Annotated in this window: 104 protein-coding genes and 1 pseudogene (1 of these 105 running past the window's edge); 42 read left to right on the top strand and 63 right to left on the bottom strand. The window is 41.7% G+C overall.

Annotated features, from left to right (window positions below):
* The 7 genes and pseudogenes from BIZ38_RS06065 to argC all read right to left on the bottom strand — a co-directional run.
* Positions 1-212, bottom strand: partial view of a hypothetical protein gene (locus BIZ38_RS06065; protein ID WP_138599670.1) — the beginning only. Its footprint begins 319 nt before the window's first position; only the first 212 of its 531 coding nucleotides appear in the window; it begins with the start codon at positions 210-212; the stop codon falls past the left edge of the window.
* A gap of 18 nt (positions 213-230) precedes the next feature.
* Positions 231-437 carry a hypothetical protein gene (locus BIZ38_RS06060; RefSeq protein WP_138599669.1) on the bottom strand — a complete coding sequence of 69 codons (207 nt, stop codon included), beginning with the start codon at positions 435-437 and terminating at the stop codon, positions 231-233.
* A gap of 252 nt (positions 438-689) precedes the next feature.
* Positions 690-2,553: pseudogene (gene argH / locus BIZ38_RS06055) on the bottom strand (argininosuccinate lyase).
* A 52-nt stretch (positions 2,554-2,605) separates the two neighbouring features.
* Positions 2,606-3,808, bottom strand: a complete 1,203-nt coding sequence (locus tag BIZ38_RS06050; protein WP_054551091.1) for an argininosuccinate synthase — start codon at positions 3,806-3,808, stop codon at positions 2,606-2,608.
* A 9-nt stretch (positions 3,809-3,817) separates the two neighbouring features.
* The gene (locus tag BIZ38_RS06045) at positions 3,818-4,738 is read right to left on the bottom strand and encodes an ornithine carbamoyltransferase (protein ID WP_054551090.1); all 921 of its coding nucleotides are present in this window, start codon (positions 4,736-4,738) and stop codon (positions 3,818-3,820) included.
* Between the two features lie 7 nt (positions 4,739-4,745).
* A complete protein-coding gene (gene argB / locus BIZ38_RS06040; protein ID WP_187489841.1) occupies positions 4,746-5,504 on the bottom strand; it encodes an acetylglutamate kinase in 759 nt (252 codons plus the stop codon).
* On the bottom strand, positions 5,504-6,514 hold the full coding sequence (gene argC, locus BIZ38_RS06035; protein WP_187489840.1) for an N-acetyl-gamma-glutamyl-phosphate reductase: 1,011 nt from the start codon (positions 6,512-6,514) through the stop codon (positions 5,504-5,506). The genes argB and argC overlap by 1 nt, the downstream gene beginning before the upstream one ends.
* Positions 6,515-6,735: 221 nt before the next feature.
* Between argC and argE the strand changes: the two genes are divergently transcribed.
* The gene (argE, locus tag BIZ38_RS06030; protein ID WP_187489839.1) at positions 6,736-7,887 is read left to right on the top strand and encodes an acetylornithine deacetylase; all 1,152 of its coding nucleotides are present in this window, start codon (positions 6,736-6,738) and stop codon (positions 7,885-7,887) included.
* A gap of 22 nt (positions 7,888-7,909) precedes the next feature.
* Here the strand turns inward: argE and panP are convergent, their stop codons facing one another.
* The gene (gene panP, locus BIZ38_RS06025; protein ID WP_187489838.1) at positions 7,910-9,538 is read right to left on the bottom strand and encodes a pyridoxal-dependent aspartate 1-decarboxylase PanP; all 1,629 of its coding nucleotides are present in this window, start codon (positions 9,536-9,538) and stop codon (positions 7,910-7,912) included.
* Positions 9,539-9,786: 248 nt separating this feature from the next.
* On the opposite strand from panP, the gene BIZ38_RS06020 reads away from it, so the two are divergent.
* Complete coding sequence (locus BIZ38_RS06020; RefSeq protein ID WP_187489837.1) at positions 9,787-11,637, top strand: EAL domain-containing protein; 1,851 nt, start codon at positions 9,787-9,789, stop codon at positions 11,635-11,637.
* Here BIZ38_RS06020 and BIZ38_RS06015 read toward each other — a convergent pair.
* The 8 genes from BIZ38_RS06015 to folB all read right to left on the bottom strand — a co-directional run bounded on the left by BIZ38_RS06015 (position 11,634) and on the right by folB (position 17,789).
* The gene (locus BIZ38_RS06015) at positions 11,634-12,299 is read right to left on the bottom strand and encodes a tRNA (guanine(46)-N(7))-methyltransferase TrmB (RefSeq protein WP_187489836.1); all 666 of its coding nucleotides are present in this window, start codon (positions 12,297-12,299) and stop codon (positions 11,634-11,636) included. The genes BIZ38_RS06020 and BIZ38_RS06015 overlap by 4 nt on opposite strands.
* A complete protein-coding gene (locus BIZ38_RS06010) occupies positions 12,299-13,066 on the bottom strand; it encodes an ABC transporter permease (RefSeq protein ID WP_036970898.1) in 768 nt (255 codons plus the stop codon). The genes BIZ38_RS06015 and BIZ38_RS06010 overlap by 1 nt, the downstream gene beginning before the upstream one ends.
* Entirely contained in the window at positions 13,066-13,995 is a 930-nt protein-coding gene (locus tag BIZ38_RS06005; protein WP_187489835.1) for an ABC transporter ATP-binding protein, read from the bottom strand. The genes BIZ38_RS06010 and BIZ38_RS06005 overlap by 1 nt, the downstream gene beginning before the upstream one ends.
* Positions 13,992-14,615, bottom strand: coding sequence for a flavin prenyltransferase UbiX (locus BIZ38_RS06000; RefSeq protein WP_054551081.1), 624 nt, complete (start codon positions 14,613-14,615; stop codon positions 13,992-13,994). The genes BIZ38_RS06005 and BIZ38_RS06000 overlap by 4 nt, the downstream gene beginning before the upstream one ends.
* 22 nt (positions 14,616-14,637) lie before the next feature.
* A complete protein-coding gene (mpl, locus tag BIZ38_RS05995) occupies positions 14,638-15,981 on the bottom strand; it encodes a UDP-N-acetylmuramate:L-alanyl-gamma-D-glutamyl-meso-diaminopimelate ligase (RefSeq protein WP_187489834.1) in 1,344 nt (447 codons plus the stop codon).
* 160 nt (positions 15,982-16,141) lie between these two features.
* The gene (locus BIZ38_RS05990; RefSeq protein ID WP_054551079.1) at positions 16,142-16,945 is read right to left on the bottom strand and encodes an undecaprenyl-diphosphate phosphatase; all 804 of its coding nucleotides are present in this window, start codon (positions 16,943-16,945) and stop codon (positions 16,142-16,144) included.
* Positions 16,942-17,430, bottom strand: coding sequence for a 2-amino-4-hydroxy-6-hydroxymethyldihydropteridine diphosphokinase (folK, locus tag BIZ38_RS05985; protein WP_187489833.1), 489 nt, complete (start codon positions 17,428-17,430; stop codon positions 16,942-16,944). Before folK ends, BIZ38_RS05990 begins: the two co-directional genes overlap by 4 nt.
* Positions 17,431-17,432: 2 nt before the next feature.
* Positions 17,433-17,789 carry a dihydroneopterin aldolase gene (gene folB / locus BIZ38_RS05980; protein ID WP_138599658.1) on the bottom strand — a complete coding sequence of 119 codons (357 nt, stop codon included), beginning with the start codon at positions 17,787-17,789 and terminating at the stop codon, positions 17,433-17,435.
* 227 nt (positions 17,790-18,016) lie between these two features.
* On the opposite strand from folB, the gene plsY reads away from it, so the two are divergent.
* Complete coding sequence (gene plsY / locus BIZ38_RS05975) at positions 18,017-18,619, top strand: glycerol-3-phosphate 1-O-acyltransferase PlsY (RefSeq protein WP_138599657.1); 603 nt, start codon at positions 18,017-18,019, stop codon at positions 18,617-18,619.
* A gap of 9 nt (positions 18,620-18,628) precedes the next feature.
* Here the strand turns inward: plsY and tsaD are convergent, their stop codons facing one another.
* The 3 genes from tsaD to BIZ38_RS05960 form a co-directional block, all read right to left on the bottom strand.
* Positions 18,629-19,642: a tRNA (adenosine(37)-N6)-threonylcarbamoyltransferase complex transferase subunit TsaD gene (gene tsaD, locus BIZ38_RS05970; protein WP_054551076.1), complete on the bottom strand. Its 1,014-nt coding sequence runs from the start codon at positions 19,640-19,642 to the stop codon at positions 18,629-18,631.
* A 62-nt stretch (positions 19,643-19,704) separates the two neighbouring features.
* Positions 19,705-20,295 carry a YjaG family protein gene (locus tag BIZ38_RS05965; protein ID WP_054551075.1) on the bottom strand — a complete coding sequence of 197 codons (591 nt, stop codon included), beginning with the start codon at positions 20,293-20,295 and terminating at the stop codon, positions 19,705-19,707.
* Positions 20,279-20,644: a DUF2007 domain-containing protein gene (locus BIZ38_RS05960; RefSeq protein ID WP_054551074.1), complete on the bottom strand. Its 366-nt coding sequence runs from the start codon at positions 20,642-20,644 to the stop codon at positions 20,279-20,281. Before BIZ38_RS05960 ends, BIZ38_RS05965 begins: the two co-directional genes overlap by 17 nt.
* Positions 20,645-20,730: 86 nt before the next feature.
* On the opposite strand from BIZ38_RS05960, the gene BIZ38_RS05955 reads away from it, so the two are divergent.
* From BIZ38_RS05955 to BIZ38_RS05940, 4 genes are all read left to right on the top strand, one after another.
* Entirely contained in the window at positions 20,731-21,138 is a 408-nt protein-coding gene (locus BIZ38_RS05955; protein WP_054551073.1) for a DUF2721 domain-containing protein, read from the top strand.
* Between the two features lie 51 nt (positions 21,139-21,189).
* Positions 21,190-22,716 (top strand): response regulator, encoded by a 1,527-nt coding sequence (locus BIZ38_RS05950; protein WP_054551072.1) that lies wholly within the window; start codon positions 21,190-21,192, stop codon positions 22,714-22,716.
* A 119-nt stretch (positions 22,717-22,835) separates the two neighbouring features.
* Positions 22,836-23,723: a LysR family transcriptional regulator gene (locus BIZ38_RS05945; protein ID WP_054551071.1), complete on the top strand. Its 888-nt coding sequence runs from the start codon at positions 22,836-22,838 to the stop codon at positions 23,721-23,723.
* 140 nt (positions 23,724-23,863) lie between these two features.
* A complete protein-coding gene (locus BIZ38_RS05940; protein ID WP_054551070.1) occupies positions 23,864-24,484 on the top strand; it encodes a 2OG-Fe(II) oxygenase in 621 nt (206 codons plus the stop codon).
* On the opposite strand, the gene ubiA is transcribed toward BIZ38_RS05940, so the two are convergent.
* Positions 24,485-25,363 (bottom strand): 4-hydroxybenzoate octaprenyltransferase, encoded by an 879-nt coding sequence (gene ubiA / locus BIZ38_RS05935; protein ID WP_187489832.1) that lies wholly within the window; start codon positions 25,361-25,363, stop codon positions 24,485-24,487.
* Complete coding sequence (locus BIZ38_RS05930) at positions 25,360-25,905, bottom strand: chorismate--pyruvate lyase family protein (RefSeq protein ID WP_187489831.1); 546 nt, start codon at positions 25,903-25,905, stop codon at positions 25,360-25,362. Before BIZ38_RS05930 ends, ubiA begins: the two co-directional genes overlap by 4 nt.
* 201 nt (positions 25,906-26,106) lie before the next feature.
* Between BIZ38_RS05930 and BIZ38_RS05925 the strand changes: the two genes are divergently transcribed.
* Complete coding sequence (locus BIZ38_RS05925; RefSeq protein WP_371351978.1) at positions 26,107-26,475, top strand: flagellar basal body-associated protein FliL; 369 nt, start codon at positions 26,107-26,109, stop codon at positions 26,473-26,475.
* Between the two features lie 41 nt (positions 26,476-26,516).
* Here the strand turns inward: BIZ38_RS05925 and glpG are convergent, their stop codons facing one another.
* From glpG to BIZ38_RS05895, 6 genes are all read right to left on the bottom strand, one after another.
* On the bottom strand, positions 26,517-27,332 hold the full coding sequence (glpG, locus tag BIZ38_RS05920; RefSeq protein WP_054551066.1) for a rhomboid family intramembrane serine protease GlpG: 816 nt from the start codon (positions 27,330-27,332) through the stop codon (positions 26,517-26,519).
* The gene (gene glpE, locus BIZ38_RS05915; protein ID WP_054551065.1) at positions 27,329-27,646 is read right to left on the bottom strand and encodes a thiosulfate sulfurtransferase GlpE; all 318 of its coding nucleotides are present in this window, start codon (positions 27,644-27,646) and stop codon (positions 27,329-27,331) included. The genes glpG and glpE overlap by 4 nt, the downstream gene beginning before the upstream one ends.
* Before the next feature lie 54 nt (positions 27,647-27,700).
* Positions 27,701-28,726, bottom strand: a complete 1,026-nt coding sequence (gene tdh, locus BIZ38_RS05910; protein WP_054551064.1) for an L-threonine 3-dehydrogenase — start codon at positions 28,724-28,726, stop codon at positions 27,701-27,703.
* Positions 28,727-28,781: 55 nt separating this feature from the next.
* Positions 28,782-29,978, bottom strand: a complete 1,197-nt coding sequence (locus BIZ38_RS05905) for a glycine C-acetyltransferase (RefSeq protein WP_138599652.1) — start codon at positions 29,976-29,978, stop codon at positions 28,782-28,784.
* Between the two features lie 162 nt (positions 29,979-30,140).
* Complete coding sequence (gene gmhB, locus BIZ38_RS05900) at positions 30,141-30,686, bottom strand: D-glycero-beta-D-manno-heptose 1,7-bisphosphate 7-phosphatase (protein ID WP_187489830.1); 546 nt, start codon at positions 30,684-30,686, stop codon at positions 30,141-30,143.
* A complete protein-coding gene (locus BIZ38_RS05895; protein ID WP_187489829.1) occupies positions 30,686-31,744 on the bottom strand; it encodes a glycosyltransferase family 9 protein in 1,059 nt (352 codons plus the stop codon). Before BIZ38_RS05895 ends, gmhB begins: the two co-directional genes overlap by 1 nt.
* A 124-nt stretch (positions 31,745-31,868) precedes the next feature.
* Between BIZ38_RS05895 and BIZ38_RS05890 the strand changes: the two genes are divergently transcribed.
* Positions 31,869-32,588: a 3-deoxy-D-manno-octulosonic acid kinase gene (locus tag BIZ38_RS05890; RefSeq protein ID WP_187489828.1), complete on the top strand. Its 720-nt coding sequence runs from the start codon at positions 31,869-31,871 to the stop codon at positions 32,586-32,588.
* Here the strand turns inward: BIZ38_RS05890 and BIZ38_RS05885 are convergent, their stop codons facing one another.
* Positions 32,589-33,680 (bottom strand): glycosyltransferase, encoded by a 1,092-nt coding sequence (locus BIZ38_RS05885; protein ID WP_187489827.1) that lies wholly within the window; start codon positions 33,678-33,680, stop codon positions 32,589-32,591.
* On the bottom strand, positions 33,677-34,690 hold the full coding sequence (locus BIZ38_RS05880) for a glycosyltransferase family 1 protein (RefSeq protein WP_262387561.1): 1,014 nt from the start codon (positions 34,688-34,690) through the stop codon (positions 33,677-33,679). Before BIZ38_RS05880 ends, BIZ38_RS05885 begins: the two co-directional genes overlap by 4 nt.
* Positions 34,691-34,902: 212 nt before the next feature.
* On the opposite strand from BIZ38_RS05880, the gene BIZ38_RS05875 reads away from it, so the two are divergent.
* Positions 34,903-36,477, top strand: coding sequence for a capsule assembly Wzi family protein (locus BIZ38_RS05875; RefSeq protein ID WP_187489825.1), 1,575 nt, complete (start codon positions 34,903-34,905; stop codon positions 36,475-36,477).
* Between the two features lie 33 nt (positions 36,478-36,510).
* Here BIZ38_RS05875 and hldE read toward each other — a convergent pair whose 3' ends face one another.
* Together hldE and BIZ38_RS05865 are read right to left on the bottom strand one after the other, a co-directional pair.
* On the bottom strand, positions 36,511-37,950 hold the full coding sequence (gene hldE / locus BIZ38_RS05870; protein ID WP_187489824.1) for a bifunctional D-glycero-beta-D-manno-heptose-7-phosphate kinase/D-glycero-beta-D-manno-heptose 1-phosphate adenylyltransferase HldE: 1,440 nt from the start codon (positions 37,948-37,950) through the stop codon (positions 36,511-36,513).
* Entirely contained in the window at positions 37,950-38,540 is a 591-nt protein-coding gene (locus BIZ38_RS05865; protein ID WP_187489823.1) for an SIS domain-containing protein, read from the bottom strand. Before BIZ38_RS05865 ends, hldE begins: the two co-directional genes overlap by 1 nt.
* 188 nt (positions 38,541-38,728) lie before the next feature.
* On the opposite strand from BIZ38_RS05865, the gene waaA reads away from it, so the two are divergent.
* Together waaA and BIZ38_RS05855 are read left to right on the top strand one after the other, a co-directional pair.
* A complete protein-coding gene (gene waaA, locus BIZ38_RS05860; RefSeq protein WP_187489822.1) occupies positions 38,729-39,988 on the top strand; it encodes a lipid IV(A) 3-deoxy-D-manno-octulosonic acid transferase in 1,260 nt (419 codons plus the stop codon).
* A 32-nt stretch (positions 39,989-40,020) separates the two neighbouring features.
* Complete coding sequence (locus BIZ38_RS05855) at positions 40,021-40,581, top strand: DUF1415 domain-containing protein (RefSeq protein ID WP_316247570.1); 561 nt, start codon at positions 40,021-40,023, stop codon at positions 40,579-40,581.
* Positions 40,582-40,656: 75 nt separating this feature from the next.
* Here BIZ38_RS05855 and BIZ38_RS05850 read toward each other — a convergent pair whose 3' ends face one another.
* From BIZ38_RS05850 to purL, 4 genes are all read right to left on the bottom strand, one after another.
* Entirely contained in the window at positions 40,657-40,992 is a 336-nt protein-coding gene (locus BIZ38_RS05850; protein WP_054551056.1) for a YdbL family protein, read from the bottom strand.
* Between the two features lie 9 nt (positions 40,993-41,001).
* Positions 41,002-41,184 carry a YnbE family lipoprotein gene (locus tag BIZ38_RS05845; protein WP_054551055.1) on the bottom strand — a complete coding sequence of 61 codons (183 nt, stop codon included), beginning with the start codon at positions 41,182-41,184 and terminating at the stop codon, positions 41,002-41,004.
* Entirely contained in the window at positions 41,184-43,661 is a 2,478-nt protein-coding gene (locus BIZ38_RS05840) for a YdbH domain-containing protein (RefSeq protein ID WP_138619214.1), read from the bottom strand. The genes BIZ38_RS05845 and BIZ38_RS05840 overlap by 1 nt, the downstream gene beginning before the upstream one ends.
* A 133-nt stretch (positions 43,662-43,794) precedes the next feature.
* Positions 43,795-47,679: a phosphoribosylformylglycinamidine synthase gene (gene purL / locus BIZ38_RS05835; RefSeq protein WP_187489821.1), complete on the bottom strand. Its 3,885-nt coding sequence runs from the start codon at positions 47,677-47,679 to the stop codon at positions 43,795-43,797.
* Between the two features lie 311 nt (positions 47,680-47,990).
* On the opposite strand from purL, the gene mltF reads away from it, so the two are divergent.
* Positions 47,991-49,460 (top strand): membrane-bound lytic murein transglycosylase MltF, encoded by a 1,470-nt coding sequence (gene mltF / locus BIZ38_RS05830; protein ID WP_054551052.1) that lies wholly within the window; start codon positions 47,991-47,993, stop codon positions 49,458-49,460.
* A gap of 94 nt (positions 49,461-49,554) precedes the next feature.
* Positions 49,555-49,725: a hypothetical protein gene (locus tag BIZ38_RS05825; protein ID WP_165385080.1), complete on the top strand. Its 171-nt coding sequence runs from the start codon at positions 49,555-49,557 to the stop codon at positions 49,723-49,725.
* Here BIZ38_RS05825 and tadA read toward each other — a convergent pair whose 3' ends face one another.
* Positions 49,726-50,223: a tRNA adenosine(34) deaminase TadA gene (gene tadA / locus BIZ38_RS05820; RefSeq protein ID WP_054551051.1), complete on the bottom strand. Its 498-nt coding sequence runs from the start codon at positions 50,221-50,223 to the stop codon at positions 49,726-49,728.
* Between the two features lie 180 nt (positions 50,224-50,403).
* On the opposite strand from tadA, the gene BIZ38_RS05815 reads away from it, so the two are divergent.
* Entirely contained in the window at positions 50,404-51,708 is a 1,305-nt protein-coding gene (locus tag BIZ38_RS05815; RefSeq protein WP_054560976.1) for an inosine/guanosine kinase, read from the top strand.
* Between the two features lie 6 nt (positions 51,709-51,714).
* On the opposite strand, the gene glsB is transcribed toward BIZ38_RS05815, so the two are convergent.
* The 5 genes from glsB to ftsY form a co-directional block, all read right to left on the bottom strand.
* On the bottom strand, positions 51,715-52,635 hold the full coding sequence (gene glsB / locus BIZ38_RS05810) for a glutaminase B (RefSeq protein WP_054560977.1): 921 nt from the start codon (positions 52,633-52,635) through the stop codon (positions 51,715-51,717).
* Between the two features lie 80 nt (positions 52,636-52,715).
* Entirely contained in the window at positions 52,716-53,579 is an 864-nt protein-coding gene (rpoH, locus tag BIZ38_RS05805; protein WP_054551048.1) for an RNA polymerase sigma factor RpoH, read from the bottom strand.
* Positions 53,580-53,851: 272 nt separating this feature from the next.
* Positions 53,852-54,838 carry a permease-like cell division protein FtsX gene (gene ftsX / locus BIZ38_RS05800; protein ID WP_054551047.1) on the bottom strand — a complete coding sequence of 329 codons (987 nt, stop codon included), beginning with the start codon at positions 54,836-54,838 and terminating at the stop codon, positions 53,852-53,854.
* The gene (ftsE, locus tag BIZ38_RS05795; RefSeq protein WP_054551046.1) at positions 54,835-55,512 is read right to left on the bottom strand and encodes a cell division ATP-binding protein FtsE; all 678 of its coding nucleotides are present in this window, start codon (positions 55,510-55,512) and stop codon (positions 54,835-54,837) included. The genes ftsX and ftsE overlap by 4 nt, the downstream gene beginning before the upstream one ends.
* Positions 55,513-55,565: 53 nt before the next feature.
* Entirely contained in the window at positions 55,566-57,617 is a 2,052-nt protein-coding gene (gene ftsY, locus BIZ38_RS05790; RefSeq protein WP_187489849.1) for a signal recognition particle-docking protein FtsY, read from the bottom strand.
* A gap of 209 nt (positions 57,618-57,826) precedes the next feature.
* Between ftsY and rsmD the strand changes: the two genes are divergently transcribed.
* The 13 genes from rsmD (at position 57,827) to BIZ38_RS05725 (ending at position 73,240) form a co-directional block, all read left to right on the top strand.
* The gene (gene rsmD / locus BIZ38_RS05785; RefSeq protein ID WP_138601680.1) at positions 57,827-58,444 is read left to right on the top strand and encodes a 16S rRNA (guanine(966)-N(2))-methyltransferase RsmD; all 618 of its coding nucleotides are present in this window, start codon (positions 57,827-57,829) and stop codon (positions 58,442-58,444) included.
* 145 nt (positions 58,445-58,589) lie between these two features.
* Positions 58,590-58,805 carry a 30S ribosomal protein S21 gene (gene rpsU, locus BIZ38_RS05780; RefSeq protein ID WP_002957797.1) on the top strand — a complete coding sequence of 72 codons (216 nt, stop codon included), beginning with the start codon at positions 58,590-58,592 and terminating at the stop codon, positions 58,803-58,805.
* Positions 58,806-58,826: 21 nt separating this feature from the next.
* Positions 58,827-59,273 carry a GatB/YqeY domain-containing protein gene (locus BIZ38_RS05775; protein ID WP_054551044.1) on the top strand — a complete coding sequence of 149 codons (447 nt, stop codon included), beginning with the start codon at positions 58,827-58,829 and terminating at the stop codon, positions 59,271-59,273.
* Between the two features lie 136 nt (positions 59,274-59,409).
* A complete protein-coding gene (gene dnaG / locus BIZ38_RS05770; protein ID WP_187489820.1) occupies positions 59,410-61,161 on the top strand; it encodes a DNA primase in 1,752 nt (583 codons plus the stop codon).
* 123 nt (positions 61,162-61,284) lie between these two features.
* Positions 61,285-63,144: an RNA polymerase sigma factor RpoD gene (rpoD, locus tag BIZ38_RS05765; protein WP_054551042.1), complete on the top strand. Its 1,860-nt coding sequence runs from the start codon at positions 61,285-61,287 to the stop codon at positions 63,142-63,144.
* 64 nt (positions 63,145-63,208) lie between these two features.
* Entirely contained in the window at positions 63,209-64,090 is an 882-nt protein-coding gene (gene prmA / locus BIZ38_RS05760) for a 50S ribosomal protein L11 methyltransferase (RefSeq protein WP_138619134.1), read from the top strand.
* Positions 64,091-64,360: 270 nt separating this feature from the next.
* Complete coding sequence (gene dusB / locus BIZ38_RS05755; protein WP_054551040.1) at positions 64,361-65,332, top strand: tRNA dihydrouridine synthase DusB; 972 nt, start codon at positions 64,361-64,363, stop codon at positions 65,330-65,332.
* A 21-nt stretch (positions 65,333-65,353) separates the two neighbouring features.
* Entirely contained in the window at positions 65,354-65,644 is a 291-nt protein-coding gene (gene fis, locus BIZ38_RS05750; RefSeq protein ID WP_002957804.1) for a DNA-binding transcriptional regulator Fis, read from the top strand.
* 337 nt (positions 65,645-65,981) lie between these two features.
* Positions 65,982-67,568, top strand: coding sequence for a bifunctional phosphoribosylaminoimidazolecarboxamide formyltransferase/IMP cyclohydrolase (gene purH / locus BIZ38_RS05745; protein ID WP_138619132.1), 1,587 nt, complete (start codon positions 65,982-65,984; stop codon positions 67,566-67,568).
* Between the two features lie 99 nt (positions 67,569-67,667).
* Positions 67,668-68,489: a class I SAM-dependent methyltransferase gene (locus tag BIZ38_RS05740; RefSeq protein ID WP_166340615.1), complete on the top strand. Its 822-nt coding sequence runs from the start codon at positions 67,668-67,670 to the stop codon at positions 68,487-68,489.
* 15 nt (positions 68,490-68,504) lie between these two features.
* A complete protein-coding gene (gene purD, locus BIZ38_RS05735; RefSeq protein ID WP_187489819.1) occupies positions 68,505-69,791 on the top strand; it encodes a phosphoribosylamine--glycine ligase in 1,287 nt (428 codons plus the stop codon).
* A 93-nt stretch (positions 69,792-69,884) separates the two neighbouring features.
* Positions 69,885-72,383, top strand: a complete 2,499-nt coding sequence (locus BIZ38_RS05730) for an EAL domain-containing protein (protein WP_187489818.1) — start codon at positions 69,885-69,887, stop codon at positions 72,381-72,383.
* A gap of 47 nt (positions 72,384-72,430) precedes the next feature.
* Positions 72,431-73,240, top strand: coding sequence for a DUF2797 domain-containing protein (locus BIZ38_RS05725; RefSeq protein WP_138619125.1), 810 nt, complete (start codon positions 72,431-72,433; stop codon positions 73,238-73,240).
* On the opposite strand, the gene BIZ38_RS05720 is transcribed toward BIZ38_RS05725, so the two are convergent.
* Entirely contained in the window at positions 73,227-75,740 is a 2,514-nt protein-coding gene (locus BIZ38_RS05720) for an EAL domain-containing protein (RefSeq protein WP_187489817.1), read from the bottom strand. The genes BIZ38_RS05725 and BIZ38_RS05720 overlap by 14 nt on opposite strands.
* A 78-nt stretch (positions 75,741-75,818) precedes the next feature.
* Between BIZ38_RS05720 and BIZ38_RS05715 the strand changes: the two genes are divergently transcribed.
* On the top strand, positions 75,819-76,112 hold the full coding sequence (locus BIZ38_RS05715) for a hypothetical protein (protein ID WP_138619121.1): 294 nt from the start codon (positions 75,819-75,821) through the stop codon (positions 76,110-76,112).
* On the opposite strand, the gene BIZ38_RS05710 is transcribed toward BIZ38_RS05715, so the two are convergent.
* The 6 genes from BIZ38_RS05710 to BIZ38_RS05685 all read right to left on the bottom strand — a co-directional run bounded on the left by BIZ38_RS05710 (position 76,109) and on the right by BIZ38_RS05685 (position 81,047).
* Positions 76,109-77,029 (bottom strand): histone deacetylase family protein, encoded by a 921-nt coding sequence (locus tag BIZ38_RS05710; protein WP_138619119.1) that lies wholly within the window; start codon positions 77,027-77,029, stop codon positions 76,109-76,111. The two genes, BIZ38_RS05715 and BIZ38_RS05710, sit on opposite strands and share 4 nt — an antisense overlap.
* 67 nt (positions 77,030-77,096) lie before the next feature.
* Positions 77,097-78,644 carry a serine hydrolase gene (locus BIZ38_RS05705; RefSeq protein WP_187489816.1) on the bottom strand — a complete coding sequence of 516 codons (1,548 nt, stop codon included), beginning with the start codon at positions 78,642-78,644 and terminating at the stop codon, positions 77,097-77,099.
* Positions 78,641-79,156 (bottom strand): gamma-glutamylcyclotransferase family protein, encoded by a 516-nt coding sequence (locus BIZ38_RS05700; RefSeq protein WP_187489815.1) that lies wholly within the window; start codon positions 79,154-79,156, stop codon positions 78,641-78,643. The genes BIZ38_RS05705 and BIZ38_RS05700 overlap by 4 nt, the downstream gene beginning before the upstream one ends.
* Before the next feature lie 7 nt (positions 79,157-79,163).
* Complete coding sequence (locus BIZ38_RS05695) at positions 79,164-79,784, bottom strand: LysE family translocator (RefSeq protein WP_187489814.1); 621 nt, start codon at positions 79,782-79,784, stop codon at positions 79,164-79,166.
* A 6-nt stretch (positions 79,785-79,790) separates the two neighbouring features.
* Positions 79,791-80,573, bottom strand: coding sequence for a hypothetical protein (locus BIZ38_RS05690; RefSeq protein ID WP_187489813.1), 783 nt, complete (start codon positions 80,571-80,573; stop codon positions 79,791-79,793).
* 3 nt (positions 80,574-80,576) lie between these two features.
* Complete coding sequence (locus tag BIZ38_RS05685; RefSeq protein ID WP_054551027.1) at positions 80,577-81,047, bottom strand: CreA family protein; 471 nt, start codon at positions 81,045-81,047, stop codon at positions 80,577-80,579.
* Between the two features lie 103 nt (positions 81,048-81,150).
* On the opposite strand from BIZ38_RS05685, the gene BIZ38_RS05680 reads away from it, so the two are divergent.
* Positions 81,151-81,738 carry an outer membrane beta-barrel protein gene (locus BIZ38_RS05680; RefSeq protein ID WP_187489812.1) on the top strand — a complete coding sequence of 196 codons (588 nt, stop codon included), beginning with the start codon at positions 81,151-81,153 and terminating at the stop codon, positions 81,736-81,738.
* Positions 81,739-81,748: 10 nt separating this feature from the next.
* A complete protein-coding gene (locus BIZ38_RS05675; protein ID WP_187489811.1) occupies positions 81,749-82,078 on the top strand; it encodes a 5-carboxymethyl-2-hydroxymuconate Delta-isomerase in 330 nt (109 codons plus the stop codon).
* Between the two features lies 1 nt (position 82,079).
* Here the strand turns inward: BIZ38_RS05675 and BIZ38_RS05670 are convergent, their stop codons facing one another.
* Positions 82,080-84,209 carry a winged helix-turn-helix domain-containing protein gene (locus BIZ38_RS05670; protein ID WP_187489810.1) on the bottom strand — a complete coding sequence of 710 codons (2,130 nt, stop codon included), beginning with the start codon at positions 84,207-84,209 and terminating at the stop codon, positions 82,080-82,082.
* Between the two features lie 330 nt (positions 84,210-84,539).
* On the opposite strand from BIZ38_RS05670, the gene BIZ38_RS05665 reads away from it, so the two are divergent.
* The gene (locus BIZ38_RS05665; protein ID WP_187489809.1) at positions 84,540-87,560 is read left to right on the top strand and encodes a TonB-dependent receptor domain-containing protein; all 3,021 of its coding nucleotides are present in this window, start codon (positions 84,540-84,542) and stop codon (positions 87,558-87,560) included.
* A 48-nt stretch (positions 87,561-87,608) separates the two neighbouring features.
* Here BIZ38_RS05665 and zapE read toward each other — a convergent pair whose 3' ends face one another.
* A complete protein-coding gene (zapE, locus tag BIZ38_RS05660; protein ID WP_187489808.1) occupies positions 87,609-88,718 on the bottom strand; it encodes a cell division protein ZapE in 1,110 nt (369 codons plus the stop codon).
* Between the two features lie 58 nt (positions 88,719-88,776).
* Between zapE and rsuA the strand changes: the two genes are divergently transcribed.
* Both rsuA and BIZ38_RS05650 read left to right on the top strand, forming a co-directional pair.
* Positions 88,777-89,475, top strand: coding sequence for a 16S rRNA pseudouridine(516) synthase RsuA (rsuA, locus tag BIZ38_RS05655; RefSeq protein WP_187489807.1), 699 nt, complete (start codon positions 88,777-88,779; stop codon positions 89,473-89,475).
* Between the two features lie 154 nt (positions 89,476-89,629).
* A complete protein-coding gene (locus tag BIZ38_RS05650; RefSeq protein WP_138601746.1) occupies positions 89,630-91,204 on the top strand; it encodes a methyl-accepting chemotaxis protein in 1,575 nt (524 codons plus the stop codon).
* Between the two features lie 61 nt (positions 91,205-91,265).
* Here BIZ38_RS05650 and BIZ38_RS05645 read toward each other — a convergent pair whose 3' ends face one another.
* Together BIZ38_RS05645 and BIZ38_RS05640 are read right to left on the bottom strand one after the other, a co-directional pair.
* Positions 91,266-92,048 carry a YggN family protein gene (locus BIZ38_RS05645; RefSeq protein WP_166340496.1) on the bottom strand — a complete coding sequence of 261 codons (783 nt, stop codon included), beginning with the start codon at positions 92,046-92,048 and terminating at the stop codon, positions 91,266-91,268.
* A gap of 105 nt (positions 92,049-92,153) precedes the next feature.
* A complete protein-coding gene (locus BIZ38_RS05640) occupies positions 92,154-94,583 on the bottom strand; it encodes a zinc-dependent metalloprotease (protein ID WP_187489806.1) in 2,430 nt (809 codons plus the stop codon).
* Positions 94,584-94,743: 160 nt separating this feature from the next.
* Here BIZ38_RS05640 and BIZ38_RS05635 point away from each other — a divergent pair, with 160 nt between their 5' ends.
* Positions 94,744-95,712, top strand: a complete 969-nt coding sequence (locus BIZ38_RS05635) for a class 1 fructose-bisphosphatase (RefSeq protein ID WP_138619101.1) — start codon at positions 94,744-94,746, stop codon at positions 95,710-95,712.
* 40 nt (positions 95,713-95,752) lie between these two features.
* Here BIZ38_RS05635 and BIZ38_RS05630 read toward each other — a convergent pair whose 3' ends face one another.
* Positions 95,753-96,076 (bottom strand): hypothetical protein, encoded by a 324-nt coding sequence (locus BIZ38_RS05630; protein ID WP_187489805.1) that lies wholly within the window; start codon positions 96,074-96,076, stop codon positions 95,753-95,755.
* A 43-nt stretch (positions 96,077-96,119) separates the two neighbouring features.
* On the opposite strand from BIZ38_RS05630, the gene BIZ38_RS05625 reads away from it, so the two are divergent.
* The 3 genes from BIZ38_RS05625 to BIZ38_RS05615 all read left to right on the top strand — a co-directional run bounded on the left by BIZ38_RS05625 (position 96,120) and on the right by BIZ38_RS05615 (position 100,876).
* Positions 96,120-96,476 carry a DUF5522 domain-containing protein gene (locus BIZ38_RS05625; protein WP_187489804.1) on the top strand — a complete coding sequence of 119 codons (357 nt, stop codon included), beginning with the start codon at positions 96,120-96,122 and terminating at the stop codon, positions 96,474-96,476.
* A 180-nt stretch (positions 96,477-96,656) separates the two neighbouring features.
* On the top strand, positions 96,657-99,089 hold the full coding sequence (locus tag BIZ38_RS05620; RefSeq protein WP_187489803.1) for a TonB-dependent receptor: 2,433 nt from the start codon (positions 96,657-96,659) through the stop codon (positions 99,087-99,089).
* A gap of 248 nt (positions 99,090-99,337) precedes the next feature.
* Complete coding sequence (locus BIZ38_RS05615; protein WP_187489802.1) at positions 99,338-100,876, top strand: tetratricopeptide repeat-containing sulfotransferase family protein; 1,539 nt, start codon at positions 99,338-99,340, stop codon at positions 100,874-100,876.
* Here the strand turns inward: BIZ38_RS05615 and BIZ38_RS05610 are convergent.
* From BIZ38_RS05610 to BIZ38_RS05575, 8 genes are all read right to left on the bottom strand, one after another.
* On the bottom strand, positions 100,851-101,690 hold the full coding sequence (locus tag BIZ38_RS05610) for a sulfurtransferase (protein WP_187489801.1): 840 nt from the start codon (positions 101,688-101,690) through the stop codon (positions 100,851-100,853). The two genes, BIZ38_RS05615 and BIZ38_RS05610, sit on opposite strands and share 26 nt — an antisense overlap.
* Positions 101,690-102,112 carry an adenylyltransferase/cytidyltransferase family protein gene (locus BIZ38_RS05605; RefSeq protein WP_187489800.1) on the bottom strand — a complete coding sequence of 141 codons (423 nt, stop codon included), beginning with the start codon at positions 102,110-102,112 and terminating at the stop codon, positions 101,690-101,692. Before BIZ38_RS05605 ends, BIZ38_RS05610 begins: the two co-directional genes overlap by 1 nt.
* Before the next feature lie 28 nt (positions 102,113-102,140).
* Positions 102,141-103,205 (bottom strand): CDP-glycerol glycerophosphotransferase family protein, encoded by a 1,065-nt coding sequence (locus BIZ38_RS05600; protein WP_187489799.1) that lies wholly within the window; start codon positions 103,203-103,205, stop codon positions 102,141-102,143.
* Positions 103,206-103,326: 121 nt separating this feature from the next.
* On the bottom strand, positions 103,327-103,746 hold the full coding sequence (locus tag BIZ38_RS05595; protein ID WP_187489798.1) for a group I truncated hemoglobin: 420 nt from the start codon (positions 103,744-103,746) through the stop codon (positions 103,327-103,329).
* The gene (locus tag BIZ38_RS05590) at positions 103,746-104,579 is read right to left on the bottom strand and encodes a DUF3034 family protein (RefSeq protein WP_187489797.1); all 834 of its coding nucleotides are present in this window, start codon (positions 104,577-104,579) and stop codon (positions 103,746-103,748) included. The genes BIZ38_RS05595 and BIZ38_RS05590 overlap by 1 nt, the downstream gene beginning before the upstream one ends.
* On the bottom strand, positions 104,566-106,881 hold the full coding sequence (locus BIZ38_RS05585; protein WP_187489796.1) for an EAL domain-containing protein: 2,316 nt from the start codon (positions 106,879-106,881) through the stop codon (positions 104,566-104,568). The genes BIZ38_RS05590 and BIZ38_RS05585 overlap by 14 nt, the downstream gene beginning before the upstream one ends.
* Positions 106,874-107,527, bottom strand: a complete 654-nt coding sequence (locus tag BIZ38_RS05580) for a methylamine utilization protein (RefSeq protein ID WP_187489795.1) — start codon at positions 107,525-107,527, stop codon at positions 106,874-106,876. The genes BIZ38_RS05585 and BIZ38_RS05580 overlap by 8 nt, the downstream gene beginning before the upstream one ends.
* A 352-nt stretch (positions 107,528-107,879) precedes the next feature.
* Complete coding sequence (locus BIZ38_RS05575; protein ID WP_187489794.1) at positions 107,880-108,986, bottom strand: phosphoribosylaminoimidazolesuccinocarboxamide synthase; 1,107 nt, start codon at positions 108,984-108,986, stop codon at positions 107,880-107,882.
* Between the two features lie 217 nt (positions 108,987-109,203).
* On the opposite strand from BIZ38_RS05575, the gene BIZ38_RS05570 reads away from it, so the two are divergent.
* From BIZ38_RS05570 to BIZ38_RS05555, 4 genes are read left to right on the top strand one after another with little or no spacing between them, the layout of a single operon-like run.
* On the top strand, positions 109,204-110,277 hold the full coding sequence (locus tag BIZ38_RS05570) for a CDP-glycerol glycerophosphotransferase family protein (RefSeq protein WP_262387560.1): 1,074 nt from the start codon (positions 109,204-109,206) through the stop codon (positions 110,275-110,277).
* A 16-nt stretch (positions 110,278-110,293) separates the two neighbouring features.
* Positions 110,294-110,992 carry an ABC transporter ATP-binding protein gene (locus BIZ38_RS05565; RefSeq protein WP_187489793.1) on the top strand — a complete coding sequence of 233 codons (699 nt, stop codon included), beginning with the start codon at positions 110,294-110,296 and terminating at the stop codon, positions 110,990-110,992.
* The gene (locus BIZ38_RS05560) at positions 110,979-112,295 is read left to right on the top strand and encodes an ABC transporter permease (protein ID WP_187489792.1); all 1,317 of its coding nucleotides are present in this window, start codon (positions 110,979-110,981) and stop codon (positions 112,293-112,295) included. The genes BIZ38_RS05565 and BIZ38_RS05560 overlap by 14 nt, the downstream gene beginning before the upstream one ends.
* Positions 112,296-112,303: 8 nt before the next feature.
* Complete coding sequence (locus tag BIZ38_RS05555; protein WP_054552700.1) at positions 112,304-112,792, top strand: DUF3299 domain-containing protein; 489 nt, start codon at positions 112,304-112,306, stop codon at positions 112,790-112,792.
* Between the two features lie 36 nt (positions 112,793-112,828).
* On the opposite strand, the gene BIZ38_RS05550 is transcribed toward BIZ38_RS05555, so the two are convergent.
* Positions 112,829-114,226: an efflux transporter outer membrane subunit gene (locus BIZ38_RS05550; RefSeq protein ID WP_187489791.1), complete on the bottom strand. Its 1,398-nt coding sequence runs from the start codon at positions 114,224-114,226 to the stop codon at positions 112,829-112,831.
* A partial coding sequence (locus tag BIZ38_RS05545; RefSeq protein ID WP_187489790.1) for an efflux RND transporter permease subunit occupies positions 114,219-115,343 on the bottom strand: 1,125 nt, incomplete at its 5' end. The genes BIZ38_RS05550 and BIZ38_RS05545, both read right to left, overlap by 8 nt.

The raw sequence follows: 115,343 nt of genomic DNA, 5'->3' as shown, positions 1-115,343 counted from the left end.
GCCCAACTTAGGTAAACACTTGAATTATCGAACCAAGAGAATAAATGATCACTTGTAAAGTAAGATGCAAAAACCACGAGCGATAGCATTAACAGAACATTATTTCTTTTAGCATTTGCAATCCAGAGAAAGGCATTAAAGAAAAATGCCATCATTAATCCCCATACAACCATTGCAGGAAGAGATAAACCAAAATGTTCTGTTAAATACATCTTTTACTCATAGTGTAATTAATTTGGGCGTTTATCCGGATCTAATACAATGATACCACCGCGTTGGATCTCAGCACCACCAGATAAAGCCAAGGCTTCACTTGATAAAGTTACTGTATCAGATTGCAGGGTTTTATTACTAGTAGTTTGTTCCAAAGCAGGCTTTGTTTGTTGCATTTGGCTGTAAGCTTGCATTTGCAATTGGCTATTGTTTGAAACTTGCATAAGTTAATTCCTTTAAGTTAATTGTTTTTTCAGTACAGCTTACAATAGCTTGTAAGCTGAGTTAAGCGTTCTCATTTTTTTGACGCTTTTTTATACTTCATCGCGACGTTGCCACCGCATTGATAATAAAAGCAATTAACGATCCAACTTTTACAAAAGTTGATCATTTTGATCATAAAAGTCAGTAAATCTAAATTTCAGACATAAAAAAACGCACAGGGGTAACCGTGCGTTTTTCCTATCCAGGGAAAATTAAGCCACGTGTTTACACGGGATCACCGCGCTATTACTTGGCTTTAAAATATATTCCATTGCCACTTCATCGCAATTATCTTTACGAAGGCAAAGCTCACAATCTTTGATCACTTTTTCTGGCAAACTGTCTTTGCTACAAAAGCTGAAACCTTGGCTTGCAAAAAATTCTGGCACTCTTGTCAGAACAATTACCCGACTAAGCGCCAAGCTTTTGGCTTTTTTTAGCAAATGTTCAACAAGTTGACGTCCCTGCCCGGCAATTCGTGATTCGGGGTCCACCCCGAGCGAGCGAATTTCAGCAAGGCCAGTATCGTAAATATAAAGCGAGGCACAGCCTGCAACTTGGTTTTCAACTTCAGTGACAGCAAACTCATTAATTGAGTGAATCATGTCGCTTTTAGCTCGTGGTAGGTTTTCACCTACCGTAGCCCAATGCTGAATTAGCTTAGCAATAGACTCAACATCATTTAAGGTTGCGTCACGTACCGCTATTTGCTGTTTTTTTTGCGTATTTAATGGCACTTGTTACTTGCTCAAGAGAGGTGCCACCCAGAGCTTGTCTTGCTTTAATACAGGCGTCTATTTCTAATACAGGATATACATCTGATTCGAAAATGCTATGCACTGACTTAAATTGCTCTAAACTTAAATCTTCTAAGTTATTCCCTTGTGCAATAGCCATTTGCACGAGCGTACCAACAATGTGATGACCTTCCCTAAATGGAATACCTTTAGCCACTAAATAATCAGCAAGTTCAGTCGCATTTGAGTGACCACCTTTTGCAGCTGCTAATGTTTTATCTGCATTAACTTTAATGCCTTTGATACACGCTTGCGCCATATGAATACATGCCAGCCAAGTTGGCATCGCATCAAATAAGCCCTCTTTGTCCTCTTGCATATCTTTATTGTAAGCAAGTGGTAGCGCTTTTAATGTCATCATCATGGCACTGAATGCGCCAAAAACGCGGCCAGTTTTACCACGAATTAACTCTAGTGCGTCTGGGTTTTTCTTTTGCGGCATTAGTGAAGAGCCTGATGTTACCCCATCAGAAAGCTCAATAAAGCCCGCTTCACCCGAGTTATAGAAAATTAAATCTTCAGCCATGCGCGATAAGTGGATCATCGAAATCGATGCACAGCTTAATAGCTCAACCACAAAATCACGATCTGATACAGCATCAAGGCTATTGCGTGTAGCACCGGTAAAGCCTAACCCTTCGGCAAGCATTTGCCTATCAATTGGGTACGCAGTACCGGCTAATGCACCGCTACCAAGTGGGCAATAGTTCATACGGTTTTTGGCATCGCTTAAACGGCTCTCATCACGCTCAAGCATTTCAACATAAGCCATACACCAATGACTAAATAACACAGGTTGTGCACGCTGTAAGTGTGTGTAACCCGGTAAAATAGTGCCAAGCTCACGCTCAGCTAAGGCAATAAACTCACCTTTCAGCTCTGCGATTGCTTCAAGAATATGCTCAGCTGTATCACGACACCATAAACGGAAATCTGTTGCTACTTGGTCATTACGGCTACGACCAGTGTGTAACTTTTTAGCAAGGTCACCCACTTTATCAATCAGTGCTGATTCAACATAAGAATGAATATCTTCATGCCCTGCTACAGCCACTGCCTGTGGGTTCGCTTTAACCTCATCTAACAGCTTATTAAGTGCTGCAACTAAATCATCGTATTCTTGCTGGTTTAAAACGTTTACTTGTTTTAACGCTCCAGCCCAAGCAACTGAACCAATAATGTCTTGCTCTGCAAGTTGATAATCAAAAGGAAGTGAATCGTTGAATTGTTTAAACGCTTCATCTGGACCCGTAGAAAAACGTCCGCCCCATAGTGCCATTGAACTGTCTCCAAATTCGGCTATTGCCCTGCAATGCAGGGCAATAATTAAATTACTTTTTCGTTAGTGCTGAGATTCTGCTTGAAAGCGAGAATAAACGAATGAAACCTTCTGCATGAGATTGGTCATATACATCATCTTCGCCGAAGGTTGCGAAATCTTCGCTGTATAAGCTATTCGGTGATTTTTTCTGTACCGCCGTGACTTGGCCTTTATAAAGCTTAAGTACTACTTCACCCGTTGCTAACTTAGACAGTGATTCAGCACCTGCAAGAATCGAGTCTTTTAATGGCGTAAACCAACGACCATCATAGACTAAATGAGAGAACTCACCACCAAGCACTTCTTTCCATTTACGGCTTGATTTATCTAGCACTAACTCGTCAATCGCTTGAAGAGCAGCCATGATCACAGTGCCTCCTGGTGTTTCATAACAGCCACGCGACTTCATACCCACTAAACGGTTTTCTACGATATCAACACGACCCACACCATGCGGCGCAGCAATGTCATTTAATTTAACTAAGCAGTCATATGGTTTTAATGACTCACCGTTAACAGCAACCACTTCACCTTCAACAACGTTTAATGTTACATATTCTGCTTCATTAGGTGCTTGCTCAGGCGAGTTAGTCCATGTCCATACTTGATCACTTGGTTGGCACCATGGATCTTCAAGCTCACCACCTTCGTGAGAAATGTGCCAAGCATTAGCATCACGGCTATAAATTTTTGTAGCTGACGCAGAGCACGGAATATTACGCTCAGCTAAGTAATCAAGTAATGATTCACGGCTTGATAAGTCCCACTCACGCCACGGTGCAATCACTTTTAGATCTGGTGCAAGGGCTGCGAAACATGACTCAAAACGCACCTGATCGTTACCTTTACCAGTACAACCATGTGAAAGCGCATCAGCGCCTACTTTACGGGCAATTTCAACCTGCGCTTTAGCAATGATTGGACGCGCCATAGACGTACCTAGTAAATAAGTGCCTTCGTAAATAGAACCCGTTTTTAAAGTTGGGTAAATATAATCACTGACCATTTCGTCTTTTAAGTCTACGATATGGCATTCCGACGCACCTGAAGCAATGGCTTTTTCTTCAACGCCTTCAAGCTCCTCTGCGCCTTGGCCTACATCAGCAACAAACGCGATTACTTCACAGCCGTAGTTTTCTTTTAACCATGGCACGATTGCCGATGTATCAAGACCACCAGAATAGGCTAATACGACTTTTTTAATTGAACTCATTGGTGTTCCTTAAACAAAATTTGGATTTAATAATGTGACAAGTAGAGCGTTTTGCGCGTGCATACGATTCTCTGCTTGTTGAATAATTTTTGATGCTGGACCATCCATTACCTCAGAGGTAATTTCAAACTCACGATGCGCTGGCTGACAATGCAGTACAGTCTGCGCACCGGTTTTCTCTAATAGGGCTTGGTTAAGCTGATAAGGCATATATTTAGCTTTTACCTGCTCAAGCGGTGTTTTATCACCCATTGAAACCCAGGTATCAGCATAGACTGCATTTGCGCCAACTGCCGCCTCAATTCTGTCACTCACCATAACAGACGCGCCATTCATTGCTGCAATTTGCTCTGCTTGCTTGAGAATTTGCGAATCTGGCGAACTGCCTTTAGGACAAACTGCAACAAAATCAGTGCCTAAATTGGCTGCTAATAGCATTAGAGAGTGTGTGACGTTGTTACCTTCACCTAAGTAAGCAAGCTTTAGTTTGCTAACATCGCCATGCACTTCTTGCAGCGTTAGAAAGTCAGCAAGTGCTTGGCATGGGTGATATAAATCACATAAGCTATTAACAACAGGCACCGATGAATATTCAGCAAGTGTGGTCAGTGTTTTGTGCGCATTCACGCGAGCAACAATGCCATCAGCCCAAGTTGAGATATTAAGAGCAAAATCTTTAACCGATTCACGAGCGCCCATGGCACCATTTTGTGAATCTAAATAAACTGCGTGACCACCCAGTTTATTAATACCAATATCAAATGATAAACGAGTACGTAAACTTGGCTTTTCAAACAAGGTAACCACTGATTTGCCCGCTAATGCTTGGCTGAAGTCTGTTGGGTTTGCTTTAATTTTTTGCGCTAAGTTTAGTAATTTAAGTGCGCCTTTTTGGTCTAATTCAAGACCATTTAAGAAATTTTTTAACATGAAATACCTATGGTGTAATTTTCGTTCCTACATGCTCGCCTTTTAATAAAGCGACTAAGTTCTCTGGCTTCAGCCAGCTTGAGATATACACACCACGTCGTAAATGTTGGGCAGCAAGAAGGCTGGTCTTTACTTTGACCTCCATCCCGCCCTGAATAACTCCTTCAAGGATAAGTGTTTCGATTTGCTGCGTATTAAGTTGATGTAGTGGCTGCTTATTGGCATCAAGCACAGCCTCTACATCTGTCATAAAAATAAGTTCTGCATTAAGCTCTTTAGCGATAGCCGCTGCAGCTTCATCTGCATTGACGTTGTACCATTGGCCATCTTCCCCAAAACCAATAGAGCTCACTAGAGGTAAACGACCTTGTTCAAGCATGCTAGGTAGCACGCTGTCACAACTCCCTGAGCACTGACCTACTTGCGCCAATACTTTAAGTTTTTCAGATACCAGTACACCCGCTTCATAAAGGCTTAAACCAACAGGTTTGTGGCCAGCGCTGATTGCTTGGCTCATCAATTGTTTATTGGCACAACCGGCAAGAGCACCAACAATATATGGCATTTGCTCATTTGGGCTGATACGTAAACCTTGATGTTTTGCAGTTACAAAGCCGGCGTCTTTAAGCCAAGCATCAACCAAGGCACCACCACCATGAACAATAACAAAGTTATCTTGTTCAGAGGCTAAAACATCAAAAAGCGCTTTTGCGGCATCTGCGCTATTTAACACAGCACCACCGACTTTAATGACCCAAGTTTTCATTACAGCGCTCCTACCAAACCAGTGTGGTGAGGTTCACCCATGGCTAAATTAATACACTGTAATGCTTGCCCAGCTGCGCCTTTTAGAAGGTTATCAATCGCTGACATAACGATGAGTTGCTCACCTTTTTGCTGCCATGCAATATCAACAAATGGTTGTTTAGCGACGCCTTTAATGCTTGGAATTTTATTGCCAAGTAAACGAATTAACGGCTCGTTAGCTAACACTTGATACGCCGCGCTCACTTGCTCTACTGTTACGCCTGGTTTTAATTGCACATAAATAGTTTCTAAGATTCCGCGAGGGAAATTACCTAAATGTGGGGTGAATAACACAGGGTGACCAAGGTGCTGCTCAATCTCAGGTGTGTGTCTGTGGTTAAACAAGCCATAAGGAGCAAGTGACACTTCGCAAAAGTGCGTGTTAACACTGGCTTTTCTGCCAGCGCCTGTAACACCTGACACCGCATTAACAATAATGGCTTGATCAGCTAATAGCCCTGCTTCTTTAAGTGGTTTTAAAGAATTAAGAGCCGCTGTTGGGTAACAACCCGCGACAGCTACAAGGCTCGCTTTACTAATCGCATCGCTATTCCATTCGGCTAAACCATACGCTGCTTGCTCTAAAAGCGTAGGGTGTTCATGTGCGAAACCGTAATAAGTCAGGTAATCCTCATTCCCAGCTAAACGGAAACCACCAGATAGGTCGAATACTTTTTTACCCATGGCTAAAAATTTCGGAGCAAGATCAACACTGACCTTGTGATCAGTACACAGGCATACATAGTCAGCATTGCTTTCGATATCTTGGAAAGCCTCAGCTGTTAGAGGTTGTAGTGGATACTCTAACAATCCAAGGTGCTCAGGGTATAAATCGCTTAATAATTTGCCTTTATCTAAACTCCCTTCAGACACATAACATGCTTGTAGGGTCAGTTTGGGGTGCTTAGCAACTAAACTTGCTAGCTCTGCGCCGCTATAACCACTTGCGCCAATAATCACTACATTCATTGCTTACTTTTACCTATTAAATCTGTTTATCGATACGCCTAAAATTACTCGCTCAATTGCGAATAAAAACACTGTCTAAAGTAATCAAATCAGGTTATCGTCGTTTCGTGTTCATCGTACAGCTTTACTAATATTTATGCTCAAAAAGTGAATTGATATTCATCATAAATACTTTTATATTGTTATGCAATTAGATTGAATAATTATTTTTGGATTTTTTTATGTCGCTACCCTCTTTTATATCTATGTATCAGCAGCTAATTGCTGCCCCTTCAATTAGTGCGATTGAAGATTCTTTATGCATGAGCAATAAAGGAGTAATTACCTTGCTCGCAGACTGGTGCGAAAGCCTGGGTTTTACATGTGAAATCACAGAGCTTGAAAACGGCAAAGGCCGTTACAACTTATTAGCGAAACGCGGTAAAGGAGATGGCGGTTTAATGCTTGCAGGTCATACTGATACTGTGCCATTTGATGATAGCCGCTGGAACTACGATCCATTTAAACTCAGCGAGCATGACAATAAACTTTATGGCTTAGGTAGTATTGATATGAAAGGCTTTTTTGCCTTTGTACTACAGGCTATCAGCGAGCTTGATGAAACTAAGCAAACAGAGCCACTTTTAATCCTAGCCACAGCCGATGAAGAAACCACAATGGCGGGGGCACAACAAATTTGCCGCCACCCAGACTTAAAACCAGCGCGCTGCATCATTGGTGAGCCAACTGATATGACACCGGTATTTACTCATAAAGGCCATATGAGTACAGCCATTAGAGTAATTGGTCGCTCAGGCCATAGTTCCGATCCTGAACGTGGTTTAAACGCCATCGAAGTCATGCATAAAATGATTACAAAATTGTTAATCATCAAAGAAGAATTAAAGAATAAATATTCAGTTGAGCACTTTGAAATTCCGTACCCTACTTTGAACCTTGGTCATATTCATGGTGGCGATAATGCCAACCGCATTTGTGGTTGTTGTGAAATGCACATTGATATGCGGCCTTTACCTGGTTTAAGTGTGCAAGAACTACAAGCGATTTTGCTAACAGCCGCAGAAGAGATTAATGCCCAATACCCAAATGCAGTGAGCGTTATCGACATGCATGAACCTATCCCAGCATTTAGTGGTAGCACTGATACAGCACTTGTAAAGCTGGCCGAAAAAATCTCAGGTCAACCCGCTGTCGCTGTAAACTATTGTACAGAAGCCCCTTTTATTCAACAGCTTGGCTGCGAAACCATCGTCATGGGGCCCGGCTCAATTAACCAAGCCCACCAGCCAGATGAGTTTTTGGCGATGGAAAAAATTAAACCATCACAAGCGATTATCAGTAACATGATTAAAGCAAGCTGCTTTAGTGAATAACAGGAGCATCACGCTCCCTTTGTTAATCCATATACTTACTTAAATATTTTTTAAATACCGGGTCGGTTTTCGCCAGCTCTTTTTGCTCCGCTAAAATATCTTTTAGAATTGCTTTAGAGGTTAACGGGTTGGCTAATACAACACGAAAAACCACGGTGGGCTGATGGTCATATTTTGCAGGTGTTAAACGTGTACGCGATACAAAAGAGCGACCCGCTTCACGCTGACGCTTTTGCATGCTTGCAGTAAAGCGATTCAACGAAGCGTAAATATCTAATTTAGTTTCTTCGTCTGCTTCTTTCAGTTTCGCTTGGATTTCTTTTGGTACGTAACGATAGGTTAATAGGCAAAGTTCAGGCTCTGAGATTAATTCAAAATCTTCATCCTGCTTGATCATATCGGCGAAAGTGCGCGCTTTCACGATACTGCGATCAATTAGCATCTCGTAGCCTTTACGGCCAATAACACGTAAGCAAGCATGCACTAACATTGCCATACCTGGGCGGCTGCCCTCAAGGGTATGACTGCCTAAATCTTTTGAGCCTTTACGAAGAATATATTCTGCATGATGCTCAATAGCATCCGTCGCAGCAGGGTCTTTAAATAACACTAACCCCGCTCCCATTGGCACATACATTTGTTTGTGAGCATCAATGGTAATTGAATCAGCGCGTTCGATACCGCTTAAAAGGTGGCGGTAATTTGAAGAAAGTAAGGTTGCACCGCCCCATGCAGCGTCAACATGAAAATGACAACCTAGTTCTTCGCTTAAATCAGCCATTTCATTAAGTGGATCTATGCTGCCCGTTTCAGTCGTACCAGCAACACCCACAAGTGCCATTACCTTAATGCCAGACGCTTCAAGCTCATGGGCCTTTTTACGCATCGCATCGACATCGACTTTATTATTTTCGCCGGTTGCGATTGCGACAATGTTATCGCGACCAATACCCAGTAGATCAACGGTTTTGCCTAATGAGTAATGGCCTCGCTCAGAAACAAGCACAGCTAAGCCTTTGTAACCATAGTGCAGCATTCCCGCGATTAAACCCTGTGCAGCAATGCCTTTATAGTCACCATTGGCTTTTAATAAACGGTTGCGGGCAATCCATAAGGCGGTAATGTTAGCGACAGTGCCACCTGAACAGAATGCGCCTAATGACGTTTTCGCACTGTGCATCCATTTGCTATAAAAGCTGTCGTCTTCACCATAAGCAAGGTGATGCATCATGCCCAAAACTTGTCTTTCTAGAGGCGTAAATGCCTTTGAAGTTTCAATTTTTACTAGGTTTTGGTTTAGACCGACCATTAATTTAGAAAGCGGTAACACAAAATGCGGTAACGCTGAGGTCATGTGACCAATAAAGCTTGGTGCAGCAGTGTGCACTGAATGAGCAACCAACTGCTCCATAATATCTTGAGCATAATCAGAAACAAAGGTTGGCTCTTCTGGGATAGTGGCCGTTTGAAAGTCTTTTTCAATTTCGTGCAAAGGCTTTTCAATTGCAGCTATATTCTCATTTAAGAACCCAGCTAAGTTGCTAGAAATTTCAGATTCGATTTTACTTAATGTCGAGTCTGGTGCTTCTGGCACCGTAAAAATACGAATCAAGCTTTCTTTAGAGGCGACGGCACAACGCTTTTGATCCATCCTAATACCCATAATTAGCAGCTAAAAATGCACCTGATGATGGGACATCTTGGTGAACACTTTTGCGGCACTGTTGCTACGAAATTGGCTAACTTTACTGGAATATCACGAAAATGTCTCGCATAAAGCTAAAAAGGCATAATTTCGATGACAAAAAAATGATTTATTGATGAAATTTGCGGTCAAATTATACTATCAGAGAAGTATTTTTTAAGTATAATCAAACGATAACCGCAAAGGGAACGTTTATGCCCAAAGGAATGCAAAAAACTAGCTGGCTGCTATATGGTTTCGCCGTTTTTTTTATTAGTTTATTTGGCTATATCTATTATACCTATGAAACCACCCGCAGTGAGATCATGGCAAATATCGATAGCAAATTGCTAAATGCCGCGGTCAGTGTCAAGCATATCCTAGGTGATGACTACCATAATACAGTCAATGCTGGTCTACCTATTTCCAGTTCTACCTACAAAGAAAAGAGTCTTGCCCTTTCAGAATACGCAAAGCAAATGCAACTAGCTTATGTGTATGCAATGGTCCTTCGCGATGACAAAGTCTACTTTAGCGCCTCAAGTTACACTCAAAAAGATCAAAACACTGGTCGTGTCACACAGTTTTTAGATGCCTACCCCGAAGCGACAGAACTTAACAAAGAAGCCTTTTATTCGACCGAACCCGTTTTTGAAATATCGCAGGATCAATGGGGGTATTTTAAAAGTATCTTTGTTACTTTTGTCGATGATAATGGCCAAACTTATATAACTGGCGCAGACATTACTATAAGTGACTTAAACCAGCAGCTTCAGCAAAGCGTTACAAGGGCGATGGTTACCAGTAGCTTTTTCTTCTTTATTGCATTACTTATAGCAGGAATATATTTCTTACAGCTTAAACGCTCGCTATCAACAGACGCACGCACTGGCTTTGCTAATCATGTTGCCCTTGAATATCACATAAAGAAAACGACCAAACACCGTATGGAATTGGCGATTATCATCATCAACGAGCTTGAAGACATCAGCAGTTTTTATGGCAGTGAAGTGAGTGATAAAGTGATGGCTAACATACTTAGGTACTTTCAATCACGTATACCTCGTGATGGCGGTATTTACCGCTTAACAACCAATAAAATCGCATTATTACGTACTCATACTGATGAGCATAATATCGACGAAGTAATAAACGCTTTTAACAATGCGATCCCAGCACTGAAAGAACCGTTTATTTATGTCAGCTTATCCGCAGGTGTCGCTACAGGTAATAAATTATTACTGATAGAAAACGCCCACATAGCACTTCAGCAGGCCAAACTAAACAACCAGCGTTTAATACGCTATGAAAATGTTTTTAAACAAGTTGAAGAACAATTTAAAAGTAACGTTTTCCTTGCTAAAGAAGTCAAAGAAGCCTTCGATAACAATCGCATAGTGCCTTATTTTCAAGCAATTTATAACAACCAAAGTAAGGCCGTAGATCATTATCAATGCCTTGCCAGAATGGTAAGTTCAACTGGTCGTATTCACGCACCTGATTACTTTATGATGGTACTAAAGCGCTCACGCATGGATGGCCCCTTGAGACGTACTATATTTACTCGTTGTATTGAGCAATTTAGGAAAACCAATGTACGCTGGAGTATCAACATTACAGCACAGGATATCCTTGACCCAAGCTTGAGCGAGTTTTTTGAATTACAGCTAAGGCGTTATCCGCAACCCCATAATATTATCTTTCAATTCCATGAACGCGATGCGATTGCTTACTTTGGTGAAATAAAAACCTTTATTAGCACTTTAAAGAATAAAGGTGCTCAGGTTTTTATTAATGAATTTGGCGCAGGCTTTTCAAACTTACCTCACATTAGGAAGCTTGAGATCGATGGCTTGAAATTAGATAAAGGATTGGTAAGCCAAATTCATACTAATAAAGATAACTATCTGTTTATTGAAAACTTGGTGAAATACGCTCAGCAACTAAAATTAGATGTAATCGCTGAGCAAGTTGATAACGAACAAATAGCAGACGCGCTTGCTCGTGCAGGTGTTACTTTAATGCAAGGGAGTCATTTTGCACCGCCAACTCCCTATATTCATTAAAGGTTGATCACCAAGCGGTGGCTTTGTTGACCACTGGCCCAATATTTACGTTCGAATGGGGTAATTGCAGTATCGCTTTCATACAGCTCAACATCGCACTTATGCCCTGCAAGCTCTAATGAGCGAGCAAACTCTTTTACGTATATATCCCAATTGCTTCTGAGCTCTAAGCGGCCGCCTAATTTAACGATGTACGGAAAAATTGCAGCGCCGTGCCAGCGTCTTTGCAAGTGCTTTGCTTTTGGCCAAGGATTTGGATACAACAGGTAATGATGACTAGGTTGCCAGTTTGCAGCCACCGCCAAGCGCCAGAAATCGTTTAAATCAGCTTGCACTAAAATGTACTGCCCCGCATCTGTTTGCTTGTATTCGATATCATGCTTATCTAGACGATATGATGATTTATCAATGCCAATCACTAACGCATCTGGGTGGCGCTTTGCTAAGTTTGCGGTGCTTTCACCTACCCCACAACAGGAATCAAGAATAATAGGCCCTGCAAACGCTTGCACCTTTTCGTTTACCTGATCAAAAGCCGCTTGCGTATGCTCTGCAATCGGCTTTTTAAATTCAGCACTTAAGTGCTTTAAAACAATTTCGTCTAGCTTTTCATGTAAGCCAGGTTGATTCGATACAATACTTCTCGAATTTGCATCCGTCATTAGTGTCTAAGCCCCACACCACGTTTAATAAGGGTTAATGCTAAGGTAAATAACCCCACAATAAATAAACCAAGTACACCAAATGCTACCGATAAGTCGACATCAGACACACCTAAGAAGCCATATCTAAATGCATTCACCATATAAATAATTGGGTTTACTTGCGATACGCCTTGCCAAAATTCTGGCAACAAGGTGATAGAGTAAAACACCCCACCGAGATAAGTCAGCGGCGTTAAAATAAAGGTCGGGATAATACTAATATCATCAAAGCTATTAGCATAAATAGCATTGATAAGTCCGCCTAATGCAAACACAGCCGACGTTAAAATAACCGTAGCCATAATCACAAAAATATTATGAATTTGAATATCAACAAATAGCAAAGAGACACAGGTAACAATTAAACCAACCAGCATGCCTCGTGTCATACCACCGCCCATGTAGCCAAGTACAATGATGTAGTTTGGCACTGGTGCAACTAAGAGCTCTTCAATGCTTTTTTGAAATTTAGTCGAATAAAAACTCGAGGCAACATTCGAGTAAGAGTTGGTGATCACCGACATCATAATCAGACCCGGGACAATAAACTCCATATAACTAAAGCCACCCATATCACCGATACGAGAACCAATCAGATTACCAAAAATCACAAAATACAGGCTCATCGTGATTGCCGGCGGAACTAAGGTTTGCACCCAAATACGTAAAAAGCGAATACACTCTTTGATCCAAATACTTTTTAGCGCTACTCCATATTTAAACATTATTCGCCTCGCCCTTGTTCTAATAACCCTACAAACAGCTCTTCTAAACGGTTTGCTTTATTTCGCATACTCAGCACAGTATTACCTTGTTCAGTCAGCGCACTAAACACCTGGTTTAAGCCCTGAGACTTCGCCACTTCAACTTCTAAAGTGTGATCATCGGTCAGTGTGTATTTATAACCTTCAATGCTAATTGGCTGCACTGGTTGCTTTAAATCAAGTACAAAGGTTTCTTTATCAAGCTTGGCAAGTAACGCTTTAATGGTGGTGTTTTCAACAATCATACCGCTGTCGATAATCGCGATGTTTTTACATAACAGCTCAGCCTCTTCAAGGTAATGGGTAGTCAAGATGATGGTCACACCTTGCTTATTTATCTCGCGAAGAAAATCCCACATAGAGCGGCGTAGCTCAATATCAACACCCGCTGTTGGTTCATCTAAAATGAGTAATTTAGGTTCATGCATCAGTGCACGAGCAATCATTAAACGACGCTTCATACCACCTGAAAGGGTGCGCGCTTGTTTATCTTTTTTCTCAAATAAGCCTAGCTGCTTTAAGTATTTTTCAGCGCGCTCATGCGCCAGCTTTCTTGGTACACCGTAATAGCCCGCTTGGTTCACCAAAATTTGATTTAGTGTTTCAAACTGACTGAAATTAAATTCTTGCGGCACTAAGCCAAGTTCTGACTTAGCTGCTTCAAGGTCTGTATCAATGTCGTGACCAAATACCTGTACTCGACCGGCACTTTTGTTCACTAACGATGAGATAACACCAATAGTGGTTGATTTACCTGCCCCGTTTGGTCCAAGTAAGGCAAAGAAGTCGCCTTGCTGAACTTGTAAATCAATGCCTTTTACGGCTTCAACACCATTTTTATAAACCTTTTTTAGGCCTTCAATATTTAATGCGATCGTTTTTTCGCTCACTGTTTGCCCTCTCCATAACCCCAACGTTTCGTCAAAGTATGTTCAATGTTTAAATGATCTAAAATTCGCGCCACCATAAAATCAACCAAATCGGAAATCTGCTCTGGTTGATGATAAAAGCCCGGTGCCGCAGGCATAATAGTTACGCCTAGTCGTGCTAGCTTCAGCATGTTTTCAAGGTGGATTTCGCTAAATGGCGTTTCACGCGGGACTAAAATCAGCTGCCCACGCTCTTTAATGACCACGTCAGCGGCGCGTTCGAGTAAGTTATCTGATGCCCCGACCGCAATTGCAGATACTGAACCTGCACTACACGGGCATACCACCATTTTTTTCGGCGCAGCAGAGCCAGATGCAACAGGGCTAAACCAGTTGTCTTTACCAAATACTTTAAGTTGCTCAGGAGCGGCATTAAAAAGTGTACTCAGTTGCTCTGTCGCTTTGTCTTCATTACCCGAAAGTTTGATATTCGATTCTGTATCAAAGACCACTCTTGCCGCACTTGAGATCAGTACATACACCTGAAACTGCTGTTCAAGTAATACTTCTAATAACCGTAAGCCATAAGGAGCCCCAGAGGCACCACTAAAAGCTAACGTTATTTTATCTTTAAATTGCATACAGTTAAGCTCCGTATACTGGTTAGTTTTGTTCAAGAGCAGAGATTAAACGCTGATGAATGCCTTCAAAACCACCATTACTCATAATTAAAATATGTTGTGACGGCGCACTGTTGCCAACAACCTGAGTAATGATTTCCTCAGTGCTTTTCATGCAATGCATATCCGCTTTGTCTGCGTATTCTTTCAGCGACCAGCTTAAATTTTCTGGCTCAAATAAATACACATCATCTGCTGCATCGAGTGAATCAATTAAGGTTTGTTGATGCACGCCCATTTTCATAGTGTTTGAACGAGGCTCTAAAATAGCAACTATCTTATCGGTGCCTACTTTTGCACGTAGCCCTGCTAAGGTCGTTTTAATTGCTGTTGGATGATGGGCAAAGTCGTCATACACTTTTATTGAGTTAATGTCGGCTTTCAGCTCCATACGACGCTTAGGAGAGATAAACTCAGCTAAGCCTGCAATACTGACTGATACCGCGATGCCTACGTGTCTGGCTGCTGCAATGGCCATTATGGCATTTTTGACATTGTGCTCGCCCATGGCTTGCCAGCTGACAACACCTTGTACTTGTGAATCTAGTAGCACTTCAAATTCACTACCATCAGCTTTAAGTAAGCGGTAATCCCAATCACCTAACAGTGTTTCGCTTTCGCTCCAAAGGCCACGTTCAATCACATCTTGTAGTGCTTCGTCTTGGCTTGGCCAAATTACTTTGCCACTACAGGGTAATGTACGCATCAAATGATGAAATTGTTTCTTTATCGCGTTTAAATCTTCAAAAATATCAGCATGATCAAATTCAAGATTATTCAGAATTAAGGTACGCGGTAAGTAGTGTACAAATTTACTGCGTTTATCGAAAAACGCCGTGTCGTATTCGTCGGCTTCAATAACAAAAAATGGTGTTTCGCCAACACGAGCAGAGACACCAAAGTTTTGCACGATTCCACCAATCAAAAAGCCCGGTGTCATTCCAGCGTATTCAAGTAACCATGCTAGCATACTAGCAGTGGTTGTTTTGCCGTGTGTGCCTGCTACAGCCAACACCCACGAATTTTGCAGTAAATTATGCTTTAACCATTCTGGGCCAGAAGTATAAGGTAAGCCTTTATCAAGAACGTATTCAACGCAAGGATTGCCTCGACTCATAGCATTACCAATTACCACCATATCTGGCGCAGGTTCTAGTTGGGCAACGTCATATCCTTGAGTGAGCTTTATACCTAGCTCTTCTAATTGTGTGCTCATCGGTGGGTACACATTTTGATCAGAGCCTGTCACTGTGTGACCTAACGATTTAGCGATTGCGGCAATACCACCCATAAAGGTGCCACAAATTCCAAGAATATGAATATGCATCTACTGTCCTGAGCAAAATGAATAAGAGATAAGTAAGGCGCTATAATGCCAAATATAAGCTTTACTTACCATTACTACACGGCATTAGACTTTTGCCAAATAGCCAACATAAAAAAACACCTCAACGTGAGGTGTTTTTGAATTAAGTTTAAAGCCTATTTTACAACATTAAGAATGCAAACAAACCAACACCTAATAGTAAGCGATAGATAACAAATGGCATCATGCCCATGCGCTCAATCACTTTTAAGAAAAAGAAAATACACGCATACGCAGATATAAAAGATAAGCCAGCGCCTAGTAAAATTGCATGCCAATCAATCGCCTCACCTGCAGTAGCCAACTGATACACATAATATGAACCTGCTGCAGCAATAACTGGAATTGACATTAAAAATGAAAAACGCGCAGCACTTTGTTTGTTTAGGCCCAGCATTAAACCCACTGTAATAGTAATACCTGAACGGGATGTACCAGGGAATACCATAGCAAGCACTTGTGAAAAGCCCAGCAATAGCGCACTAAAAAAGTTTACTTGGTAAATATTTTTAACTTGCTTTGCTTTAGCATCGGCATACCAAAGTAGCAAACCAAATACGATGGTTGAGGTGGCAATAACCCATGCATTACGCGAGTAGCTCTCTACAAAATCTTTGAATAAGTAACCAATTAATAATGCAGGAATAGTCGCAACTATAATCCACCAGCCTAAACGACTATCATCGGTTGCACCTTGTGCACCAAACGACTTAAACCAAGCACCAAGAATATCGACCACTTCTTTTCTAAAGTACAATACAACTGCACCTAAGGTTCCAACGTGAACAGCCACATCAAATGCTAAGCCTTGATCGTGCCAACCTAAAACTTGTGAGGGTAAAATTAAATGCGCTGAGCTCGAAATAGGTAAAAACTCAGTCAATCCTTGGATCAGGGCTAAAACAATTATCTCAATAATACTCATGGGTTAGAAAACTCCACCTTCCATAGTTTTTGTTGGGGGTTGTTATAATTCTTCCATAACTCAGCCAAAGTTAGCTTAGCTACGGGGTGATAAAAATCAGGCGCTATTTCAGCAAGAGGCTGTAATACAAACGCATTTTTGGTTATTTCATCCCGCGGTAATTGCGCAGGTGTTTCACAGATAGTGTCATCATAAAACAATAAATCGAGATCTAATGTCCGCGGGCTAAACTTTTTATCTTCACGGGTGCGGCCATTATCAAGTTCAATTTTTTTCAGTAATTTACATAGTTCAGCTAATGGCATATCTGTTTTTGCTGCAACAACTGAATTATAAAAATTACTACCTGCAAACCCCACCGCTTCACTTTCGTATACTGATGAATGAATAAAATCAGGAAAGTAAGCTTTCAGCGCGATAAGCGCCTGTCGAAGATAGTGCTCTTTATTGACATTAGAACCTAGGCTTATAAAAATTTGCGCCATCTCTAATTTGCCTTACATCGGGTGATCTCAACTCCAACAGTTTGCGCTTGTGGCACTGCGGCTGGTTTACTCACGCGAATAGTGACTTGGCTGGTCGCAAACTCAGCTAAAATAATGGCAGCTAATTGCTCAACTAAAGTTTCTAGTAACTCAACAGGTTTTGCCGTTGTGTGCTCAATCACTCGCTCACTCACTTTGGCATAATCAAGAGCCAAATTTATATCATCTGTCGCCGCTGCGGCAGAAATATCACATAACATTTCGATATCAAAATACAGGCTTTGTTTACTTTCTTTTTCAAAATCATACACGCCAATGATGGTGTCTACGTGCAGTTGTGATATATATACCTTGTCCATTGATACTCCAAGCGACATAAATATTAAAAACAATACTCAGCCTTAACGCTTATTAATTTTAATAATGCGCTATATAAGCTGTCATACTGTTTTAATATGTAAAAATTACCCCTACAATAACGAATAGATGCATTGCATAGGGTGCTTACATCCGACTCGACGAGAGTGGCAAATGGTTTTGCCGCCAATGATAGCCCAAAAGTGCAGATTAAAAAATAAGGAAGCGCGTGTTAGAAGTTTTAATGTTAGTTTTGGCTTACATACTAGGTTCGGTCTCTTCCGCTATCCTTGTATCTCGGCTATTTAAACTACCAGACCCACGCAGTCATGGATCGAATAACCCGGGTGCTACAAATGTTTATCGCCTTGGTGGTAAAGTCCCCGCTGTTTTAGTTCTTGTCTTTGATATTTTAAAAGGAACCATCCCTGTTTGGGGTGCTTACTTTTTAAAGATAGAGCCACTAATGTTAGGTTTAATTGGTGTAGCTGCTTGTTTGGGTCATATGTATCCACTGTTTTTTAGCTTTAAAGGTGGTAAAGCCGTCGCGACCGCTTTTGGCACGTTATTACCCATTGGTTTATCGCTAGGGGGGATGTTGATTGCAACTTGGCTTTTAATTGTTGCTATCACGCGTTACTCATCTCTCGCGGCACTGGTTACGGTTTCATTAGCGCCTATTTATACTTGGTGGATAAAACCTTTGTATACTCTGCCAGTTACCTTTTTAACCGTACTGATAATTTTCCGCCACAGAGCAAACATTACTCGCTTGATGGCTGGGGAAGAACCTAAAGTAGGGGCTAAGAAAAAAGCCCCAGAGCAGGAATAGTGATGTAAATTAAAGCGCTTCGAGTGAATCAATAGGCCAGCGCGGCTTAGTTTTCATATCAAGGCTAGCAAACTGCCCTGCCTTTAAGCGCTGCATACCAGCGTAAGCAATCATTGCACCGTTATCTGTACAAAACTCTGTGCGCGGGTAATACACACGCCCTTTCATGCCTTGCATTACTCGTTCAAGTTGCGCACGCAATTGCACGTTTGCACTCACACCACCGGCGATCACTAAACGTTTGATACCAGTTTGCTTTAATGCACGTTTGCATTTAATGATTAAGGTATCAATTACCGCTGTTTGGAATGCATGAGCAATATCAGCTTTGGTTTGCTCATCATCATCGCTATCACGAATAGCAAGCGATGCCGCCGTTTTTAAACCACTAAAACTAAAATCTAAGCCTGGTTTATCAGTCATCGGACGTGGAAATACAAAACGCTTAGGCGTACCCTGCTCCGCAAGTTTTGCTAAACGCGGGCCACCAGGGTAATCAAGACCTAATAACTTCGCGGTTTTATCGAATGCTTCACCAGCCGCGTCATCAACTGACTCTCCCAGCACTTCGTATTCACCAATGCCAGATACTTTTACCATCATAGTATGGCCGCCAGACACCAGTAGTGCGATAAACGGAAATTCCGGTTTGTCCTCTTCAAGCATTGGCGCAAGTAGGTGACCTTCCATATGATGTACAGCAACCGCTGGAATATTCCAACCATAAGCCAGTGAGCGACCAATTGAGGTTCCCACCAGAAGCGCACCAACAAGTCCAGGGCCTGCGGTGTATGCAATGCCATCTAAGTCTTCAGGACCACAACCCGCTTGTGCAAAGGCAGCATCAATCAAAGGTAAGGTTTTACGTACGTGATCGCGAGAAGCAAGCTCAGGAACCACACCGCCATAATCAGCATGTACTTTTACTTGGCTATACAGTTGATGTGCTAATAAGCCTTGTTCATCATCATAAATGGCAATACCCGTTTCATCACATGATGATTCAATACCTAAAATTCGCATCAATTACTCCGCCAAGAAAAAACAAATGCGTATTTTACAGTGAAAATACGCATTACTGAATATTAAATTGCAATACCAATATTGGTTTGACCGTCAGATACCGCAAGTTGCTTAAGCTCTTTTACGTTCTCTGAGGTAATTCGGCCCATTTGCTCTACAAAATCAATAAGCTCTGCAAGCACATCAATTTCATACTGCATTAAAGGGTGTTCACGAACAGCTTTGTTATCAGCAATTTCACCATCCACTGTTAGTTGATATTCAATGAAACGAGCCACCGAGGCCTGTGAAATTTTACTAATATTTAAAAACTCTTGTTCATCTTTGGCTATCAAACCGTGCAGCATGCCAAGCAAAGCTGTCGCTGTATCGATTGCGGGATAGGTGCCAAACATGTCAAAGTCAGTAAGCTCTGGCACGTTTGGCTCAATTTTCTCAATTTGCTTTTCAAGGCTGATTTTACTTTTTGGCAGTAAGATTTTTTCCCAGCAAACACTCAATGCGCTACGAAAAACCGCGGCATCACCGAACCCTGTTGCTTCACTAAATAAGCTATAATTAGGCAACATACGCTCAAGTAATGCGCCACCTAATACCGCTTTTTGCAAATAGTTTAATTCTCTAATACGTTGAAAATTATTCGCTTTCGTCATTCTTTACAGTCCCACAAGACCAACATATTTCAAATGTTGCTCCGTTAAGCTCATGACATTTTGGGCATACCCAGTCAGGAGCCGATTGTTTTAATTGCCGGTAGTTTAGCAATATTTCTTGCGCCTGGCGCTCTTTTAATGCGTAAACAAGTATATCGACCCCTGTTTGTTCAAATGGGATCTCCCCAAGCGCCCCTTGCAAAAGCTCACCTTGCAGTTGCGATTCGATCCCTTTACTTTTTAAAAGCCCTTTAATAATGTTTGCCTCTAAGCCATTTTCAGCCTGAAACACTTTTACCCAAGTGAATGGGTCCTGCTTCGCAGGTTGATTTAAATTACTGTTTTGCAAATCACTTCCCTTTTACTTTTCTATCTTTAAACCCTAAACTAGGCTAGCAACTAACTTCGCTGCAATGCTTATTTCAAGGTAGCCACATGACTTTAACAACACCGGGATTGTTATTCCCAGCAATTTCTTTACTGTTACTTGCTTACACCAACCGTTTTTTGGTGCTTGCTCAGCTTATTCGAGAACTCAATGCACGTGAAGGGGAAAGTATCCGCCCATTAGTTGTTGCACAGATTACCAATTTAAGAAAACGCATTAAATTAATTCGCGTAATGCAAGTTTATGGTGTTGCCTCTTTTTTAATGTGTACCTTATCAATGTTTGCATTATTTATAGAATTTAATACTACTGGAATCATTTTATTTGGCATCAGCCTCGCGTGCTTAGCCTTGTCGCTTCTCACCTCTTTGTATGAGATCCACATTTCTTGCGATGCAATCGAGATTGAATTGAAAAATATCGAAAAAAAACCTCTTTCAGATAAGGCAGAGTAAAATTCACCCTCTATACTTATTGTATGAGATACAACAATAAGTGGTGCTTTTGTGGATGATTTTTTATTTTCTGAAGAATCCTTAGAAGAAAATAATGTAGGTACGGAAGAGGCTGAATACTGGCATATTCTTGTTGTTGATGATGAAGAAGATATTCATCAAGTTACGAAACTAGTATTAGCTGGGTTCACTTTTGAAAATAAAGCGCTTCGCTTTTATCATGCCTATTCTGCTGCTGAAGCGAGAGAGCTTTTAGGTAAAGGTACTCCATTTTCAGTGGCGCTTGTTGATGTGGTAATGGAAACAAACCACGCAGGCCTCGATCTCATTCAATACATTCGCGATGAAATAGAAAACCATGATATACGTTTAATACTGCGTACAGGTCAGCCTGGGGAAGCCCCTGAAGAAGCCATCATTCGTGATTACGATATCAATGATTACAAAAATAAAACTGAGCTCACCGCGATAAAAATGAAAACTTTGCTCTATTCAGCGCTACGTTCACATCGTGATATTCAGATTATTGATCATCATAAACATGGCCTCGAACAAATTATCAATGCCTCAGCCAATTTCCTAAAATGTGATAGTGTACAAGAGTTTGCCTCCACAATTTTAAACCATGTTACTAACGTAATGGGGATAAGTGACAGAGAAATATATTGTGCCGCTGCGGTTAACCTGCAATCATCGCCAGCTAATGACTTTCAATTACTTGCCGCTTCAGGTGTTGAACCAACTCCATGTAAAAATAAAATTCCTGAGGATGTAAAAAACTTATTTATTGATGCACATGAAAGAAAATCGTCTTTAAAAAACAGCACAGATTACATTGGCTACTTTCCAACAAAAGCAGGCCTTGAAACTATGTTGTATGTCAATAAAGGTTCAAAGCTGCAGAATACAGACTATCAACTGCTAGAATTTTACGCCAATAATATCGCACTTGCTTATGACAACTTAAAGCTTAGAGAAATGGTCAAAGAGTCACAAAAAGAGTTGTCGTATATTCTTGGCGAAGCAGTCGAAAAGCGCTCAAAGGAAACTGGCTCACATGTTAAACGTGTCGCTTTGTACAGTGAGTTACTCGCAAAATTATATGGCTTGGATTCGTTCCGCTGTGAAATCATTAAACTGGCTTCACCATTACATGATATTGGTAAAATTAGTATTCCAGACAAGATTCTAAATAAGCCTGGTAAACTCACTGATGAAGAATGGGAAATAATGAAAACTCATGCCGAAACTGGCTATGAAATACTAAAAAACTCAACAAACGAAATATTAAACTGTGGGGCCTTAATTTCCTACCAACACCATGAAAAATGGGATGGAACTGGTTATCCGCAAGGACTAATTGGTGATAATATCGATATTGTTGGTCGAATTACTGCAATTGCAGATGTATTTGACGCACTTTGCAGTGACCGATGCTACAAAAAAGCATGGCCACTCGATGATGCTCTCTCATTGATAAAAGAGCAACGTGGGAAACATTTTGATCCAATTTTAGTCGATCAGCTACTTGAAAATTTAGCGCTTTTCTTAGAAATTAAGGAACGTTATCCTGATTGATGTAACTTTTCTGTAAAACAAGTACTTCCCAATACGGGTACAATACTTTACTATGCCTCTCGTGATGTAAAATTGTACCGCCTGGATGTAGGGCTTACTTATAACAAGGGACTATTAAAGTGAGATTTGAACAACTTGAACAATTCGTAGCATTAGGCGTGCTAAGGCATTTCCGCCAAGCTGCAGAGAAAACTCAAATAAGCACTTCTGCATTAACTCGCAGTATTCAAACACTTGAAGATGAAATTGGTTATGAGCTAGTTACTCGCTCTACTCGCTCAGTAAAGTTAACCAAAGAAGGTGAGCTTTTCCTAGAGTATGCAAAACAAACTCTCGACAATCTTGAAGAAACCAAGAAGCATTTATTTGAATCATTAAACGGCTGCGCAAGTGAAAAACTGATTATTGGCTACACCAACAAAGCGAGCACGGTTGTGCCTGTTTCTTGCGGTCAGTTTTTAGCGCAGTACCCTCATGTGAAAATCGAGATGCAGCTGCAAGAGCAAAGTGAACTAGTACGTAAACTGCAATTAGGTGAAATTGATATCAGTGTATGTTCGCAAGCGATGAACAGCATTGGCAGCGATATACATTTACCTGATCAACTAATCATTTTCGTGGCTAAAAATCACCCGCTTGCAAATAAAAGTGACATTAGTAAACGCGACTTAGCTGACTACCCTATGTACAGCTGTTTTTCACAGTCAAAACAAGTGCAATCTATGCTAAACGATGCAATTGATTCTTTTGATAAAACATCAAGCATCAAAGTAGGCAGTATTGAACAAGTTATGGATGGTCTGAAAAAATCAAACCATATCGCGATTGCCAGCATTGAGCATGCTAATAGTGTGTCATCTGATCCGGAGTTACTATTATTAAAAACTAATAAAGGTATCGCACACGACCAGCTAATAATCCAAACAAACCAACAAATCAATGAGAATTCTCACGTTAGCCACTTACTCGATCTCATTGAAAAAACGGCCCTTTCAAGCCAAGGTTAGAAGCTATTTAATCTACTGCTAGCCTGTAATTAATCAGGCTAGCCAATCTTTTTTTATTTCTTCATTTTTACTGCATAAAAAGCGTGCATCACACAATTTTTCATATACACTTACGCACCTTTTTTTGATTGTGCACATGAATGACCGCACCGCTTATTACCGACACATACTTAGATGCTATTGAACGTACTGGTTATGCTGTTGTTGAAAACGCGATTAATGAAAGCTTAATTGCTGATTTAATTGCCGATTGCTATCGCATTAATCCGCATTTTCATACCGCAGGTATTGGCCGATTAAACGACCAACAAATAGATAAAACTGTGCGTAAAGATAAAACCTTTTGGTTTGATAGCTCAAGCCAAGCACAAATTACTTATCTGGCGACCATGGAAGCAATAAAGACACAGTTAAACCGTGGCTTTTATTTAGGCTTATTTGACTATGAATGCCATTATGCAAAGTATCAACAAGGTGACTTTTATAAAAAGCACTATGATGCCTTCAAAGGCCGTTCTAATCGCATTTTTACAACGGTTTGTTACTTAAATACGCCAGAATCTGGCGGTGAATTGGTGATCTACAAACCAAAGAGTAAAGAGATTGAAATAGTCATTAAACCTCAAGCGGGCTTATTGGTGATGTTTGAAAGCGAACGCTTTATGCATGAAGTATTACCCGCAAACGATGTACGCTACTCAATTGCGGGTTGGTTCAGAAAAAATGCCTCAATCAGCGGTATTATCGACCCACCAAGATAATTAAAAGGACAGTGGCAAGGATGCTGCTAAACCGATAAAAATCACTAACCCCACATAGTGATTATTCAAAAATGCTTTGAAGCAAGGCTCTCGCTCTCGTTTATGAATAAGCGTTTGTTGATAAAGTAAAAAACCAACCGCTGCAGCTAAGCCCAGCCAATATGGCAAGCCAAGCTGATGACTCATACCTATGTAAGCAAGAATCGCAATAAATAAGGCATTGAGTAAAAAGATGATATGTCTGTCATAGCTGGCAAACAAGATTGCTGTCGATTTAATGCCAATCTTTAAGTCATCATCTCTATCAACCATGGCATACATGGTGTCATAAGCCACAGTCCAAACAAGATTCGCGATAAATAGGAGCCAGGCTTCTAATGGTACTGAGCCAATTGATGCCATATAGGCCATTGGAATAGCCCAACTGAATGCCGCGCCAAGTACAACTTGCGGCAGCTGGGTGTAGCGCTTCATAAATGGATAACAGAACGCCAGTGCTAAAGCACCAAACGATAGTAAAATCGTTGACCATCCAAGTGTTAACACTAAGCCAAACGCCACCACAATGAGCAGTACAAATAAGCTCAGAGCCTCACCACTTGATACCAAACCTGCTGCTAGCGGTCGCTGGGCTGTGCGCTTAACTGAGCCATCAATTTTACGATCGGCAAAGTCATTAATTACACACCCAGCACTGCGCATCACAAAGACACCCAAACTAAATACCACAAAATTTAATAAGCTAGGCGTGCCAAGCTCGGCAAGCCATAGCGCCCAGTAAGTAGGCCACAATAATAATAAAGTGCCTATTGGCTTATCGGTACGCATTAATTGCTTATAGTAAGCTATATGTGCGACCTTAAGTGCAGCTAGCTTCATAGGTAGATATACGCTCCAGGTAAGAATACTTCAGCCACGAGAAAATGAGCATTAGATAAGCTAAATACACTGCGTCTTCCCCACAGTGCTTGTGAAGAGTAGCCTATTTCAGCTATTAAAGCTTGAATAGCGTGCTGCTGTGAAAACTCAGCAACTTCTATTTCAGTGCGCGATAAGTTTGGGTCTTGAAAAATAACATCGCCCAGCGGCCTTGTCCCCATACTTAGTAACTGCTGCTTTTTTAATGTATCATCTGCCGGCAACCAGCTTTGTGCATAAACCATTGGTTTACCATCGCATAGTAGTAACACTTCGCGATTTAATGCCTGACTTAAAGAGGTATTGAGTAATGCTTGTTGCTCGCGGGTTAAGTCAAAAGGTGCTTCGTTTAAAACTTTAACTGAAAAGACCTGACAGTGACTTTTAAGCTTAGCTGTTAATGACCCAGCTTCAAGCAACCAACTTTGCTGTTGTTGCGTCAAATCTGGAAATGCTGAAGCAGGCTGCCAATTTGCAGCTAATGAAACTGGGAATGTGATCACAACGACTCATTATTTTTAAAAACCGTGCAAATGATATCACTGCTGCACGTTTGGCAAAAGTCATGATTTAATCTCAAGCTGGGTTAAAAAACGCAGAACAGCCTGTATCTTAAGTGAATTTGGGTATAGACTAAAAATCATTGAAAGGGTGGAATATTCTTAACTATGAAAAAATCATTGTTATCAATTTACTTGATAAGCATGCTACTTGTTACTGCAACAAGTTGGTCTGTTCGCGCTGAATCAAATGTTGGCTACTTTGGTTTTGAGCCTGACATCATCACTAACTACATAGGTCAAGGTAATAAAAAACTTGGCTATGTTCGTATTACGGTGGATCTCATGCTCAATGATCTATCTGATATCGCAATCGTAGAACATCACACTCCACTATTGCGTGATGCGATTGTTGAAATACTCTCAAAAGAGCCTGAAGAAAACATTAAATCGCTTACCGGCCGCGAAGAAATAAGAAAGCGCTGCACCGAAAAGCTAAAAGCACTACTAAAACAAGAAACAGGACAAGAGATTGTCCGAGAAGTGTTATTTACTAAGTATTTATATCATTAATTGTAAGATGGCGGCATTAGCCGCCACTTTTATTTACGCGATTATTTGCGTGAAAGCAGCTTGTCTGACACGGCATAAGCCATACCAGCCAATAACCCCGCTAAATGCGCCCAGTTCGCCATACTCACAGGCAACATATCTACAAAGCCTAGAATAAGCCATACCAGCATAAAACCGACAATGCTATTACTTACTAGTGGCGGCTCTGTTGGCCTCATTACGCTGTAGATCCAACAAAAACCCAGTAAACCATACACAACGCCGCTTAGACCACCAAAGTTAGGCCCAACTACTAAAAACTGTGCCCAGTTACTAATGAATGCCGTCACTAAAAATAAACCCACTAAGGTTAATTTGCCACTGCGTTTTTCTATATCGTTACCCAGCGTCATCCACCAGATCAAATTAAAAATAAGATGAATAGCGCTAAAATGCACAATGGCAGGTGTAAACCAAGTTAGTGGCTGTGCAGGGTTGAACTGCAACATACTGTAAATAGTTTCAAAACCACCTAATAAGAAGGCAATAAATATAGCTATCGAGACTAGAGTAACTGTACGGTTTAGCCAGCTTAATGCCTTAAAGCGAGCTTTTAAATTAAGGGATTGCCCTTGATATGACAGAGGCGATTGTGTACTGCCTACCTGCCATGAAGCTTGTTGGTATTTTTCGTCATGAGGGTTAGCAGCAAACTCCTGCCAAAGAGATTGGGCTTGATGAAAGTGCTCTGGAGCAACACAAATAATCACAGTTTGTCCATCTTGCGAGCGCAGCTCTCCATGTAAGCCCTTACTTTTTATGTAATCTATAAAGCCTTGTGCGGCGCGAGGATTATTTATGCTACCCAACTCAATCATCGTTCAATATGCTCCGGAAGTTGCGCTTGCCAAGCTGTAAAGCCACCATCCATGCTGTATACGTCTTCAAACCCCTGCTCAACTAAATAGCTAGCAGCACCTTGAGAGCTCACACCATGATAACAAACGATGATGATTGGCTGGTCAAACTCTTTATGCATCATAAATTCGCTGATGTTGGCATTTGATAAATGCTCAGCACCTGGGATATGACCCGTTTGAAATGAGTTAGGATCGCGAATATCAGCAATCACAACCTCTTCTTTATCTAACAGCGCAAATGTTTCGCTCACTGAAATATGTTTATACGACATAGTACTCTCTAAACTAAAAAGGCGGCCAAAGCCGCCTTATAAAATTACTCGGTGTTAATCCCAGTTGAGGATTACTTTACCTGATTGGCCTGAAATCATTGTATCAAAGCCTGCTTGGAAGTCATCCACAGAGAACTGGTGAGTGATAATTGGTTTCAGATCAAGGCCTGACTGAATTAGACTCGCCATCTTGTACCAAGTTTCAAACATTTCACGGCCATAAATCCCTTTAATGATTAGACCTTTGAAAATAACCTGGTTCCAATCAACCGCCATATCTGAAGGTGGAATACCTAACATGGCAATTTTACCACCGTGATTCATGTTGTTTAGCATGCTGTTAAATGCTACTGGCACACCTGACATTTCAAGACCAATATCAAAGCCTTCAGTCATGCCAAGCTCTTTCATTACATCTTCAAGCTTTTCAGTTGCTACGTTTACAGCACGAGTCGCGCCCATTTTACGCGCTAAATCTAGACGGTATTCGTTCACATCGGTGATAACCACATGACGTGCACCCACGTGTTTGGCAACAGCAGCTGCCATGATACCAATTGGGCCAGCACCTGTGATTAATACGTCTTCACCGACTAAGTCAAACGACAACGCTGTGTGTACTGCATTACCGAATGGGTCAAAGATTGATGCTAGTTCATCAGGAATGTTATCTGGAATTTTAAATGCGTTGAAAGCTGGGATCACAAGGTATTCAGCAAATGCACCTTCACGGTTTACACCAACACCTGTTGTATTACGGCATAAGTGCACACGACCGGCGCGACAGTTACGACAGTGACCACAGGTAATATGGCCTTCGCCAGAAACACGGTCGCCAACTTGGAAACCACGTACTTCCTGACCCATATCGACCACTTCACCTACATATTCGTGACCAACAACCATTGGCGTAGGAATTGTATTTTGTGCCCACTCATCCCATTTATAAATATGGACATCTGTTCCACAAATTGCTGTTTTGCGGATTTTAATAAGCAGATCGTTATGGCCAACTTCAGGCTTTGGTGCATCAGTCATCCAGATCCCTGGTTCTGCTTTTAATTTAGATAATGCTTTCATGATTTATACTCAATTAAACAAAACCGAAGCAAAAGCTTCGGTTTAGGAAATAAAATTAGATAACACCCATTTCTTTACCAATACGGGTAAAGGCAGCAATAGCGGTATCTAATTGCTCTTTTGTATGCGCCGCAGAAATTTGCGTACGGATACGTGCTTGGCCTTTAGGTACTACTGGGAATGAGAAACCTGTTACGTAAATACCTTCAGCAAGTAATTTGTCAGCCATGGCTGAGGCAACTTTAGCATCGCCTAACATGACAGGGATAATCGCGTGGTCTTTACCTGCACAGGTAAACCCTGCAGCTTCCATTTGTTCACGGAAATACTTTGCGTTATCCCAAAGTTTAGCGCGTAACTCGCCGCCATTGCTTAGCATCTCAAGTACTTTAATTGATGCAGTAACAATTGATGGTGCAAGTGAGTTTGAGAAAAGATAAGGACGAGAACGCTGGCGTAACCACTCAACAATTTCTTTTTTGCCTGATGTGTAACCGCCTGATGCGCCACCAAGTGCTTTACCAAGGGTACCCGTGATGATATCAACACGGTCTAGTACACCGCAGTACTCCGGCGTACCTTTACCATTTTCACCAACAAAACCAACAGCGTGAGAGTCATCAACCATCACTAATGCATCATATTTATCGGCAAGATCACAAACCGCTTCAAGGTTACAAATAACGCCGTCCATTGAGAAAACGCCGTCAGTAGCGATTAACTTAGTTTTAGCGCCCGCTTCATCAGCAGCAATAAGTTGCTTTTCAAGGTCACTCATGTCGTTATTTGCATAGCGGAAACGCTTTGCTTTACAAAGACGTACACCATCAATGATCGAAGCATGGTTTAGTGCATCAGAGATAATCGCATCATCTGGACCTAGAATTGTTTCGAATAAACCTGCGTTTGCATCAAAGCATGATGAGTAAAGAATGGTGTCTTCTGTTTCTAAGAACTCAGAGATCTTTTGTTCTAAAGTTTTATGAATATCTTGAGTACCACAAATAAAGCGCACAGACGCTACACCAAAACCGTGCTCATCAAGGCCTTGTTGAGCTGCTTTAATTAACGCTGGGCTATTTGCTAAGCCAAGGTAGTTATTAGCACAAAAGTTAATAACCTTATCGCCAGAGGCAACTTCAATTTGAGCCTGTTGCTGCGACGTGATAACACGTTCGCTTTTGTATAATCCCTCAGCTTTCACTTCATCAATTTGCTGCTGCAACTGATTAAAAAACGCAGATGCTCTCATCTGTAATCTCCACATATTCTTGTACCTAATCAGAAATGATTAGCATGAATTTAAATTTTGCACCTATTGTAAAAGCTTAGACGAACAATTGCACTGTTTGCAGTTCGTCGCAAACCCTCAACTGGTGTGGGTTTGTGAACTTAAACTGGTCTTACTCATAAATTATAAATATAAATTGGGTAAATCAGCTAAAGATTCACAAACAATATCGGCATGTTGTTCTGTTGACTCAGCATAACTTTGCCCTGAGCGAACTAAAACACGGGTAGCGATGTTAGCTCTTTCAGCAGCAATAAGGTCGCCAAGCTTATCACCGACCATAATACTTTGTGATGGGTCGATTTGATGCTCATCGATGGCTTGTAACAGCATACCCGGAGCAGGCTTGCGACAATTACATTCTTGCAAATAGGCAGGCTCTGCTTTGCTTGGATGATGCGGACAAAAATAGACATCAAGAATAGTAACGCCGTTACTTAAAAACTCGCCCTTCATCCACTCTGTGAGGTTGGAAAAATCTTGTTCTGAATAATAACCACGGCCAATACCCGACTGGTTAGTTACCACCACAATTTTATAACCAGCATCAGCAAAAGCTTTGCACGCCTCGAATACACCGGGTACAAATTCAAACTCTTCCGATTTGTATACATAGCCATGATCAATATTGACCACACCATCGCGGTCTAAAAATAAAACTTTGCTCATTACAATTGCTCTTTATCTACCACGTGGTCAAACATCGAAATCACCTTTTCTACACTTATTTGCGCCATTAAATCAGCCCCTTTAACGCGTGTTCCCCAAGGTAGCTGTTGCGCCGTTTTGCCTGTTTGCTCTCGTAAGTTTTGGTGATAAACCTCAACAACATAACCTTGGTACAAATAAGGCCCTGTGCGTTTTGGGTTTGAGTGGGCATACAAACCAATAACAGGTGTTCCTACCGTTACGGCCATGTGCGCAGGCCCAGTATCTGGAGCTAACACTAACGCCGCACGTTTCAAAACACATAACAGTTCTTTTAGTTGAGTTTTCCCTACTAAGTTAAGCACAGGTGCCGAACAATGCGCGATAATTTGCTCGGCAAGTTCAATCTCTAAAGGGGTTGGGCCGCCAGTAATAACCACCGAAAAGCCTTGTTGATGAGCGTGTTCAGCAAGTGCAGCATAACGCTCAGGTAACCAATTTCGCTCTTTTTTACTTGCCGCAGGCGAGATAACAAAAATACGCCCGGCTAAACGCTCCTCGCCTAATAGCGCATCGGCTGCTTGTTGGTGCTGCTCAGTAATTGGCATTTGCCATTGAGGTTTGTAATCAGACGACCCAATTGCTTGAGCGAAGCCTTTAAAGCCTTCTAATACATGCGCCTCTGATTGCGGGGCAATACGCTTATTAATAAACAAGCTATGTAACTCTTTTGAGCGAGCCCAATCAAACCCCACTTTGACCTTTGCAGGAATACAGCGGGCTGCTAAATTCGCTCTGAGTGCGACTTGCATATGTAATAGCACATCAAATTTACGCCCCTTGAACGTGTCTTTAAGTTGCTGATAAGCCTGTTTGCCCTGCTTTTTATCGAACACAACAAACTCAACACCTGGTAAATCGGCCAGTAACATAGCCTCAACTTTACCAATCACCCAGGTAATTTTTGCCTTCGGATGTGCCTTTTGAATTGCTTGCACTGCTGATACGGCATGACATACATCACCAATAGCCGAAAGCCTTAAAATACAAATATCTGAATAGGAGGTTGATTGAGTCACGTGCGCCCTTAGCTACAGCAAATAATATGCGATCTTAAATTAACTTGATGCTAATGCAAGCACTTATGCGAAAAGCTAAAAATACGGTAAGATAGCGCTAATTTTATTTAATCTTGAAGTTGTTATGTTTGAAACTCAGCATCTGCAAAACACCACCCTTTTGTGTCACCCAGCTTATAAAGACGAGCTCACGCAACAGTGGTTCGATGCCAATTATTGGCAACAACAAGATAAAATCGTTGGTGCCAAAAAAGGTCGTGCAACAGCGTGGTTTTTTAAACATCAACAGCTTACAGGCGTTCTGCGTCACTATTGGCGCGGTGGTTTAATAGGTAAGTTACTGAGCGATCAGTACCTATATGTTGGTTTGAAGCAAACTCGTGTCTATAAAGAATTTACACTGATGATGCGTTTGCTTGAGCTTGGCCTAAATGTGCCGACACCAATTGCGGCAAAAGTTACTGCCCATGGCTTAATCTATCGCGGCGATATCATCACCGAAGCAGTAACAGGCGCCAAAAGCGTGTTAGATATTTTAATCACGCGTCCACTTAGCCAGTCTGAGCTAAAAGCGATAGCAGTCACTCTCAGCGAGTTTCACAATCATGGCGTCTATCACGCAGATTTAAACATCAATAACATCTTGTTCGATGATACAGGTAAGGTGTTTATCATTGACTTTGACCGCGGTGAAATCAAACAGCCACATGCTAGCTGGCAAACAGAGAATATCAAACGCCTTGCCCGTTCATTTGCAAAAGAGCAAGGCCGTAATGAAGTGATGCATTGGCAACAAAGTGATTGGCAGTCACTGGTGTGTGACTACCAAGCATTGCTGAACTAATTATCGATTTTGGGCCAATGCTAAATAACTTTCAGCTACTTTTGTTGATGGTATTTGTGATAGTATTTCTGCATCAACAACATCTGGCTTATCGTTTAACACAGACTCAATAGCCTGAGTTAAAGCCCCTGGGTTATTTGTAGGAACTAAATACTTGGCTAAACTACCCGTTAAGATTTCTTTTGGTCCATGAGTACAATCGGTGCTTACAACTGGCGTACCCAGTATGAGCGCCTCAATGAGAACAGTAGGTAATCCTTCATAATCAGAACTCAGTACCAAAGCATCAGCACCTTTAATCCAAGCATATGGGTTTTGCTGAAAGCCAGGCAAAATAAGCCTATCTTCAATACCATGTTGGCGACCAAGTTTGGCGGCTTTATTAACTTTATTACATAATAAAACAAGCTTATGGGATGTATTTAAATTTGCAAATGCTGAAAATAAAACATCATGTCTTTTTTGTTTTGCTAAACGACCAACGTGAATAATATAGGGCTCACGTGGTAATCCTAACTCAGTTTCACTCGCTTTTTTGACTATGCTTTGAACATTAAACGGGTTAAAAATTGTTGTGATACTGCGGGGAGCAATCAACTTTTGCTGCTTAATTTCACTTTCAATACCTTCAGAAACACAAATTAAGTTTTGTCCTGACAAGCGCTTTTTACTTTTCAGTAAATATTGATAAGCAAATGGTCCAAGTTTCTTTTGTCTATTTAACTCAGCCGTAATTGAGTTATGAATGACATAGAAAACATGTTTAATAGTACTGCAAATTAGCAAATTATTACTGCGATCTAAATTTGATAAAACGAGATCAAATTCCCCGTTTTTAGATTGGTATTGTGCAAACCAATTTTCGATACGTTTTACGCTTTTTTTTAGTTGCCAGAACCTATCAACTTTTTTTGCTTTATGGTCAAACAAACATTCAACATTTAGTTGTGATGGTAAGGTATATTCAATCGAATTCGCTAAACTAAGAATGACAACTTCATGTTGTTGAGCCAAAAGCTCGCCAGCCAGCGTCAGCATCACTTTCTCAGCCCCACCGCCAACCAAAGAATCAATAACTATGGCAACCTTCATTTAGAAACCCCAAACAATAACTCAGACACGCCTTGCAGCATTTCTTTCTTGGCATTATGCGGTTTTATTTTCGCCAAAACGTTTTTAGTTGCTTGATAAGTTGCAGGTTCCAGTAATCGTTTAACAGCGTCACTTAAACTGTCTAACGTTGGATCTGCGGCTAAAGTTAAGTTACTTTCAACACAGTTTTGCAAACGTTTCGGTTGGTCCTTGGAAATTGCTGCAGCAACAGTGGGGACTTTGAGTGAAATAGCTTGTAATAAACTGTCCCCTGCTGATAACACTGCAAATTTAGCATGTGCTAATACACCAACAAATTCACTTGCATGTAAACTTTTTAAAATGATCAGGGTATCATCTTTAGGTAGAACGTTTGGGTAGTTAGAACCAAAAACAACGATACCTTTCAAGCCTGTTTCAGCAGCTATTTTCTTCGCTGCTTGATAAAAAATATCAGCAAATAACTGGTTTTTTTCACCGTGCCCACCTGACCCAGCATTTACTAAAAAATAACCTTCATTCGTAAGATTTAACTGAGCTAACAATTGATACGTTTCGGTACTTGATGACTGAGAGAAGAAAGGACCCACATTTACCGGAGGTGACAAAGGGAAGAGCTTAAGCTTTAATCGCTCACTGAAGCTTATTTTTTCAATACAATAGTCAGGTTGTGCAACCCAATGTTTATCTATTAAATTTAAACGATTTAGCTTTAAGCCTTTCGCTCTTTTTTTATTATGCTGTGAAATAAACACCACTTTAGCCCCTGCACGCTTTGCTGTTTTCATTTGGGCTGCTCTACCTGCACAATCAAAAACAACCAAGTTAGGCTTTAATGTTTCAATTAATTGATTAACTTTACGCGTTTCTTTTGTCGCTGATTGCTCTATCAGTGTTGTATCAAATGGGCAATCAAGGGCGTAATTTGTATGTTTATTTAATAAAAAGTGGATGTCTAAACGATCGGGAAAATTCTCATCTAAATAATGAGCAAATGATAACGAACGCATGTATTCACCTATTCCTTCAGATGATGACACGGGGATAAATAAAAGGCGTTTTTTTTCCATTACACTTTAAATTATAAAATTTGCCAGATTATACATCAAATTGAGTTCCTTTTACGATACCTAGACGAATTGCTCGTTGTGAATTATTTACTGCAATCATCATGTAGGGTTGGTAGACTTCTAGTCCCAAAAAACAAACCGAGAATTAAGCATTGCCTAAAAAAACACTTTTATTACTCGCTCTTGCTAGCGCATTTAGTCTACCTCTAGCTGCTGAACCTTGGGTTAAACCAGACGATTATGGCTTAAGAGCCGACATTCAATTATTAGCGGATACAGGAGTGATTAAAGCCCCTGTAACTACATACCCGCTAATGTGGAATAGTTTTATTGATGAATTAAATGACACCACACTAGAGCAATTACCTAGTTTTGTTCAAGATGCTTTACTTCGTGTAAAGCGCAGATATAAAGCCGAAAATACCGAACAGCACAACTTCCATAGCGAAGTTTTTCTATCAACAGATACATTACCAGCCACGAGTTTTGGCGCCACCAACACACAAAAATCAGAAGCGACCGTCGCTTATAGTTATTTAGGTGAAAGTTTAGCAGGTAAACTAGCAGTTAATTATCGTTCTGATGGTAGAAAATGCTACCAAGAGGGCATGGAACAATCAGACATAGCTGAAGATCATCAAGCTCTTACTGATTGTGATGATATTACTTTTGACCATAGTTACCTTGCCTATAAAATTGGCAATTGGGTCTTTCGTGCAGGTGCAGTTGAACAATTCTGGGGACCAGGTGTTGACAACAGTCTAATTCTCACAGCGAATAGTAAACCTTTACAAGCTTTCAGCATTAGTCGTGAAAAAGCCACCGCTTTTGAATCAGCTTGGTTGAGTTGGATTGGTCCTTGGAGCTTAACAACTCAAATGGCTAAGCTTGAATCTACCCGAGCAGTCCCTGATGCGCTACTTTGGAGTAGCCGAGTGAACTTTAGACCAATTCAGCAACTTGAGGTTGCTCTAAGCTGGTCTGCACAATGGGGCGGGGATGGTGAACCACAATCTATCTCAGAATTTTTTGATATGGTTTCAGGTAAAAGTACTTGCCCTGATGGGTCGCAAGACTGTACTGAAGCTGAGAAGTCAAAATTAGGCAACCAACTTGCAGGTATTGATTTACGCTGGTCAGATACTCTCTATTCATACCCGTACGCTATTTATGTAAGTACAATTGGCGAAGATGCTAGTAGCTACTTTAAGCCCGCAGACAGAGCGTATTTAGCGGGTGTAGAAACAATAATTCCATTTGCAGAGCAAAATATCAAAGTAAACATTGAATACATTGATACTGTAGTTTCATGCTCTGGTGATGAATCTGTGCCTGGTGCTGTGATCTCATATAACTGCTATTACGAGCATGGTAAATATAATTCTGGTTATCGCTACCAAGGAAGAACGATTGGTTCTACTTTTGATAACGACACAGAATCCCTTGTACTCACAGTGCTTGGGCAACATAGAAATGGTAACGATTGGCAAGTTAAACTGCGTCAGGTTGATTACAACAAAGATAACGTTGATAGATACCCTAGCAACCCAGATTTAGGGCATACAATCACTAAAAATGCCATTGATAGCACACAACTAGAACTGCGCTACAGAATGTTAGCATTACAAGGAAGAATCTCTTTCGGTGCCCTGGCTGCTAAAAATAAATCAATGGGGGAATCAGACACTGAAACCTCCGCATTTATGAAATATGAAATGAACTTTTAGAATCAAAAAAGCCAACACATGTTGGCTTTTTTATTAACTTTTGATTTTGCTAATAACGTTTGATGTTGAGCAACCATTAAGAAACTCAAGTACTTCGACTTTGCCGCCATGGCGTAATACATGATCTGCACCGGCAATTTGGTCAACGGTATAATCGCCGCCTTTTACTAATACATCAGGGCTAATTTGCTCAATAAGCTTAGCTGGCGTGTCATTTTCTTCAATACTGCCAAATGGAATAACCCAGTCAACTGACGCCAGTGCACTTAATACCATGGCACGTTCATCCAATGGATTAATCGGTCTTTCTGGACCTTTCAAGCGAGTGATTGATTCATCATTATTTAAGCCAACAACAAGTCTATCGCCACGAGCTTTAGCCTGAGCAAGATAGCGTACATGGCCTGCGTGAAGAATATCAAAGCAGCCATTAGTGAAAACTATTTTTTCACCATTTTGCTTAGCAAACTCAATATGCTGAAGCACATCTTCAAACGGCGTTTGGTAATGCTCGCCAGTTTGCTGCAAATATTGACCAAGCTTACGGCTCAACTCTTCTGGCGACACGGTTGCGGCACCCAGTTTACTCACCGCAATTCCGGCAGCAAGGTTGGCAATTTCAACCGCATCTTTTGCTGCCATACCCGCACCAAGCATCACGGCAAGCGTCGCGATTACTGTATCGCCGGCGCCAGTAACATCGCTGACTTCAAGCTGCTGGGCCGCAAAATCATGTTTTTCTGCTTGGCTGATTAACGACATACCCTGCTCTGAGCGCGTTAATAGCATCGCAGCGATGCCCGCTTCAGTGATTAGCTTACGTGCGCTGTCAGTCAAGTTTTGCTCAGAGTCCGTCAAACCACCAGCAAGCTTAAATTCGTTTAAGTTAGGGGTTATGTAATCGGCACCACGGTATAAGTTTAAATCAGATGATTTAGGATCAATAAGAACTGTTTTACCTGCTTTCTTTGCAACCTGAACCATTTGTTGAATTAAGCTCAGAGAGCCTTTGTTGTAGTCAGAAAACAACACAAAATCGTAGTCATCTAAAACCAGCTCTAAACGGTTTAATAACAATTGGCTGTGTTGCTCAGTAAAGCTTTCTTCAAGGTCTAATCGAACAACTTGCTGATGACGGCTGATTACTCGCATTTTAGAAATAGTCGGTAAATCGCAAACACTCACTAATTGCGAATCAATTTTCTCTGAACTTAAAATTGTTTCGAGGATTTGCCCACTTTCATCTTCACCAATTAATCCTAGTAGGCCCACTCTACCATCTAAACGAGCAATATTTTTTGCTACGTTTGCTGCACCACCAGCTTTGTCTTCAAATTTACTGACTTTAACAACAGGTACTGGGGCTTCAGGCGAAATACGTCCTGAATCGCCATGCCAATATCTATCTAGCATGACATCACCAACGACCAAAATACGTGCCTTTGAAAGGTTTTTTAGTAACGCTAAATCCATTACTTTTGCTCCGCAACAACCATATCGATGGCTTCGCATAGCCAATGTCCGATGAACATATGCGCCTCTTGGATACGCGCTGTTTCATCATTTTTAATGATAATCGGTAGCTTAGCGATATCTTTTACTTTACCGCCATCTCGGCCTGTTAATGCCACCGTAAAAGCGCCAATTTCATTTGCTGCAGCCAGTGCGAGGTTGATGTTAGGGCTAGTACCAGAGGTGGTTAAGCCAATCACTAAATCTTCAGGTTTACATAACGCCTGCACTTGGCGCTCAAATACAGTATCAAAATGATAGTCGTTACTGTGAGCGGTTAAAATTGAGGTATCTGTTGTCAATGCGATAGAAGCAAGTGGACCGCGCTCCAATTTGTAACGTACAACAAACTCAGCAGCTAAATGCTGTGCATCAGCCGCACTTCCGCCATTACCAAACCAAATTACCTTACCACCTGCTTGCAAAGCGCTGTGACATGCTTCAAGTAATTGCATCACTTCTGGGTGATATGTATCCATCGTTTCAAATAACATTTGATGGCGGTTCAAACTTTCTAAGTAGCTTGCTGCTACAGAATCTAATTTAGGCATGAATATCCCTCTTTGGAACAAACTTTGGCAGGAGTAATAATGTTATTATTCCACAGATTTATTTCTTTGTGTTCAGTTTATCGTACTTTTATGAATATCGACTGGATAATTACAGTTATATGTAGACTAACTATTGGCAACAGCTCGATTAGCGTTAAACTACCCTAAAACTCTATATATTAAAAATTATGGCACGCATTTTATACTCTTTACTTTTATACCTACTAAGCCCACTGGTTGTTTTTTACCTGTATGTTTTACGCGGCAAAAAGAATAAGGGTTACCGTGAACATTTTGCTGAGCGCTTTGGCTTTTCGAACTTATCTCATCACGATGTTGTTTTTCATTGTGCCTCTGTAGGGGAAGTGTTAGCAGCAACGCCGCTTATTAAGGCCGTTCAATCAAAAAACCCTGCACTTACTATTTTAGTAACCTGTAATACCCCAACGGGTCTCGAACAAATAAAAAATAACTTTAAAGATGCGGTTAGCTGTAGTTATTTACCGATTGATTTTTTCTTCGCTACCAATCGATTTTTAAAACGAATCCAACCAAAGGTACTGTGTATTTTAGAAACTGAGCTTTGGCCAAACCTGATGGCGCAAAGCAACAACACCGGCACAAAAGTACTTGTTTTAAATGCCCGACTTTCAGCTAAATCACAGCAAGGCTACCAAAAGGTAATGCCCTTAACTAAGGTGATCATGCACTCTATTAGCGATCTGGCCAGCCATAATCAAGATGATGCAAAACGCTTTATTGAACTTGGTTTAAAGCCTGAAAAGGCACGCGTATTTGGCTCAATTAAATTTGATATCATGCCTACAGATGAGCAATTAAATAAAGTCGCAGCACTTAAAAACCAATATAACAACGAGCGATTTATCTGGGTTGCAGGCTCTACTCACCCTATTGAACACGAGCTTATTTTAACTGCTCATAAGAAGCTGTTAAAAGCGTTACCCAACGCTCTTTTGATTATTGCTCCACGTCACCCAGAGCAATTTGATAAAGTCGCTGAAGTTTTAAAAAGTTCAAATTTTAGCTTTAGTCGTCGCAGTGAAGATGACTATAACAAGCAACAAGTTGTGTTAGCTGACACGTTAGGTGAATTACAATGCTTATATGGTGTGGCAAACATCAGCTATGTTGGCGGTAGTTTAATCGAGCGAGGCGGCCATAATCCGTTAGAGTCAGCAGCGTTTTCTGTTGGCGTATTAGCAGGCCCTCATACCTATAACTTTGACCATATTTATCCTGAGCTGATTAGTGCTCAGGGAGCTAAAACTGTTACCGATGAAAATCACCTTGCTGACACACTTATCGCTTTGAGTAGTGATGTACAGGAGACGATTAAGCTCGGTCAACAAGCTCAGAAATGCGTTGCTAACAACCAAGGCGCCATTAGTAAAACGGTTAAATTAATTGAGCATTACTTAGAAAAGTAAGATAGAAAAGTAAAATAGAATAGAGAAATAATGTGACTTCAAAGCAAGCGATAAATCGCCCAGAAATACAAACGCGCGAATGGGTATCAAGCGTAATCGTAAAATACAATTTCTGCCCGTTTGCCCGTAAAGAAGTTGAAAGCAATTGCATTCATTATCAAATTAGTCAGTCTATTACGCTTGATGATGCAGTAATGGATATGCTTGAGCAATGTAGCGCGTTAGACCAACAAGCAGAGCGCGAAACCACTTTGTTGATGTTTGAGCAAGGCTTTAAAGATTTTGAAGAGTTCTTAGATTTAGTCGATTTAGCCAATGCGCTTTTAGCTGCGCAAGGCTATGAAGGTAAGTATCAAATAGCCAACTTTCACCCTGACTATGTATTTGCTGATAGCGATGACAGCGATGCTGCAAACTATACGAATCGTGCACCTTACCCAACACTGCATTTAATCCGTGAAGCCAGCATGAGCGAAGCGTTAGACAACTACGATGAACCCGAATCTATCCCAGAGCACAATATTAAACTTGCAAGACGCAAAGGCATCGACTTTTGGCAGCAGCTGCTGCAAAACTGCATCGATAAGCGCTAACACCTACCGGCGTTATAAAGATAAAAAGCCAGCAATGCTGGCTTTTTGTTTATTATAGCGATTAAATTTAGTGAGTTATTTTTTTACCCACTCACCGTTCACTTCAATGTAGTGACCCGGCTTCGTTTTTTCGATAGTTTTAGCAGCTGCAAGTGCTTCAACTTGCGCTAACGAAAGATTGTTCTTTTTCGCAAGTTTTAAATATTGCTCTTTACGCTTTGCATTAATTTCATCAACGACCGCTTTTGCTTCGCTGTTATTAACCACTAAACCTAAATAGCCTGAGCTGTCTTCACCCACTAGGCCTTGGCTTTTTGCATCATCAAGGCTGATAGCCCAAGCAGAGAAGGATAAACAAACAGCACTGATCAAGGTGATCACATTTAGTTTTTTAAGTTGTAATTTACGCATGTGTGCTCCTTAGAATAATTCGCTGTCATCACTGAATAAGGTATCTAGTTCTTTATCCACTTTTACGCGGATCTCATGGTCAACTTTTACATTTAAGTTGATTGTAATCGGCTCTTTTGCTGCCACCTCAACACGATGCGTACAGGCACTCAGCATGCCTACCGCCGTCAGCATTACTAACCACTTAGCCATCATTGCTTCCTTTTTTTTGCATACTCTTTCTCAACTCTTTGAGTAATTTCATCACTTAAACGCAGCGCTCTAAGTAAAGTAAATACATTCTCTTCATGATTATAATTAAAGTTCACTGCTTGCTGCTGCGCTTCATTATAACCCTCTAAATTTACACCTAAATGTAACCAACCATCCGGTTTGAGATTAACACTGCTGCGTAGTTTTTTAATATCTAAATTCTCAAGTAAACTCAGCGTGGTACTCAGCTCTTGTTGCTGCGCTTTTACCGCTTCAAAGCCCGCATTATTAGTGATCAGTAATTTACCATCACCCTGATTAACTAACTGCCCTTGCTTTACCTCGATACCCTGTTGACTTATTACAACGGGTAAAGTGCCTGCTAAGCGCCCACTTAAGCTAATCCCTGATTCAGCATCAAGGGTGACCAATTTACTGGCATCAATATTTTCAAATTTAACAGTCGCGGTTTGGTTATCACTGAGTGGGCAGAACTTATTCACCACAAATGCCCCGCCCATAACCTGACCAGTTAGATTAGCTGCGCAAGGCTGATTAGCTGTTACCTGCAACTGACCTTGTATATTTTTGACCACGGCACCTGCGCGCAGTTCATTGAGTGTAAATTTAGTCGCTGCAATATTAAGCTGCCCTGAATTAAACGTGCCGTTCAAATTCACTGCAAAATCATTCGCTAGATAATCATTATAAAGCGCACTGAATTTACTTATTTGCACGCGCCCTTGTGCTTGTTGAAGATTTACATCCCCTTTTATATTGCCCGAAACGACTCCATCAGTGACTGTAGCAAGCGGCTCAAACTGAGCAATTATCGGGTTTAGCTTGGATACTGCCTGCTCTGGTATCACTAATTCAAATGGGTGAGCAACCTCAGACATATGATGGCTAACAAGCGCTTCAAAGCCATCTGCAAACACATGATGCGTTGCCTGCAAGGCGCGGCTTTGAAGAGCTTTTGACACAACAGACAACTTATTTAAGCTAAGCTCTGCTGTTGATAATTTAGCGGCAGTGGTTTTGGCATCAATATCAGCAAATAACTCCCCCACACTGAGATCTGTACTAAGAGTAAGCTCATTGCTAATTTTTGCTGCGTTAATATCATCATAAGTTAATGATTTAACTTTGCTATTAGCGATAACAACTAGGTGCTGCTGGGCATTATACTCAGCGTTAATTGCGCTGCTAAAATCAGCTATCTGTGCACCCGATATTAGGGCGTTTTTAACACTGATATTGGTATTCAGTTTAGCTGTAGGGCTAGTAAATAACCCTTCAATATTTAGCTTTCCTTTAGCCCCAATATCTTCAACCCCAAAACCCTCAGTCAAGGCGCCATCAGCCTGAAAATCTAAAAATGCAGGTAGTGAATCCACCAACAGTTGAAAATCAGCGCTAACGCTGCTTTCATGCAAATGTGCGTTTAGCTTAAGCTCATCTATATCTTTACTATTAAAATAAATGCTAACTTGGCTATTCAGTGATGTGAGCGGATCCAGCAAAGAAAGGGATGTATTACTGACTGTCACCTCACTTTGCCCTTGTATAGCTTGCAGCTTTATGATTGGGGCTGAAAGATTTTTATCTTCTACACTCACTGGTTTTTCAATGTGTAACTGCCAAGTAAGCGGTAACTGCGCTTCAATAAATGATTGATGCTGTTGGTCTGCGATGGTGTTTAAGCAGTCTCGCTTTGCGCTCAGTTGATTTTGTAAAGCAGATAAATCCACGTATAAATGCTGTTGATTTAATTGATACTTAGCACTCAATTGCCCTTCACTGGCAAAACCTAGGTCACACTCCCCTACAGCATGCTGATAACTTGCATTGATTGAGCTTTCAATTGCAACTGTAATTCCATCAAACTTAATCTGTGATTGAGTGGTAAAATGGCTGCTTGTTGGCAATGTTACGAACCGCTCAGCCACTTGCTCATCAAAGGTGATGTTGGCTTTGACTTCATAATTAGATATTACAACGTCAGCATTGAGATCCCGTGAAATCGTAAAATGATTTAGGCGTTTTTCTTGTATCGCCAACCTAACAGGATTTTGGGTAAACGGTGAGACTACATCAAGCTGCTCAATACTTATTAGCGGTCTTTGCTCGGGTAATACCAAAGCAAGCTTTTTAAATTCAGTTTGTGAAGTGTCAGGTTGTTGATTATTACTCTGATTGCTAATTATAAGATTGGCTCGAGAAATACTAACCTGTTGCTTATTCGCAATAATGCCAGCTAACTCAATTTGCTGCCCTTGGTAGGTTAAGCATAATTTCTCGATATTCAAATCAAGCTTGCGAGTTAATGACCAATCAATGCAGTGAAGCTCAGCACCATTTTTACTGAGCATAGGCGTTAAGTACCACGATGTCAGTGGTAATCTGAACAGATACGCCAACAGCACCATGCTTAGCACGATACCTAGCAACCCAACACACGCCCGCTTAAAACTCAAAAAACTCTCCTTGCTTCTCGCTTCTCGCTTCTCAGAACATTATAAACAAAAAGGCCACACATGATAGTGCAGCCTTTTTAGTTTAAACGGTTTGTATGAGCCTAGCTTGTATAGCTAGGCACACAATTAAGTTCTAGCCAACGCTTTTACGAGCGTTGCGGAACATACGCATCCACGGGCTATCCTCTTTCCACTCATCTGGGTGCCATGAGTTAGCAACCGTACGGAATACACGCTCTGGGTGCGGCATCATCACCGTTGCACGACCGTCAGTAGAAGTAATACCTGTGATACCTTCTGGTGAGCCATTCGGGTTAGCTGGGTATTGCGTTGTTGGGTTACCGTAGTTATCAACAAACTTCACTGCCACAGTACCTGACTCAAGCGCTGCTTTAACTGCATCAGTGTTTGCGAACTCAGCATGACCTTCACCGTGAGAAACAGCGATAGGCATACGTGAACCAGCCATACCGTTAAAGAATACCGATGGGTTTTCTTGTACTTCTACAAGGCTAAAGCGAGCTTCAAAACGCTCTGACTTATTCGTTACGAAACGTGGCCAATGCTCAGTGCCTGGGATCAATTCTTTCAATGTTGAAAGCATTTGACAGCCATTACACACACCTAAGCTGAATGTATCTTCGCGGTGGAAGAAGCTTTGGAACTGCTCACGCGCCATCTCATTAAATAAGATTGACTTAGCCCAGCCTTCACCTGCGCCTAATACGTCACCGTAAGAGAAACCACCACATGCCACTAAGCCTTTAAATTGCTCAAGTGTTAAACGACCTTCAAGAATGTCGCTCATGTGCACGTCAACCGCGGCAAAGCCTGCACGGTTAAATGCCGCCGCCATTTCTAAGTGAGAATTAACACCTTGCTCACGTAGAATCGCCATTTTCGGCTTCGCACCAGTTGCAATGTAAGGTGCTGCAACATCTTCGTTTAAGTCAAAGTTTAGTTTTACGTTAAGACCTGGGTCTTTTGCGTCAAACTTAGCGTCAAACTCTTGCTTTGCACACTCTGGGTTATCACGACGCGCTTGCATTTGGTAAGTTGTTTCTGCCCAAATAGTACGAAGCTCAGTGCGCGTGTGGTTAAGAACCACATCATCACCACGAGTGAATACCACGCGGTCATCAGCGTTTAGTGCACCAATTTCATGGCTGATAGCAGCTAAGCCGTGATCAGCAAGAACCGCTTTCACTGCGTCTAAATCAGCGTTTGCTACTTGGATAACCGCACCTAGCTCTTCATTATAAAGCGCTTCGATGTCTGAACCTGTTAAGCCTGCAAGGTCAACTGTTACACCCGTGTGGCCAGCAAATACCATTTCAGCGATAGTTGTGAATAAACCACCATCTGAACGGTCATGGTAAGCAAGTAGCTTGTTATCAGCAACAAGCGCTTGCATTGCTTCGTAGAAGCCTTTTAATAGAGCTGGGTTATCAACGTCAGGCGTTACATCACCTAGTTGCTTATAAACCTGTGCAAGGCTTGATGCGCCCATGCGGTTTTGACCCGCACCTAAATCAACTAATAATAGTGATGACTCACCTTTATCAGTGCGTAGCTGTGGCGTTACTGTTTTACGCACATCTTCAACACGACCAAAGGCAGTAATGATCAGTGATAATGGTGCAGTAACTGATTTTTGCTCACCGTTTTCATCCCATTGAGTTTTCATCGACATTGAGTCTTTACCCACAGGAATAGTTAAACCGAGTGCCGGACAAAGCTCTTCACCTACCGCTTTTACAGCTTCGTAAAGACCCGCATCTTCGCCAGGGTGACCTGCTGCAGCCATCCAGTTTGCAGATAGCTTGATATTTTCAAGGCCACCGATGTTCGCACACGCGATGTTCGTTAGTGACTCAGCCACAGCTAAACGAGCAGAAGCACCGTAGTTTAAAAGTGCAGCTGGTGTACGTTCACCTAGTGACATTGCTTCACCGTGGTAAGTATCAAACGCAGCGGCTGTTACCGCACAGTTTGCTACTGGCACCTGCCAAGGACCTACCATTTGGTCACGCGCAACTAAACCCGTTACCGTACGGTCACCAATGGTGATTAAGAATGTTTTCTCAGCAATCGTTGGTAAGCGTAATAAACGCTGTGCAGCATCTGCCGCATCAATGTTAGCAACGTCTAATGGTTGCGATTGTGCTTTTTTCGATTCAACTTCGCGGTGCATTTTTGGTGCTTTACCAAGTAAAACATCAAGCGGAAGATCAACTGGGTTGTTACCAAAGTGGCTATCTTCAACCGTTAAGTGACGCTCTTCTGTTGCTTCACCAATAACAGCGTATTCTGCACGTTCACGTTTACAGATTGCTTCAAAGCGCGCGAAGTCTTCTGCTGCAACTGCTAATACGTAACGCTCTTGAGATTCGTTACACCAAATTTCGTGTGGTGCCATACCCGGCTCATCGTTAGGAATATCACGAAGTTGGAATTTACCACCACGACCACCGTCGTCTACAAGCTCAGGGAATGCGTTAGAAAGACCACCTGCGCCCACATCGTGGATGAAAGCGATTGGGTTTGCATCACCTAGCTGCCAACATTTATCAATAACTTCCTGACAACGACGTTCCATTTCTGGGTTTTCACGTTGTACCGATGCAAAGTCTAAGTCTTCGTTTGATTGGCCTGATGTCATACTAGACGCAGCACCACCACCTAGGCCGATGTTCATTGCCGGACCACCTAGTGCAATTAGCTTAGCACCTACAGGGATTTCGCCTTTTTGAACATGCTCAGAACGAATGTTACCTAAACCACCTGCAAGCATGATTGGCTTGTGGTAACCACGTACCTCGATACCATTATGGCTTGATACTTTCTCTTCGTATGTACGGAAGTAACCAAGTAAGTTAGGACGACCAAATTCGTTATTGAATGCCGCACCACCTAATGGGCCTTCAGTCATGATATCAAGTGCATTTACGATACGACCAGGCTTACCAAAGTCTGTTTCCCATGGCTGCTCGTAGCCAGGAATTCGTAGGTTAGATACAGTGAAACCAACTAAACCTGCTTTAGGCTTAGAACCACGGCCTGTAGCACCTTCATCACGAATTTCACCACCAGAACCTGTTGATGCACCTGAGAATGGCGCAATCGCTGTTGGGTGGTTGTGCGTTTCAACTTTCATCAAGATTTCGATGTTCTCTTGATGGTATGCGTACTCGCCTTCGTTATTTGGGAAGAAACGACCTGCTAGCGAGCCCTTCATTACCGCTGCGTTATCTTTATATGCAGATAGTACGTTTTCAGGGTTTTGCTCGTAAGTGTTTTTGATCATTTTGAACAATGATTTTGGCTGTTCGATACCATCAATTGTCCAATCGGCGTTAAAGATTTTGTGACGACAATGCTCAGAGTTTGCTTGTGCAAACATGAATAATTCGATGTCGTTCGGGTTACGCCCTAACTTTTGGAAGTTTTCTACCAAGTAATCAATTTCGTCATCTGCAAGCGCAAAACCTTGCTCAACGTTTGCTTTAGCAAGCGCTTCACGGCCACCACCTAAAATGTCAACTGATGACATTGGACGCGGCTCATCGTGACGGAATAATTTAGCTGCATCAGCCATATCCGCGTGCGTTGCTTCAGTCATACGGTCATGTAATAACGCTGCAACTTCAGCTGTTTGCTCAGCTGATAAGTTACCTTCTACGTAGTATGCAATACCACGCTCAACACGGTGAACTAGGCTTAAGCCACAGTTATGTGCGATATCAGTTGCTTTTGATGCCCAAGGCGAGATAGTACCAGGACGCGGCGTTACAAGAATTAACGTGCCAGCAGGGGTATGCTCGGCAATTGTTGGACCGTAAGTAAGCAGTTTTTCCAGCTTGGTTTGCTCATCAGCTGAAAGCTCAGCTGTAAGATCAGCAAAATGCATGAACTCTGCGTAAACGTCAGTGACTGGAAGTTGTGCCTGTTGGCAACGCGCTAAAATTTTCTGAACTCTAAAATCGGAAAGTGCTGGTGCACCACGAAGGATCAACATAGGTATTTTCATCCGGGGTTAGGGATTGAACGATATTTTAGGCGCATATTATAGTGCAAATAACGTCTAGATTTAACTCAAAATTACGCTTTTATTTAAATAATCTTCATAACCGCTTTTAAGGTTGCAACAATTAACTAGCTTAGTCGTCTTTATTTCTCTGCAGGTTCTTGTTCTGTATGACTTATCTACCATCTGCCTTGTTATAGTTATTAATTTTTAAATAGATCTATAACACTATTCGCCAAGTGACGTGGCTTAGAAGTTTTGTTATAACACTAAGGTAATGGTTTAAGGGGCATTTATAATTTATGCAAAAGTTACTCGCTATTTTTAGTTTAGTGCTCATGTTATGTGCGTGCGATATGCAACAGCAACCGTCGCAACTTGCTCATATCAAGGCGCAGAACAAAATTAGAGTCGGCACATTAGCTGGTGCGAGTAATTACTATCAGGCTCCACAAGGTGTGCAAGGCTTTGAATATGAGCTCGCCCAAGAATTTGCTGATTATGTTGGTGTAGAGCTCGAGATGGTGCCTTTTTTTAATCTATCCGATATGTTCGCACGCTTAGAAAGTGGCGATTTAGATATTATAGCGTCAGGTCTTACCTATAATACAATTCGGGCAGAGCATTACCGCTTCGGCCCAACCTATCGCACCATAAGCCAAAAACTAGTTTATAAGCAAGGCCGTAATAGACCCCGTGAATTTGCGGATTTAACCGGCAATCTGACTGTTCTCGCCAAAAGCAGTCACTCGTTGGCACTACAACAATTAAAACAACTTAATCCAGAACTTAGCTGGAACGAAACAGAAGATATGGATGAAGAAGAGCTTCTGCAAGCTGTTATCGACGGTGAAATTGATTACACCCTAGCAGACTCGCACACCTTATCGCTGTTTCGCCGCTACCACCCAAACTTGAGTATAGGTTTCTCGGTTACCCGTAATGACCCTATCGCTTGGCTACTTAGAAAAGATGGTGACGACTCATTATATGCCTTAATGGTGCCATTTTTTGGCGATGTAAAACAAAGCAACCAGCTTTATGTGTTAGAAGAAAAATATTTCGGCCATGTTCGCCAGTTTAATTATGTGAACACACTTGCTTATATTGAAGCAATAAAAGACACCTTACCCAAATATCAACCTTGGTTTGAGCAATACGCAGGTAACATAGACTGGCGATTACTGGCAGCTTTGAGTTATCAAGAATCAATGTGGAACCCAAGGGCTAAGTCACCAACTGGTGTTCGCGGTATTATGATGCTAACCCAAGCAACGGCAAAACAGGTCGGCGTAACAAATCGCCTAGAGCCTGAGCAAAATATTAAAGGCGGTGCGCAGTATCTTGCCAAAGTAATTTCTTGGATCCCTGAACGCATTCCGCAGCCCGACAGAACCTGGTTTGCCTTAGCCTCTTACAATGTTGGCTGGGGACACGTCAACGACGCACGCATTATTACCGAGCAAGAAGGTGCAAGCCCCGATAAATGGGCTGATGTTAAAAAGCGCTTACCGCTTTTAATTAAAAAGCGTTACTATCGAAAAACCAAATATGGTTATGCCCGTGGCGATGTTGCAGTAAAATACGTTGATAATATTCGTCGCTATTACGACGCACTGGTTTGGCTTGATGAAAATGATGCGATTGCTAACCCAAGCGAAGAAGAACAAAGCACTGAAGAAGCTAAACCTGAAGCGCAAGTAAGCGAACCAAAGCCAAATGACAACACGCAACAAACCAACTCAGAGCAGCAAGAATTAGAAAACAACTAACTTCAAGCACCGAAATCTGTTTACTTGTCATCAAATGATCATTATCTTCCTGTAGAGATCAATATAATGCTTTACTCTCACTTAAGGAGCACTCATGTTAAAAAGAAGACGCACGACACATAAGTTTAAGCGTAATGTTATTTACTCAACGGCGACCCGCCGTCGTATCATGCTACGTAATACACACAAAAAAGTTATTTGGCGTCGCCGCTTATTTGCGATGCAGTTAATGGAAGCACAAGTTCCTGCAACGCCGGTTGTATAACTAGGCGTTGCGAGCAGCCAGCTTTGCCGCCTTTTTCTCTTCTCTACGACGCTTAAAAAACGCTGAAATTACCGCCCCACACTGCTCACTCATAACATCGCCGGTTACTTCAACTTGATGATTAAGCCTAGGTTCTTGCAGCAGATTCATAATTGATCCTGCCGATCCCGTTTTGGCATCTTTAGCACCAAATACCAATCGCTTAATACGGCTATGCACCAACAGACCTGCGCACATAGAACAAGGTTCTAACGTTACATACAAGGTGCAATCGATTAATCGGTAGTTATTAAGAGCTTTACCCGCTTCGCGGATTGCCATCATTTCAGCATGAGCGGATGGGTCGTTATCGATAATTGAGCGGTTATAACCATAAGAAATCAGTTGATTGTCTTTTACCAGCACAGCACCAACCGGAATTTCATTAATCGCAGCCGCTTCATTGGCGTAGTTTAATGCTTTTTCCATCCAATATTGGTCGCTAAATTGTTCGCTCATATATCACACAAATCTTGTAAAACTGTGAGTAATTATACCTAGTTAGTGAAAAATGTCGGCAATAAATACTGCTACACTTAAAAATTAACGCAAAATTTAGTGGCTTTTTCATGGCTCAATGGACCCATATTGCGCTATAATCTCGCGCTTTTTTTATTTAGCTTACAACACGGGTAGCAAATGAAATTTCCTGGACGCCGCAGGCATAAACATTATTTTCCGGTGGAAGCCAAAGATCCACTGACGAATCAACTTAACTCAACCGACCGACTACAACGTAGTTATATTACGGGTATCGACCAAATTGTGGTAGATATTGAAGCGAAAGTTGATCAAGCTTTCCTAGATGAATTTCAATTGCGCCGTGGCATGTCGCAAGTGATCGATAACGATATTACCAACGCGCTATACGACAGACTAAAACTCGACAATATGATCGATTATGAGTTTGCCGGTGGTACGGTAGGTAACACCATGCACAACTACTCTACCCTAGCTGACGACCGTTCAGTGTTGTTAGGGGTAATGAGTGAAAATATCAAAATCGGCAGCTATGCATACCGTTTTTTATGTAACACCTCTAGCCGCGTTGACCTTGACTACCTTCAGCCTGTAGATGGCCCTATTGGTCGTTGTTTTACCTTAATTGACGAGACCGGTGAGCGTACCTTCGCAATCAGCGCGGGGCTTATGAATCACCTTCGCCCTGAATCAATCGATCAGGCACTTATTGAGAATTCATCAGCACTGGTGATCAGCGCATACCTAATGCGTACTCAAGGTGATGAAACCATGACAGAAGCGACCATGCAGGCAGTGAAATATGCCAATGATGCAGGTGTCCCTGTGGTTTTAACCCTAGGTACTAAGTTTCTAATTGAACAAGACCCTGCTTGGTGGGCTGACTTTGTAAAAGAGCATGTTGATATTCTTGCTATGAACGAAGAGGAAGGCCTTGCGATTACCGGCTTTGAAGATCCGCTTCTGGCAGCCGACAAAGCGCTAGATTGGACTGATTTAGTTATTTGTACAGCTGGCGAAAAAGGCTTGTTTATGGCCGGTTACGTAGACGACTCATTCAAGCGTGAAACAGAATACCCGTTATTACCAGGCGCGATTGCTGACTTTAACCGTTATGAATTTTCTCGCGCAATGCGTAAAGACGACTGCCAAAACCCAATTCGTGCGTACAGCCATACAGCACCGTTTATGGGCGGCCCAGATAGTATTAAAAATACCAATGGCGCAGGCGATTGTGCTCTGGCTGCGGTACTGCATGACCTATCTGCAAACGTTTACCACAAACTTAATGTGGCAAATTCAGCGAAGCATCAGCAACCTGCTATGACCTACTCATCGCTTGCACAAATTAGTAAATACGCTAACCGTGCAAGTTATGAAGTACTTGTTCAGCACTCGCCACGTTTATCGCGTGGCTTACCTGAACGTGAAGATTGTTTAGAGCAAGTTTACTGGGATCAGTAATCTCCACTAAAAAATCGAAATATCCAGTTTCTGGGATAAACGCTCAAGAGCCGCTATCCCAGCCACTGAGTTACCATACGAGTTAAGTCTTGGCGCCCACACAGCCACAGTAAATTGATTTGGTAACACAGCTAAAATAGTACCCGATACCCCTGACTTACCCGGCATACCAACACGGTAGCCAAAATCCCCAGCAGCATCGTATAAACCACTGGTAAACAGTAACGAGTTTAACTGCTTATTTTGCCTTGCACTGAGTACTTCTTGGCCATTGGCATCTTTACCCTGGTTTGCTAAGTAATTGTAAGCCTTTGCTAATTCTACGCAGTTTAACTCTATGGCACAGAAGTTAAAGTAAGCCCATAACACATCATCAACTTCATTATTAAAGTTGCCGAATGACTTCATTAGATGCCCCATCGCGGCGTTGCGATGACGAAACTCATATTCAGAATTTGCCACTTTCTTATCAATAACAACCTGAGCATTTCCTGATAACTGACGAAATGACTCAAGCATAGAGTGCATCGGCGCAGATAAACGGCTATATAACGCGTCACATGTGACAATCGCGCCGGCATTAATAAATGGGTTGCGTGGTATGCCCTGTTCAAACTCAAGCTGTGTAAGTGAGTTAAAAGCGGTGCCTGATGGCTCTTTACCGACTCGTTGCCACAGCTCATCACCATAACGCTGAAGTGCTAAAGTTAAGGTCATTACTTTAGAAACAGATTGAATTGTAAAACGCGCACTACAATCACCCGCGCAATAGGTTTGCCCATCTACTGTATGAATAGCAATGGCAAACTGGTTTGGCTCAACCTCTGCAAGCGCAGGAATATAATCAGCAACCTTACCTTGGCTCAGTAATGGTTGAACTTCTTTTGTGATTTCATCTAATACATGTTGATAATCAATCTGTGACATACCGCGTCCTTTAAAACAAAAAGCCCCGCATTTGCGAGGCTTTGTAGTCTACTAAAGATGGTTTGCTATAGCGATTGCTATTAGCTCATAGCTGATTGCAGTTTTTTCATCGCTGTTTTTTCTAGCTGGCGAACACGTTCTGCTGAAACGTTATATTTCTCAGCAAGCTCTTGTAATGTTGCTTTATCGTCAGCTAACCAACGTGCACTTACGATGTCTTGAGAACGTTCATCAAGGGTTTTTAACGCGCTGAATAAACGTGCATGAGACTGTTCTTGCCATTGCTGCTCTTCGATATCATCAGCAAGGTCAGCACTGCCATCTGTTAAATACTGTACTGGCGAGTATGTGCTTGTTGGTGCGTCGTCATTGTCGTCGCCCGTTAAGTCAAAGCCCATATCTTGGCCACTCATACGTGATTCCATCTCACGTACTTCTTTTTCACTTACACCTAGCTCATTAGCAACTGTGCTAACCTCAGCTTGGTTAAACCAACCTAAACGCTTTTTGTTTTTGCGTAGGTTGAAGAATAATTTACGTTGCGCTTTAGTTGTTGCAACTTTCACGATACGCCAGTTTTTCAGTACGTATTCATGAATTTCGGCTTTGATCCAGTGTACTGCGAATGAAACTAAGCGAACACCTACACTTGGGTCGAAACGTTTTACCGCCTTCATCAGACCGATGTTACCTTCCTGAATTAAATCAGCTTGCGGTAAGCCATAACCTGAATAGCTTTTCGCAATATGAGCAACAAAGCGTAGATGCGACATAATGAGTTGCTTCGCAGCTTCAAGATCACCTTCTTCCTGAAGACGTGTCGCCAACTGCTTTTCTTTCTCTGCATCAAGCATAGGAATAGTGCTAACCGCTTGAAGGTAGCCGTCCATACTTGCGCTCTGTTGACCTGCAGTAAGTGCCATTGCGTATAAATCTTTACTCATTTTTCACCTCAGTGATAAACATTTGAAACCATCTTAGCACTCTTTAAGCGAGAGTGCTAACTTCAATTAAAAACTTTTTTAAAGTTCAAATCAAGTGGTTTTTTTAAGATAATTTTATTTTACTTTAAGGCGCTGAATAAGCGATGAATTCTAGCTTTTAAAGGTATTTTGAAAGATATATAGCCCACCATTCAAAATCTAAACAAACAGCATAAAGGCTTAATATGACAAATTAACGACAAGCAAAAGCGCTAAAATAATAGCGCTGATAGCTACACTTTATCGGGTTCAATTTCTTTTATATAGCGGTTAACTGATAGGTAAGAACCAACAAATCCTAACCCTGTTGCAAGAGCGACTAAAATGCCAAACTCTGTGAGTGTTAAACCAATTAAGTCAAAGCTGGTTTCATAAACACCCGCAACATCACTTACAGCAGCACCAAGCCACCACATCATTAATGCAACACAAATAAAAGAGAACAAACCGCCAATAATACCGTACCAAATCCCTGTCCATAAAAATGGCGCATGAATAAAGGTGTTTGTCGCCCCAACTAACTTCATCACCTGAATTTCATCTTTCTTATCCATGATTGATAAGCGGATAGTATTACCAATGATCAGGGTGACGGAGGTTAATAATAGTAGAGCAATGGTGATCACGCTTTCTTTTAATAAACTTAAAAGTGCATTTAATCGCTCAAGCCAAGCAATATCGAGTTTACCAAAATCCACTTCTCTTTCGCCTTCAAGCTTTTGCAGTAATTGTTTTGCTGTATTTGGCTGACGGTATCGTGCTGTCGGCGTGACGATAACAACATCAGGTAACGGGTTCGCATCTAAATATTCAAGTGCTTGGCCAAATCCTGATACTTGTTTAAATTCAGTGAGAGCATCGCCCTTTGATATAAACTCTACTTTATCTACTTCAGGGTAGAGTGCTAAACGCTTAACCAAGGTTTGCGTTTGCTGTTCGCTCATAGTTTCTTTTACGAACAACGAAATCTCTGCAGCATCTTCAAAGCCACTGCTCACTTGCGAGACATTTTTAACCACTAAATAAAGCGTCGCTGGCAGTGTTAAGCTTAATCCTAATACAGCAATGGTCATCAATGAAGCTAAAGGCGTTCGCCACATTTCACCGAGGCTGTGCACACCTTGGCGAATAAGATTAATAAAGAAGAAATAAGGCGCTGCTAAAAATGACTTTTTCTGACGTTCGTTTTGGCTGTTGCGGCTTTTAAACAATAAACTCATAGTGCCCCCTCAGCTAACGGATCCTCAATCATACGGCCATCTTTCAGTGTTAGACTGCGATAACGCATACGCGCAATTAAGCCAATATCATGGGTTGCAATCAGCACGGTTGTACCATGATTATTAAAGTCTTCGAATAAACGTAAAATGTCCATCGAAAGTTCAGGATCTAAGTTACCGGTTGGTTCATCAGCTAATAGAATTGGCGGTGAATTAACGATAGCGCGAGCAATACCCACACGCTGCTGCTCACCACCTGATAAGGTTGCTGGATTACACTTCGCTTTATCAAGTAACCCGACTTTATCAAGCGCACCATGAACACGCTTAGCTATTTGCTTGTGGTGCGTACCTTCAATAATTAAAGGTAAGGCAACATTATCAAACACTGAGTAACGTTCTAGTAAGCGGTGATTCTGAAAGATGATACCAATATCGCGGCGCACATAAGGGATCTGGCGTGATTTAACAGCATTTAAATCAACACCATTAATAAGCACCTGCCCAGCCGATGGACGCTCCATTAAACTAATAAGCTTCAATAGGGTACTTTTACCTGCGCCACTGTGCCCGGTTAAAAAGGCCAGTTCGCCAGGCTTAATATGAAAGCTGACTTTTTCAAGGGCACGATGGCCACCTGGATATGTTTTACTGACTTGCTGAAAATTTATCATTTTAGTTATCAATCATCTTGCAGCGAAAAAGGGAGCAAGCTCCCTTTAGTTAATTATGCGTCATCCTCGTCTTGGCTAAATAGTGCATCAATAAAGTCACTACTATTAAAGGTACGTAAATCATCAATACCTTCACCAACACCAATGTAACGAATTGGGATATTAAATTTATCTGCAACGGCGAAAATCACACCACCTTTAGCGGTACCATCTAGTTTAGATAAAGTAATGCCCGTTAAACCAACACATTCATTAAATAATTTAACTTGGCTAATTGCGTTTTGACCTGTACCTGCATCTATAGTTAGCATAACTTCATGCGGCGCATCTGGGTCAATTTTCTTCATTACACGGGCAATTTTTTCAAGCTCTTGCATTAGGTTATCTTTATTTTGCAAGCGACCTGCTGTATCAGCGATTAACACATCAACATTACGGGCTTTTGCCGCCTGAAATGCATCAAAAACCACTGACGCACTGTCTGCACCTGTATGCTGGGCAATCACTGGAATGCTATTACGCTCACCCCATACTTGCAGCTGCTCAACCGCCGCAGCGCGGAACGTATCACCGGCAGCAAGCATCACTGACTTACCTTCGTTTTGAAACTGCTTCGCTAATTTACCAATCGTGGTAGTTTTACCTACCCCATTTACACCCACCATTAAGATAACAAATGGCTTTTTGTCACCACTTACAACCAGCGGCTGCTCAGCGGTTTTAAGCATACTTGCCATTTCTTGCTTCATTAACTCGTATAAAGCATCGCCATCTTTTAACTGCTTACGATCAGCGGCATCGGTTAGGTTATCAATCAACTTCATTGTTGTATCAACACCTAAATCGGCTGTTAGTAATTGTGTTTCTAGTTCTTCAAATAAATCATCGTCAATTTTCTTACCACTAAAAATAGACGCAAAGCCAGAACCAATATTAACGCGAGTTTTTAATAAACCTTTTTTAAGGCGTGCGAAGAAACCTTCTTTCTTAGGTTTTTCAGCAGCAGCTTGAGCAGCTTTCTCTTGCTCTAGGCGCTCTGCCTCCGCTTTCTCTGCCGCAATACGTTCTTGTTCTAAACGCTCCGCCTCTGCTTTTTCTGCCGCGATACGTTCTTGTTCTAGGCGCTCCGCCTCCGCTTTCTCTGCCGCAATACGTTCTTGCTCTAAACGCTCCGCTTCCGCTTTTTCTGCCGCGATACGCTCTTGTTCTAAACGCTCAGCTTCTGCTTTTTCTGCAGCGATACGTTCTTGTTCTAAGCGCTCCGCCTCTGCCTTTTCTGCAGCAATGCGCTCCTGCTCTAAACGTTCCGCTTCCGCTTTCTCTGCCGCGATACGCTCTTGCTCTAAGCGCTCCGCCTCTGCCTTTTCTGCAGCAATACGTTCTTGTTCTAAACGCTCAGCTTCCGCCTTTTCTGCTGCGATACGTTCTTGCTCTAAACGATCCGCTTCTGCCTTTTCTGCCGCGATACGTTCTTGTTCTAAACGCTCCGCCTCTGCCTTTTCTGCTGCAATGCGTTCTTGCTCTAAACGCTCAGCTTCCGCCTTTTCTGCTGCGATACGTTCTTGCTCTATACGTTCAGCTTCTTCCTTTTCTGCTGCAATGCGTTCTTGCTCTAAACGCTCCGCTTCCGCCTTTTCTGCCGAAATACGCTCTTGCTCTAGGCGCTCCGCTTCCGCCTTTTCTGCAGCAGCTTGCTCTGCTTCACGCTGCGCCTGTTCTGCGGCAGCACGTTCTTGCTCTAATTTCATTGCTGCTTCTTGCTCAGCAAGTCGAGCTTGTTGTTCTTGACGTTGCTGCTCTGCCGCTTGCTGCTCTTGAGCTAAACGCTCAGCTTCTGCTTTTTCTGCCGCAATGCGTTCTTGCTCTAGACGCTCCGCCTCTGCCTTTTCTGCAGCGATACGTTCTTGTTCTAAACGTTCAGCTTCTACTTTTTCTGCCGCAATGCGTTCTTGCTCTAAACGTTCAGCTTCTGCCTTTTCGGCTTCAATTCGCTGTTGTTCTTCTATTTGCTTCTGGTTATCAGCCTCTTTTGCTGCTTGCTCTGCTTGTTGCTTATCTGATTTGCCAAAACCAAACCAAGACAGGAATTTACTTTTTTTTGCCATACTTGCTAATAACCACTTATAAAAATCTGATAAACTTACATGAATAATAGTTTGGTGACAGTTCAGCTTTTTAGCCAAACATAAACAGGTACCATCTATCGCTAAGGTCGCAATACTATCACTTTTAGCGCAGTAGAAAAATGACACGCTAGCTATTGCATACAATATTATCTGAGCTAGGGGTCAGTTACCAATGATTAGTGAGTTAAATGAGAAAAAAATCAACAGCTAACCGCCAAGCAAAAGCAGCGAACAATAAATCAGCAAATGGTTTTATTCGTATTATTAGTGGGCAATTTCGCGGTAGAAAACTCCCAGTAAAAGATGTGCAAGGCTTGCGTCCAACCACAGACCGTATAAAAGAAACAGTATTTAACTGGCTCATGCAAGATACCCGAGGCGCAGCTGTTCTTGACTGCTTTGCTGGTTCTGGCGGCTTAGGGTTTGAAGCTTTATCGCGCTTTGCTGATCATGCTGTGTTTTTCGAACTAGATAAAAGTGCCGCTAGCCAGCTAAAAGAAAACATTAACATGCTTAAATTGGATAATGCCGTCGTAAAACAAGGCAATAGCCTTTCATTATTAGAACAAAAGACGCAAAACGAGCAATTTGATCTAATTTTTGTTGACCCGCCATTTCGACAAAACTTGGCTGAAAAAAGTTGTTTTTTACTCGAAAAAAATAACTGGTTATCTGCCCAAGCACTTATATATGTTGAGGTCGAAAGCGAACTAAGCGACCTAAGCTCACCAGATAACTGGATGCTTTTAAAAGAAAAAACTGCCGGACAAGTAATTTGTCGGCTATATCAACGCCAGACAAATTAACACTGTTTTGCAAACCTAGTTTCTGTTAATATTATTCTTTACATGTGGTGTTGCTTCGGATTACAATACCGCACCATTTTTGAACCACTTGGTCGTTATTCGATCAACTTGAGCAACGCTCATTATTTAGGTAGGTGAATTTTTAATGCCAGTAATTAAAGTAAGAGAGAACGAACCGTTTGACGTAGCACTTCGTCGCTTCAAGCGTTCATGTGAAAAAGCAGGTATCCTTTCAGAAGTTCGTCGTCGCGAGCACTATGAAAAACCAACAGCTGAGCGTAAGCGTAAAAAAGCTGCTGCAGTAAAGCGTCACATGAAGAAGCTTTCTCGCGATAACGCACGTCGCGTTAAATTATACTAATCAGTATTTGGTCTTGTATAAATGAGCCTTTTATTAACGCTAAAAGATGCGCAAAAAGATGCGATGAAGGCAAAAGACAAAGAACGTCTTAAACCTATCCGCATGGTACTTGCTGCAATCAAGCAACGTGAGATTGACGAGCAAATTACACTTGATGACGACGGTATTACCGCTGTTTTAGTAAAGCTTGTTAAGCAACGTCGCGATTCTTACACCCAGTACATTGATGCGGGTCGTGAAGATTTAGCTGAAATTGAAGCCAGTGAGATTAAAGCACTTGAAGAATTCTTACCTCAACAATTGAGTGAAGAAGAAATCATTGCTCTTATTGACTCGGCTATAGCTGATACAAACGCAGCGGGTATGCAAGACATGGGTAAGGTAATGGGAGTTATCAAAAGCAAAGCTGAAGGTCGTGCCGATTTAGGTAAGATTTCTGGCTTAATCAAGCAACGATTAACTGCCTAACCCCCACATACAGATGTATGATTCAAGCAAACCGAGCCTAGTGCTCGGTTTCTTGCTTTTAGTCTTTCATAAACACAGTAATTGTGTTCAAATCTTATTTTACAACGCATAGATAGCGCAGGAAAAAACAACAGCTATGGCCGGAAAGATCCCTCGACAGTTTATTGATGATTTACTCGCACGCACAGATATTGTTGAGTTAATTGATTCGAGAGTTGGCCTAAAAAAAGCAGGTAAAGACTACCAAGCCTGTTGCCCATTTCACAACGAAAAGTCACCCTCTTTTACCGTTTCTCAAGATAAACAGTTTTACCACTGCTTTGGTTGTGGTGCCAATGGCAATGCAATTTCATTTGTCATGGAATACGACAAATTAGAGTTCGTTGACGCCATTGAAGAATTAGCGAGTATGCTCAATTTAGACGTACCTCGCGAACAAGGCACAAGCTCAGGCCCGCAACGCACCGCAGAACAAAAGCGCTCTGATTACGATTTAATGTTACATGCTGCTCGCTTTTACCAACATCAATTAAAGCATCATGCCAACTCGAAAACGGTTATCGACTATATCAAGGGTCGTGGTTTAAGCGGTGAAACAGCGAAAAAATTCATGATTGGTTATGCGCCAAGTGAATGGGAAGCGCTATGCCAGCAACTTGGCCGCAATAAAGAACAAAAAGAGCAGCTTGTAGAACTAAAGCTAGCCTCTGAAAAATCGCCTGGTCGTCAATTTGACTTCTTCCGTGATCGACTCATGTTTCCTATTCGCGATAAACGCGGTCGGGTGATTGCATTTGGTGGCCGTGTTATGCAAGCGGATCAAGGTCCTAAGTACCTTAATTCACCAGAAACCCGTATTTTCCATAAAGGCTTTGAGCTTTATGGTTTATACGAAGCCAAGCAAGCGCATAAAAAACTTGAACATATTTTAATTGTTGAAGGCTACATGGATGTCGTTGCTTTAGCTGAGCAAGGCATCGAATATGCCGTCGCCGCCCTTGGCACAGCAACCACTGCAGAGCATATGCACACTTTATTTAGAACCACGGATAAAGTGATTTGCTGCTACGACGGTGACCGTGCTGGCCGCGATGCAGCTTGGCGAGCGCTTGAGAATGCACTGCCTTATCTTGGTGATGGTAAGTCGTTGAAGTTTGTGTTTTTACCAGATGGTGAAGACCCTGATTCACTGGTACAAAAGGAAGGTAAAGACGCTTTCGAAGCTAGGTTAAGCGAAGCGGATGATTTTACTAAGGTGCTGTTTAATAAGCTCAGCCAAGAGATAGACCTGACACAAGACGCAGGTAAAGCAAAGCTCCTTAGTGATGCCCTACCACTAATTGAAAAAATCCCGAGTGATTTTTACCAAGAGAATATTTTGGAACATCTTGGCCGCTTAATTGGTCGAACAAGAGAGCAATTAAATAATCGTGTTAAGTCACCAAAGCAACAGCATGCGATTGAGCGTAAATTTAAAATAACGCCGATGCGCCAAGCGATTGGTATTTTATTGCAACACCCAAGTTTGGCGACCAGCATTGCTTATATGCCGGAGTTAGCTGAGATGAAAATAGCCGGTATTGAGCTATTTTTACGCATTCAGCACTTAGCACTAGAACGTGAAGGTATCACCACCGCACAAATTTTAGAGTCATTTAGGGATGGCGCTGAATATGACGCGCTGGTGAAATTAGCCACTTGGCAGCATCAAATAAATGACGATCGTTTAGAGACGGTTTTTAAAAATACTTTTAAATTTATTGAAGACCAGTGTTTAAATTATCGACTAGAGACCCTATTAATAAAAGACAAGACCCAAGGCTTAAGCAGCGAAGAAAGGCTGGAATGCCACTTACTAACGCAAGCGTTAAAAGGCAGCAACAGCTAGTCAGAATTGAATAATGCTGTTATACTGTGCTATTCACTGCGTCTAGTTAGTTTTCGTGTCGCTTAATTAGTAAGCGAGCTGGCGCCTGTTGTATCAACTTTCAGAGTGGAAGAATAAATCTCTATGGATCCAACTCCTCAGTCACAATTAAAGCTTCTGATTCAAAAAGGTAAAGAGCAAGGTTATTTAACTTTTGCAGAAGTTAATGATCACCTTCCACAAGACATTATCGACTCAGATCAGGTAGAAGATATCATTAGCATGATTAATGATATGGGTATCAAGGTAAGTGAAAACGCACCTGATGCCGATGAATTAATGATGCAAGAAACAACGACAGACGAAGACGCAGCAGAAGCCGCGGCAGCTGCACTTGCGACTGTAGAAAAAGAGATCGGTCGAACAACTGACCCTGTACGTATGTATATGCGTGAAATGGGTACTGTTGAACTTCTTACGCGTGAAGGCGAAATCGTAATCGCTAAGCGTATTGAGGAAGGTATTAACCAAGTACAGATTTCAGTTGCTGAATACCCAGAAGCAATTACTTATCTACTAGAGCAATGGGACAAATTCGAAGCTGAAGAAATGCGCTTAAGCGATATTATCTCTGGCTTCTTTGATCCTAATAATGAAGACGAATCACAAATTTCTGCAACACACATCGGTTCTGAGTTAAACGAAGAGCAACTCGACGAAGAAGACGACGAAGACGATGATGACGAAGATAGTGATGATGATAACGATGATGATAACGATGGCGACACAGGTCCAGATCCTGAAGAAGCCCGTATTCACTTCGAAAACTTACGTGAGCTTTATAACAAAGCACGCGAAACGTTCGAAGAAAAAGGTCGCTCACACCCTGACTCACTTGTAGCTATTGCAGAAATCGGCGAACTATTTAAAACATTTAAATTAGTGCCAAAACAGTTTGACCGCATGGTTAACAACATGCGTGAAATGATGGACCGCGTTCGTGTACAAGAACGTATCATCATGAAGCAAGCTGTACAAATTGCTAAGTTACCGAAAAAGAACTTTATCAAGCACTTTGCAAATAACGAAACAGACACAAGCTGGATCGACCTTGAGATTGCTGCAAACGAGAAATACTCAGTAGCACTTGAATCAGTTAAACCAGAAATCATTCGTTGCATCAGCAAACTAAGTGCGATTGAAGAAAGCACTGGCCTTAGCATCGAACGAATTAAAGACATCAACCGTCGTATGAGTATTGGTGAAGCGAAAGCTCGCCGTGCGAAGAAAGAAATGGTTGAAGCGAACTTACGTCTTGTAATTTCAATTGCGAAAAAATACACCAACCGTGGTTTACAATTCTTAGACCTTATCCAAGAAGGTAATATTGGTCTAATGAAAGCGGTTGATAAGTTCGAATACCGCCGTGGTTATAAGTTCTCAACTTATGCAACATGGTGGATCCGTCAAGCAATCACACGTTCGATTGCTGACCAAGCACGTACCATTCGTATTCCTGTGCACATGATTGAGACGATCAACAAGTTAAACCGTATCTCTCGTCAAATGCTACAAGAGATGGGTCGTGAGCCGAGCCCAGAAGAATTAGCTGAGCGTATGTTAATGCCTGAAGACAAGATCCGTAAGGTACTTAAGATCGCTAAAGAGCCAATTTCAATGGAAACACCAATCGGTGATGATGAAGATTCGCACTTAGGTGACTTCATTGAAGATACCACAATCGATTCACCTATTGATTCAGCAACCATGGAATCACTACGTGGCGCAACAAACGATGTACTAGCGGGCTTAACAGCACGTGAAGCTAAAGTATTACGTATGCGTTTCGGTATCGACATGAACACTGACCATACATTAGAAGAAGTAGGTAAACAATTTGACGTAACACGTGAGCGTATCCGTCAAATCGAAGCGAAAGCGTTACGTAAATTACGTCACCCTTCTCGCTCTGACTTACTGAAAAGCTTCTTAGATGCTAAGTAATTTAGTATCGCGTTATTAACTAAAAGGCCGCTGTTGCGGCCTTTTTTCTATTCGAGAGATATTCATGGCTTGGATCCAAATTCGCATCAATGCAAACGCAGACAACGCTGAATTAATCAGCGACTTACTCATGGACACTGGCAGTGCCTCAGTCACTTATGTTGATGCCAAAGATACTCCTATTTATGAGCCAAAGCTTGGTACTGTGCAGTTATGGGCTGATACCACAGTGATTGGCCTGTATGACGCAAACCATGATATGGACAGCGTTGTAGCAACATTAAATGCTGAAGCAACACTCGCCGATAAGCTCGTTTATAAAATTGAACAGCTTGAAGATAAAGATTGGGAACGTGAATGGATGGATAACTTCCACCCTATTCAATTTGGTGATCGCTTATGGATCTGTCCAAGTTGGCGCGATATTCCCGACCCTGATGCGGTTAATGTATTGCTCGACCCTGGCCTTGCTTTTGGCACAGGTACCCATGCAACCACTGCGCTTTGTTTAAAGTGGCTAGAAAGCCAAGATTTAACAGGTAAAACCGTGGTCGACTTTGGTTGTGGCTCAGGTATTTTAGGAATTGCGGCGATCAAACTCGGGGCAGAGCGTATGATCGGTATCGATATAGATCCTCAAGCCCTTGAAGCAAGCCGCGATAATGCAAAACGTAATGGCGTTGCAGATAAACTTGAAGTGTATTTACCTGAAGATCAACCAGAGTTTACAGCCGATATTGTGGTTGCAAACATCTTAGCTCAACCACTTCGTGAACTACATGAAGTGATTTTAGGTCTTTTAAAACCGAATGGTAAAATTGCTATGTCAGGAATTTTAGAAGAACAAGCTCAGTCTGTAGCCGATGTTTATGCCCCGTTTTTAGCACTTGATGAAGTGGCTGTTGAAGGTGAATGGACCCGTGTCAGCGGCGTCAAAAAAGCTTAAACAGCACTAGAGCATTTACTCAAACATAATAGGTAAAGCCTATATTTAACAGGCTTTACCTTATTTTTACAGTTAATCGTTTCGCACTTTTTTGCGAGTAAAAAAATTTCTGTTTAAATATCAAACAAATCAACCTACCCGTCAAACTGTTATCAAAAGTCAATACGAAAAGGGCAAAAAAAAGTCACTTTTGTTCAATTTATAGCCTTTGATTTTTGTCAAAAAAACCGTAAACTTAGCGCCCCTTGAAAAGAGGCCAATTGAATAACAGTGCGTATCGGTTCATACCAACTTGAGAACAATGTAATTGTCGCGCCAATGGCAGGCATTACAGACAGACCATTTAGACAACTTTGCCGTCGCTTAGGTGCGGGCCTTGCTGTTTCTGAAATGCTCTCGTCAAACCCGAAAGTATGGAAAACTGAAAAATCGATGAACCGTATGGATCACAGCGGTGAATCGGGAATTCGTTCGGTGCAAATCGCCGGAGCCGATCCTGAGCTTATGGCACAGGCAGCACAATTCAATGTCAGCAATGGTGCACAGATCATAGATATCAATATGGGGTGCCCAGCTAAAAAAGTGAATAAGAAACTCGCAGGCTCTGCCTTATTACAGTTTCCTGAATTAGTACAAGAGATACTCGATGCCGTTGTAAACGCTGTTGATGTCCCTGTCACTTTAAAAATCCGTACTGGATGGGATCAGGATAACCGTAATGGTGTCGAGATTGCGAGAATAGCTGAACGTTATGGCATTGCCTCACTGGCAGTACATGGGCGAACGCGCGCATGTATGTATAAAGGTGAAGCAGAGTACGCCACAATTAGGGATATTAAACGTTCAGTGTCTATCCCTGTCGTTGCCAATGGTGATATTACTTCACCAGAAAAAGCAAAGCAGGTTTTGGATTATACGGGTGCAGATGCCATTATGATTGGTCGAGCCGCCCAAGGTCGCCCTTGGATTTTTAGGGAGATAGACCACTATTTGCGAACTGGAGAACATTTGCCAGCACCTGAAATTGCAGAGGTGCGTAGCATTTTGATGGAGCATTTAGACAATCTTCATCAGTTTTACGGGGAGCCAATGGGAGCGCGTATCGCTCGAAAGCATGTATCTTGGTATTTGCAAACCCATGACAGTGACGGTCAGTTTAGGCGAGTATTTAATGCGTTAGATAACCCACAGGCACAAGTCGACGCATTAGAAGAATACTTTAAAACACTAGCAGCTAACTAAGAAAGAAAGAGACATATAACGATGTTCGAACAAAACGTGACTTCTCCATTTATCACAAACCCTCATGTACAGTCACACGAGAAACCACAGCCGTTGCGTGATGCAGTGAAAAAAGCTGTTCATCACTACTTAAAGCAGCTTAATGGTCAAGACGTACAAGACGTATACGACCTTGTTCTTTCTGAGCTAGAAGCACCATTACTTGAAGAAGTAATGACGTACACGCGTGGTAACCAAACTCGTGCTGCAATCTTACTAGGTATCAACCGTGGTACTTTACGTAAGAAGCTTAAAAAATACGGCATGAACTGATACCAGTTGTATTGAAACCGTAATCATTCTAACGAGCTAAATAAGTCCCTAACTGCGTTAAAAATTTCTTATGTAGAATAACTACACTGCAAAATTTTTGCCTTGTTATTGACTTATTTCTCTGTTGTTATAATTGCTTACTAATCCAATACAACTGATATAAAAGTTTTTAAAGAACTGATATAAAAGTTTTGAAAAAAGCACCTTAGGGTGCTTTTTTTATAGCTGTTAAAAACTATGCAAAATCCTCACGCTTTAAACGTCGTTTTTTAAAGCAGATTCAGTTAAAATACCGCCTTTCTAAGCTAGCTCAAACATTGAGGTAATCAAAACTACAATGGATACACATCGTCCAATTCGTCGCGCACTATTAAGTGTGTCAGATAAAACCGGTATCGTTGAATTTGCTCGCGCTCTTGAAGCACAAGGCGTGGATATTTTATCAACTGGCGGTACTTGCAAATTACTTGCTGATAACGGCATCAAAGTCACTGAAGTATCTGACCATACTGGTCACCCTGAGATCATGGATGGTCGCGTAAAAACACTTCATCCAAAAATTCACGGCGGCATCCTAGCGCGTCGCGGTCAAGATGAAGACGTAATGAGCGAGAATAACATCTCTGCTATCGATATCGTTGTAGTTAACTTATACCCCTTCGCAAACACTGTTGCGAAAGAAGACTGCAGCCTAGAAGATGCGATTGAAAACATTGATATCGGTGGTCCAACTATGGTTCGCGCTGCGGCGAAAAACCATAAAGACGTAACTATCGTAGTTAATGCAAAAGATTACGACCGTGTGATCAGCGAAATGCAAAGCAACAACGGTTCAACAACGTATAAAACACGTTTTGATCTAGCTATTGCTGCTTACGAGCACACAGCTCAGTACGATGGCATGATTGCAAACTACTTTGGCAAGATGGTTCCTGACTACACAGAGGAAGCAGCTGAAGAGACTAAGTTCCCACGTACTATCAACATGCAGTTCACTAAGAAGCAAGATATGCGCTACGGTGAAAACTCACACCAAGACGCTGCTTTTTATGTTGAAAACGACTTAACTGAAGCATCTGTTGCGACGGCAGTTCAACTGCAAGGTAAAGCACTTTCTTACAATAACATTGCTGATACTGACGCAGCATTAGAGTGTGTAAAAGAATTCGACGTACCAGCGTGTGTTATCGTAAAACATGCGAACCCTTGTGGTGTGTCAATTGGTGACAACATTCTTGAAGCTTATGATCGTGCATTCAAAACTGACCCTACATCAGCATTTGGTGGCATCATCGCATTCAATAAAGAACTTGATGCAGACACAGCTGAAGCAATTGTTGCTCGTCAATTCGTTGAAGTTATCATTGCACCTAAAGTATCTGAAGCAGCTGCACAAATCGTATCTGCAAAGCAAAACGTACGTTTATTAGAGTGTGGTGAGTGGTCTGGTAATGCAACAGGTCACGACATCAAGCGTGTTAATGGCGGTATTCTAGTTCAAGACCGCGACCTAGGCATGGTAACGCAAGGCGACCTTAAAGTTGTATCTAAGCGTCAACCAACTGAGCAAGAATTAAAAGATCTTTTATTCTGCTGGAAAGTAGCTAAATTCGTTAAGTCTAACGCAATCGTTTATGCACGTGACGGTATGACGATTGGTGTAGGTGCAGGCCAAATGAGCCGTGTTTACTCAGCTAAAATTGCGGGTATCAAAGCCGCTGACGAAAACCTTGAAGTTAAAGGTTCAGTTATGGCATCGGATGCATTCTTCCCATTCCGTGACGGTATTGATGCAGCAGCAGAGGCTGGCATTACCGCAGTTATTCAACCAGGTGGCTCAATGCGCGATGAAGAAGTTATCGCTGCAGCTGACGAAGCTGGTATGGCAATGGTATTTACAGGTATGCGCCATTTCCGCCACTAATCACATAAAGGGTTAAGCAAATAGCTTAACCCTTTTTGTTTGCCACAAATTCACGTATTCTGATTAATAATAATTACCCATATAATGAAGGAATAGATGATGAAATTTGCCGTAAAAACGTTACTCGTTGCCAGCCTTGCACTGACATCAGCACAGGCTCTAAGCCATTCTCATGAATCAGCGCTTACACAAGCCGTGCAATCAAGTGAACGTGATGCTAAAAATAGCGCACGTGATAAATATCGCCATCCAGTTGAGACACTTGAGTTCTTTGGCTTTAAGCCAAACATGACCGTTGTTGAAATTGCGCCGGGCGGTGGTTGGTACAGCGAAATCCTTGCGCCAGCTGTAAAAGGCCATGGTGTTTACTACGCGGCACATTTCCCTGCTGATTCTGAGGTGGGTTATTACCAACGTTCATTAGCTGGTTTTAAGAAAAAGATGAGCGATGACGCACGCTTCAGTGAAGTTAAACTAACTGAATTTGCACCAGTAACACATCTTGATATTGCACCAGCGGGTAGCGCAGATCTTGTCTTAACATTTAGAAATGTACACAACTGGTACATGGGTAAAGATAAAGAAGGCGCGTTAAGTGCGTTTAAAGCATTTTATAAAGCACTTAAACCAGGCGGCACTTTAGGTGTGGTTGAACACCGTCTACCTGAAGCGCGCAGCGATGAAGATCAGAAATCATCAGGTTATATGAAGCAAAGCTATGTAGTTGATATTGCAAAGCAAGCTGGCTTTGAACTGGTGGCAAGCAGTGACATTAATGCAAACCCACTTGATACAGCAGATCACCCTAAAGGGGTGTGGACACTACCACCAAGCCTTCGTTTAGGCGAGCAAGATGCCGCGAAGTATAAAGCGATTGGTGAAAGTGATCGTATGACGCTGAAGTTTAAAAAACCGCTATAAATAGGATTATACGCCATGAATGTACTTGTCATCGGCAGTGGCGGCCGCGAACACGCTCTTGCGTTTAAGGCTGCACAAAATACTAAAGTAAACACCGTTTTCGTAGCTCCTGGTAACGCAGGTACTGCACTAGAGCCAAAACTTGAAAACGTTGCTATCAACGTTGAAGACCTAGCAGGTTTAGTTACTTTTGCTAAAGAAAACAACGTTGAGTTAACTATTGTTGGTCCAGAAGTACCGCTTGTTTTAGGTGTCGTTGATACATTCCGTGAAAACGGTCTTGCTATCTTTGGCCCAACAGCAGGTGCTGCACAGCTAGAAGGCTCTAAGTCATTCACTAAAGACTTCTTAGCGCGTCACGACATTCCAACTGCTGACTACCAAACGTTTGAACAAATCGACCCAGCACTGGCTTACCTAAAAGAAAAAGGTGCGCCAATTGTAGTTAAAGCTGACGGCTTAGCAGCAGGTAAAGGCGTTATCGTTGCGATGACAGAGCTTGAAGCTGAAGAAGCTATCCGCGATATGCTTGCAGGCAACAGCTTTGGTGAAGCCGGTAGCCGTGTAGTTATCGAAGAGTTCTTAGAAGGTGAAGAAGCTTCTTTCATCGTGATGGTTGATGGCAAAAATGTACTGCCATTTGCAACTAGCCAAGACCACAAACGCGCTTACAACGGTGACCAAGGTCCAAACACTGGTGGCATGGGTGCATACTCACCGGCTCCAGTTGTTACAGATGAAATTCACCAACGTATTATGAACGAAGTGATCAACCCAACAGTTGAAGGTATGGCAAAAGAAGGCCACCCTTACACTGGTTTCTTATACGCTGGTTTAATGATCACCGCTGATGGTACGCCAAAAGTAATCGAATACAACTGTCGTTTTGGCGACCCTGAAACACAACCTATGATGCTTCGTCTTAAGTCTGACCTTGTTGAACTTATCGAAGCGGCTAACCGTGAAGAACTAGATAAAACAGCAATCGAGTTCGACCCACGTGCAGCAGTCGGTGTTGTATTAGCAGCTAAAGGCTACCCAGATAGCTACCCGAAAGGTGACACTATCAATGGCTTGCAAGTTACTTACCCTGAAGGTGAGAAAGTATTCCACGCAGGGACTAAGCAAGACGGCGACAACGTAGTAACAGCTGGCGGTCGTGTACTGTGTGCTACGGCACTTGGCAACACTGTAACTGAAGCGCAGCAACGTGCTTATAAACTAGTTGATCAAATCAGCTGGGAAGGCATGGAATATCGTACTGATATCGCCTATCGTGCAATTGCTCGCGAACAGAATTAAGGTCAAACCAGTCTAATTCTGAAAAAAGCGCAGTTTATCTGCGCTTTTTTAATGCTACACTATGAGAATATTTACCTAGATAAAGAACTAATTTTGAATAATAAAGCACTGAAATATAACTTTGTTTCATTTCTTATTCTGACAATTTTGTTTTTTATCATTGCTACCCTAGCTGCACATTTAGCCAGCCCTACCCGCTACACCATAGATAAAACAGCCCCCATCTACAGTAATACGGCGTATCGAATAGATAGCAGTAAAGCGCTAACACTCGAGCAGTTTTTAGCTGAGCCAGACAAGCTTAAACATCGCCCTTTTAAAGATGTTGAATGGGATTTAGCTGCGCAAGATTATTGGTTAAAGCTTGATTTAGAAAACCGTCAAGCTAAGCCTGTGGAGCTGGCGATTCACTTTGACAACCCTATGGTTGATTACCTTAGCGTTTATCATGTTGATGATACAGGGCAGCTTATAGATACAACCGAGCTAGGTGATAAAATCTCTGGCCTTAGTTTGTTTCAATACAGTACACCGCACAGCATGCTCACCATGCAGGGCTATGAACAAACATCCCTCATTATAAAAATAGATACGGTTGGGATTAGCAAAACACCTATTAATATTTATGGTGAAAAAGAGTTTCAAGACCTACTACGTTCGCAATCAGGAATTTGGGGGATCTTCATTGGTGTGCTGATCATGGCAGCTCTGTATAACTTGGTATTATTTTTAGGGATCCGTGACCGCGTCTATCTTATTTATATAGGCTACATCATCTCAGCACTACTACTTATGGGCTCAGTGCTAGGCTTTGGTTTTTATTTATGGCCGTTATCGTGGCAAATCTTTTTTAATGAGCAAGTGGTCTTCAGTAACTACGCGATTGCATTTTTCACCGTCGCCTTTTGCACCATGTTCTTACGCTACCATAAAGACAATTGCCGCTTATACAAACTCAGTATCAGCTTTTTAGCCTTGCTGTTCAGCCTCGGTTTGCTCAGCTTTTTTATGTTGGAATACCATTCCTCGAAAATCTTTTTTGCCATCATGGTGCCGTTATACATTTTATGTATTTGCATGATTTACAAAAAGTTGGTGAGTGGTTTTCGGTGGGCAAAGTTTTACGTCATGTCGTGGGTGCCACTGATTGTAGGCGCTGCCATTCAGCCATTAGAACTAACGGGCTTTATTCCCTACAGTTTTGCTGTTAGGCACATATTTTTAGTCGCCATTCTCTGTGAGATTGTGCTTATGGCAATGGCGCTGGCAGACCGTGTTCGTTATCAACGTGAAAAAGCGCTGTATCATGCAACCCATACGCAACAAACTGAGCTACTCAACCAAGCAATGCTCAAACAAGCCTATATGGCGATTACCTCGGAGCAAAGACTCGCTAACCTTTGTTTAGTGAAAATAGAGCAATTCAATGCCCTTATGAGCATTCTAAAGCCAAGCCAAAGCAGCCAAATAATTATCACTGTTGCCCAATCGCTAGAGCATCAAATTAATAAAAATAGGCAATTTATTAATTTAGAATCAGCGTTAGATAACAGTCCAAAAGTGGCTGACTTAGGCAATGGTGTACTGGCTTTTATTTCGACCAAAATTCAATCGAAAGCAGAAATCTATCAAGAACTTAGCAATATATGCAAGCAGCTACCTAAGCAATATAAAGTGGCAGGCTTAGACCTTCAGCTTTATTACCGCTATAGCATTACTGAACCGGTGAGTGATGATGGCTTTGATATTTGGCTGCAACGTGGCTACTTAGGTTTATCGCAAAAACATCAAAATATAGACTTTAGTAAAGCTCATATTGATATGGATGTGAGCCTTGCTGCTGAGTTACAACAAGCAATGCGAAGTAATACCTTAGCTATTTACTTACAACCCATTATTAGTTTACGCAGCGGTGCTATTTCTGGTGCAGAGGCATTATTACGCTGGCCAACAGCAGGTAAACATCTTGATATTGAGCAACTCATTTTATTGGCTGAGCGCACTGGTTTAATTAACGAATTGAGCTTATGGGTGATTGATCAGGCTTGCCTAGCCGCTGCAAAGCTTAATCGACAAGGCTATCGCGACCATACCATTAGCGTTAATTTAAGTGCTAAGAATCTCGCGATCCCTAAGCTGGTCGAAAAAGTCGAAAACACCATTCTAAAACATGGCATTACTGCGGATCAGTTAAAGTTTGAATTAACTGAGTTTGCGCTTATAAAGAACCATGATGAAATGGTCAGCTTTATCAGCGAACTCAATAAACTCGGTAGCAAGGTGGTACTCGATGATTTTGGTACTGGTTACTCGTCGTTAAACTACTTAGTAAATTATTCTTTTAGTACGATTAAAGTCGATAAGAGCTTTATTCTGGATTTAGTGAATAACACTACCAACCAAGTGGTGGTAAAAACGGCCATTGATATGGCCCATAACCTTGATATGAATATCACCATCGAAGGCATTGAAGACCAAGAAACAGAAAAAATGCTGATCAAGATGGGCGCAGATCAAGGGCAAGGCTATTATTACAGCAAAGCGGTGCCGATTAATGAGTATCTAAGCTTTATTGCCTCACAATTTAAATAGGCCGTGTTACACTGCCCTTTTTTAACATCTTTAGGGGCCATGTAAAGATGCAAGGTACGATCAGAAAATTAAAGTCGACACTGACCTCTCCTGTCGAATATCAATTACCTATCGGTGATGAGCTAGTTTCATTAAATGACTATATTGGTATGCCGCTCACGCTAACTTTCACCGGCAATATTTTTTGCTGTAACTGTGGTAAGAAAACCAAGAAAAGCTACTCTCAAGGCCACTGTTTTGTGTGTATGCGCAAACTGGCTAGCTGTGACATGTGTATCATGAAACCTGAAACGTGTCACTTTGATAAGGGCACCTGTCGTGAGCCACAGTGGGGTGAAGAAAACTGCATGATCCCGCATTACGTGTATTTAGCCAACACCTCAGGCCTAAAAGTAGGTATTACCCGCCATACTCAAATTCCTACACGCTGGATTGACCAAGGTGCGACGCAAGCTTTACCTATCTTCAAAGTACAAACCCGCCTTCAATCGGGTTTAGTTGAGGTTGCTTTAGCCGAGTTTATTGCTGATAAAACCAATTGGCGAAACATGCTAAAAGGCCAATCTGAAGCGATTGATTTAAAAGCTGCGGCAGCAGAGTTGATCCCACAAATTGATGCTAAGCTGAGTGAACTTGCAGAGCTATTTGGCGCAACAGCCATTGAAAAGCTCGATGAAGAGGTGGTCGAGCTAGACTACCCAGTAAGTGAATACCCAAGCAAGATCAGCTCTTTCAATTTTGATAAAGCACCAGAAGTATCGGGTATTTTAAAAGGCATTAAAGGCCAGTACTTAATTTTTGATACTGGCGTCATTAATATTCGTAAATTCACTTCTTACGAAATTAGCCTAGCTTAGGCTCTTTTTCGGTATTGAGATAAAAGTCATACCATTGCTGCTTCGCTATTGGGCGGCAAAAGTAATAGCCTTGAATGGTATCGCAGTTAAGTGAACGTAAGTAATTTAACTGCTCTACCTTCTCTACCCCTTCCGCGACAACATGAATACTCAAGCTTTTCGCAAGGCTAATAATCGCCGTAACAATTTCACTATTACCGTATTCATCGGGCACTTTTGCGATAAAGCTGGCATCTATTTTTAACGTATCAATTGGCAGTTTGGTTAAGTAGCTTAAAGCCGAATAGCCCGTGCCAAAGTCATCTAACGTTATATGCACGCCTAACTTTTTAAGCGCGAGTAACTCTTGCTTAGCCTCACTAAAGTGGCTGATAAAACAGCTTTCAGTAAGCTCTACTTCAAGCTTGTGTGGGTCTACATCGTAACGCTCGAGTAAGCGCTCAACATTTGATGCTAGTTGCCCCTGACGTAAGTGATTAGCCGAAATATTAATTGCTAAGCGCCCTGCTTCAATGCCTTGTTGCTGCCATTTTTCTAACTCTTTACAGGCCTGCTCGATGACCCATAAATCAAGTTTCACAATTAGGCCTAGCTCTTCAGCAAGAGGGATAAACTTAGCAGGTGAAATCACTCCAAGGTTTGGCTCATGCCAACGTAACAGTGCCTCTACTCCTAAAATTTTGCCTGAATTTAATTGCTGCTTGGGTTGGAAATAAAGCTCAAACTCATCGCTTTCGATGGCGCTTTGTAATCGGCTCATCATAGCCAATCGCTCTAAAGAGCGTGCATTCATCGCCGGTTTGAATAATTGAAATGAATTACGGCCCACCTCCTTAGCACGGTACATAGCAATATCAGCATGCTTAAGCAGTGTAGCGCTATCTACGCCATCATCAGGGTAAACCGCCGCGCCAATAGAAGCTGTAATTGCAACCACATGCTCGTTAATAGCAAGCGGCATACTCACCTGCTGCAAGACTTGTTCGGCAAAGTTGAGCAGTGTTTCAACCCGATTTACTTCGCATAATAAAACAAACTCATCGCCACCTAAGCGCGCAAGAGTATCCCCTTCAGGAAGAATTGATAAAATACGCTCTGCCACTTGCTGCAATAAGTTATCACCAGCGTCATGCCCTAAGCTGTCGTTCACCTCTTTAAAGCGGTCTAAGTCGATAAACATCACTGCTAATAGATCATGGTTTCGTTTGGCAGAGCTCAGCGCAATAGAGAGTCTGTCATGAAATAAGCGCCGATTAGGCAGGCCGGTTAATTCGTCGTAATAGGCAAGCTGGGCAATTTTTTCTTCGGCACGTTTGCGCTCTGTAATGTCGCTAAAAATTGCCGCATAAAGCACTTCATCAAAGTTAGGGTCTTTAATTTGGATAATGGTGAGCCACTCTACAAACTCTTCACCATCTTTTTTGCAATTGCAGATCTCCCCTTGCCAGACCCCTTCGTATTCAATGGCATGCCACATTTTTTGATAAAACGAACGGCTATGTTTTGTAGAGCTTAAAATATTAGGGCGCTTTCCAATTACTTCATGCTCAGCAAAGCCGGTCAATTTAGTAAAAGCAGGGTTAACTTGAATAATCGTGCCGTCTTTACGGGTTAGCATGATGCCATCGAGTGAGGCATCAATAATTTTATTTGCCAAAAACAAGTTACGTTGTGACTTTTGCAAAGCAATATCACGCTGCTCAATTGCCCGCTCAAGCTCGCAGCAATAAGCTGACTCGATCTCAGTGATCAAATCAGCATATGAAATCACCCCGCAAATTTCATCATCTCTGACCACCAAATGACGCACATTACGATCTGTCATAGTGCGATACGCATCAAATAAACTGCTTTCACAATCAATTTCAATGAGCGGGTAGCTGGCATATTGCCAACAAGGATTTAGCCACTCAGTTTGAATGATCAGCTCGACAATATCACGCTGAGTAATAATACCGTGCAGTTCAAGCTCTCGGTTATAAACCAGTACACTATCAAGGCGGCCTGCGCGCATCAGTTGCACAACCTCTTCTATCGGTGTTTGCGCATCAACTATCTCTAGGTCAGTGCGATACTGCTCATGAATAGGCCGAAATTGTAGGTAGTGGTCCAAACCTTGGTTATGCACAATATCTGACAGGTTCAACATACCTGCAGGCTGATTCTCGCTATCCATCACCAATAAATGACGAATACCATGCTGTTGAAAACGCAGGGTTGCATCACTGACTGAGCATTGATTCGGCACCGTAATAACAGGCGCTGACATAACCTCGTGAATGGCAAGGTTCTTATAGAGCGGGCTGCTGATGTCAATTTTCAAACAATCAGCCTCAGTCCAAATACCAACAACAGACTGTTCATGCTTGATAAAAATCGCCGTTACATTGTGAACATGCATCAACCTCACCGCATCGACCAAAGGCGTATGCGCAGGACACGATACCAGCTTTTGCGAAAAAACATCACTCACCTTTTGATGTCGTCTTGGTTGATTCATAAGTAGACTTTCCTAGTTCTTACATGAATTGGCAATTATAATCATTTCAACCTCGGCAGCTTTGACACAGGACAATAAATGCACTCATCATTTCCTAAGATTATTTTTACAGACCATGAATTAGCATTAGTAGAAGATGAAGCCGATATAGAAAGCTTTTTATATGGCTTAAGTGAAGAGCAGCAACATGAAGCGATGCTACTTTTGGCAACAGGGCAGTATGTCAACTTGCAAGGAGAAAGCGTGAAAGCGTTAACTGACGTTGAACTTGCGAATAAAGTAACAGAGCATCTAGCACAAGAGGGAGTATGCTGTTTAAGTAAGGTTACTAAGCTTACACCAACGCAAGCCTTTGCGATGCTGGCAGATTAAGGCGCATCCACCAGCGCTTTAATGTGCGCAACGGCACTACGACCTAGAGCTGATAAAGCATAGCCCCCTTCAAGATAAGAGATAATCCCTTTGCAATCTTGCTGCTGACAAAATTCAGCTAATTGGGTGGTTAGCCATGCGTAATCGTCTTCAACAAACTTCAGGCTTGCCATGTCATCTTCAAGGTGAGCATCAAACCCGGCGCTAATAAACAACAGTTCAGGTTTAAATTCATTGAGTTTTGGTAGCCACTGCTCAAGATAAACAGCTTTTAAGTCATTACCATCACTGGCAATTGGCAGCGGTGAGTTCACTAACGTCGCGTTATTTTCAACGGCGGTATTTGGGTAAAACGGGTGTTGAAACAAAGAGCAAAACAACACAGTGTCATCATCTAAAAAGATATCTTGTGTGCCGTTGCCGTGGTGTACATCAAAGTCCAAAATAGCGATGCGTTTTACACCTTTGCTTTGCGCGTACTTCACGGCAATGGCTAGGTTATTAAAAACGCAAAATCCTGCAGAGGTACTGCGGTTTGCATGATGTCCTGGAGGTCTAACAGAACAAAACGCTGCATCCAGCTTATCAGCAAGGATTTCATCAACGGCGAGTAATCCAGCGCCAACGGCTCGCTCAATCGCTTTCATTGAATCTGGGCACAACCAAGTGTCGCCGTCTAATTCAGCCAGCCCTTCAGCGGGAATTGTTTGCTCTACATGGCTTACCAAAGGTTCATCATGAGCACGTAAAAAGTCGTCGCGGCTGGCTTTAGGAGCTTGTAAGTGAGTAATTGCTATATCAATACCACTTGCTAGCAAGCGGTCGGTGATCACATCTAAACGCGCGGGGCATTCGGGGTGATCCTCAATCATTTTATGTTTACGACAAAATGGATGTGAGATAACAGCCGTTCTCATAATACGCTCCTTGAATTATTTTCCCCAGTATAACAAAGCCACCTAACGGTGGCTTTGCGACTTTGGTTTACTTTTTAGCGCGTAAATCTAAATTCCTAAAGTCAAAACTAAAGTCTGTCACCGCCGTTGAGACAGCGCGCATTTTCGCACTACTCACTCGGTTATCAGGGCTCATTTGAAACTCAATATACGCATCTGCTTCAAGTAACTTTTCATCCCACTTCACAATGAACGTATTGCCGGTGTAATGCTCAAGCTGACCTTTCAAACGCTTTGTATGTGTAAAATCAATACGTAGCTGGCTATTTAACTCTTCAATAACCACATCACCATACCAGTTGTCATGCAGCGTGCCTGTGTAGTTGATGTTCGGCAATTTTGGTTGATAATCCGCAGGTGTTTCTGGTTTTGCGTTTGCGTAAGCTTCTTTTTTACCTTCAAAGTGCTTTTTAGCAAGATCTTCAACCCAGTCTTTATCTTCAAGATCTAATGCATCTTCTAGCACTTCATAGGTCACTGCAGAGAGCGCGCTGAATGCTTGCTGGTTACTCAGAATAACAATACCGAGGTTTTTCTCAGGTACTAAAGTCACTTGAGACACCATACCTAAGATACCACCACCGTGGCCTAGCTTTTTAATGCCGTGGAAATCTTCAATGCTCCAACCTAAACCATAACCTCTAAATTGTTGGTGGTAAGCTTCATAAGCACTTTTTGATGCCATTGAGGTAATGTGCGGATGCCACATTTGTTGCTGCTGCTTTTCAGTGAATAACTGCTGGCCATTTGGCATTTTGCCATGAGCAAGCTGCGTGCGTAGCCATTGGCTCATGTCGCTCACGCTTGATGCAATCGCACCTGCGCCACGGAAATCTTCAAGGTAGTTCACAAAAAATGGATGAAGTTGACCATCCATTGGAATATGACCTGTCGCCCAGTTTTTATTGCTACTAGGAATGCGTGAAAAACCTGCACGTGAGTTTTTCATATCAAGTGGCTGAAGAATATTCTTCTCGATGTAATCATTCCAGCTCATGCCTGAAACACGGGCTACTACCTCACCGGCTGTTACAAACATTAAGTTGTTATACGCGTATTTACTGCGAAAGCTACTCGCTGGTTTTAAGTATTTAAGACCTGCGATGATTTCCTCAATTGATTTGTCAGTATCAGGCCAAATCATTAAGTCGCCTTGCCCTAACCCCAAACCGCTACGGTGGCTTAGTAAATCGCGAATGGTCATTTCACGCGTGACATAAGGGTCATAAAGACGAAACTCTGGTAGATGATCAATCACTTTGTCATCCCAACTCAGCTTACCTTCATCAATTAGTTTAGCTAACGCTGCTGCGGTGAATGCTTTGGTGTTTGACGCGATACCGAATAAGGTGTCTTTATTTACTTTTTTACCCGTATCAAGGTTTGCGATCCCAAAGCCTTTAGCTAATACGACTTTATCATTTTCAACAATCGCCACTGCCATACCCGGCACATCAAAACGTGCCATTGAAGTTTCGATTACTTTTTCAATTTTCTTACTATCGATATCAGCATAACTGTAAAACGAACAGCTTGATAACAGCGCCGCGGCAACGGCTAATTTACGAAATGTCATAATGTCCCTTGGTGATTTTTATTGTTGTGAATAGCGAATTCTTTCGCTGCTCGGGTTTTATCTGGATCATCGCAACTTGGTCTTGCGAGTATTGCTTCACTGTAATGATTTGGTACACCTGCTTCAAGCGCTCCGCGATGAACATGCTGAAGATACCAGTCGAATGGCAGTAAAGACTCATCTAAGGTGTTAGCTATATAACAATGGGCAGCAAGTTGCTCGCCATCGATGAGTTCAACGGTGATATCCACACAGTCATAACGCGGCCCTTCAATATCATCAAGAATCGACTTTTCAGCTTCGTTTAACTGATACACAACACCATATACCAAGGCATCTGCCTGATCTGTTTTGCGCACGCTACACTTTGCAGAGCCGTCGGTACTTACCATATCAAACGTCAGCTCATAGCCCTTTAAAATAGCTGTGCCTACCCGCTTTGCTTCAGGCAGCCTTGCCAGCAATCTGCTCGATGACATATTTGAACCAAATGAAAAGTTATATAGCGTCATACTTACCTCACACAACAACGCGAATAGCTAAGGCAATTAAAATCACGCCAATGCCTCTATCAAACCAGTATCCGCTTTTTAAGAAAAATGCTCGCACTGATGCTTTTGATAACACCAATGATAAAAATGAAAACCATAGCCAAGTCGCCATTGCCATATACACGCCATAACCAGCCTGCACTACAACAGGTGTTTCAGGGCTTATTACAAGAGTAAACAACGACATAAAAAACAGTGTTGCTTTGGGATTAAGGGCATTGGTAAAAAAACCGCGTCGAAATGCTTTATACACCGATTCAGGCTCAGCAGGGGCAAGGGTTTGCTGCGTGCTATCGCTAGGTTTTGCGCTTCGTAAAGCTTGCACACCCAAGTATGCCAAATAAGCCCCTGCAAGGTATTTTAAAGCCATAAATAAGCTAGGTGTCTGGGATAAAATTAATGCTACACCTAATACACAATAAGCAATATGCAGCAAAATAGCCGCACCAACCCCAGCACTGGTCCACAGCGCATTTTTACGACCTTGTTGAATACTTTGCTTTAGTACAATTGCAAAGTCAGGACCTGGGCTTGCTACCGCAAAAAAGTGAGCTATGGCTATCAATAAAAACTCATCTAAATACTGCACTTAATATTACCCTACTGCTTGTTCATCTAATGCCAATAACAACGGATTTGCACTGTCATTTACCAATGCTTTAATTTGCTTTTGCGCTTTTTTATATTGGCTGCGTAAATGGGGCTTTAAAAACTTCTTCGACTGATTATCCCCTTTAAAATGCGTAACCAGCGCATGCATAAACAGCGTTTGTGGCTCAGTCAGCGCTGCTTGGCGATTGGCATAAGGGTTATAACCGCAGCCACAGCCTCCTTTAAATTGATACACCGTATTACTCATCATCACCCCAAAGCCTAAATAGCATGCCAACGCATCGCTCGCTTGCGGTAAGTACTCTTTACCACCGGGAGGTAAGACACCCACATGCTGAATCAAAATGGTTGCTAAGGTACCAGCAAAACTTGCCACTAAATCTTGCGGTTGATTGATTTGGTTCGGGTTAAACGAGATATTCACCGGATGATTTGCCGGCACAATTAAACTCGCCTCGCTACCGCGTAAATTGTCTTGAAATTCAAAGTGTGGAAACACCTGAGGTGTAAGCCCAGATGGCGCAACTAAGTTAATTGGCCACGCCTGCATCCCCGCATAATCAACAACTCGGCTAAATACTTTTTCAGCCATTTCACTGACGCTCGATACCCTATCCGGAAAGAACTGCCCGTTAGGTAAAATGATTTGTGTGTGTTTTAAAAAATATTCACTATCAAAGTGTTCAACAGCCCATAAAAAGGTATCGATTAACCACTGCTGCTCTTGCTCATCAACAACTGGGGCTGACTTAAATAACGCTAACATAAATTACTCTTGTGATTGTGCCCACTGCCATGCATCCGTATTGTAAAGAGGCACGGTTGATAAAGCATGATGATGGCTGCCGCTCGACTCTTTCGTTGAATAAGACAAATATAATAAAGTGCGTGTTGGCGCATCATAAATACGACGCACTTTTAACGACTTAAACAAAATACTTTTCGATGACTTAAACACCACTTCGCCCGATTTACTGCGGTCAATTTGTTGTAATTGTTCAGCGGTTATAGGTCCTGTTTGACGACAAGCAATAGACATATCAGATGGATCAGCAAAATCAAGATTCGCTTCAATATGGCTAATGTGGCAAGTAACACCGCTTATAAGCGGGTCTTGTTGTGATACCACTTTAATATCTTTGGTAGTGAATAGCCCCAAACTCACCGAAGCTGCGTCATCCGAGCAACCGCTCAACAAAATCAGTGGCGCAGTAAGTGCAGCTAATTTTAGTAACTTCATCCTAGTGTTCCTTATTAAAAAGCGATAGTTGTCCGTTTACAACGATTTGCTTGCTATGTTTCAATACTATCTCAAAATATCTTCAACAACGAGCACCTAAACAATGAAAAAATCGCTTGGTTTACTGTGTTTAATGTTCTTAAGTAGCACCGCTCACGCTGGCTACTCTATTAGCGCTGGTTTCGGCAAAAACTTTACTAACTCGGTGCAAACCGAAGAAAACCTAAAAATTGAGCTTGAGGATGACAGCCATTTTACTGTCAGCCTAGATAGAACCCTTAATAATACCCGCTATGGCTTCTTTTATTCAGCTACCAAACTCGACATGAAAGACCAAACCAACAAGCAAGTCGAGATGCAATACCTGCTATTTCAAAGTGCTATAGAAGTACCATTAGCAAATCGTATGGTAGGTTTTGTTGGTGCTCAAATTGGCGCAAATCATGTCAGCACAGATTTTGCCGACTCCGATACGTTTTTTACCACAGGTCTTTATGGTGGCGCCGAGTATTTATTTACTGATCAAGCACGGGTTTATATTGAAACTCGCTGGTTGGCAACTATTGTAAATAATGCAAGTAACGTATCATGCACATTACCAGCATCTGAAGACAGCCAATGTCTATGGCACTTTGATGGTGATGTATTAAACCAATTTCAAACAAACATCGGTTTTAGTTACCGCTTTTAAGGAAAACCCCATGCCGCACATTGTTATAGAACACTCAGAAGACTTGCCAATTCTGCCACAAGTGTTAGTTGAAAAAGTTCACCAAGCCGTTTTTGACTCAGGCTTATTTGAACTTTCGACCATAAAGACTCGTGCAATCGCTTATCAACATTACGAATTAGGTGAAGGTAAAGATGGCTTTATACACATCGGCGCATCAATTATGGCAGGAAGAACCGTAGAGCAAAAGCAGATGCTTAGTAAGCAATTATTAAATTGCTTAAGAACATACTGCCGCCGCTCGTATAGTCTAAGCGTTAATATTTATGATATGGATGCTGATATCTATCGTAAGTGCTAGCTTAGTTTGGTAAATAAGCTGCGGGTAAACGCTTGATTTCTATCTCAGGCGATAGATACGCAGTGTAAACCAACCAACGTTCATCGGGTATGTAGGTCAGACCCGATGAACGGCTATAAGCGCGCTCAGGCAAAGCAATTAAATCATGATGTTGCTTACTAGCTAAGTCATAGTAGCTAATACGATAATCACCTCGGCGCTCTTTATAATAATAAATACGCCCTTCATGATACGCGTTTTTTGCTACTCGTAACCACGCATATTTGCGCGCCAACTTAACATCGTTCACCAGCATTTCTTCAACACCCGTATCATGATGTTTAATCCAAATAGCATGGCGCGAATTGGTAAATAAAATATCGCCCGATTGTGTTTCAACGCCATACTGTGCTGGCATTTCAACAGCTTTTCCTTGGTTTTTTCCTGATAAATCATAACGGTAAAGATAGTCACCATCAGAGACTAAAAAATGCTGACTATCAGCACTAAACTTAGGTTTAGCAGCATAGCTAAATGGCAGTTCGATTTGTTGGCTTTGCTCTACTTTGAAATCATAAAAATATAAACGAGCGCTGCCGTTATCGTTCAATGAAAACAAGATATAACGTCCATCGGCTGACCAGGTCGGGTCACGGATCTCAGCGGTACTATGTGAAATATTAGTAAGCTGTTTTCGCGAGCTACTATCGGGGTTTACAATCCAAAGCTGCGAACTGCCTGACTCATTCGACACATACAGCAGTTTATTTTGCTGCTGATTATATTCAGGAAATAGCGAGCTAAAGTTAGTCGACAACATAGAAAATGGCGAGCTTGCCACCTGTTCGTCTATTTTCAGTCGCGTGATTACCTTATCTAAATCCCATTGATGATAATAAACACTGCCATCGCCACTGAAGTTAGGTGAACTCATACCAGCAATTTGCGTGTTGATTAAGGTTTTATTCTTAATATCATAAAAATAGCCATAACGCTTAGCGCCCTCAACTGCACTAAACGCCAATTGCTCTTTAGACGGATGCCAATCTACACCATGAATATCAACAAAATCATGAGTTAGCCGTTGGCTTTGCCCTGTTTTTACATCTATTAAAAACAACGCTTTTTGGTTGTTTTTAACATTACGCGTAACCACAACTCGCTGTGCATCGGGCGAAAACGACACTGACTCATACACAGTTTCGCAGTCATCATTACAAGGAATAACTGTTTCTTTTGTTTGTTTTTCCTGTAACCCAAGTAGCTTGATACGAGTCACCCTGTTGCCTGACTGCCCAGTGTGATCTGCAATGTAGGCTAGAGTTTTGCCATCACTACTGATATCAAGATCTGCTGCATAGCTATTACTGCACTCGCCAAGTACAACACTGGTGGCATTCACCAAAGACAGTTTTACAATTTCACAAACATCTGACGCCATTCGGTAATAGTATAAAGTATTTGAGTCTGGGCTAAACACAGAGCGTCCTTCAGTAAAAGGTGAGTCTGTTAATTGCTTGGCTGGGTGTTCAGGAAAATGTAAATCGCGTAAATAGAGGTTATTTTGTTTACCAAGTTGTCGCCATGAATACACCAAATAGTGTTGATCATCTGAAATTGAAGGATAAATCTCACGACCAGGGCTTGCCGTCACACTTTCGATGCTATTAAGTGGCAACACAAAGCTTGAATTGATTTGCTCTGAGGGCGATGAGAACAACCAATATATTCCCACTAGGCTTATTAAACAAAAAGCCACAAACAACTGCCTTATTTGTACTGCTGTGATACTAAAGCCCTCGGTTTTTACTTCATCGGCTGTAGCTATTGGTTCAGGCTTTAACAGTACCCGGTAACCCGTTTTACGTAATGTCTCTATATAAGTTTGTTCTGGGTCGAGTTCTTTAAATGTTTTTCGTAAATGCCAAATAGCATTCGTTAACGCTTTTTCCCCAACATAAAAATTACCTTCCCACACATGGTTAATAAGATCTTCACGGGTGATAGGTTCAGGGTAGCGCCCAACTAAACAACCTAATAGCTCAATAAATTTAGGCTGCAAAAGCTGTTCACTGCCATTGCATATCAGTTTATTTTCGAGCGGGTTAACAACACATGGGCCCAGCTGATAAGCGCGATTAGATGTTTCCATTAACTCTAAATAAAACCTCATTTTAGATAAACAGCAGTGTAAGCCCCTACCAATCTAACGTAAAAGCCAAGTATTAACCAGTCTAGAATTGCAATTTAATTAACAATAAGAATTTTCCTAACACACTGTTTTTAAATGAATAGATATTCAATAGATATAAAATAGAGACATAAACGAGCAACCTAAGATTGTAGTTAAGTTCACATTTCTATAATTATTTTAACGTCAATACCGACCAACCAGAGTGTTGTTCGCTGTAAATTTTAACTGCCCTTAAAAAGAGCATCACTCTGGTTCTAAAAACTAAAAATATAACAACTAGGAACGCCTGTGAGAAATCTACTAACCAAACCTTGTGCCATTGCACTTGCCGTTGCCAGTGGTTTTAGTCAACATGCTTTTGCAGATGAGGCTGAAATAGCTCGCACTGCCAATACCACCCCAACAGCCAATGAGCAAACTGAAGAACCTGAAAAAATTGTCGTAACAGGTTCACGAATAAAGCGTGATAGTTTTTCCATTTCAACCCCCTTAGTAACGATGGATCGTGACGCTATTTCCGATACAGGATTAAGCAACTTATCAGATATTTTAGTTGATAACATGCCAGCTCTTAGCGAGAGCATCGGTAACACCACCAGCCAATCAAGCGTTTCAACTACCGGTCTATCAACAGTTGAACTACGTAACTTAGGCCCTAATCGCACCTTAACGCTGATCGATGGCCGTCGTGTAGTTTCTAATAGCTACAGCGGCAACTATGTCAGTTTAAATACTATTCCGAGCGGCATGGTTGATCGCGTTGAAATAATCAGTGGTGGCGCTTCTGCAACTTATGGTGCCGATGCTGTGGCCGGTGTTGTTAATATCATCACTCAATCAAAAAAAGAAGGGTTTGATTTTAAAGCTAAAACTGGCGAGTCAACTGAAGGAGGCAGTAAAGAGTTTAGCCTCGATTTAAACTATGGTACGTCATTCGATGATGGTCGCGGCTATGCTTATTTCAGTTCAAACTGGGACCGTGATTTCGGTATGACTTTTTACGACCGTAAACGCGCACAAATAGAAGATAGCTACGATTACGATAAAGAGCGCATGTGTAATGTAATGCAAACAGCAGATGGCGATCAATGTATGCGCGACATCACGCAAGCTGATTGGGTGAGTAAAAGTGATGGTCTTCCTGGTGGTGTGTTTTTAGAAAATGGCAAAAACGACACACAGCTCTGGTACGACGGACAAACCCTGCGTGATGATTGGAAAGGTAATGAAGAAATTTATGGTATCAATTCAAATCAGTATGTAATGCTTGATGTACCAAGCGATAACTTCTCTACTGCAGTTAAAATTGATTATGACCTTACTGACAATGTGATGTTTTACGCGCAAGTGCAATACAGTGACAGTGATTCGTTCAATCATAAATCACCAGAAGACGAATATGAGGGTGCCACAGCACCGCAGTTTGATCCGGCTACAGGTGAGCCTTTAGGGCTTGTAAAACCGGGTTATATTCCAATTGACAATCCGTATGTTCCACAAGAGATTCTTGATGCAAACCCATACAAAGACCGTATTTATTGGGATCGTCGCTTTCATGAGGTTGGTAACATCACTACTGACAATAGTCGAAAAACTATTCGCAGCTGGGCTGGCCTTCAAGGCACTCTATTTAATGACGAGTGGGACTGGGATTTTTCAGTCAGCTATGGTCGATTTAAACAACATCAAGTACGAAGCAATGAATTAAATACAGTTAGACTTAATCAAGCTTTACAAGCTGAAGAGTTAGCTGATGGCACAATTCAGTGTATTGATGAAGCGGCTCGCGCAGAAGGCTGTGTAGCAATTAACTTATTTGGTGAAGGCTCTATTACCGAAGAGATGGCCGCTTGGATCCGCAGCAACCCAATTATTGATACCGAGATAAAACAATATGGTGCGGTAGGCTACATTACTGGTGACCTGTTTGAGCTCCCTGCAGGGCCAGTTGCAGCTGTGTTTGGTGGTGAATACCGCAAAGATAGCCAAGACCTCAAAACCAGTGATGATATAAGAGCAGGCGGTATTACTTTTAATTATGTGCCTACTTTTTATGGTGAAGTTGATGTATATGAAGCTTTTGCTGAGCTTGCACTACCGCTTTTAAGGGATGCAACATTTGCAAAGTCACTTGATACAGACCTATCTTTACGTGTAGCTAACTACAGTATGAATAATGTCGGGACTGTTGCCAGTTATAAATTAGGCGTAATGTGGGAAATTACTAACGGCTATGCTTTTAGAGCTAACTATGCCCGTGCTCAACGTGCCCCAACTATCACAGAATTATTATCACCACCACGCGGCGACTATGACAGCTATGATGATATCTGTGATGGCCTAACAGCTACATCAACTGACGCAGGGCATGATAACTGCCGCAAAGAGCCAACACTTGCAGCCCTAATTGCAGAAGATCCTAACTTTGAATTTGATGATGATAACAACCGTTATTCACCGGGTGTGGGTAATAAAGAGCTCAAAGAAGAAACCGCTGATACCTATACTTTCGGTGTGACTATTGCCCCTCAGTTTATCCCTGATTTTAATCTTGCGATTGATTTTTATGACATATCTGTCTCTGATGCTATCTCTGAATTAAGTAATGATAATATTCAACGAGAGTGTTATGACTCAGGTACACAATGGGGTGAAAATAATTCTTTTTGTAATGATATTACCCGTAATGATGAAGGTAATATCATTGAAATAGTACAACGTAAATACAACCTCGATGAGCTAACTGCACGTGGTTATGATGTTTCAGCTCAGTATGAATATGATTTACAAAGTTTAGGTCAGTTGGCATTTAAACTTGACTACAATCATGTCATCGAGAACTCGCAAACATACCAAAGCCCTGATGGCGGTAAAGTGACTACACATTATGCGGGCTATGGCGAAAGTAAAGATAAAGCTTCAATGTCTTTAACTTGGCGAAAAGATGAGTTACGGATCCGTTGGCGTACTAAATACTTAGGCTCATTTAAAGCAAGCCAAAGTAGAGAAGAAGAATACTTAGGCTACTTAGCAGATAATGATGAACGCTGCGCAGAAGGAAGCGATGAATGCGTTACGAACCCTGAAAAACTAGCTTTTCAAGATTACGGCTCATACCTAAGACATGATTTGTCAGTTTCTTATAAATTAGGACTGTCTAACAAAAGTGATTTACGTTTATTTGGTGGTGTGAATAACCTTTTTGATAATAAAGGGGACTTTTACCCATCAGGCCGCGGTAATTATTATTCAAAATACGGTGGTGGCAAGGGGCGCTATGCATACATAGGTGTATCATACAGCTTCTAGCCTCAGCGCTCGAAAATAAGAAGCACGCCTCAGTGGCGTGTTTCTTTATCAATGCCAGCTTTGCATCTCAACTAATCGAGACTCGGTACGCGCATATTCAAATGCCAGTTTTTGTCCTTGATATAAATCGCTAATGCCCACCTCGGCCGAAATCACCAATAATCGGCTGCGATCATAAAACTCATCAACCAAAGCAATAAAGCGCCGCGCTTCATCATCTAAAAAGTGTTCTTGTAAATCCTGCTTTTCTCGCTGGTAGCTATCTTCAATACCATGCACAATTTGTTTGCCTGTTGCTCCACGCCCCATTACTGGCACATTGAGTAAATACACCCGCTGAAAACGCTCTGCCAAATAAATATAATCCGCGGTGCTTCTAGGTCCTGAGCAAAGCGTCATAAAATCAAACATAATGGCGTCTTGAGCGAGCAAGATACAGCTAAGCTCGCGGTGGCAAACCTCTATCGTTGTTTGCCTTTGTATTACTTGCTCTTGCTTTAAAAAGCGCTCTGTTAGTGCCTCTTTGTTATTAATAAAATAATGTTCGGTTTGTTTACCAAAGCGAAAGCGATGATCTGTGTCGCCTTCAACACTCAAAATATGGCAATACTCATTTAATAAGTCGATAGTGGGTAAAAATCGTGCGCGCTGCAAACCGTTACGATATAACTGCTCCGGTTGACAGTTCGACGTTGCCACTAACACTACTTGTTGCTCAAACAGGGCTTTGAATAAGCCACCTAAGATCATGGCATCGCCAATATCAGACACAAAAAACTCATCAAAACAAATCAAGCGAATATGCTCTGCCCACTCTTTAGCAATCACCGTCAGCGGATTTTTTTGCCCTTGCAGCTGAGTTAAGCGCTCATGCACTTGCTTCATAAAATGATGAAAGTGCAAACGCTGCTTAGCTTCAATATCAACAAGCTTGAAAAACACGTCCATTAACATGGATTTACCACGCCCTACTGGACCATACAAATAAACCCCTTTTATTGGCTTAGCGCTTTGCCACCAATGGCTTGGTGCAGCCAGTTCTATGGCTAGATTATCAAGAGCATTTATCGCTATGCGCTGGGCACGGTCTTCTTGCAAATCTCCTTTGGCTATTTGCACTTGGTAATACTGTAATATTTGTCCTTGGTGTACTGTCATAGGTAACTAGTATCCGCTATACTCGCCGCCATTGTAGCCGACTAAAAATGTGATCCCAATGAAATTTCCATGCCGTTTAGATAAATTTATTAGCCATATTGCCGAGTTACCTCGCAGTAAAACCAAAGCAGGTATAAAACGTAAATACGCCACCGTTAATGGCGAGGTGATCACCTCATTTGATTATTCAATCAACCAAGATGACGATGTGCGCTGGCAAGGCGAGCCACTGGTATTTTTAGGCAAACGCTACTTCATGCTCCATAAACCAGCTGGCTATGTATGTGCCAATAAAGATGACCTTCACCCGACTGTATTTGATTTACTTGATGAACCAAATATGAGCGACTTTCATGTTGCAGGCCGTTTAGATATCGACACCACAGGGTTAGTGATCATCACCAATGACGGCGACTGGTCACACAAAATTACTGCACCAAAGCATAACAAATTCAAAACCTATTTAGTTGAAACTCAAGAACCTATTGATGAAGAAGCCATTGCAGCATTAGAGCAAGGGGTGCAATTACACAACGAAAAAGAACTAACCCGCCCTGCTATTGTTGAAAAGCTTGCAAGTTACAGCTTACGCCTTTCAATTTGCGAAGGTAAATACCATCAAGTTAAACGAATGCTTGCAGCTGTAGGTAATAAAGTTGTTGAATTACATCGTGAAAAAATAGCAGACATCACCCTTGATGAAAACCTTGCAAGCGGTGAATATCGTGCCCTGACAGAAGCCGAACTGAAGCTCTAAATAGGTACTTGAGTAAAAATCATGATAACGCTGTCATTTTTCCTTAATAAAACCAGACAAACGTGGTAGAAGTTAACAGGGGAAATAATAAAGGAGGCTGACTGTGTTATCAGGATTAGCTTTAAAAACAAAAATCACCTTATTTGCTATCGCTATGTTTATTGCGTTATCGGCGATAGCATTACTTGGCTTACAATCTTTACGCCATGCCAGCGAAAGCGACAACATCGCCCGTATCAACCAGCTCATGAAGAGCACCACCAATATTGTTGAGCAATTTGAGTTGATGGTTAAAAGCAATCAACTCGAAGAAGCACAAGCAAAGAAACTCGCTATTCAGGTACTTCGAGAAAATAAATACCACGACTCAGAATATGTGTATGTCGTCGACAACAACTTAGATTTTGTCGCCACTCCGCACGACCCAGAACTACACGGCACCAGCTTTAACGATTTTAAAGATGCCAGCGGCAACAGTATCGGCCGTATGGTCGAAAATCTCGTGGGTAACACGACCAATAAAATCATCACCTATCACTGGGATTCAGTGCGAGATGGTGAAACCGTTGATTTAACCTCTGTAGTACAAAAAACACCGCTGTTTGGCTGGTATGTTGGTACAGGCATTAGCGCCAAAGAAGTTGATGAACGTTATTGGAATACTGCAAAGTGGCTGCTGGGCTTATCTATGCTTATTGCCATTGCGCTGACCTTTGCCATTGCTCGCTTTGGCTCATCACTCACCAATGCCTTAGGCGGCGAAATTGATGAAGTAATTGGTATTGTTAAGAATGTCTCTCGTGGCAACTTAAACTCACATATTCGCCAAGATACCCCACCTGAAAGCATTATTGCAGCCATGCATTATATGCAGCAAGGGTTACGCGGCGTTGTTGGTGGCATTAAAGGGGTTACAGATAGCTTAAAAAATCAAAGTGTCGATAACGAATATCGCTCTGTTGAGCTCGACAAACTCACTCGTAGCCTAAACGAAGAAACTCAAATGGTAGCTTCAGCTATTACCGAGTTAACAGCCTCAGCACAAACTGTTGTAGAACATGCTGAGCAAGCCGCTTACTCAGTGCAAGAAGCTGAGCAACAAGGTCAAAGTGCCAGCCACTTAACCAGCGAGGCTGCTGATACCATCGCGCTTTTAGAGCAGCAAATTGACAGCGCTGGTAATAATATTCAAGTGCTTGATGATGAAGTAAATAACATCGCAAATGTACTGAGTGTTATTCAAGGTATTGCCGAACAAACTAACTTACTTGCGCTTAATGCGGCAATAGAAGCTGCCCGTGCAGGTGAGCAAGGACGAGGTTTTGCTGTGGTTGCTGATGAAGTTCGTGGGCTTGCCCAACGCACACAGACCAGCACTGAAGAAATCCGCAATATGATTGGCAAACTACAAGCTGCAACCCAAGATGCCAAGTCATCTGTTTCGCTCAGTATGAGTACCAGTGAACAAACCGTAGAAAAATCGACTAAAGCCAATGAAGAACTAAAACGCGTTGCCAGCTCACTCAGCGCAATCGCGCAAATGAGCCATCAGATAGCTATTGCTGCAAAAGAGCAGCTTGATGCTGGTGAAGACACCGCCAAGCGCATCGTAACTATCTCAGACACGGCTTCACAAACGGCTAATGTATCTAATCAGGCTCATACAGCAACCGATTTGATCAAAGGCCTTACTAGCGATTTAGAAACTGAAACCGCTAAGTTTAGCTAATTCAAACAAGTAAAAACGAAAAAGCCCAGCAACTGCTGGGCTTTTTCGTTTTAAGTTCGTATTAAGACTTTATTTGTACCAAATCAAAATCGGCCATCCCCGGCACCATTTGTTGTAATCGTGACTCAGTGACATCTAATGAGTTCAAACACTCACAGTATTCTGAGGCTTTCATCTCTAATTGCTCTGCTTTCTTTTGTAGTGATTTATCAATTTCTTTTGAGATGATGTCCATACGCTGCCCCATATCATTGATACGGTCTTCGATGTTACCTTCGCGCGATTTAAAGGCATCACCTAGCGAAACTAAAATAGCGCCAAGTGAACCGTGAACTGCAGAGTGAATTTTTTGGCTGATTTCTTTGGTAAAAAAGTCATCGATTTTCGACAGCGACTGCGGAGCAATAAAGAAAAAGTCATCGCCACGCTTAAATTTATCCATTAGTGCACGCTCAACATATTGCAGTTGAGTTTTTAGCACTTCAGGCTCTTTGTCTGACATGCCCTCAACAACTTGCTCGATAGCACTTAAGCCAAGGTTTACACCATCGGTCGCCAGGTCAACAAGTTCAGGGACGGTTTGCCTGATACCGCGGCTGAATTGCTCCACAACTTGGCTTTCTTCTGGGCTTAAATCAACCCAATAACCACGTATAAACAATTGGTTATCGTTGTTGATTTGTACGCGAGTTTGACCTTTATCAACAATACGAATGACATCATCAGTGATGATCAAGCCATGGCTTAGCTCTACATCGCATTGTTTTTTTTCTAGGGTTGCGTAACTGGAAAAGCTAGAGAATGTAATGGCCGCTGCTAACAACGAGCGAGAAAAGAACGCCATATACACCTCAAAAAGACAAAAAAGGAAGGCCGCTAGATTAGCAAATATCCAATTTTATGCAAGTAAAACGCCTAGCTATGCTAGGCGTCTTAAAAGAAAGGTGAGTTAAATTGGCGAACCCGGTGGCATTGGCAACACTTTAAAGTTTGCAGGCCATTCACCGTTTTCTAAAAAGTGACTGATTTGCTCGCTTAAATATTGCTTAAATGCACTGTTGCCAACGGATACACTGCCTAGCATTGATTCTTGCTGGTAACTCTTTGCAAGTTTAGCTAAGTAGTAACGAAGCTGAGCTTGTACTTCGGGTGCCACCTCATTGCTAGCGACTAAGTCGGCAAATTGTTTCGCCGTTAAAAGCTGCACACGTTGGCTAATTTTACCTGCCATCCCTGAGGCAGTTTTTTGTTCGAAAACTTGCTGATAAGTTTGTGCTAATAACGCATCTAAACCATAAAATGCATCGCTTCGTGCTTGCTGCTGCGCTAAACGGTTAATGCGTTGGCTATTAAAAAGTAAGCTCAAGCTATGTGCTGCAGCAACCTCAGGCAGTGCCATCGCATCGAGCGTTAGTCCTGTGCGACCAACAATGCTCTCCCGTGATTTTGATTCACCATACGCTTTTGGTGGAATAAGCGCTAAAACCGACTCAGGCAAAACAAGGTTCTCAGCTTTTAATGTCGCAAGTACGGCATCCACTGCCGCTTGCTGTGTTTGCTTTGCCACAACCTGTGCCCCTTTTGGTTGTGAACCATCACGAACTTCGTACTCGTAATTTACACCGGCAATTAATTTAACCGCCGCTTCAACTTGATAGCGGTGGAACAAATAAAGTGGCACCAGCATTTCTTCTAGTTGTGATAAAGCAGTGCCCGTTTTGATGTTTTCGATACCAAAGCTCGTCAGCGCTTGTTTACGAACATCTAGTACCCGCATAAGCTCATCACTCGGTGAACTGCCGTTATCCCATAAATGCCCAGTTGGGTGAGCGCCCCCTTGAGCGCGGGCATCACTGTCTGAGATAAACTCCAACCCTTTGCTTTTGTTCTCGGCTAAAATAGCAGCCAATTGCTGTGCTTCATCTTGATTAGTGAAATCGCTATAACCATATTTAATAACTTGGGTATCCCACACGCCCATGCCAGCAGCATAGCCTCGGCTTACATCTAATTTACCTTGCTCATTGAAGCTCAGTAGTGGGTGTGGATAATCCATCACAGAAGCTCTGTCTGCCACTGACGCTGCAAAGTTATGCGAAATACCTAAAGTATGCCCTACTTCATGAGCGCTTAATTGACGAATACGATCAAGCGCCATGGCTTGTAAACGCTTAGCCACTTCATTGCCTTCAAAATAGGGAGCTGCTAATGCTTCTGCAATTAGGATATCTTGACGAACACGCAGTGACCCGAGTGTCACATGGCCTTTGATAATTTCGCCAGTTCGAGGGTCAATCACTGAACTGCCATACGACCAACCACGGGTTGCACGGTGCACCCATTGAATTACGTTGTAGCGTATATCCATAGGGTCGGCATCATCAGGGAGCACTTTAACGATAAATGCGCTCTTATAACCTGCTGCATTAAAGGCATCATTCCACCATTTAGCACCATCAAGTAACGCTGTTTTAACTGGCTCTGGTACGCCCGGATCTAAGTAATAAACAATCGGTTCAACGGGCTCGCTGATTGGCAGGCTCGGATCTTTTTTTGCTAAACGATGACGCGGGATGTAACGCACATACATAGACTCACCCAGCGCTGCCGCATAATCTTTGTGCTCAATGCTCCAAAAACCTGCTTGAGGGTGGAACTTGCGCGGGGTGTAGTTATCATCAGGTAATTCAATTAATGAGTGATGCATATGTACTGTCAGCGCATAAGGGTCTGCGCTCACTTGGCGTACATACTTTCCTGGGTTATTACCTTGAAAAGTAAGTACGGCTTCTAATTCTGTATTTTTTTCAAACGCTTTTGAACGTGCTAAATATACCGCACTGCGGTTACTATCTAGACTAAAACTTCCCTGCCCGGTTGCCGATAAACGACGGCTTACACCATGAACATCGCTTAATAAATAAGGGGTGTAATCCACAAGTACCGCAGTATCTGACTGAGCTACAACACTAAAACCCGCTAAAATACTCGATGCGAACGCCTCTTTAATACTTTGTTGTTCCGCAAGGTTATTAGTATTAGCGCGGTAATATGTATTGATGGCTCTTAGCATTACCTTATCGCCAAAACGCTCAAACTGTACTAAATGTGTGTCACCTAACTGACCGCGATCTAAGCCAATATCATTTGAACCAACACCGTAAGGTAGGCTTTGTTGTAGTAAAAATTGTTGCTCGAGTTTATCCACTTCAAGATACAATTTGCCGTTTTCTGTGTCGTAGTAAAATGAAAAATAGCCTGAAAAATGAGTCATTTTTTCAGTAAAATCATTTATAGACTTAATTGCTGCGTGTGCTTGAGTTATCATAGTAAGTAGCACAGCTAAGAGCAGATATCGTAGTAATGGTATTTTTTGCATAATCTTATCTTTGTTATTCGCGTTTTAAATACTGTATAGGTATTAAGCAGTATAAAGTACCGTTTATAAAAATCAGCTATTTAAGACGAAATTCAGCGCTTGCTAAGACATTCTCTCTCACACTAAAAATGTCTGGCTACAACGTTATCAGGAAAATAGAATGCGTAGACTCCCACCGGTATTGTTAGAAGATGGTTGCCCTCGTGAACTGATCTCATTGATCAGAACGGTACTTGCGGCATGTAAAGAAATTTCATTTCGTGTTGGTCAAGGCGCCCTATCTGGCGTATTAGGCTCAACCCTAGACGAAAACATTCAGGGTGAAACTCAGAAAAAACTCGATGTTCTAACTAATCAACTTTTAAAAGATATTTTATTAGAATCGGGCTACGTAAAAGCCATTGCCTCTGAAGAAGAAGACTTCACCGTTGCGGGTAATCCAGATGCCAACTACATTGTTGCATTCGACCCACTTGATGGCTCATCAAATACTGATATCAACTCACTCGTTGGTACGATTTTCTCAATTATGGCGGCGCCTGAAGGTTCAGATCCAGCTGATCCTAGTATTTTTATGCAACCGGGTAAAAACCAAGTTGCAGCGGGTTATGTATTATATGGCCCATCAACCGTGCTGGCGTTAACAACCGGCAAGGGCACACGCTTTTTCACCTTAGATAAAACGCACGGTACCTTCTTATTAACACAAGATTTTGCAAGCGTACCTGAAGAGACCAGCGAATTTGCTATCAATGCTTCAAACCAACGCCATTGGCAACCTGCGATGCAAAATTACATCAATGACTTAATTGCTGGTGACACAGGCCCACGTGGTCGTAACTTCAACATGCGCTGGATTGCTGCAATGGTGGGTGATGTGCACCGTGTATTATGTCGTGGTGGTATTTTTACTTACCCAACCGACACGAAAGATCCAAACAAACCAAACAAATTACGTTTATTATACGAAGCAAACCCAATGGCAATGTTAATCGAACAAGCTGGCGGCATAGCTTCTACAGGCACTGAGCGCATCATGGACATTCAACCTGACGCTATTCACCAACGTGTGGCGGTGATCTTAGGTTCGAAAAACGAAGTGGAAACCTGCTTAAGCTATCATAAATAGCAAGCAGTAAATACCTTAGGCTGAAAGGTATAAAATTCTTTCAGCCTAAAGTCACTGCTAATAACTTCTTTAGCGTACTTATACTCAACTCACCCATTTGCTCGTTATTACTTAGTGCATAAATAGCCCCTTCAACGGCGCTTTCGTCAATGTCTTGCCGAGACTCTACTACGTTTGCCCAAAGCTCTAGTTCATCAATATCTATTTCGCCGTCGATAACACGCTGTAAAACCTGACAGAAAACATCTTGCGTCAGAGTATAGACACCACCTTGCGTGTCTGGAGTACTGGTAATTACTGAAATTGCCTCAAATCGATCATCACCAAAACGAGCAAACTCATCTAATGCGTCTAATTTATCCATTTGCTATGCTTACCTTTTCAATCTCAAAGCATCTTTTTACTTAATGACAACCCTTACTTGCTCACAATGCAAAGCAACCCTTCACTGCCAAGCCGACAATATTAATGCCTGTTGGTGTAATGAGCTGCCCAATATTTTACCACTCGATGAGGCAGCAACAGAGTGTTTATGCCGAGACTGTACTATAAAAAAGATAAATTTATTTTTATCTAAACTTTACCAACAGCCTCTTGAACAGCAGCTTGCCTTTGCTAAGCCTTATTTTACTCAAGGTAATTTAATAGAAAATCTCGATTACACCATGCAAAACAACTACATGGTATTTAGCCGCTGGTTCTTTTTAAAACGCGGCCATTGCTGTAGTAATGGCTGTACTCATTGCCCTTATTCCGACAGCTAATCCCTTACAGAGTATTTATTCAATTATTTTGCATTTAATTGCAAATAACACATGGACGATAAGAATAAAAATACATTACAATTGGATATAAATTCACTAAATCATCAATTTTTAAGCTTAAATCACTAGTGATGTCTATTTTTTAAGCATAAATTTACTGTAACTAAGTCGGAATCAATCATGAACACTTTTAAGCCTGCTCTACTTGCAAGTGCAATTTCTGCAGTTTTAATCAATAGCAATATGGCGTTTGCTGCAGAAGATGCTATCGAAGTTGATAAATCAATTGAAACTATTCAAATTACTGCAACACGACGTGCAGGCTCTGTGCAGGATGCACCGCTTAATATCACAGCGCTCAATGGCGATGTAATTAGCGACCAAAACATTGGTGATCTAGAAGATGTCGCACGCTGGGTACCTGGCTTAACAATTTCTGATCAAGGTGGCCGTGAAGGTTCTCCGATTATCGTTCGTGGTTTGAATACAAATACCTCTGACCGTATTTCTGATAGTGGCACAGTGGCAACCTATGTTGGTGAAATTCCACTTAGCATCGACTTACGTTTAACTGATGTTGACCGTGTTGAAGTGCTAATTGGCCCACAAGGTACACTTTATGGTGCAGGTACTTTAGGTGGTGCAATTCGTTACTTACTAAAACAACCAGAGCTTGATATCACTGAAGGTAAGGTTACCGGCGATGTATTTAGCATTAACGAAAGTGACGGCACAGGTGGTGAGTTTGGTGTGGTATTCAACACCCCGCTAATTGAAGAAAAATTAGCGCTTCGTGCTAGCTTAAACTATTACGATAACCCTGGTTACATTGACTACACCCACGTGGTTCAAGAACCGGGTGTATCAAACCCAAATCCTGACTTTTCAGACAGCAGCGATGTAAATGCCAACTTAAAAAGCGTAAGCGATGTTAATGATGAGCAAATCACCACAGCACGTTTATCACTTCGCTGGCTTGCAACCGAAGATGTTGATGCAACGCTTAACTACTTCTATCAAAAGCAAGAAAATGGTGGTAACTCGACATCGCAATACGGCTCTCTTGCTGATAGCAGTGCGCTACAAGGGATTCCTGGAAAATACGAAAACGTAGCTCGTGTACTTGAGCCAGGTGAAGAAGAAAACGATTTATTAAGCTTAGAAGTAAAAGCAGATCTTGGTTTTGCTGAGCTGGTATCTGCATCTGGTTGGTCTAGCTATGAGCAGTCTGGTCAACGCGATCAAACCGATCTACTTTACGATATTTGGTCAGGTTATGCCGACTTCCCTTCTTTTGTTGGCTACACGCACGATACCTCTGATCGCGATACCTTTACGCAAGAGCTTCGTTTAGTGTCAAATAGCAATAGCGCTTTTAACTGGATTGTAGGAGGCTTCTACAACAAAGTAGAAAGTCACTCAGATGACCGTGAGTATACGCCGGGTCTGACTGAGTACTGGGGTGGTGGTATTCCTAATGTTGAACAAGATCTTGAGTACATTCTAATTTCAGATAGCGAAACCACTGAAAAAGCACTTTTTGGTGAAATCGGCTACAGTATTACAGATCAGTTTGATGTAACTTTAGGTGCTCGTTTTTACGAATACGATGTATCAACTACGTCAGGCTCTGCAACACCGCTTTATTCTGGTGATTTTGATTCACTAGATAACCTTGTTATGGAAAATGTGAGCGCTAGTGATAACGGTAACTTATTTAAGTTTAATGCTAACTATACATTCGATAATGGTGTACTTGCTTACTTTACAGTGAGTGAAGGCTTCCGTATTGGTGGTGGTAACGGTATTGCTCCTTGCCCTGATGTATTACCTGAGCAACAAATTGTTTGTGCCCTGCCAAACGAAGAAGATTACAAACCAGATACAACAGTCAACTACGAGCTAGGCTTTAAGTCATCATGGTTACGTAACCGCCTACACTTCAATGCAGCATTATTTAATGTTGATTGGAAAGATGCGCAAGTTGGTAGTAGCACTGTAAATGGTCAAGAGTTAATTACCTCGAACGCAGGCTCTGCTAATTCAAAAGGTGTTGAGCTTTCTACTCGCGCAATGATTGGTGATAACTGGGCTGCATATGCGACATACGCGTATGCAAAGGCTGAATTGACAGAAGATGCGCCTTACTTATTTGGCGTTTTAGGCGATGACTTAGCGCAGTACCAAAGCTACTATGATGGTGCTAAAGGCGACCGTTTACCGGGCGCTCCTGAGCATCAATTCTCGTTTGGTCTTCGTTACGAGCAAGATATCCTAGGCGATAAACTATTAAGCGTAAACTACGGCATCACAGCGCAAAGCGATGTGATCACCAAAGTAGGCCTAAAAGCAGACGGCGAAGTATTACCTGGTTATGCACTAAGTAACTTATCTGCCAAAATTACTGGTGATATGTGGTCTGCAACGCTTTACGTAGACAACTTATTCGATAAGTACGCATTCACTTCTGTACGTCGTGATAAGTCTTGGGCAGGTATGTCACAATATGCTGAGCTTAACAAAGAGCTACCTGAGCTACAGCGTGTTTATGGTCACTACACCACCGCGCCTCGTACTATCGGTATGAAGTTTAGCTACAACTTTGAGCTGTAATTAAACATACCTATAAAAGCCTTGCCACCTTCAGGCAGGGCTTTTTAATACCAATTCGCTTAATTAAGTGGTCTATTTTGAGGCAAGAAAACCTTGTTGATAGCAAGGCAAAAATTTTGTTATTTAGTTGTTCTAAATCAGAAATTTTTAACGCAGCTAGCGACAGGTTTAATCCCTCAAAATGATTAAGTATTATTGCGGGTTGGTATAAAATTAAGTATTCTGGTGAATTGATATAATATGCGCTTATGCTAAATGATACCCAACAAGCGCTTCGCGCTCATATCCAACAGTTGTTAAACAACAAGCAACTAAACTATGCACATCACCTACTTGTGCAGCGCCTAAAACAAAATCCTGAAGACCACGTTTGTTACTTTTTACTCAGCGAAGTCAACACCGCAGCTGGCGATATCAACAAAGCGATTAAGCTCCTTGAAAAAGCGCTAATCCTAGCCCCTTTTGCGATTTATCATTTAGCACTTGCCAAGTTATACGTACTGTTAGGCAAAGTAAGTAATGCGGCTGTGCATTATCAAAGCGCTCAGCAAACAGCTGACTTTAGTGCCACTGACTTTGATACATTAGCCAATATCGCGACCCGTTTAGGGTATTATAACGACGCCCTTAGCTCGCAAAAAGCAGCCTATCAACGCAATAAAGATAACCCACAAATTAGCTATAATTTGGCGGTGTGTTATAAAATTCACGGACTGTTCGATGCAGCTAAAAGCTTGCTTCAGCAACTAACCACAAAGCAACCTAGCTTTTATCAAGCCCACTACTCGCAGGCTGAACTCAATACTGTTATAGATGCAGAGCAACATATCCAAAAACTACAAGCCTTGGCGGATAAAGAAAAAAGTATTATTGAACAACAAGTGTATTTTCATAGTCTTGCTCTTAATTATGAGCACCTTAATGACTACAAAAATGCATTTAAATACTTTGCACTAAGTAAGCAAGCGATAGCCGGTAAACTTAATTATCAAGCCACACAGCATCGCCACTTTTGTCAAAAACTTATTACTCAGAGCAAACAGCAAGCAATTAAAAGTAGTGACTCTGAGTTCTCGCCAGTTTTTGTCGTTGGCATGCCCCGCTCTGGTACAACCTTAGTTGAGAAAATCCTTAATCAAAGTTCACAGCTACGAGGCATCGGGGAATTAAACGATATTGCGCAATTGATACAACACACAGCGCAATCAGCGCGTGTAATAGACAGCGAAATGCTCGATAAGGCTTATGAATCTGAGGCAATAAAAACAGCACTAGCTAGCTATCAACAAAGAGCCCTGCTGCTAAGTGACGGCCTAAGAAGTTGTGATAAACAGCCATTTAACTTTTACTATATCGACTTTATTTTAGGGGCTTTTCCTAATGCTAAAATCGTTTGTATGCAGCGGGACTGGCAAGATTGCAGCATCGCCAATTTTAGGCAGATGTATAACCCGCAAAGTGTGTTTCATCACTACAGTTTTACACTTGAAGATATTGCCTCGTTCCATCAAGATTACTCGGCATTAGTCAGTCATTTTGCCAACAAGTATCCTGAAAACGTTTTTTTACAAAGCTATGAGCAATTGGTAGCAGAGCCTACCCTACAAACTCAAAAGCTCTATGCGTTTTGTGATTTAAGCTGGCAGGAAAACTGCCTGACTTTTTATAAAAGTAATGCAGCATCAGCCACGGCGAGTAAAAAGCAAATTCGCCAGCCACTGAATAAAAACAGTATCGACAGCTGGCAAAATTACGCTGAGTTTATTGATGCGGGCCTGTTTCAATAGGTAGCTCGTGACGAGCGCCCCACTCACTCCATGAGCCATCGTAAACACGTAAGTTAGCGTAACCGCATTCATCGGCACACAATGCAATTGCACAAGCAGTTACACCTGAACCACAGCTAAACTGCAACTGGGTGTGATGCGGCGCTATGTGTTGTTCAAATAATGCCTGCAATTCGCTAAGCGGTTTAAGCTCACCGTTATTTAGCACTGTTGCTAGAGATAAACTGCGACTATTTGGAATATGACCACTGCGCATACCTTCGCGCGGCTCAGCGTGTTCACCGGTAAAGCGCTCATAAGGGCGAGCATCGAGTGTTAGTGTGCTTTGTTCGTCAAGTGAGTTAAGTACTTGCTCAGCACTAATAAAGTAATCAACACGTGGGCTGGCAACAAAATTGCCTTGACCATAAGCAGCTGAATAACTTGCTTGTGTTGCAAAGCCAAATGCTTGCCACTTAGCCAAACCACCGCTTAACACTTTTACATTATCAAAACCCATGGCTTTAAACATCCACCACGCACGGGCTGAACTGAACAAGCCTTGGTCTTCATAAATCACAACTAGAGAGTCTTGGTTAACACCAGCAAGTTGCATATGCTCTGTGAACTGCTCACTACTGCACATCATACTTGGTACAGGATTGCTGTTATCTGCCAGCGTCTTTTTGAAATCAAAACGCTGTGCATTGGGGAGCATCGCCTTAGGTGCATACTCACCCGGTAAACCAGGGCGTACCATTCCTGCATCGAAGATAACCAAGTTATCCTGGTTTAAGTGCTCGTTAAGCCATTCTGGCGAGACGATGTTCTTCATTAGCTTTTAGTGATCTTATCAAGCACTTCACGTAGCTTTGTGCTTGATGTGTGTGATGTGTAAGAAAAGTAGCAAATTTCAACATTAAGTTTTGCAAAGTCAGCTTCTATTTTGTTCCACTTTTCAGTTCCTTTCCAATCATCCCCCACAAACATTTTATCAAATTTCAAATTATTCCACGCTTCTTCTTTGTCGTAATTGACCTGTGGAACGACTTCATCCACAAACTTAATTGCTTCAACAATTTCCATTCGTTCTTGAAAAGGGATGACGGGCTCTTTGTTTTTTACGTTACGACAAAGCTCATCGGTCGTGACGCCAACAATTAAATAATCACACTCTAATTTTGCTCGCTTTAAAATATTTAAGTGACCTATATGAAATAAATCAAAAACACCTGTCGTGTAACCTATCTTCTTCATTAATTTTTCCGTGTGTATTCTTAACAACTTAATTGTTTTCGACTAAGTAATTGACGATTCGTTCACTTGCTTTGCCATCGAGTTTGCCTGCTAGCTTTTCAGCTAAGGCTAGCCTTGTCTCTGCCAAAGATTCAGGATTATCAAGTTGCTCAGCGACAAGGTTGCGTAAATCTTTATAACTCTTTGCATGTACAGCAATATTGGCATATTCTCCGTAATCTTGATCCATACGGCGTTTAAAGCGATAAGAGAAGATACCTCTGTAGCTCCAACGTAACTTTAAGAAATCGCACCATATTACAGGCTTATTAAGTAGAGCAAACTCAAAAAGAGCGGATGATGCATCACTTATGAGTAAATCAGCCTGATCTAAAAATGGTAATAGTGAATAGTCCTCAACCCGAGCAAGATAGACGTTATCGTAGTTTGACCAATGATCTAATAAATCACGTTGCTTTTGATAACGGCTTTTACATATTGAGAAATAGTGAGGTTTGATCAAAATGTTAAAATTAGAAAATTGCTCTGGCCAGTTTTTTGGAAAACGCTCGATACTACTTGGATAGAATGTAGGAGCATAGAGAATCGTCTTTTTACTTTTATCAAACTTAGTTAGTTCTAAAGCTCCATCAAGAGGCACTTGATTAAAAATATCATCAAGTTTACAAAACCCCACATCAACAAAACAATCATCTGGGTACATATTTTGTAAACGCTCAAGTCGATACTGCCCCTCAACAAACCTAACTGTCATGGCTTGTGAGGATTTAGTGTAATAGCTAGATTTAGGCCCAATGCCATGTCCTAACTGCGCGCTTTTAGATACTTTATGTAAACGGTCCAAAAACATAAATGAGTTTGCAAAAAACACCCAATCTGCACGCTTATTTTCATAATATTCAATAGCTTGCTTTTGATTTTCTACCCAAATATGATCTAGTTCATTATCATCTATGATTTGCTGGATTATTTGCTCATGGCTATTGCGATAAAAAACAAATCGTCCAGTTATACCTATAGTAAGTAGTTTTTTGTATACTGGAATATATTGCGGCAGGTAGTAAAGGCTTTGGGTATCGAAAATTATATTCATGAAGGCTAAACAATCTTTATTATTTTTTATGAGGTGACAGCAATTAAACGAAAAACGTTTAAAAAAGCTATTGTACATAAATTACTTAATTCTTTCAGCTTACATTCCAAGTTTGTATAAACTAAATATCAATTACCTCAGGGCGAAGGGGTGCTAAGCGACTAAGAATTTTATTTTGTACTGTTTGTGGAATCTGTTGTTCGTCCATAGCGTTAATCAAAAGCTCTACAACACGATTAAAGTCTTTTTTGGAGATATTCATTCCAGTGTGTATATCAACCATGTTATCGCCTTTGTATTCACAAGGACCGTCGGTGACACTACACAAATGAGTGATAAAGCCTTGGCGAAAATGCGCAACATTGCTTTGTTTAAAATAAGCTAAAATCTGTTCGTCATGGCCTATTTGATTGATAAAACTTTCAACCAATTTTTCAATCCCTTGTTTACCATTAAGTTGCTGGTACAAGGTGCCATTATTGCTACTTACACAACCCACAAGCATAACGGTAAATACAAATGTAAAAAGTGTTTTTATCATCACCAATACCCTGTTACTGATAAGTACCAACCAGTTTGGTCTTCAGCACCAGCAATACTTCCTAAGTCTAACCAAGCAGCGGTGATGCTAACATACTTATTAGGAAACCAAGCCACAAATACATCCTGCCAATCTTGCTCTCCTAAACCAAGGTTATTGGACTTTACCCGATACTCAACACCCAAAGCTATTTCATGGGTTAAAAACACCGCTGTAGATGCTTCAAACAACAATTTTTTATCACTATCAGGACCGCCAAAACCTAACAAACCTAGCTGATTGGCATCGCTATAACGAAAGGTGGTGTTCCAAAACCAATTATACCCTGCAAGCGCCCCTAAATGTAATTTACTAGCAGCAAGGTAAATATCGGTACCGCTGGTATCTTTTGCACCTAATAAACTAGCAATACTGCCATCATCTAAAGACTTATGCTGCACACCTAAACTTAATTGCGGCCATTTACTGTAAACAATGTCACCATATAAGCGTACTTTTGCCCCGGTAATTGATTGCTCAATATCGGTATTTAATGCGGGAACTTCGAAACGTTGCTCCGCATAACTAAATTCAACGCGATCATTAACATTTAGCTGCGCACCACAAACATCTAAGCGGTAATCACTCACATTTGCACGACTGCAAAAGCCATTCAAAGCGATTTCATCATCACTTGCATAGCCTGCGAGCTGAGCCCATGGAACAATCCCACCACCCGCACTGCCTTCAACCTGAGAGACTCCGGGCGTTGCTAATAATTTACCTGAAGCTGCAAACCCTGAACTTGTAAAAACAATGAAAGTTAGTCCAAATAGCCAATTAAGATGCTTCATTATAGACCTCTAGCCATTGTAAAAACTGCTCTGATTTTAGTGGCCTGCTCAAGTAATACCCTTGCGCATAATCGCACTTCATTAGTTTCAAAAAGTCTAAAGAAGCTTTATTTTCAACACCTTCTGCAACGACAGAGAAACCTAGCTGATGACCTAAGTTTATTGTTGATTCAACAATATACTGATCTTGTTTAGATTGCTCCAATTGAAGAATAAAGCATTTATCTAACTTAAGTTCATCGATAGGTAGTAATTTCAAGCGACCCAATGAAGTTTGCCCAACACCATAATCATCTAGCGATATTTTTACCCCAAGTGATTTTAGGTTTTCTAATGCTTTAATACCTTGTTCTTCATTTTCTATCATGTCGCGTTCTGTCAGCTCTATTGTAATAAGCTGTCCATTAACATCATTCTCTTTTAATTGTTTTGCCAAATGAGAGAAAAAGCTTGGGAAGGCAATATCTTGAGCCGAAACATTGATAGCGGCTTGCATAATAATGCCTTGTTCTTGCCACCTTGCGACTTGAGTGACAACTGTTTTAACTACCCAAGCAGTCAAATCAACAATAACACCTGACTGCTCCGCTAAATCAATAAATAGCTCCGGTGATACCCACTGCCCATCCTTTCTTTGCCAACGGATCAGCGCTTCCACTTTATCGATCTGAGAGGTGTTTAAATTTAGCTTTGGTTGATAAGTCATAAACAATTGGCCATCGTCTGCTTGTAATGCATGTTTTAATTCATCAATAATTGCCAACCGTTCCAGATACTCTTCATCTTCACCGTTTTGATAATAATGAACATTCTTCTTTTTTGACGAAGCTGTATCAATTGCGATTAAAACTCGGCGCATTAGATCATCGGGCTTAACTCCCTCAAAGGTACAATGAACTACACCAGCGCTAAATCGCAAGGTAATATTCAAGCCTTGAATAGTGTAACCGACTTGTAGCTGAGCCATTAAATCCATGACTCCACTTTTTAATTGCTCTGCTTTTCCACTTGGAAATAAGGTTAAAAACTCATCTCCACCTATGCGTGCATTGACTCCACCAAGCGGCTCAGAATACTCACTAATACGTTCAGCAACTTCTCTTAAACAATCATCTCCAATACGAGGGCCAAGTTTGTCATTGATATGCCGCAAACCTCTTATATCAATAGCAACTAAAGTATATTCAGTGCCTTGCCCTAATAGCGACTCCATAATTTCCAACATGGCACTGCGTGTTAAAAACCCTGTTAACGTATCATGACTTGCTTGAAAGTTGATTTGTCGTTCACGTTCTTTAATGTCATTACCCATATTATTGAATGCATCAACTAACGTCGTAATTTCAGTACTTTGTTTTTTTCCTATAAATTCAGCTTTGTAGTTACCCCGCGCGAATTGCTGAGCAAGTAAAGTAAGTTTAGAAAGCGGTGTGGTAAGGTTTTTAGCCAAAATCCCACTAGCTAAAACGCCAATCACAACTGTGATAGCTGCTAATGAAATAATAGTAAAAAAGAGCTGCTCAAATTCAAGATAACTTCGAGTTAAATCGGCACTTAGTAGCACTGATACTTTATGCCCAGAAACCGAAGGTAGCTCAACAAGGCGATTACGATAAACTGGCTTTTCCCCAAAAATTCGCTGTGTAGATTTATTTTCAAAATGCCTAAGTACTGCATTATCTTCTGGCTTATCAACAAGAGAGGTTTCAACAACATCATCATCCTCACCGATAAAACTCACATCCATAGTTGTAAGTTTTTTTAACTCCTCAGCAACTAGATCTGTGATTTCAAAACCAACCAAACTATATGCAACTGTTCTCGGTGCGCGAACTGGCAATATAATAACTTGATAAAGAGTCTGCTCGATAACAATGAAATTTGACTGCTCAGGATTATCTAATAACTGCTTCATTAATGCCGTAAACTCATTTGGCATGTGAGCGAAATCCGTATTAGCAGAAACGAGCTCCCCAGATAAGTTTATGAGCATCATTAAATCAGCATTAATCCGCCTACTATGATTATTTAAGACACTGCTGATAGTATCGGCGTCTTGAGTTGCGACAGCTTGTTTAAAACCGAAATCTGCTGTTAACACTTTTGCAGCAGTTAGAAGAAGGCTCTCTTTCGCACTTAAATACTGGTTAAAAACATTCTCAGCAACATTAATATCTTCTAGAAGCTTTTGGTCATTAAAACGATTCGCAGACCACCAAGAACTAACTAGGCTGACTAAGCTTGTTAACAGAACAAGACCAACACATAAGGCAATAACTCGCCCTCTTAAACTATTAATCATTAGTACCCTTAAACATTTCTCCAAATGTATTTCGTGGTTTCGGCTCTATTGTAGTAATGACAATATCTGCAACCTGCGAAGAATCAGCAAATGTAATTGTTTTTTTCTGATCGATATCACTCTGTTGGTTTGGTTGCCATACCGTAAAGCTAGCAGGAAATGTACTCACATTTAATTGAACCTTCCCATCTACGCTCGTTTTTAGCACTTCTGAACTATCTGCAACATAAATGTATCCGACCATTGAATCATGGATATTACAACCTAGAACAACAATCCCAGGTGATTCAAATTTTTCGGGTTTTTCAGGCCGACCAGAGTAAAGTTTGATGTCAAATTGCTTTACAGTCGAGAATGAGTACACATGATGGCGAATATTATCACTATTTGGGAAGTCAACTAATTGCCCGTTTTGAATAACAAGTACTTTAGGAGTAAAGTGCTTATCAACCTGGTCCATGACGGCAACTGATAAGTTATCTTGGTGATTTAACTGCTGATCCTTAAACTCAATAACAGCATCTTTTAATGGCTCTCCAAATTGATCGCGTACAACAAAGGAAAAGTCCGCTGAAAGTACATTCGTTGAGCCTAATAACAAAGCAACGTAATATACCCGGCTAAAAAAATTCGCAAACATCAACATAATTAATTAGTTCCGCTCTTAGTTCACAATTCAGTATAGATTAATCTATTGTTAAGTTATACCTAATCATTTCATTGATAGAGACCGGTTTTAGGCAAGAAAGTATTGACGAAAAACTTAAAACTTAGTGAATTAGTTATAGTAGTAACTTTGCTTAGTATTACTTTCGTTATCAATTAATCTGTAATGTCAGAAAGGTGGAGACTATTGGGATCATGTTTATCCCGTTTAATTACCTTATACATCATTCAGAAATGAGTACAGAAGGTAATAAAAAGCCAAGCAATGTTATTTGTGACAGCTTGGCTTTAAAAATAGCATTTTAGCTATGAATAAAATTAGTAAATGCCTATTAATCGTGCTTAATTAAGCCGTAATCACTATCTAAAATTGCGATTACTTCACTTCTTGGGTCACTAGGAATAGTGATTTCTTGACCAATAATTTTACTCGCAATGCCAACGTAGGTATCAGACACTTCAAGCATCACTGATTCTGGCAAGGTGTAGTCTTTAGCAAGCTGCTCACGCTCGTCCATGCGGTCTTTATTTAATAACACATCGCTGTCTGGCACGTTATTAATTAATAACTGGCGGAAACCCTCTTTTGAGTTTTCAATGATTTTACCGTCACGGTAAGCTGGGCCATCCCAGATACGTGATGAATCAGGCGTGCCGACTTCATCAATGTAGATAAGCTTATCTGAACCATCAATGTCTTCAACATAACCAAATTCAAATTTAGTATCGACAAAGATTTGGTCAAGCTGTGCAAGTTCATCACTGATCAGCTTAAAGCCTTCAACAAGTAGTTGCTCATATTTAGCGACATCGTCTTCAGACTTGAAGTTAAAAACAGATAGGTTATTGGTGATGTTTTCACGAGTAATGTTCACATCATCTACTTCAGGAATGTCAGTAACACCTGTGATAATGCCTTTCGTTGATGGCGTAATTAACACTTCATCTAGCTTTTGGTTCGCAGCTAATCCCTCTGGTAAGTCAATACCACAGAAATTACGCGTGCCTTTCGCGTAATCACGCCACATACTGCCAGTAATATATTGGCGAGCGATGGCTTCAACTTTTACAGTACTTGCTTTACGCACAATCCATACATAAGGGTGTGGAATATCAACAATATGGTTACCAGCAAGGCCTGCTTTATCAAATAACTTAAACCAATGAGATGCCACAGAGTTTAGCGCGATGCCTTTACCAGGCACACCATTTAAACCGTTTTCACCTTGCCAAATACAATCAAACGCAGAAATACGGTCAGAAATAACCATAATAGCTAGCTCAGTTCCTTTTGGAACTTGATAACCTTTTTCATTAATTAAACGAGCGCTGTCTTCATCAGTTAACCAATAAACTGAACGCACTTTACCACTGTGTACCGCACCTTTAGTACGGATCGGTAAATCATCGTTTACGTCTAAAACTTTATAGCTAGTCATGCTATCTCCGATAGTATTTGGCATGCTCTTGTGAGCACATGTATGGGATTGGGGTTATGGCCGCCTATAATAATCTAGACGCTTTGAAAGCTCAATCATTGCACTATCATCAGCAGCCTGCGGATATAATAAAAAACATAAAAATTTAAACTTTCAGTAATTTTGCTGTCATAAACATTATTTCGCTATACTAGTGCCCTCGAAATAGGAGGTTTTCTTGGATTACTTAGCAGCTACCGCAGAAAAAAAATATTTAATGTTTATTTCGCAGAACTATTCGTACGCGATCTTACGCCCATTGCAACGGGAGATTTTAGCTCGTGGTGGTGAAGTTAAATGGTTTTTACATGGGAAAACTGTAAATCGTGATTTTCTTGATGAAAGCGAGCAAACCTTAGATAGCGTTGAGGCTATACACGATTGGCAACCCGATGTACTTTTTGCACCTTCTAATAGTATTCCCACTTTTATACCTGGCGTTAAAGTTGGTGTATTCCATGGCTTTGATGCGGGGAAGTTAAATAGCAAAGGCCAAAATGACCATTTTAAAGTTAGAGGTTGTTTTGATTTGTACTGTACGCAAGGTCCAAATACTACTGCACCTTTCCAAGCTTTAGCTAAAAAGCATGGCTTTTTTCAAGTAAAAGAAACCGGCTGGCCAACACTCGATCCTTTTTTTAGTGAGATTGAAAACAATCCGTATAAAAACCCAGACGACAACAGAAAAACACTCTTAATTTGTTCGACTTTTTCAAAACGCCTGTCTCTTGCACCTAAATTATACGAACAAATAAAAGCATACAGTGAGCAAGGAAAGTGGCGAATTTTGGTGCAATTTCACCCGAAAATGCCAAGCGAGCTTGTTGAACAATACAAGGCTCTACAAAACGAAAACCTAACCTTTGTCGAGACAGATAATGTATTACCGCTGTTGCAAGCAGCGGATGTCATGCTGTGTGATACCTCATCCATTTTGCTTATGTTTATCTTACAAAGAAAACCTGTCGTAACTTTCTGCAATCAAGCACCTGGCGAACATCTTATTGATGTCACAGATGTCAATAAACTAACTGAAGCGATTGATTATGCCTTCACACGACCTGCTGAATTAATGGCGAAAATTGAGCACTTCTGCCAGCAACTGCATCCATATCAAGACGGCTTATCGAGTCAACGTGTACTTGCTGCTAGCAATGAATTACTATTGAGCAATCCTACACTTAAGCCGAAACCACGTAATTTTATTCGTAATTTTAAAATGCGTAGAAAATTAAATTACTGGCGATGGTAACAATTCATAGGTCGTTATGATCACGCTTGAAAATGTGCTTTTTAAATGGCACGCAAAACAACCTGAGCCGACGATCAATATTACTAAGCTAGATATTGATCAAGGCGAACATGTTTTTCTTCACGGTCCGAGTGGTTGTGGTAAATCAACGTTATTATCATTGCTTGCTGGCGTCACAGTGCCAACACAGGGCAATATCGAGCTGCTTGGTAAAGCGATTAACCAACTTAGTAATAGTACACGTGACCGTTTTCGTGCCGACCATATTGGCTATATTTTTCAAAACTTTAATTTACTCCCCTATTTATCACCCATTGAAAACGTGACTTTGGGTTGCCAATTTTCAAAGCAAAGGCAAAAAAACGCATTAAAAAATAGTGCAACAATAGCCGCTGAAGCAAGCCGCTTACTGAGCGCTTTAGGGCTAAATGATAATTTGCAACATCAAGCCGTTGCACAGCTGAGTATTGGCCAGCAACAAAGAGTTGCCGCTGCGCGAGCCTTTATTGGCAGCCCTGAAATTATTATTGCAGATGAACCTACCTCAGCACTCGACACACAAAATCGCCAAGCATTCGTAAAATTGTTATTTGAGCAGGCAAGCGCAGCAAATAGCACGCTAATTTTTGTTAGCCATGATGAAACATTACAAACGCTATTTACCCGCAGTATCAGCCTTGTTGAGTTACAAGGAGGCACCGATGCTACTCATTAAACTCGCCACAAAAAGTTTATTAAACCGAAAGGCCAGCGCCCTACTCACCCTATTTACCATAGCTATCAGCGTAATGTTATTAATGTCGATTGAGCGAGTTCGAGTTGATGCTAAAAGTAGCTTTAGCAATACAATTTCTGGCACTGATTTAATTGTCGGTGCGCGTACCGGTGACATCCAATTGCTGTTGTCTTCGGTCTTTCGCATTGGTCATGCTAATAATGGCGTGAGTTGGAAAAGTTACCAATACATCTCTGGGCAACGGGGTGTAAAATGGGCTATCCCTATGTCGCTTGGCGACAGCCATAAAGGCTTGGCTGTACTTGGTACAAATAAAGACTATTTTGAGCACTATCGCTTTGCTAAAAAGCAGTCGTTGAGCTTTTCACAAGGTCATGAGTTTAATCACTTATTTGAGGTTGTTTTAGGTGCAGAGGTTGCCAGCAGCTTAGGCTATCAGCTAGGCGATGAAGTGGTGATTGCGCACGGCATGGGCAATACCAGCTTTCATAATCATGACGATAACCCATTTAAAGTGGTCGGTATTTTAAAACCAACAGGCACGCCTGTTGATAAAACCCTGCATATTCCACTTGCAGCAATTGAAGCGATTCATGGTGGTCATGCTCATCAGCATGAAGCCGCTCAGGCTGATGCAAATGACCACGACCACGACCACGACCACGACCACGACCACGACCACGACCACGACCACGACCAGCATGATGATGTTGATTTAGTTGGCACACCAAAACAAATAACCGCTTTTTTACTTGGTTTTGATTCACCACTTTATACCTTACAAGTGCGTCGTAATATTAACCAATACAAAGATGAGGCACTGCTTGCCATCATGCCGGGTGTTACTTTGCGTGAACTATGGGAAATGCTCTCTATCGTTGAAAAAATCTTGCTGTTATTTTCTATCGTCGTGGTGCTGATCAGTTTGCTTGGCATGTTAACGAGCCTGCTTTCAAGCCTCAATCAACGCCGCAGAGAACTTGCAATTTTGCGCTCTGTTGGCGCAAGACCTTGGCATATTTTCACCTTGATCAGTGTCGAATCATTACTCATTACAGGGCTTGGCTGCATTGTTGGCATCGCATTATTCTATGCTTTAATGCTACTCGGCGCAGATTACTTGCAAAGCCATGCCGGAATAAGCCTAAATATAGCCTTATTGTCATCCTATGAACTCATGCTTTTAGCTGCGATAATGGTTGCAGGCTTTATTGTTGGGTTAATTCCCGCAACTCGCGCGTATTTCTACTCTCTTGCTGATGGTATGAGTATTAAAATTTAAGGAATGTTATGCCGTTTTTTCGAAAATTCGTCGCTTTAGTCGCATTAGTTGTGTGTGCTGGAGCTAATGCTGGCGCACCTAAAGAAATCTTCTGGGAAGATTTAATTCCAAAAGGTCATGTGCAAATCGATACCCAAGCGCAAGCAAACCATGAAGGCTCTGAACAAAACTGGGTGCAACCAGACCTTGATGCTCCCGTGGTAAAAGAACTTAATGGTCAATCAGTAAGTTTGCCTGGTTTTGTTGTTCCCCTTGAAGGCGACAGCGAAGTGATCACCGAGTTTTTATTGGTACCTTACTTTGGTGCTTGTATTCACGTACCACCACCGCCGCCAAATCAAATTGTGCATGTCACGATTAAAGACGGCGTACCAATCGAAAGCCTCTACGATGCGATTGTCGTGACTGGCGTTATCAGCACCGAAACCTGGTCTGGTGAAATTGCTCAAGTCGGCTATAAAATGAAAGCCGTTGGTGTAGCACCATTTGAGTTATAAGTTTTTAAAAGAGCATGTTTTTGCATGCTCTTTTAATTAATCTACCACTTTTTCTTTTTCCAGTTCCTGTTCGCTCAATTCATACCATCCGCCACCAAGGGCTTTATAAAGCGTTGCTAGGCTTTGCAGACGATCATTCTTTGCCTGCGATAACGCTATTTCTGCCGAAAATAACTGCCGCTGTGCATCCATTAAATCAAGGGAGCTGGCAACACCATTACTATACCTAAGGCGTGCTAAGCGGTAGTAATCTTGACTACTGAGCACCAGGCTTCTTTGCGCATCATAGCTTTGCTCTGCCGACTGATAGTTCGAAAGCTGATTACTCACTTCTTGCAGTGCCACCAGCACTGTTTTTTGGTATTGAATACTCGCCTGATAAGCTCGTTGTTCCGCCACCGTTAAATTTGCCTGATTGCGCCCCATATTAAATATGGGCATTAACAGCTCTGAGCCTAGCAACCAAACCTGCGAGTTACTGGCGAGTAAATCACTAAAATCAGTACTTTCACTGCCAAGCTCCGCATATAAATTAAGTTTTGGAAATAACGCCGCTTTTGCGACTCCAATCTCAGCCATTGCTGCTTGCCACTGATACATTGCTTGCTGTACATCTGGTCTACGCTTTAACAGTTCACTAGGTAGCCCTGTAGGTAATTGCTTAGGAAGAGTTTGCACAGATAACTCATTCCCCCCTTGCACATCAGCATTAGCATCACCAATCAAAAACTTTAACTGATTAATAATCCGCCTTTCACTGTGCTGTAATGGCGGAATCTTTACTTTGGCAGATTCTAATTCAACCTCAGCTTGGCGCTGCTCTAGCCCTGAAATAATACCGCCTTTTTTACGAATACGCGCAATTTCAAGCTCCTTCTCGCGAAGCTTAATCGTACTCAGGCTAATTTTTAATTGTTCTTCCACTTCTTTAAGGGCAAAAAACTGCTGCGCAACATCAGCAATCAAGGCGAGCTGCAACGCATTTCTTGCTTGCTCTTGGCTATAATAATTTGCCAGTGCGGCTTCACTTGCGCGTCGGTTACTACCAAATAAATCTAGCTCCCAACTTAAGTAACCTTTTAAGTCAAATGAATTTTCGGGGCTGCTATTAAGCTCTTCTTCTCGCTCTGATGTAAGGCCTATGCTTACATCAGGCCATAAATCGGCATCGGTAATACGATACTGAGCTCGCGCTTCAATAATTTTCGATTGCGCAATTAACATATCTTGGTTGTTAAGAAGCGCTTTGCTAATCAGCTTTTGCAAATGAGGGTCGCTATATATTTGCTTCCAACCTGCTAAAGCCTCCGACTGAGGTATAGCTGCTGCGCCCATAAAATTAGCAACGTCACTATGCTCAGGTGCTTCAAAATCAGGCCCTACAGCACAGCCTTGAATGCTGGCGAAACAAAGCAATGGCAACAATTTATGCATCGACTTGCTCCTCTACTACTTTAGAGACCGGTGTTTGCTGTTTTTTCACAAACCGTGCAGCGGTAATAAAGAACAGCGGCACTAATATAATGCCGATCGAGCTTGCCAGTAACATCCCCCCTAAAATAGGCATAGATACCGACTGCCGACCAACGGCGCCGGGGCCAGAGGCAAGCACTAACGGCAAAACACCAAGTACAAAAGAGGCTGCCGTCATTAAAATAGGTCGAAAGCGAGAGCGGGCGGCTTCTATTGCTGCATCAGCGGCATCCATCCCCTCCTGATAAAGCTGATTTGCCACTTCAACAATCAATATAGAATTCTTTGCAGCAAGGCCTATCAAGGCAATAAAGGCGACTTGAAAGAATAAATTGTTTTCATGCCCCGTCACCAAGGTCAATACAGCGGCTCCCAACATAGCAATCGGGCTTATTAGTAGTACAGCAAACGGCAAGCTCCAACTTTCATAGAGCGCCGCTAAAAATAAAAATACAAACACAATAGCAAGGCTGATAGCGATACTTAGCTGACCCGATGAGCGAATTTCTTGATAAGTTATTCCCGTCCATTCATAGCCAAGGTTAGGCGGTAGTTTTGCCATTTCTTCTTTAATTACGTTAATTACATCACCCGATGCATAGCCTTCAGCTGGCGATACATTTACCATGGCACTGGTAAACATATTAAAGCGATTTATTGCAGACGGACCGGTTGTTAAATTTAACTTAGCAAGCACATTTGATGGCACCATAGCACCATTTTTTGAACGCACATAAAATTCGTTGAGGTTTTCAGGGCGTGCCCTAAATTCATCTTCAGCCTGAACTTTAACCCGATAAACCCGGCCAAATAAATTAAAGTCATTAATTGTTGATGAGCCAGTAAGCACCTTCATTGTGCTGTAAACATCAGCAATCGGCACCTCTAGTGCCATGGCTTTTTCTCTATCTAATTCCAAAAATAGCTGAGGTACTGAGCCACGCAGTGAGCTACTTGCTTTAGCAACTTCAGGGCGGTTATTTAAATTTGCCAGCAGTACCTCGAGCGATTCAACCAGACTCGTTAAGTTGCCTCCTGTTTTTTCTTGCAGCGCAAACTCAACACCAGAGCCCGAACC

Source organism: Pseudoalteromonas sp. BZK2, from assembly GCF_014349195.1.
GTDB lineage: Bacteria > Pseudomonadota > Gammaproteobacteria > Enterobacterales > Alteromonadaceae > Pseudoalteromonas > Pseudoalteromonas simplex.
This window is presented reverse-complemented; position numbering and strand designations above follow the sequence as displayed.

Excerpts from the sequence above, each read along its gene's own strand:
- ftsY (WP_187489849.1), bottom strand. The coding sequence starts at position 57,617 with ATGGCAAAAAAAAGTAAATTCCTGTCTTGGTTTGGTTTTGGCAAATCA.
- BIZ38_RS05885 (WP_187489827.1), bottom strand. The coding sequence starts at position 33,680 with ATGAAGGTTGCCATAGTTATTGATTCTTTGGTTGGCGGTGGGGCTGAG.
- BIZ38_RS05635 (WP_138619101.1), top strand. The coding sequence starts at position 94,744 with ATGCGTAGACTCCCACCGGTATTGTTAGAAGATGGTTGCCCTCGTGAA.
- prmA (WP_138619134.1), top strand. The coding sequence starts at position 63,209 with ATGGCTTGGATCCAAATTCGCATCAATGCAAACGCAGACAACGCTGAA.
- BIZ38_RS05775 (WP_054551044.1), top strand. The coding sequence starts at position 58,827 with ATGAGCCTTTTATTAACGCTAAAAGATGCGCAAAAAGATGCGATGAAG.
- glpE (WP_054551065.1), bottom strand. The coding sequence starts at position 27,646 with ATGTCGTATAAACATATTTCAGTGAGCGAAACATTTGCGCTGTTAGAT.
- rpoH (WP_054551048.1), bottom strand. The coding sequence starts at position 53,579 with ATGAGTAAAGATTTATACGCAATGGCACTTACTGCAGGTCAACAGAGC.
- BIZ38_RS05560 (WP_187489792.1), top strand. The coding sequence starts at position 110,979 with ATGCTACTCATTAAACTCGCCACAAAAAGTTTATTAAACCGAAAGGCC.
- BIZ38_RS05680 (WP_187489812.1), top strand. The coding sequence starts at position 81,151 with ATGAAAAAATCGCTTGGTTTACTGTGTTTAATGTTCTTAAGTAGCACC.
- BIZ38_RS05585 (WP_187489796.1), bottom strand. The coding sequence starts at position 106,881 with ATGATTAATAGTTTAAGAGGGCGAGTTATTGCCTTATGTGTTGGTCTT.
- BIZ38_RS05815 (WP_054560976.1), top strand. The coding sequence starts at position 50,404 with ATGAAATTTCCTGGACGCCGCAGGCATAAACATTATTTTCCGGTGGAA.
- ftsX (WP_054551047.1), bottom strand. The coding sequence starts at position 54,838 with ATGAGTTTATTGTTTAAAAGCCGCAACAGCCAAAACGAACGTCAGAAA.
- BIZ38_RS05705 (WP_187489816.1), bottom strand. The coding sequence starts at position 78,644 with ATGACATTTCGTAAATTAGCCGTTGCCGCGGCGCTGTTATCAAGCTGT.
- argC (WP_187489840.1), bottom strand. The coding sequence starts at position 6,514 with ATGAATGTAGTGATTATTGGCGCAAGTGGTTATAGCGGCGCAGAGCTA.
- BIZ38_RS05565 (WP_187489793.1), top strand. The coding sequence starts at position 110,294 with ATGATCACGCTTGAAAATGTGCTTTTTAAATGGCACGCAAAACAACCT.
- BIZ38_RS05845 (WP_054551055.1), bottom strand. The coding sequence starts at position 41,184 with ATGGCTAAGTGGTTAGTAATGCTGACGGCGGTAGGCATGCTGAGTGCC.
- BIZ38_RS05685 (WP_054551027.1), bottom strand. The coding sequence starts at position 81,047 with ATGAAGTTACTAAAATTAGCTGCACTTACTGCGCCACTGATTTTGTTG.
- BIZ38_RS05725 (WP_138619125.1), top strand. The coding sequence starts at position 72,431 with ATGCAAGGTACGATCAGAAAATTAAAGTCGACACTGACCTCTCCTGTC.
- BIZ38_RS05990 (WP_054551079.1), bottom strand. The coding sequence starts at position 16,945 with ATGAGTATTATTGAGATAATTGTTTTAGCCCTGATCCAAGGATTGACT.
- BIZ38_RS05600 (WP_187489799.1), bottom strand. The coding sequence starts at position 103,205 with ATGAATATAATTTTCGATACCCAAAGCCTTTACTACCTGCCGCAATAT.
- rpsU (WP_002957797.1), top strand. The coding sequence starts at position 58,590 with ATGCCAGTAATTAAAGTAAGAGAGAACGAACCGTTTGACGTAGCACTT.
- BIZ38_RS05825 (WP_165385080.1), top strand. The coding sequence starts at position 49,555 with ATGTTAAAAAGAAGACGCACGACACATAAGTTTAAGCGTAATGTTATT.
- BIZ38_RS05905 (WP_138599652.1), bottom strand. The coding sequence starts at position 29,978 with ATGAGAGCATCTGCGTTTTTTAATCAGTTGCAGCAGCAAATTGATGAA.
- glsB (WP_054560977.1), bottom strand. The coding sequence starts at position 52,635 with ATGTCACAGATTGATTATCAACATGTATTAGATGAAATCACAAAAGAA.
- BIZ38_RS05710 (WP_138619119.1), bottom strand. The coding sequence starts at position 77,029 with ATGAGAACGGCTGTTATCTCACATCCATTTTGTCGTAAACATAAAATG.
- BIZ38_RS05965 (WP_054551075.1), bottom strand. The coding sequence starts at position 20,295 with ATGACGAAAGCGAATAATTTTCAACGTATTAGAGAATTAAACTATTTG.
- BIZ38_RS05605 (WP_187489800.1), bottom strand. The coding sequence starts at position 102,112 with ATGAAGAAGATAGGTTACACGACAGGTGTTTTTGATTTATTTCATATA.
- purL (WP_187489821.1), bottom strand. The coding sequence starts at position 47,679 with ATGTTGATCCTTCGTGGTGCACCAGCACTTTCCGATTTTAGAGTTCAG.
- BIZ38_RS05550 (WP_187489791.1), bottom strand. The coding sequence starts at position 114,226 with ATGCATAAATTGTTGCCATTGCTTTGTTTCGCCAGCATTCAAGGCTGT.
- rsmD (WP_138601680.1), top strand. The coding sequence starts at position 57,827 with ATGAGAAAAAAATCAACAGCTAACCGCCAAGCAAAAGCAGCGAACAAT.
- BIZ38_RS05880 (WP_262387561.1), bottom strand. The coding sequence starts at position 34,690 with ATGCGTTCGTTATCATTTGCTCATTATTTAGATGAGAATTTTCCCGAT.
- BIZ38_RS05645 (WP_166340496.1), bottom strand. The coding sequence starts at position 92,048 with ATGGCGTTCTTTTCTCGCTCGTTGTTAGCAGCGGCCATTACATTCTCT.
- fis (WP_002957804.1), top strand. The coding sequence starts at position 65,354 with ATGTTCGAACAAAACGTGACTTCTCCATTTATCACAAACCCTCATGTA.
- BIZ38_RS06060 (WP_138599669.1), bottom strand. The coding sequence starts at position 437 with ATGCAAGTTTCAAACAATAGCCAATTGCAAATGCAAGCTTACAGCCAA.
- BIZ38_RS05690 (WP_187489813.1), bottom strand. The coding sequence starts at position 80,573 with ATGTTAGCGTTATTTAAGTCAGCCCCAGTTGTTGATGAGCAAGAGCAG.
- BIZ38_RS05740 (WP_166340615.1), top strand. The coding sequence starts at position 67,668 with ATGAAATTTGCCGTAAAAACGTTACTCGTTGCCAGCCTTGCACTGACA.
- BIZ38_RS05625 (WP_187489804.1), top strand. The coding sequence starts at position 96,120 with ATGACAACCCTTACTTGCTCACAATGCAAAGCAACCCTTCACTGCCAA.
- BIZ38_RS05575 (WP_187489794.1), bottom strand. The coding sequence starts at position 108,986 with ATGACTAGCTATAAAGTTTTAGACGTAAACGATGATTTACCGATCCGT.
- BIZ38_RS05715 (WP_138619121.1), top strand. The coding sequence starts at position 75,819 with ATGCACTCATCATTTCCTAAGATTATTTTTACAGACCATGAATTAGCA.
- BIZ38_RS05590 (WP_187489797.1), bottom strand. The coding sequence starts at position 104,579 with ATGAAGCATCTTAATTGGCTATTTGGACTAACTTTCATTGTTTTTACA.
- argE (WP_187489839.1), top strand. The coding sequence starts at position 6,736 with ATGTCGCTACCCTCTTTTATATCTATGTATCAGCAGCTAATTGCTGCC.
- BIZ38_RS05630 (WP_187489805.1), bottom strand. The coding sequence starts at position 96,076 with ATGGATAAATTAGACGCATTAGATGAGTTTGCTCGTTTTGGTGATGAT.
- BIZ38_RS06050 (WP_054551091.1), bottom strand. The coding sequence starts at position 3,808 with ATGAGTTCAATTAAAAAAGTCGTATTAGCCTATTCTGGTGGTCTTGAT.
- folB (WP_138599658.1), bottom strand. The coding sequence starts at position 17,789 with ATGGACAAGGTATATATATCACAACTGCACGTAGACACCATCATTGGC.
- BIZ38_RS05580 (WP_187489795.1), bottom strand. The coding sequence starts at position 107,527 with ATGTTGATGTTTGCGAATTTTTTTAGCCGGGTATATTACGTTGCTTTG.
- rpoD (WP_054551042.1), top strand. The coding sequence starts at position 61,285 with ATGGATCCAACTCCTCAGTCACAATTAAAGCTTCTGATTCAAAAAGGT.
- argB (WP_187489841.1), bottom strand. The coding sequence starts at position 5,504 with ATGAAAACTTGGGTCATTAAAGTCGGTGGTGCTGTGTTAAATAGCGCA.
- mpl (WP_187489834.1), bottom strand. The coding sequence starts at position 15,981 with ATGCATATTCATATTCTTGGAATTTGTGGCACCTTTATGGGTGGTATT.
- BIZ38_RS05955 (WP_054551073.1), top strand. The coding sequence starts at position 20,731 with ATGACTTTAACAACACCGGGATTGTTATTCCCAGCAATTTCTTTACTG.
- BIZ38_RS05675 (WP_187489811.1), top strand. The coding sequence starts at position 81,749 with ATGCCGCACATTGTTATAGAACACTCAGAAGACTTGCCAATTCTGCCA.
- mltF (WP_054551052.1), top strand. The coding sequence starts at position 47,991 with ATGCAAAAGTTACTCGCTATTTTTAGTTTAGTGCTCATGTTATGTGCG.
- dnaG (WP_187489820.1), top strand. The coding sequence starts at position 59,410 with ATGGCCGGAAAGATCCCTCGACAGTTTATTGATGATTTACTCGCACGC.
- panP (WP_187489838.1), bottom strand. The coding sequence starts at position 9,538 with ATGGATCAAAAGCGTTGTGCCGTCGCCTCTAAAGAAAGCTTGATTCGT.
- BIZ38_RS05720 (WP_187489817.1), bottom strand. The coding sequence starts at position 75,740 with ATGAATCAACCAAGACGACATCAAAAGGTGAGTGATGTTTTTTCGCAA.
- BIZ38_RS06010 (WP_036970898.1), bottom strand. The coding sequence starts at position 13,066 with ATGTTTAAATATGGAGTAGCGCTAAAAAGTATTTGGATCAAAGAGTGT.
- hldE (WP_187489824.1), bottom strand. The coding sequence starts at position 37,950 with ATGGATTTAGCGTTACTAAAAAACCTTTCAAAGGCACGTATTTTGGTC.
- rsuA (WP_187489807.1), top strand. The coding sequence starts at position 88,777 with ATGAAATTTCCATGCCGTTTAGATAAATTTATTAGCCATATTGCCGAG.
- tadA (WP_054551051.1), bottom strand. The coding sequence starts at position 50,223 with ATGAGCGAACAATTTAGCGACCAATATTGGATGGAAAAAGCATTAAAC.
- BIZ38_RS05555 (WP_054552700.1), top strand. The coding sequence starts at position 112,304 with ATGCCGTTTTTTCGAAAATTCGTCGCTTTAGTCGCATTAGTTGTGTGT.
- BIZ38_RS06045 (WP_054551090.1), bottom strand. The coding sequence starts at position 4,738 with ATGTTAAAAAATTTCTTAAATGGTCTTGAATTAGACCAAAAAGGCGCA.
- glpG (WP_054551066.1), bottom strand. The coding sequence starts at position 27,332 with ATGATTGAGTTGGGTAGCATAAATAATCCTCGCGCCGCACAAGGCTTT.
- tsaD (WP_054551076.1), bottom strand. The coding sequence starts at position 19,642 with ATGCGAATTTTAGGTATTGAATCATCATGTGATGAAACGGGTATTGCC.
- BIZ38_RS05620 (WP_187489803.1), top strand. The coding sequence starts at position 96,657 with ATGAACACTTTTAAGCCTGCTCTACTTGCAAGTGCAATTTCTGCAGTT.
- tdh (WP_054551064.1), bottom strand. The coding sequence starts at position 28,726 with ATGAAAGCATTATCTAAATTAAAAGCAGAACCAGGGATCTGGATGACT.
- zapE (WP_187489808.1), bottom strand. The coding sequence starts at position 88,718 with ATGACAGTACACCAAGGACAAATATTACAGTATTACCAAGTGCAAATA.
- BIZ38_RS05595 (WP_187489798.1), bottom strand. The coding sequence starts at position 103,746 with ATGATAAAAACACTTTTTACATTTGTATTTACCGTTATGCTTGTGGGT.
- ubiA (WP_187489832.1), bottom strand. The coding sequence starts at position 25,363 with ATGAAGCTAGCTGCACTTAAGGTCGCACATATAGCTTACTATAAGCAA.
- BIZ38_RS05640 (WP_187489806.1), bottom strand. The coding sequence starts at position 94,583 with ATGCAAAAAATACCATTACTACGATATCTGCTCTTAGCTGTGCTACTT.
- BIZ38_RS05700 (WP_187489815.1), bottom strand. The coding sequence starts at position 79,156 with ATGACGCTATATAACTTTTCATTTGGTTCAAATATGTCATCGAGCAGA.
- BIZ38_RS05615 (WP_187489802.1), top strand. The coding sequence starts at position 99,338 with ATGCTAAATGATACCCAACAAGCGCTTCGCGCTCATATCCAACAGTTG.
- BIZ38_RS06020 (WP_187489837.1), top strand. The coding sequence starts at position 9,787 with ATGCCCAAAGGAATGCAAAAAACTAGCTGGCTGCTATATGGTTTCGCC.
- BIZ38_RS05925 (WP_371351978.1), top strand. The coding sequence starts at position 26,107 with ATGCTACTTGTTACTGCAACAAGTTGGTCTGTTCGCGCTGAATCAAAT.
- purD (WP_187489819.1), top strand. The coding sequence starts at position 68,505 with ATGAATGTACTTGTCATCGGCAGTGGCGGCCGCGAACACGCTCTTGCG.
- BIZ38_RS05670 (WP_187489810.1), bottom strand. The coding sequence starts at position 84,209 with ATGGAAACATCTAATCGCGCTTATCAGCTGGGCCCATGTGTTGTTAAC.
- folK (WP_187489833.1), bottom strand. The coding sequence starts at position 17,430 with ATGGCGCAAATTTTTATAAGCCTAGGTTCTAATGTCAATAAAGAGCAC.
- gmhB (WP_187489830.1), bottom strand. The coding sequence starts at position 30,686 with ATGAGCAAAGTTTTATTTTTAGACCGCGATGGTGTGGTCAATATTGAT.
- BIZ38_RS05610 (WP_187489801.1), bottom strand. The coding sequence starts at position 101,690 with ATGAAGAACATCGTCTCGCCAGAATGGCTTAACGAGCACTTAAACCAG.
- BIZ38_RS06000 (WP_054551081.1), bottom strand. The coding sequence starts at position 14,615 with ATGCAATTTAAAGATAAAATAACGTTAGCTTTTAGTGGTGCCTCTGGG.
- purH (WP_138619132.1), top strand. The coding sequence starts at position 65,982 with ATGGATACACATCGTCCAATTCGTCGCGCACTATTAAGTGTGTCAGAT.
- BIZ38_RS05650 (WP_138601746.1), top strand. The coding sequence starts at position 89,630 with ATGTTTATTGCGTTATCGGCGATAGCATTACTTGGCTTACAATCTTTA.
- BIZ38_RS06015 (WP_187489836.1), bottom strand. The coding sequence starts at position 12,299 with ATGACGGATGCAAATTCGAGAAGTATTGTATCGAATCAACCTGGCTTA.
- BIZ38_RS05940 (WP_054551070.1), top strand. The coding sequence starts at position 23,864 with ATGACCGCACCGCTTATTACCGACACATACTTAGATGCTATTGAACGT.
- BIZ38_RS05865 (WP_187489823.1), bottom strand. The coding sequence starts at position 38,540 with ATGCCTAAATTAGATTCTGTAGCAGCAAGCTACTTAGAAAGTTTGAAC.
- BIZ38_RS05890 (WP_187489828.1), top strand. The coding sequence starts at position 31,869 with ATGTTTGAAACTCAGCATCTGCAAAACACCACCCTTTTGTGTCACCCA.
- BIZ38_RS05850 (WP_054551056.1), bottom strand. The coding sequence starts at position 40,992 with ATGCGTAAATTACAACTTAAAAAACTAAATGTGATCACCTTGATCAGT.
- waaA (WP_187489822.1), top strand. The coding sequence starts at position 38,729 with ATGGCACGCATTTTATACTCTTTACTTTTATACCTACTAAGCCCACTG.
- ftsE (WP_054551046.1), bottom strand. The coding sequence starts at position 55,512 with ATGATAAATTTTCAGCAAGTCAGTAAAACATATCCAGGTGGCCATCGT.